A 115,343-nucleotide genomic window follows, 5' to 3' on the forward strand; every position below is an offset into this window, starting at 1 on the left:
CGAAACGCGCTACGGCATGGCGCGCGATCTGGGGCACTACCTCGTACAGCGGGCGGCGTCCCTGCGCGCGAAAGAGGAGCAGGGGGACGGCGGCGGGTCCGAGCGATCCTTCGAGGAAAACGCCTTTTGGGGGCGCGTGTTTCAGGAAGGCAACGACATGTTGAGCGCCATGTGCCTGGTGTTTCGAATCAAGGGCGATTACCTGTTGGGTCACTATCGCCAGGCCCTGGAAAGCGCCGAGCGGGCCCGAGCCACCCAGGATTACCTACATCAAACCGTGGGGCTCTACAATCTCGAGCTGTACGCCGGATTGTCCATGGCGGCCCTGTACCCCGAGGCCGCGCCGCTGCTGCAGGAACGTTTTCGCAACCACATCCAGACCGGTCTGCGCAAGTTGGCGGCCTGGGCGCGCGCGGAACCGCACAATTTCGGTCCGGGCCACGCCCTGCTGGAAGCCGAGACCAAACGAATCAGTGCCGACCTGGCCGGGGCCATGCGGGCCTACCAGCGGGCCATCGACGGTGCACGTGGCTCGGGTTTTCGCCACATGCTTGCCATCGCCCACGAATGTGCCTTTCGGTTCTATCGCGAGCAGGGCCTGACCACGATTGCCGGCGCCATCGCCCACAAACCGGGCCGCTATTTCGAGCAGTGGGGCGCCCATCACAAGGTGACCCTGCTGCGACGCGAGTTCGAGCAGATCGATTTGGACGTCTCCCATCCCGATTCCGAGTCTCACCGATTGGGCCAAACGACGACGCGCCAGGAACTCGATTCCAGTGCCATCACCAAGGCGTCCCAAGCCCTGGCCGGCGAGATCGAGTTCGACCGGCTCCTGAAGAAGATGATGGACATCGTCATCGAGATCGCCGGTGCCAGCCGCGGCGTGCTGATCCTCGAACGCGAGGGTCGCTTCCTGGTCGAGGCCGTGGACGCGGCGGACGGAAGCCGAACCGAAGTCCTGAGCGCGATCCCGCTCGACGACTTCGGCGAGATTCCCTCGACGGTGGTCTACTACGTGTTGCGCACCCTGGATACCGTGGTGCTGGGCCGCACCACCGATCAATCGCGCTTCGCCCTGGATACCTATCTCGCCCGCGGAACGGTGCAGTCCGTGCTGTGCATGCCGATTCTCCATCAACACCACCTGATCGGGGTGCTGTACCTCGAGAACCAGTGGCTGAATGATGCCTTCACCCACCTCCACCTGGAGGTGTTGCGCGTGCTGACCAACCAGATCTCGATCAGTATCCAGAACGCGCGGTTGTTCGCCGAACTCAGCCGGGCCAAGCGCGAACTGGAGGGCCTGAATGCCGCGCTGTCGCGGCGGCTGGACGATCACTCGCGCAAGATCGAGGAGAAGAACAGCGAGCTGGATGCGCTGGAGACGATGATCAAATCCGTGCGTCGCGAAGCCGACTATTCCGAGGTGCTGCGCGTGCTGTTGGAGCAGGGGCTGCGGTTCTTCGAAAAGGCCGAGCGCGCCCTGTTCCTGGTGTTGGACAAGGACGAGGCCCACTACGCGATGGCGGCCTCGGTCGGATACGAGCCCGGTGCCTGGTCGGCGTTCGCGCTGCAGGAAGCGGCCCTGCACGACCTGTTCGGCGGCGGTGAGGAGTGCGAGGTGGGGACCTGGCTGCTGCGTCCCTTCGCCGAGGAACCGGCCTATGGCCCCTTCCTCGAACGGGGTTGGGCGGACCACCTTCCCAAGGCGGTGCTCTCGCTGGCGCTGTGCCCCGACGAGCGGGTCGAGGGCGTCCTGGTGTTCGAGAGCCGCGATGAAGCGGCCGCTTTCGATTCCACCGATGCCCGGCGATTGGCGCGGTTTCGCGACCACGCGATGGCGGCCTTCGTCAAGGCGGGACTGTGGGTCGAGGTGCGTCGGACGAGCAACGAATTGGTCAAGACCCAGAAGCAGCTCGCGGTCCAGGAGCGTCTGGCCTCACTGGGCACCCTGGCCGCCGGTATCGGCCACGAGATTCGCAACCCCTTGAATTTCATCAACAATTTCGCCTCCGTGTCCCAGGATCTGGCCGGCGAACTGGCCGCGATCCTCGAGCAGCAGCACGAATTCATCGCCGACCAGGCCTATCACGATGCCGATCTGTTGCTCGGCGACCTGGCCAACAACGCCCAGCTCATCCACCAACACGGCAAGCGCGCCAACGGCATCATCAATTCGATGATGTTGCTGTCGCGGGGCCAGTCCATGTGCCGCGAATCGATCGACGTCAACAGCCTGGTCGACGAGTACACCGAACTTTCCTACCACGGCATGCGCGTCCAGAATCACTCGGCCAACGTGGCCATCTCGCGGGCGTTCGACGAGGACGTGGGCCACATCTACGCGGTCGCCCAGGACTTGAGCCGGGTGTTGGTCAATCTGTTGAACAACGCCTTTTACGCGGTCATCCAGAAGCGCAGGGAAGGGCATGAAGCCTACCGGCCCGAAATCCAGGTGTCGACGCGGGCCATGTCGGAGTGGGTGGAGATTCGACTGCGCGACAACGGGACCGGCATCCCCCCGGAAATACTGGACAAGATCTTCAATCCCTTTTTCACCACCAAGCCGCCCGATCAGGGCACCGGATTGGGCTTGCCGATCTGCCGGGAGATCATCGAGAAGCTGCATCACGGCAAGATGCTGGTTACCAGCGAAGTGGGGCAATTCACCGAATTCGTGTTGCGCCTGCCCAAGGACAGCCGGGTGACCGGTCGCATGGCGGGAAGAGAAGGCCCGTAGCGGCGACGTGAGGCCTGTTGGAGAACGCATCCCCGCGCGGCGCCACCCGGGACCGAGAAAGGATCCGAGGTGTCCGCTCCGCCTTCGGGCCGGCGCTTCTTTCCAGTGATCTGGCTCGGTATTTTGAACTTTGATTTGGGGCCGATCACCGGATAAGTGTATTCTTGCGCCATCGCAGGGAAGCGCCGCCCCTTCGCACGGATCTTCAACACGTCATTCCCAACCCGCGGATTCACGCTCGATTCACTTTTTTTGCGCTTCGAACGCGCCTCGTCGATAGGAATCGAATTCATGGGCGGCTCCGACGCTTCCTTCGTCTGGTTGGGGCTACGTGAATGAAAGGAGCCCAATGGGCCGATGCTGTTGTTTTTATGTGTTTTGTTCTTTCCCTTCTCCGGGGAGCGTCCGGTTCGACAATTTTCCGTCAACGACGGCTTGCCAAGCGGGATCGTCTACGCCTTGACCCAAGACCAGGTGGGCCACATCTGGGTAGGGACCAAAAACGGCTTGGTGAGGTACGACGGGTACAGGTTTACCACCGTCAAGTCGACCAATCACATGGAAGTCGGGGGTAAGGCGGATAACGTGAGCGATTTGGAAACCGCTCGCAATGGAGATCTGTGGGTGGCCACCTGGGGAGGCGGTGTGCTTCACCGCCAGGCCAAGCGTGGGACCCTCCGCCAATACCGTCGCGATCCCTCGAACGCCGCAAGCATCGGCGACAACGAAGTGCAGGTCGTTTTACAGGATCGGAAGGGTCGCTTCTTTTTTGGCACCCATCGCCACGGGCTCTATTGTTTCGATCCCGCCACCGAGGCCTTTTCCCGCATCCCTCTCGGTGACGGCAACGAACGAATCTGGTCGATTTGTGAAGGGCGAGACGGATTGATTTGGGTCGGTACATCCGTCGGTCTGTTCGGTTTGGGTGGGCCCGACCCGAAACCGCCCACCGTCGTGAAGGCCTTCTCGAGTCAAGGTCCCGAGTCGTCGCGGTTGAATCACGATGAAGTGCGCGAGGTCTACGCGGACCGTGAAGGGACGCTTTGGATCGGCTCTCGGCATGGTCTCAACCTGCTCGAACCCGAGCGGGGACGGATTCGTCGGTTCGACCCGAACGAGCACCCCGTCGAGATGGTGCAACATCCGGTAAATGCCGTTTTTCGAGATAGTTCGGGTAACGTTTGGGTGGGTGCCACCAGCGGCCTGTTCCGCTATGACGCGAGCAGGGACCTGTTCGAAGTCCCACGCCAGATTCGCGATACGGGGCTCAAGACCGCCGATATCCGCGCGATTTACGAAGATCGAGGCCAGGTTCTCTGGGTGGGGACCAACGGCGGCGGTTTGTTCAAGGTCGACCTGAAGCCCCAAAAATTTGCGATCGTCGAAGGGGAGCAGGGCCTGCGGCCGGAGATCGTCGTCGCCGTGATCGAGGATCCGCAGGGGACGTTGTGGTTCTCCTCGGGTCGCGACGGCCTCTACGCGGTCGATGCCGACACCGGCGCCATGACCCTGCGTTTGCCCATCCTGTCCGAATCGGGACCCGCCAGTGGCGCGCCCGTGGTTTCCATCGCCGTGGATGGGCCCGGCCATTTGTTGCTGGGAACCTACGGCGGCGGTCTGCTCCGCTACGATTGCGAGAAGGGCACCGTCCAGCGTTTTCCCGATCGGAGCACCCACCCCAACGGGTTGGCGAGCGATTTCATCCCCGACATTCTGGTGACGTCCGAAGGCGAAGTCTGGGTGTCCCTACTGAATTCGGGCGTGGCCCGTTTGCTGCCCGATGATCGCGGATTCGAACACCTCGGCTACGATCCCGACGATGCCACGACCCTCGACGGCGACCAGATCGAGTATCTGTACGAAGACACCAAGGGCCGCATTTGGGCCAGTTCGAGTTACGGGGGATTGAAACTGTTGGAACGCGGTAGCGGGACCTTCGTCCGGTTTCGCCACGATCCGAACAACCCGAGGAGCATCGGCTCCAATCAGATCACCGCCATCTTGGAGGATGACCGGGGCCGGTTGTGGGTCGGTACCCAGGTGGGCCTCGCCCGATTCGATGGCGATGGTTTCGCGGCCATTGCCGAAGCGACCAAAAACTTCTCGATCATGGCCATTCTGGCCGATGCGCGTGGCCATCTCTGGTTGAGCGGCAAAAAAGGGTTGATGCGGTATGAACCCGAAACCGGCAACGGTCGCTTGTTCACGGTCGACGATGGCCTGCAGAGCCTCAATTTCCACCACAATGCGGCGTTCAAGAGCCCTTCGGGTCAAATGTTCTTTGCGGGGGGCAACGGGGTGAACGCCTTCTTCCCGGATCGGGTCCGCGACAACCCCCATCTTCCGACGGTTCACATCACCTCCGTCGATTTCCCCAGCCGCAATGCCGCCCACATCGGCAGCGACGCGGAAATCCTGTTGAAGGCGTCCGACCGCATCCTGACGGTGGAGTTCGCGGCCCTGGACTTCACCGCGCCCCACCTGAACCGGTATGCCTATCGGTTGGAGGGGCTCGCCGATGAATGGACCGATCTGGGGAACAAGCACAACTTGAACCTGTTCACGTTGCCCCACGGCACCCACACCCTCGAGATCAAGGGTTCCAACAACGACGGCCATTGGAATCCGGAACCCGCCGTCCTGAAGATCCGAAAGCTGCCGCCGATCTGGCGAACCTGGTGGGCCTATGGCCTTTATATCGGTCTGGTCCTGTTTGGCCTGCTGGTCACCATCCGGATTCGGACCCTCGTGATCCAGCGCCGGGCCGATCGGCTGGAAGCCATGGTATTGGCGCGTACCCGAGAACTGGAGCAGCGCAATCGACAAATTCTCGAGCAAAAGGAAACCATCGAGCTCCTTCTGAAGCGCAAAAAAGAGCTTTTCGCCAACGTCTCTCACGAATTTCGCACGCCGATCACCCTGATCCTGGAACCGATTCGAAAGATGCGGGCCATGCCCGAAACCTGGACCCTCCATCCCGTTCTCGAAATGGTCGAACGCAACGGGACCCGATTGCTGAGAATGGTGGATCAACTCCTGGATCTGGCTCGGTTGAGCATGTGGTCACCCGCCGGTGGCGGCCCCACGGCACTGGCACCGATCGCCACCATGATGCTGGGCTCCTTCGAGCCGCTTTCCTCCCAAAAGGGAATCGTTTTGGAAGCCGAGGTGGTGGAGGACCTATGGGTTCCCGTCGCTCGAGAAGTTTTGGAAAAGATCGGCACCAACTTGCTCTCCAACGCCATCAAGTACACCCCGGAAGGGGGGCACATCGCGATCGGGGTGGTCGCCGACGGCGATTCGGTTCTGTGGACGGTGCGGGACACCGGGATCGGCATTCCCCAGGAATCGCACCAAGCCGTCTTCAACCGCTTCACGCGACTGCACGGCGAGGGTTCCGATCGCGTGCCCGGTGCCGGCATCGGGTTGACCCTGGTCAAGGAATTGGTCGAGGCGAACGACGGTCGCATCGTCTTGGAAAGCGAACCTGGCAAGGGATCCGCCTTTACCGTGATTTTTTCGCGATGCGCCCCGGACGCGGAAGACGCGTCGCGAGCCGAATCGGATGAAGCGATCGCCGGCGTCGCGCACCCGGAATCGGAGGTGGTGGCGCTGGAATGTGCGGTGCTGCACCATTACCAATCACCGGATGACGCCGAGCCGCCAGCCGAGCGATCCGTGCAGACGAGGGGCAAGAGCGTGCTGGTCATCGAAGACAACCCCGACATGCGGACCTATCTGGTGCAACACATCGAAAGTCACGGTGACTATCGCTGCCATGCCGCCACCGACGGCGACCAGGGGGTCGCGATGGCCTTCGAGATGTGCCCCGATGTGGTGATTTGCGATGTCATGATGCCTGGCCAGGATGGGTTTGCGGTGGTGCGTACCCTGAAGAGTGACGCGCGGACCAGTCATATTCCGGTTCTGCTGCTGACCGCGCGCGGAGATCGCGACAGCCGCCTCCAAGGTTGGCGGGAATGGGCCGACGAGTACATGGTCAAACCCTTCGACAGCGCGGAACTGTTGCTCCGGATCGAAAGTCTCCTGGAAGTCCGCAACATTCTCAGGAACCGGCACGGCCGCGAGCTGAACTTGACCGGTTCGGTCGCCGAAGCCGTGGAAACCTCTCTCAATGAAGTGGACCGGATGTTCCTCGAAAAACTCGAGCAAACCTTGGCGACTCATTATGCCAACCCCGATTACCGGCTGAAGGAGCTGAGCCACGACATGGGCATGAGCCCCCGGCCGCTTCAACGCAAGGTGAAGGCGGTGGTCAACCACACCCCGTTGGAGTGCTTGCAGCGATATCGCCTGACCAAAGCCGCCGAAGCGCTGAAGGGGGGACACAAGCCCTCGCAGGTGGCCTTTGACGTGGGATTCTCTTCCCATTCCTACTTCAGCAAGTGCTTCAAGGCCCATTTCGGGGTTTCGCCTTCCGAATACGCCGCCAACCCTGGCGGAACGGCACAGGATACGGCGGCGCCTCTCGCGTGAGCGGCGCTGGTGGGATTGGCCAGCGTCGCGAAGTGGATCTTCCTTCCGAAAACCGAATGATCGGGAGAATCAGGTCCCGATTGAACCGAAGCGGAACCGAAGCGGAACCGAAGTGGAACCGAAGCCGGACAGAAGCGGGGCCGATTCTCGAAGCTGGATTCCGCGATTGCGGTCGGGCTCTCGGTGAAGATGGTGTTTACATATCTTTTACATATCCTGTGGCGATCAGAAGAGTCGTAGGGCTGTGCCCGTTTTCACGGAATTTTCTTTCCCATTTGGATTCAAATACAAACTATTTATTGGTAGTGGTTTGAGTGTGACGAAAATCACCATGCACGAGTTTTTAGAAGTGTTGGAGAAAACACGGTGGCGTTTGAAAAGATGAACGTCAAGAATTTGTAAATGATCAATTGTTCGATTGTTTACATAAGGTCGGCGTTTCCGCCCGACCGGTTCCATCTTGTTTTCAACCATCATAGAGGAGAGACTCACCATGAAATCAATTGCGCTGTCCATGCTTTTGTTCTGTTTCGCGCCGCTGATGTTCGGCCAGGGTTTGACCGAGCAGCAGGACGACCACGCCGATCACGCCGATCACGAGGAGGGCTTCCGCACGGTCGACCCCCACGGTAACGACGTCACCGTCTTCGTGGATCCGCCGTCGCTCACGGCGGTATACGAGCCGCATTACGATCCCAACAGCCCTCACTTCCAGGGGTACGACGAAGTGGATGAATACGAGCGTTTTCCCGAAGGGGACGAGCGGATGATGCGTGCCGTGACGGTGGATGTCTACATCGTGGCCGACGAAGAGTATCGCGCCCGTCATTCCGATTGGCAGAGTCGCTGTTACCAGATCGTGGAAGCGGCCGACAACGCCTACTGGCGGGATTTTTCGATCAACTGGGTCGTGAGAGGCTACTATAGCTGGAACTCCAACGGCAACAACGCTTCCCAGATTCTGGCCGATCTCGCCCGCGACGCCGGCGGGTTGCCGAACGGTCTGGTCATGGGCTTTTCCGCGGATTCCCGATTCAACGCGGGCGGCATCGCCTATGTCTACAACGGCAATCCTGGCACCGGTTTTTCGGTTTGCCTGGATCAGGGTGTTTCGTCGACCACCTACGCACTGCGTCATGAAATCGGACACAACTACGGGTGTTTCCATGATTTCGACCCCGTGGTATGTTTGATGAATTACACCTATGCGTACTCGATCGACTATTTCGACTCTGCCCATGACAATTTGATTCAAGGACGCGACAACTGGTTCCAGTAACGCCGGCCGTTCAACCCGACCCACGCCCTTGCCCGAGGTGAGGGCGTACACCGGTCGTCCACGGATCTTCGCCGAGGAAAGGGGATTCGTGACAGACTGGTCAGCCCCGCGAAGTCGCCGAGAGAAGGAGGCTTCGCGGGTCACTTCGTTTGAGCACTCGCGTGGAAAAATGGCCGATCTCGGAAGAGCGGATCAGAACGGGATTTCTTCTTCATCCCACCTGCGGAGGCCCTCCACCAAAGCCTCGAACCGCGGCACCATCTCCTCTGGAATTTCCTCCCATGGAAGCACTTCTTCGTAGAGGCCCCGCGCGATTTCGTTTTCAATACAGCTCGTGCTGGCATGAGCGAAGCGTTTGTAGAGTTCGCGGCTGGGACCCGTGTAGAAATGGTGGATGTCTTCCGATAATTCGAAGCCGTCGATGTCGCCGTCGTGCCAGGCTTCGAAGCTCTCGCGTAACCGACCCAAGGCGGCATCCAGATTGCGGGTATACAGCAGCCCACCCAAGTGGTGCAATTTGCGCTTTTCAGCTTTGGTGTACAAGATCGGATGGTATCTAGGGTCGGGGGAAGCTTTGGGCTTCGAGGGCTTCGATGCGACCTCGGTTTTCTCGATCGGTATTTTCTCGGGTTCCTGGTCTTCGAGCTGGGGTTGGGCCTCGCTGGTCTCGGCAAGTTCGGCTTTTTTGGCCTGTTTCTGTGCTTTGCGTTCCAGCTCGCGTTTTTTCTTCTTGGCGGCGATTTGTTCGATGGTGAGAACCTCGTCGGGTCGAGTTTTGCCGAATCGTTTCTCGTAGCATTCCGCCAGGTACTGCGGCAGGGGCAGTTTCCAAGTGTGATGCCGGCCGCTGTTCAATTTTCGGAGGCTCTTCGGCGTCATGCCCAACTCGCGGGCCATGGCGATCTGGGCGTGGGAAAGTTTGTGCGCTTTGCGCGCATCGATCCATTCCTGGTACTTGGGAGGTAACTTCTTTTTGGTCATTGCGATTCATCCTCGGTGCTGTTGGTGCCATCGCCGGGCGCACCCAAGTTCTGACTCCGTGCATTTTACCGCGTGATGAATTCAGTGGGCAAAATTGAGCGGTTCACTGCTTGTCCACTAAAAACACGAAAAAACACGAAAAACCTCCCCGGCGAGTTCGGGAATATAATCCTGGTTCTCAGATCTAACCTGCTGATAAACAAAAAAATGTGTACCTGACACCCTTCGAAGAAGCGATCGCATCACTGGGAAGTCAATGCGGTTCACTCCTTGTTCACTAAAAACACGAAAAAACACGAAAAACCTCCCCCGCGAGTTCGGGAATAGATTCCTGGTTTTCAGATCTAACCTGCTGATAAACAAAAAAATGTGTACCTGACACCCTTCGAAGAAGCGATCGCATCACTGGGCAGCCAATGTTGGCAGTTGGGTTTTCGTGGCTTTTCGTGTTTTTAGTGGACAAAAAGGTTCTTGCCCCCTATGCCCAAATTTTTCCGTGGAACCCCTTAACTCACCGTTCGTGGACACAACCGGAGGTGGAGGCTGGAGGGCATCAGCGTGAACGCGAAATGCTCCCGCACCGGCTCGCCCTCCGCGACCCGTTCGATGTCGAACGATCGCAACAGCATCGTCATCAAGGCCCGAATCTCCAGCAGGGCCAGGTTGCGGCCAGGACAGAATCGCGGTCCGTAGCCGAACGGGAACAACAGCTCCCCGTACGATGCCGCGTCGGCCGTCAGCCATCGCTCCGGTTTGAACGCCTCGGGTTCCGGAAAATACCGCTCGGAAAGGCCGATGATGCGGGTCAGCACCCACACCGACGTCCCGGCCGGAATGTCCAGGTCGCCCACCGTCGTGTCCTGCAGGGCCTCGAGGAACAGCATGGGCGCCACGCTTTTCAGGCGCATGGTCTCCTGGGTGACCGCATCCAGGAAGGGGCGCCCTCCCAAATCTTCGAAGCGCGGTCGGGTCCGGCCCTCGGCATAGAGATCGTCCACCTCGTCGCGCAAGGTCGCCAAGTGTGCCGGGTTCTCCAGCAGAAGATACAGCATCCAGGCCAGGGTGTTGGCCGTCGTGTCCTCGCCCGCCAGCAACAGGGTCAGCACATTGCCGACCAGATGGTCGTCGCTCAGCCGTTCCTGCGCCGCGGCCTCCGTCTGGGACAGCAGCATGGCTTCCAACACGTTTTCCGGCGCGGCATCCGGACCGGCGGCTGCAAGCCTCTGGCGACTCTTTTCGACCATGTCCCCGATGATGCCCTTGACCTCCGTCATGGCCTTGGCCACCGCTCGATCGCGAGGCAGAGAAACGTAGCGCCAATAGGGAACCGGCGCGTTGATGCGGTCGTTCAGCGCCGGAAAGATTCGGTTCAAGTGATCCTGGAGCAGGTCGCCCTCTTTTTCGATGGTATTCGAGTCGTACCCGAACGAAAGACCGGTGGTCACGTCCACCGTGAACCGCATCAAATCGGCCCGCATGTCCACGGGCCGTCCGGCGGTCGCGGCGTGGTGCCAACGCTTCTCGAGACGCGCCACGATCGTCGTCAAGCGGTCGTGGAAGCCGCGCAACCGCCGCGTGGAAAAGCCGGGTACGATCATGCGGCGCTGACGAAACCAGTCGGTACCTTCGGCGTTGAAGAGGCCTTCCACGCCGATTTCGCTGATGGCATTGGCCATGCGCGAGAAGCGCCGGAACCGGTGCGGACGCTCTCGCAAAACGGTGCGCACGTCTTCGGGATCGGCGAGCGCCACGATTTGGGTTCCCGGTAGGCGGATCCGGTAACGATCGCCCAATTGACGACACCAATCTTCGAGTATTTGGTGGATGCGGTTGGGTTTGAGCTGCAGGGCGTTCCCCAGGACGGGCACCCCGGGCGGCGTCGGCAAGGCATCGATCGACAGGGTGCGGTCCGCCGACCCTGGCGCCTGGCCCGCCGCGTTCCGCTTCCAAGCCAAGACCTGGTCGCGGTCGATCCACACCGAGTCGCCTTCGATCCAGGCCTCGAACTTGGCCAGGCCCACCGAGGCCGAGCCCGATTTCCGACCGCTGAAACAATCGTAGCGCCAGCCGTGGGCCGCACAGACCAACGCATCGCCTTCCACGTGGCCGTTGCTCATCAGCGCCCACTGGTGGCGACACACGCCGTGCAGCACGGAGAGCCGGCCATCCACCAGCAGCACGACCAGCTCGACCCCTTCGAGTTGGACGCCCAGCGGCTTTCGGTCCTTCAACGCGTGGCGGCAACAGAGCACCACCTTGTCTTTGGTGTCGACGGCGGTGTTCGGCGAATTCATGGGTGCTCCTCGGGATAGGGTGGTGGCGGTCGATCGTCGCAGGAAGTCCGTTCAAGGGGTACGGTTTTCCCATTCACTCCATTTGCGATGTCGATGCGCGACCGCAAGGATGTAAATGTGACTTTCCAGGGGTTGCATAAACCTCATGAATGGAATGCCGTCGATACGGGGTTTTCGAAATCCGGATTCACTTTTCGGCCCAATTCGGTGGCGTGGATTTTTAATCATAACCCATTGGAGAAGCGAGACCCAATCCATCCCGGGGTCCGGGTTGGGGCGAAGTAGGGCGTGCCATGGCGGGAGAGCAGGCGGACTTCCCGGACCCAGGTTTCGTGTGAATTCACGGGATTCGCGGACCGTTGCTTCGCGCCGATTTCGATGCTTCCGATGGTCCGAGTTCTCGGGGCCAGGTTCGATGGGGCCGCTCACGGGGTGCGGTCGTCCAGCGAAGCACGAAGCGCCTTCACCTCGGCTTCGGCCCGTTCCAGTTGCCAGGCCGTGATGGTCGGATGCTCGGCGATGTGGCGCGCCGCCGCTTCGGTCTTCTCGCGGGCTGCCTCCACGTTTCCCGAGCGAAGGAGGGCGTGGGCCTGCTCGACCAGCAGGTTGATGCTCAGGCGGTGACCGGGCTCCAGGTAGTCGCCGTACACGGGCGCCGCGAATGCGATCAGATCCGCGATGGGCGGGAAATCGCCCATCAGGCGCTTGGACGTGGCCCAGCGCAACTTCACGGCGGCGTTGAGCAGGCTGGGCTCGTCGGAGGAGAATTTTGCGAACAACGCATCGGCTTGGCCGGCCCTTTGGGTTCGGTTGTACACCTCGCCGAGGTTGATGACCGCGGTTAAAATTTCGTTGTGGGTCGGTTCGAAAATGGCTTCCAAACGAGACAGACCTCGTTTGATGTGTGTTTCCGCTTTTGGATATTGCTGGGAGTCCAAATAGAGAACACCCAGCATGTTCTCTTGAATGGGGAGAAAGTAATGATCTTCGCCCAGCATTTTTCGGTACATGGCGGCAACCCCGGGATCTGGCATAATGGCGAGAAGGTTTGACAGCTCCAGAGATGTGCACTAAACTACAGTTGACGTGAGGTTTTGATTTTGGGTATGAAAATCGGGGAATTGGCCCGTCGGGCCGAGCTCAGCCATCGCACGATCCATTTCTACGAGCAGAAGGGGTTGATCGCACCCAGCCACCGGGAGGGGCGCGGCTATCGCTACTACGACGAGCTGACCCTGAAACGGCTCAAGAAGATCGCCGCGCTCAAATCGCTGGGTTTGTCGCTCGACGAGATCGGCGAGGTGATCAACCTCTATTTCGAGGACGAGACCGGCATTCGCGGCAAACGGGAAGTGCTCAAGATCCTGCAGAAACATCTGTTGGAAGCCGATCGCCAATTGGCGGAGGTCACCCAGTTCCGCGACGACCTGATCCGCAATATCGCGCGATTGGAGGGCCTGATCGAATCGGCCGAGGCTCGCTGAGCCTCTTTTTTTTGAACTGAAATCTACACTTGACGTTAAATTTTGATTTGGAGGCCATCATGGCTCGTTTCCAAGCAGAAGGCACGCGGGATTCCGCGCACGCTTCGACCGTCCTTCGACCCTTTCTCGACGAGGCCTTTACCTCGAGCCACCGCCATCATGTGACACTGGACGGGAAATCCGTCGCTTGGCTGCGCCACTCGCGCGTCGACGGCGCCGATCGTGGCTTGGGTGGTGAGCACCTGAGTTTTGTGCTCGATCCCCTCGAAAACCGCTTGCTGGGTTTGACCCGGCTCGTTCGCGAACACGTCGACCTGGCGTTGCCCTCCAAGGACGAGGCCGCTGCCGTCGCCCGGGACTTCCTGCAAAGGTACGCCCCCGATCTGGTGCCCCAGGGTGAGGTGCTGTGGATCGATCGTCACGACGAAACGATTCGCGTCGACGGCGCAGCCCGAACGGTTCCCGGGATGAAGGTCAAGCACCGCAACCATGCCGACGGGCTCTATTTCTGGGTCATCGTGGGCGGGAACGGCGAGGTGATCACCTTCGAGCGAGACATTTTCTGGATCGATTTTCCCGGCCGGCGGCGCACCGAAAAGTGGCTTCACGACGGCTGGCTCGAGGAATCGGGTCACGTGGTGGGTCAGCGCTCGACCGGGTCGCTGGTGCTGGCCGACGAGCTCGCGGTACGGGCGGCGATCCACGATTATTTCCTTGGAACCTATGTCAGCGATCGCGACCTCATGAGCCGCGCCTTCATGCCGGAAAGCCACGTGACGGGATTTCTGGGAGACGAGGGCCACGACGAAACCGCGACGGCCTTCATCGAGCGCGTCATGACGGGCCCGTCCTTGCAGGAGCGGGGCGAGTCGTTTCAAAAAGAAATGCTCCGCCTCGATCTGGTGGGCCGGGTCGCTTTGGTGGAAGCGCGGGTGTTGGCGCGAGGAATGGTGTTCCGAGACTTGCTCACCCTACACAAGTCGGGCGACCGGTGGGCCATCCGCCACAAGAGCTATTACACCGACGGCGTGACCGGCTAGATCTTCACCGGCCGCAAGAAGGGGAGGCCGGGTCGCGTTCCACGCGTGATCCGGCTCTCGACCAGCCGTCAACGTGCACGGAATCGCAAGGCTCGCCTCTCGAAAAGGTGGGGGCCCTTTGGCGGTTCACAAGATGCCGGGGCGGGTCCCGCGGCCTGGCTCGAGGGCCTCACCGGTCCAGCAGTGATTGGCCCTCGACCAGGGTTTCCCCGTCTTCGAGCCTCAGGCGAACCGGTTCCACATCGGCGAACCGCGCGATACCCGCCGCCAGCGGCTCGGCGTGGGTCGTCACCCAGATTTGGGTCTCGCGGTTGGCGTGGGCGATCAACTTCGCCAGCGGTTCCAACAGGTCCGGATGCAGGCTGGTCTCCGGTTCGTTGAGCGCGATCAGGCGCGGCGGGCGCGGACTGAGCAGGGCCGCGATCAGGCATAGGTAGCAGAGGGTGCCGTCCGAGAGTTCGTTGGCCTGCAGGGGACGCATCAAACCCGGCATGCTCAGGCCGATGGTGAGGTGGGCCGCATCGCCGATGATTTCCAGGCGCGCACCCGGGAAGGCGGTGTCGATCGCCTCGGCCAACAGGTCGCCGCGTCCCAATTCGCGCAGGGTCACCAGGGCCGCGGCCAGATCGTGACCGTCCGCGGAGAGGACCGGCGTCTGGGTGGCGACCTTGGCCTGGCGGATCGGCGATTGCTCGTCCGTGCGGAACCGGTGGTAGAAGCGCCAACTCAGCATGGCCTCCCGCAGCGCGTGGAGTTCGGGAAACAAGTGGGGATCGCGGACTTCGGCCAGGGCCGCTTCGTTGTGGTGGATGTCGCCGGGATAGGTCACCATGGTTCCTTCGCCGTTGCGCAGCACCAGGTGCGAACCCTTGCGGTCCAGAAACACCGCGGGGCGGCCGCGCAACTTCAATCGAACCTGTTCCTCCTTTGCGCCGGGGTCCAGTTGGAAGAAGGAGATGGCGTTGGAGGGCGCCACCGGGCCGCAGGCGAAGTCGTAGTGCCAGTCGTCCAGGGTCACGCCGAGACGCATCCGGATCACGCCCTTTTTGTGTGGCCCGGCCCACAGCACCGAGGGCATGCCGCCCTCTTCGGTGATGGCGCGCGAAAAGCCGCCGTCGGCGATGCGGGCCAGCAGCACCAGGCCGCGGTACAGGTTGCTCTTTCCCGATCCGTTGGGGCCGGTGATCACGTTGATCCGCTTCATCGGCAGCCGTACCTGGCGCAACGAGCGGTATCCGGAGATTCTCAATTCATTCAATCGCATGGATTCGTTCTCCCGAGAAGGGGATGGGCTCTGGATCGCGGGAGCTGGGCCGCGTGGGTGCCCTGTGTGGCAGGTCGTGGTCGGTGGGAAAGGTCGAAAATCCAAAGCTCGGATCATTGTACAAAACCCGTGAAGCCGGCAGTGACCTCTCGGCGGAATTTTCCGTTCCTTTACCTGCGAAACGATACCACCCTGTTGCCACGGTGACCTTCGTGCACTCTCTTTGAAACGACTCCCTTTGGAGTCTCCGAATGCCGAGAGAGCCGTCGTGCCCGGTAGGTTCATCCGCCGGATGAACATTTCGAAGTGATCCATGTGAGGAGTTCCCGCATGCTTTGAGGGCCGGCACGGCAGTAAGTTGGCCGGCCCGGCCGACACTTCGAAGTGATCAAGGCTGCGAAAAAACGAAAGGCCAAAGAGCGAAGCACCGATGAAAGCAGGGCATCGGGAAGCACCAATCAAAGCAGGGCATCGGAATGTGCGACCAGCGGTCGCACCTACCTGGCACGACGACCCTCTCAGGCTGCCGGGACGACCACGATGACTCGCTTCGCGTAGTTTCTTTCTCGAAATCGAGCTGGGAACGCCCGCTGGACCGGGGCTCTCTGGAAACGAATCCGTTTGGAGTTTCCGAATGCCGAGAGAGTCGTCGTGCCCGGTAGGTTCATCCGCTGGATGAACATTTCGAAGTGATCCATGCTTGGAGTTCCCGCATGCTTTGAGGGTCGGCACGGCAGTAAGTTGGCCGGCCCGGCCGACACTTCGAAGTGATCAAGACTGCGAAAATACGAAAGGCCAAAGAGCGAAGCACCAATCAAAGCAGGGCATCGGGAAGCACCAATGAAAGCAGGGCTTCGGAATGTGCGACCAGCGGTCGCACCTACCTGGCACGACGACCCTCTCAGGCATCCGGGATCACCACGATGGCTCGCATCGCGTAGTTTCTTTCTCGAAATCGAGCCGAGGGCTCGCCCGCTGGACCGGGGCTCTCTGGAAACGAATCCGTTTGGAGTTTCCGAATGCCGAGAGAGTCGTGGTGCCCGGTAGGTTCATCCGCTGGATGAACATTTCGAAGTGATCCATGCGAGGAGTTCCCGCATGCTTTGAGGGTCGGTATTGCAGTAAGTTGGCCGGCCCGGCCGACACTTCGAAGCGATCAAGACTGCGATAATACGAAACGCCAAAGAGCGAAGCACCAATGAAAGCAGGGCATCGGGAAGCACCAATGAAAGCAGGGCATCGGGAAGCACCAATGAAAGCAGGGCTTCGGAATGTGCGACCAGCGGTCGCACCTACCTGGCCATACCGGCCGTGCCATACCGGCCGTGCCCGACGACCCTCTCAGGCATCCGGGACCACCACGATGGCTCGCTTCGCGTAGTTTCTTTCTCGAAATCGAGCTGAGGGCCCACCCCGCTGGTCCGCGGCGCTTAGGTAACCTCGTGATCTGCCCGTCGCTTGGGAGACGCCACCCTCGATTTCCCGGGGTTTCGGCATGTTTGCGGCTTGTGAATGCGCCGCGACTTCCGATAAAAACAACACGACCACCACCAGTACCACGAAAGGAGACGTCATGACCGCTTCCGGCCGGCACCAGGGCGGCGGGCATTTTCCAACCACTCGTTGGTCCGCGTTCGAGCACCTGAACAGTGGAAGCCAGGAAGTGCGCCAACGCTCCTTCGAGGCCATCATCGGCGCCTATTGGAAACCGGTCTACAAGTACGTGCGCTTCAAGTGGCACAAATCGTTCGACGACGCAGGGGACGTGACGCAGGCGTTTTTCACGGCCGCGATCGAAAAAGATTATTTCCAGGGTTTCGATCCCGCCAAGGGCCGTTTCCGCACCTTTTTGAGAGTCTGTGTCGACCGCTTCGTCCAGAAACAGAACAAGAAGATGGGCAGCCTCAAGCGCGGCGCGGGCTATGGGTTCATCTCCTTTGATTTCGAGGCGGCCGAGCGGGAGCTGGGTCAAGTGGACGACTCCGGCGCGCTGGATCAGGAAGCGTTTTTTCACCGCGAGTGGGTGCGCGAGCTGTACCGCGTATCGGTCGAGCACTTGCGGGCGACCCTGTCCGAAGCGGGCAAGGAGACAGATTTCTTGGTATTCGAGGCCTACGACCTGCACGAGGGCGACGAGGCGCGGCCTTCCTATCAACTGCTGGCCGAGCGTTTCGACATGAGCACCACCCAGGTGACCAACAAGCTGTACGCCGTACGTTCCCGCTTTCGCAACGCGGTCCTGGAAAAATTGCGGGAGCTGACCGCCACGGAGGCGGAGTTTCGCGCGGAGGCCCGCTTCGTGCTGGGTGTCGAAGCACCATGAGTCCCTTGAACGACGGCGTCCTGAACCACCTGCTCCGGGTCATCGACGAACCGGACCTGAGCTCTACCAAATACCGCATGCACGAGCGACTCGCGAGCGGGGGCATGGGCACGATCTACCTGGCCTACGACGCAGAGCTGGAGCGACCGGCCGCCGTCAAGGTACTGCACGTCCCCGATCCCTCCGGCGAACTGGAGGCCCGTCTCATTCGGGAAGCCCGCATCATGGCGCGGCTGGAGCATCCGGGCATCGTGCCCATCCATGAGGTGGGCCGGCTGGCGTGCGGTCGGGTGTTCTGTGCCATGAAGTACGTGCGCGGCCAGCCGCTCGACCGCTACGTGCGCGACGTACCCGATCTTCAGACACGGCTGCGCCTGTTTCTGAAAATTTGCGAAACCATGGCCTTCGCCCACGACCAGGGCATCATCCACCGCGATTTGAAACCGGCCAATATCATGGTCGGCCCGTTCGGCGAAGTGTTGGTGATGGACTGGGGTCTGGCCAAATCCCTGGGCACCACGGCGGGCAGCGAATCCGCCGCGGGGTCGCCGATGGCCGGAGACGATCAACTGACACAGGGGGGTGTGGTTGCCGGTACGCCGGCCTTCATGGCCCCGGAACAGGCCGATGGCCGGGCCCAGGCGGTGGATGTGCGCGCCGATGTCTACGGCCTCGGAGGCGTGCTCTACTTCCTGTTGACGGGAAAGGCACCGGGAACCAAGGACCGCGAGCATCCCGACGGGCAATACGCGCCGGTGATTCGCCCGCGTTTCCGTGATTCGGAGATACCCAAGGCGCTCGACGCCGTCTGCATGAAGGCGCTCGCCACCTTGCCCGAGCATCGCTACGCCAATGGCAACGCGTTGGCCGAGGAGATCTCCGACTACCTCGATGGCCGCCCGTTGCAAGCCTACCGTCCTCCGCTTTGGAGTCGGGCCGCGGCCTGGTGCTCGCGCAACAAAGTCCTGCTGGCGCTGCTCGGTGCCTACCTCCTGATGCGATTTCTTTTGATTTTTTTGAGGAAAAGTTAAAGGACCTTCCAACCGTTGGGTAATACCTGAATTGAGCGATTCTTGGCGGCGCCCATCGCGGGTGGGTCGTCTCGCTGTCGGTGCCCGTTCCAGCCTGGCTCCTCGAAAGAATGCGGATGATCACAAGCGCGAACGGGCCCGAGTCAATCGATTCAACAAGGAGAGAGACATGTCCAAATTGACACTTGGTATCGTGCTCGGAGGGATTCTGGGATTGCTGGATGGCCTATCTACGTTTTTTGTGCCGGAGGCGGCCGACATGATGGTGCAAATCATCGTGGGTTCCACCTTGAAGGGGTTGGTGACCGGCGTGATCATCGGCTACTTCGCGGTGAAACGCAAAGCGCTTTGGACGGGCATTTTTCTGGGACTCGGCGTGGGTTTGTTCCTCAGTTACCTGGCCGCGCTCATGCCCGACCCCTCCGGTCAGCACCACTACTTCGAGATCATGCTTCCCGGCGGCATCCTCGGTGCGGTCGTCGGTTTCGCCACCCAGAAATTCGGCCGGCAGTCCGCCGGTACCGCCAACGCTTGAGTCGAAGGGAGCCGTCATGAAAAGAACGCGTTCGATCTCTTCATCGTTGATGTGGGTTCTGCTGTTCGGGGTAACCGCCATGGCGGGCGAAGGCGCACCGGGTTCCGCCGAATCGGGAACCGCGACCGCGAAAGCCGGCCCGTTCGGGCTTCTGGATCGATTGGTCGGTGAATGGCGTGGCCTGGGCGTTTTTCCCGATCGCAAAGGCTACATCCACAAAACCTATGCCTTCGAGTTGGGCCGTAAGTACCTGGTGGAACGGACCATCGACATGTGGCCACCCAAGGAGCCAAGCCCCGATTTCCACATTCACCGAGACATTTCCTTTTTCTATCTCGACGGTGGCCAAATCAAGGTCAAGAGTTTTCATGGCGAGGGTTTCGTCTGGAATGCCGAGGTGACGCTGGGCGAGGCTGGTGAATCGTTCGTGATCGAAACGCGATCGGTGGAAGGTGGCCCGCCCGGGTTTCGTGCACGCGTCAGCTACACCTTCAAAGGGCCGGATTCCCTCGAGGCAGTGTTCGCCTTGGGCATGCCCGGACAGCCGCTGAAAGTATTGGAAAACCTCACCTTGAAGCGCATGAGCCGATAGGTGGTGCCCGTCCGGACTCGGAAAGATCGCCACGGTCAGGTCGGTTCGACTGGATGGGCACGTTTCGGGTTTCGAGCCTCAGGTCATCGCAGGCCGTTCGGGTGCCGGCCGGTGTCCGGTCACGTGCCGGCATCGGTCGCGGCGATTCCGGCATCGAGAACGAAGGAAAAGGCAGGTTGGTGGCGCTTCTTGAGGAAGAGGCGCTCGAAACCGAATGTTACATGTAAGCCCCACTTCTTCTCGACCTAGAGGCACGATGCACGACGCAGACGACAAACCTTCGAACGATCCAGGGGATTCCGGCGATCCATCAACCCGAAAAGCTCGCGAACTCTTCCACCTCTTGCAAGAGCGGAATCCCGAATCGTTGGAACAATGGTTGATCGCCTACACGGACGATGTCGATCCCGGCATGAGTCGGCATCTCAAAGAGCTGCTGGACCGCGAAGCGACCGCGTCCACCACCCCGGTCGACAGTGAGAGCGAGCCCGATTCCCAGCCTGGAAAGGAGCCCGACGATGCGGCGACCATCGCCGATGCGGAGGAGGTCTCGACCACGCGCGGTGTGCTCGAACCCGGCGCCCGCTGCGGCCCCTTCCGCATCGAAGAGAAAATCGCCGAGGGCGGCATGGGCAACGTGTACTTCGCCACCCGCGATGACGACCTGGATTTGAAGGTCGCACTCAAGACCCTCTTTTGCTGGCACCAAGGAGCACTGAACCAATTCAAGAAAGAAAGCAAAATTCTCTCGGGCCTGAAACACCCCAACATCGCGCACCTCATCGATGCGGGGATCCTTGCTTCCGGCCAACCCTGGCTGGCCGTGGAATACGTGGAGGGTCAGACCCTCGATGTCTACCTGGCGAAACGCCAACCGGACTTCAAGGCGCGACTCCAGCTCTTCCTGAAGATCTGCGACGCCCTGAGCCACGCCCATCAGCAGATGGTGATCCACAAGGACTTGAAGCCATGGAACATCATGGTGATGGCCGATGGCGAGCCCAAACTGCTCGATTTCGGCGTGGCGGCCACCCTCAATCCGGAAACCGGTGAGCAGTTCACGATGGCCGTCGGCCAGGACCGCATGATGACCCCCGAGTACGCCTCGCCCGAGCAGATCAAGGGGATGCGGCTGAATGCCGCTTCCGACGTCTTCAGCCTGGGTGTCCTGCTCTACGAAATGTTGACGGGCCGACGCCCCTACATCTTCAGGTCGCGGCAGATCCTGGACCTGGTGCACCTCATCGATCAGGTCTCGATTGCCAAACCCAGCACGGTCCGACCCAAGAAGGGGAGCCTCGGCCCCTTTTCGAAACAGTTGCGCGGAGACCTGGACACGATTTTGTTGAAAGCGTTGGAGCGGGACCCGAAACGACGCTATTCCAGCGTGGAAGCACTTGCCGCGGACATCCGTGGCTTCCTGTTGGGGCTGCCGATCGCGGCGCGCCCCGCCACCCGAACCTATCGCCTGCGCAAGTTCATCGCACGAAATCCATGGCCGGTGAGCCTCGGCTTGGGATTGTCGGTGTTTTTGCTGCTCTTTACGGCCTATGCCCAACACCAGCGTTCCCTGCTCACCATGGAACGGGATCTCGCCACCAGGGAAAAGCGAACGGCGGAACACATCACCGACTTCCTGGTGTCGCTTTTCGAGCAGGCCGATCCCGATCTGGCGCCCAGCGGCGAGGTCAGTGCGTTCGAGGTCGTGGAGAACGGCCGACGCCAGGTGGATGTCGTGCTGGCGGACCAGGCGGAGGTTCAGGCGCGGCTCATGACCACCATGGGACGGGTCTACCGGGCGCTGGGGCACCACGAAGCGTCGCAAGAGCTGCTGGCGCAGGCGGTTTCCCGATTGGAGGGTATCGGCGGCGATCTGGACCCGGCCCGCCTGGAGCTGGTGCGCACGCTTCAGGAACGGGGCGATTACGAATCGGCCGAGGCGCAATTGGATCGGATGGCCGGAGCGTTGGGCGCTCAGAACGATCCGCTGAAGCGGGCTCGCCTGGACCATGCGAAGGGCCGCTTGTGGTTCTTGCGCGGTTCCTACCTGCAAGCGTCCGATGCCTACGACGCCGTCGCCGATCGCCTGGACCTGTACCCACTCGCCGAGCGGCTGGTTTTTCGGCGGGATCGGGCCGAGCTGCTGTCCGCCCTGGCGTTATCCGATCGCGCCATCGAAGAATTGCAGGCCCTGTTGGGCGACCAACGCGAGCATTACGGACCGACCCATTCGGAGGTGGCCCGAACCCTTGCGGCCATGGGAGAAGAAGCGCTCTATAAAGGAGATCTGGACGAAGCGGAACGGTTCTTCGAGCAGTCCGAAGCGATGTACCGGAAACTGTTTGGCGATCGCCATCCGCACATCGTCGGATGTCTCATTCGGCGTGGGCGCGTCATCAAGGGCCGAGGTGACTACGAAAAGGCCGAGCCTCTGTACCGCGAAGCTCGAGCCCTGGCCGAAACTTCGTTGGGGGAGAACCATCCCGAGGTGGCCTCGACCATCAGCGAATTGGGCGTTTTACTCCATGACAAGGGCGATTTCCCAGAGGCTGAAGACCTGCTGCGAAAAGCGTTGGCGATGCGTCTCGATTTGTTGGGCGATCGCCATCCGGCGGTTGCCGGAAGTCTCATCGAATTGGCGATTCTCTTAAACCACAAAACGGATTTTGCCGCGGCCGAACCCATGTATCGCCGCGCTCTGGCCATGAATCTGGATATTTTCGGGGAAAAGCACCCCGACGTGGCCACTGCCCTCAATGATTTGGCCCTGTTCCTGGGAAAGAAAGGCGATTACGAGGAAGCAGAGGCGCTTTTTCGACGCGCCCTGGACATGCGCACCGAGCTCCTGGGCCCACGGCACATCGCGGTAGCCGAATGCCTCAACAACATTGCGGCCCTGAAACGCATGCAGGGCGAATATCAAGAGGCCATCGCGATGTTTCGCAAGGCCTTGGACCTGTATGTCGAACTCTTGGGCGAGAGGCACCCTTCCGCCCTCCATGCGCTCAACAATCTCGCGGTGATGCTGCACCTGGAGGGCGATTACGAGGCAGCGGAGACTTTGTATCGACGCAATTTGGCGATCTCGACCGAACTCCTCGGTGAAGACCATCCCGATGTGGCCCTGCACCGCTACAACCTGTCGTTCCTGCTTCGGGTTCGCGGCGATTACACGGCCGCCGGACCCATCCTGGAACAGGCGTTGGCCGGCTACCAAAAGTCTTTCGGTCCCGATCACATCCAGATCATGAAGTGTATCCACGGTCTCGGTGACCTGGCCCGACTGGGCGGCGATCTGGCGCTGGCCGAATCGCACTACCGAGAGAGTCTCGCCATGGGCGAGCGTTTGCTCAAGGACAAGCACGTCTACCTGACCCACATTCGCACGATGCTGGCGAAATTGCTGGTGTTGCGGGGCAAGCTCGACGAAGCGGGGTCCCTCCTGCGCCGGGCCGAAGCGGATGCGGGCACTTTGCAGGACAACCGCCACCTCGTCCGCGTGCGCTACGAGAAGGCCCATTGGGCCCGACTTCGCGGTGACCTGGAAGAAGCCGAATCGCTCGCGCGCGAGGTACTGCTCGAGCGGCGCAAGTTCCTGAAGGAAAATCACGCGGGCATCGCCGGAGCCCTCGTGACGTTGGCCCACGTGTTGGTCGATTCGGGACGGCCGGAAGAAGCCCTGCCGCTGGTGGAGGAGGCCGAATCGATTTTTGCCGAGGCCTTCATGCCCGATCACGAAAAGCAGTACACCACCGCCTCGCTACGCGGCCAAATCCTTTTCCGGCTCGGGCGTGTCGGCGAGGCGGGACCGGTACTGGAGCAGGCCTACGATGCGCTGGTAACGCGTTTGGGGAAAACCCATTACGACACGCGCGATGCCGAGCTGCGATTGGCGGAGGCGCGCGCTCCCTCCGAAGAACGGGTCCCGTCCCGAGCCAAGAGATAGCGGGTCGCGCTCATGCACCGTTCGGCACAGGGCTTCACCGTCGTTTCGGGCGGTCAGACGGGCGTCGACCAAGCCGGCTTGCGGGCCGCGCGCGACCGGGGATTGGCTACCGGTGGATGGTGCCCCCCGGGAAGTACCTGTGAGTCCGGGAAGATTCCGGGCCAGTTCGGTTTGATGCCGACGCCGCGCGAGTGCGCCGACTCGGCGCCCGATATCCCGCGTTCATTGCGTACCGAATGGAATGTGCGGGATTCGGATGGCACCCTGATCCTGCTGCAAGCGGACCTCGATATGGATCCGGGCACGGGCTGGACCCGGCAATGCGCGGATCGTTACGACAAACCCTTGCTCGTTTGCGATCCCCGATCGCCGAGCACCGCCGATCGGGTCCGTGCCTGGCTGCGTCGGCATCGGATTCGGGTGCTGAACGTGGCCGGTCCCAGTGAAAGCCGTGCGCCGGGCGTCGGTGTCGCGACCTATGCGACCCTGTATGCCGCTTTTTCAACCGCGAGCGATTCGGGCCACGACGACCCATCCGGCAACGGGTAAACGGTGTTTCACTCTTGAAACAAAGTATGTAAAGTTCGAAGGTAACGCTAAAAATCTCTGGTGGAACAAGCTGCGTTTGGAGCGTCCGAATGCGGAGAGATTCGTCGTGCCAGGTAGGGGCATCAGGAGCGGTAAGCCCGCCGGATGAACTAGTCGAAGTAATCCAGGCGAGGAGTTCCCGCGTGCGGTGAGGATTGCCATTGCCGCAGGTTGGGTACGGCCGGTATGGCCGCTGGCCCGACTTTTCGAAGCGATCAAACCTACGTAAATACGAAACGCCAAAGAGCGAAGCATCAATAGAAGCAGGAGCTTCGGAATGTGCGACCAGCGGTCGCACCTACCTGGCCTTATCGGCCCTGCACGACGACCCTCTCAGGCAGCCGAGAACAGCATGATGGCTCGCTTCGCATTGTTTCTTTCTCGAAATCAAGCTAGGCGCACACCCCGTTTGTTCGTTGCTCTTATTTAACAAACTGTGTAAAGTTCGATGATAAAGCTAAAAACCTAAAATGACGGATGTTCGGGGAGTTCGTCAATAAATGTCGGCCCAGCGGGCCAACCTACTGCGACGACGCCCTTCTCGTGAATGCGGGATCTCCCTAGCGATTCGCTTCGGTTAGCTTCCCACTTGGAACCCAGTGGCCGGTGTGCCGGTGGTTCGGCAATCCGGCCATCGGCCATGGCGGCGATTCCGTGGTGTCAGCCGAGCTTTGTTCGGTTCCGAGATCAAGCGCCGCGGGCGTCGGGGTGATGGGTGTGTTCGAGGCGGAAATGGTTGGGTCGCCCGTCCACTTCGACCAACACGGCGCCCATCGCTTCGGCCTGGGACCGTTTCATCAGGCGGAAGGCGTCGCCGATTTTGACCGCCGTGGCGTGCCAGGGGGTCAACCAGCAGTCTTCCGCGTGGCCCAGCAGAATGCCGACCCGATCCGCGTGGGGGTGCTGGGGATAGATCGACAAGTGAATCGCGTGCGGGAAACACTCGCCCACCAGTCGGGTCCAGGCGTTCGATCGCACCATCAACTGGCAGGCGCGCTCGGCGCATTCCCGCCGGACGCCCGTGCGGTTTCGTTCGGGAAACATCGCCACCGTATCCTCGAAGAGCAGGCGATGGATCCCCTGGAACAGGGACCGATCCTGGTCCACCGAATGGGTGCGTGCCTTCAGGGTTTCCAGGGATTCGGCGTAGTGCACGGCCAAGTGGTCCCGCATTTCTTCGAAGCTCGATTCCTTGAACAGGTCCTCGTGGTGCAGCGTATTGAGCCGGTTCGTGCCCAGACGCGCGATGAGATGGTCGATGCCGCGACGATAGGCCGAAACCTCTTCGTCATCGGCCATGACCAGGTCGGAGAATACCCGGCCGTCGGAGCAGATGGTGATCTGGGCGCCGGGCTCGTAAATTTTCCCGATGTGCTCGCAGACCCATTGCAGGCGACGCAGGGCCTGCTCCTCCGCCATATCCGGCAGCTTGCCCAGCACTTTGCTGGCGGTGTTGGGTGATTTGGCGGGAAAGGCGGGCAGGACGAAGTGAATCGGGTGGTTGTTCGCCACGAATTGCATGACCCTGTCCAGGTGGGGCGCCATGCAATCGGGACACATGTCGCGTCGGCAATGGTGGTGGCCGGGCAGCAAGCGGCGATGCGGGGTCAGAACCCGCAAGATCTGCTCGGCTTTGGTGCGAATGCCCGGATCCGGTGCCTGTCGGGGCGGGGTGAGGGTGGGGGCGATCACGCGCATGGCGTCCGGGGTGGCGAATTGACGGCGGATTCGGTCGAGTCGTCGGGCTTCCAGGCGAGCCACGTTCCGGTTGGATTGCTCGATGACCTGGTTGAGCGCGGTCAACAGGGTCTTGCGCCACAGACGACCGATGTCGCCGGTCAACGAGCGATAGGCCGCCAGATCCATCTCCAGCAGCCAACAGGGGCCCTCGGCCACGACCGACGCGTTGCGCGGCGTGCCCAACAACAGGCCCAACATGCCGAACAGGGCGCCGGTGCCCAGGGTGGTAACCGGGAAGGCCTTGTGGGATCCCACATTGCGCAGCAGCCGCAAACGCCCGTTGGCCAGGAGGAATACCGAGCGATGGGTGTCGCCCTCCAGGAACAACGTCTCGCCCTCCTGCAGGGTATGCGAACGCATGACTCTGGAAATGGCCTCTACCTGGCGGTCACCGGCTTCGGCCAGTGGGGGGAGCTGCCGCAACGCCAGCGGGGCCGCGTATGACGTGAAGAGGGCTTCGGCCTGGGGCGCCATGTCGCCGGGGCCCGCCGCCTGGGCGGATCGTTCCGGTTTGCCCTGGGCGCCTTCGGCCAGTCGCGCCACGCGTTTTCCCGACGCCACCGCACGGTGTGCCAGGACCGAAAGAATATCTTCCAAAAGGGCGTCATGTGCCGTTTCGTGATGGGTCAGCAGGTGATCGAGCTGGGTCCTGTCGAACATCCGTACCGTCGCAGGCCCTTTGGCACGCAGCGTATTGGCGTAGGTCCCTCGGGTCAGGAAGGCCGAGCCCTCGGCCAGCAATTCCCCTTGACTGACGCGTTCGATCACCCGTCCGCAGACCGACCGCTCCAGCGTGCCTTCCGCCAGAAAACCCAACATGTCGGCGGGTCGGTTTTGATGCCAGAGCACCTCGTCGGAAGTGAGGGTGATTTCCCGCCAATCCCGGATCCGTTCCGACCAGGGCGCGGGCTCGGCTCGAGCGAAGGCCAGGGTGCTTGAAATCGCTTCTCTCAGACATTGTTGCGTTTCAGGTGTCATGTCTCCCCCTGCGATCGCGATTGGGTTCCTGGTTGGGGACCGTCCCCGGTGACACCTCGTGGGTGCGGGTGCATGCCGCGCGTTGCATCGCAATGGGCTTGGTGTGATGCGGGTGTGGGTTGGCGCGGCTAGGACGACGATCGGAATCCAGTGTGCCAAACCAATGTGGAGACATTTTGGAGATCCTCGAACTTTTTTGACGTTTGCATGTTTCTGGGGCCCAGGAGGGAGGTGATCCGAACCCTGCGATCCGGACCACCCGCATATCTTCAGTAGTGTTGCAGTCGATCCATCGCGATGCGTTCTTGGAACTTCACCGCGTCCGAATATATTTTCTGGGCGTTCTTCAGCTCTTTCTTCACGTCCGGGATAAAGCTGTTCAGCAAGGCGGTCGCTTCCTCTTCACTGGTGACATCTTGGTTCCCGTTATGGGCCTTGAGGTAGGGATCGTTGTTGATGTCGGTGAGGATATCCGTGTAATCGGCACCCATGCCCTTCTGTTTTTCCGCCTTGACTCTCGCCTCGAAATAATTGGCCGTATCGAGTTGATCGTGCAAGAGTTCCATGGTGTTGCTGGCCGAGCTGATGGTTTTCTCCAACAGCGGGTTCATGGTTGCGTTGGTGGTGTCGTCGTAGGAACCGATGGAAGAAGCATCGTGACCCTTCAGGTGGAATGGCGGGCTGACGTCCATGGAGAAACTGCGGGAAAACCCGATCGGCGCGGTGTCGAGTGTCGCTTTTTTCGTGTTGGGTTGAATGTCGTACTCGCCCGTGCTGGCATCGTAGTTCACGACATGGGTGACACCGCCTTTTTGTTTGAACGGATCCTGCTTTTGAAAGCCGACGCTGCGCGGCATTTGACTCAACCCATCGTTCAGGGCGATCGAAGTCTTGGCACGACCTTTCGAGGCCACCAACTCGTCGACTCCTGCCGATACCACCTGAAGGTGGTCGATCCGTCCCTTGAGACTGGAGTTCGCAATTTGCTGATAGGCCTTGCTCGAATAATCCCGGCAAATGGCCACACCCAGTTTCAGCCCGGTCTTGGGCGCCTCGAACAGGAAGGAGTCACCGTCGACGTGCGCTTCCTGGGCTTTGAGTTTGACGTCTCTGAGATTGTTCTGCGGATGGGCCTTGATAATGGAAGATTGAAATGATTCGTGACGGAACGCCGCATTCGCGACGGTGTTGAACTGGCTCCTGCTCGAGTAGGCGACCCGTTCATAGGCGGGACTGTCGATGTCGGAGGGATGGACCTTGCTGACGAAGTCCATCTTGCCGTCTTTGCCGCCTTCGACGATGATGGCCTTGTTGTCGAACGATTTGAACATCGAGCTGGAATCGCGGATCCTGAAAAAGTCCCGGTAGGCTCTTTTGCCGGTCGACATACTCTTGAGGTCCATGGTTCGGATACGGCTGTCGATACCGGTGCGCTCCTGGGAGTTCAACAGGTTGGGGTAGAAGTTCTTGCGGAAATCCTGCATCAACACGTTGGCTTCCACCGAAGATCCGGCGGCCTTGAAAAAGGCGGCCATTTTCTGGAGGGTCGCATCCTTGAGGGCGCGGTCGGCACTTTTGGACGAGTGGTAGGGCATCGTCAACGGTTTCATCAACGCCCTGGCTTCGGCGAACTGACCCTTGGCGACCAAATGGTTGAAGGTTGCGATTTGCTTGTCGTCGGGCCATTTCGAGTCGTGAATGGCGTGCAGTTCCTTCATGGCCGAGGCGTGCGCGTTCATGGTCTTGAGGCGTTGAGTGACGCTTTGCATCGCGCCTTTGCGATCGAAGCCGGCCTTCGAGATCTCATCCGGCGTCGAGTCCGGCGACAGTCCCGCGTGGCGCAACTCGTCGTTGAACATGTCGCCCGCCGTCGCGAGCAGGATGCGCGCTTTGGAGGGTTTCTTATACACTTCGTCGGCGGTGCTCGTGGCTTCCTGATAGGCGTTGCTCAAATCTTTGCCCAACTGTTCACCCAAAAATTGGACGTCGGTTTCGTCGAGCTGTTTGAGGCTTTCGGGACGTTGGGCCGTGACCATGGTGCCCAACACGAAAACGGCGTCTTCGAAGATCGGATTCGACGCGTATTCCTGAATTTTGGCCAGGGTATAGTCGTGGAGTTCCTGGTTGAAGGCCGTGCCGTATTCGCTCCAGAAAAACTCGGGCAGGGTATAGACCTTGGCGGTGCCGGGGCGGTTGTCCGAGACGTTGTCCAGGTGAATTTTGGTGTAGGCGTCGAATACGGCCCTGGCCTTGGTATCGATGGCGCCCTTGGAGTTGTGCAACTGCGGCTGTTTCGCGATATTGACCTGTAACTGAAGGATTTGTACTCGTTTGGCGTTGGCTTCCTTGGCCTTCGTCATGCTGACTTTTTTAGCGGGGGTGGTGGAGGCCACATGCCCGTCCTTGGTGACGTCGGGCAGGGATGAAGCGCGTGCGCGACTTTTTTTCAGGCCCAAGGGATTGGTGTGCCCGGTCTGGATCTGTTGTGTAGAATTCTGGCGATGAAGTCCATGCAATTTGACCGACATAATATATCTCCTGCTTTTTTCCCAAGTAAATCCGATGGAAAGGAGGACATAGTTTCGCTAGCCCAGGCTGACATAGTGATGAACCATTTCACCATGGGATGCTGAAACCATAAAACGTCGTATGTGATAATTGGTCGAACGGTAGTATTCAAACATAGCGACAGGGGTGGGCACATGGGCATCCACCGGGTTGGCGAGGTGAAATCCTGGCGAACGTTTCCGATGGGTGGGCAGGGTCGCTTGTGGGGGATCGAGGCCCGTTCGGCCTGTGGTGATGTAGAGAATAAGTCTCAATCGTGGAGAGAAAATGGAGACGTTCTGAAAAAAGGAAAAAAAGTGGAGTGGCGAGGGAATAAACGATAACTCGTGGCGCACTGCCGCTTTTTCCGAATGACTGTGATTGCATTCGTGTGGATCTGCGTGATTCGTGGGCAAGTCATCTTCCCGTTGTTGTCCACTAAAACCACGAAAAGACACGAAAAACGGATCGCTGCAGGGTTGGTTCCTCCGCGCGGTGGATCGCGATTGGCCGATTTTTTTTGTCCACGAATCACACGGACTGACACGAATAGACAGGACCCATGGGCGCCACACGGCAGGTACTCTGGGAAAGCCTGAACTTAAAATCAAAAGGTTCAAGCGCTTATGCCGATTTGGTTGTCATTTTGAATCATCTGGGCTTGTGTTCCGATCTGTGAAACATAACGCAGCCGGCCTCGAACGGAATGACGGTGATCGTATCCGTGTGGATCTGCGTGATTCGCGGGCAAGTCATCTTCCCGTTGTTGTCCACTAAAACCACGAAAAGACACGAAAAACGGATCGCTGCAGGGTCGGTTCCTCCGCGCGGTGGATCGCGATTGACCTATATTTTTTGTCCTCGAATCACACGGACTGACACGAATAGACAGGACCCCCCCACGGGCGCCGCACGGCAGGTACTCTGGGAAAGTCTGAACTTAACATCAAAAGGTTCAAGCGCTTATGCCGATTTGGTTGTCATTTTGAATCATCTGGGCTTGTGTTCCGATCCGTGAAACATAACGCAGCCGGCCTCGAACGGAATGACGGTGATTGCATTCGTGTGGATCTGCGTGATTCGTGGGCAAGATATCAAATACCGCGTGTGACGCGTCGCCAGGCAGGAACCGAACCTGTCGGTCTTGTGAGCAAATTTCTCATTCTCAGATCTAACATACTGAAAAACAACGGAGTGTGCTCCTGAAACCCATCGCAGAAGCGACCGGATCACTGGGCAGGCCATGCTGGAAGTTTCCTTTTCGTGTTTTTTCGTGCTTTTAGTGGACAAAAAAGGGGATGCGCCGCGGTTTTGCCGCGACACATCCCTACTCGCCAGGATTGAGCTCGGAGGTCAGGGTCAGGAGTCGGATGACTCGTTCGAGGATCGGATCAGAAGCAGTCGGAATCGCCGATGCGCTCCCAGACGGACGCCACACCGGGCTCCTCGCCTTGGACCCACCACTGGTTGCGCCAGATGGCGCCGTCGTGATGGACCTCGCTACCGGCGGGATAGGCGATCGCGGCGTTCCAGAACGTCGGCACATCGCTCAGCAGCGACCACACCTGGCTCTGCTGGCTGGGCTCTTCCGAATTGGTCCACCAGTTGGCGCGCCACACCAACTGGTTGTGGCTGACCACATCACCGGATTGGTAGACGCTGCCCGACTGCCATGCCGGGTGGTTGCCCGCATCGGGGTCGGTGGTATCGCAGCCACCGCCGGCGGCGGTGACCGTCACCTCGCTCGAGGCGAACACCGAGACCTCGCCGTCGCTCACTTCCACGGTCAGGGTGAAGGTTTGGGTGGAAGGCACGGTGGGTGCCGTGGCCTCGAGGGTCGCGCTGCCGAGATCCACCGCCGTGAAATCGGACGGCAGCCGCCAGGCGTAGCTCAAGGGGTCGCCGTCCGCGTCGCTCGCCGCGGCGGTCAGGCTGAACGCGTCGCCGGAGGCCACCGCCACCGCGGCGGGCAGTTGCACGACCGGCGGCGTGTTGGTGTTGGGCTTTTTCACATCGAGCTGGTAACTGTACTCGGCGTCGCGCACATATACCTTGTTGGCAAAGAGATCGCCGGCGTCGTAGACCACCGCGTCGTCACGCAGCACGCCCACCCGCGCGGCGGTCTCGTTGTCGTTGACGGCGGTCGCCAGTTGGCGGGTCCACACGGCGAGGTCCGCGTTGTCCGCGGTGATGTCGAATACCGTGAAGACCTGCTCGGCGCCGCTGCCGTCGAAGATCCGGAACCACACCTCGTCGCCTGGCTCCGGAGCCACGTCCGGCGTCACGTAGGAACCGGCGCTGACCCAGGCCGGCGGGGTCACGTCGTCCACCAACCAAATGTCGCTGCAGTTGTAGAAGCCCTCGCCGGCGGGGTCGATCCGCTGCCAGCGGGTGTACAGGATGGCGCGGCCGCTGCGGTTGGTGGGAAGGCTGACCTGCATGATGTAGTACTTCTTGCCTTCGATGGTGACCAACTGCGCGTCCTCTACTTCATCCACCAAGTCCAGGTGGTCCCAGGTCAGGGTCTCGGTGGCGGGGTCGAAACCCGGCTTGGTGAGGAAGAACTGAAAATAGCTGGGATCGTGGGGGGTCGCCGCGTAATAACGGAACTCGAAACGCCCCTGGTCGTCCAGTTCGAGATACTGCACCTGCCAATCGGGATGGGGCACGTCCATGCCGGCCTTGGCACTGTCGCCGCCGGCGCACAGGGTGCCGTCGGGGACGGCGGCCTTGACCGCTTCCATGTTGCGGTAATCGGCCACCAATTTTGCAAACTCGATGGCTTGATAAAATTGGTAGGTGCCCGAAGTCAGGAAGGCGGCGCGGCAGGCCGCGTTGGGAATCGCCGAACCGTCGGGTGGCCACCAATAGCCGCCGTCGAGTTCGCAATAGGCCTGCCTAGCTCTGGGGAAGTCGGCATAGCCATGAGCCCAAAGGGGTTGTGAGAAACCAAGAACCGTGATGGCGATGCCTGAAAGAACGCAGAGATGACGTAGGGAAAAGCGTGGACACAGGGCGTGACCTTGCATGAGGAACCTCCAGAAGTGATGGGGTCTTGGAAAACGGCGCAAGGCGATTCGAGGGAGAGGGAGTGATATTTGTCAAGTTATCGCTCAAAATAATCGTGAACCGTTTTCGCAGCGCTCTGAGGGGAGCGGGATTGAGAATGAGCACGGGAAGAGGACGCACCCGTGAAAAGGGCGCGGTGGTTCGGCGCCCCGCTGCCGAGCGGGCGGCCGAATCGAGGGAATGATGCAATACTTTGTGTTTGGTGTAGTTGAGAAACCCAGGAGGAAGCCCGAAGATCGCGAGCGATCCCTTCGTTCGGAGGGCGGGGGGTGCCGCTGGTGAGGCGACCGGATCGAGCGCGGGGCGAGCGCGTCCTGGAGAGGGTAGCCAAGAGGGTGGGGGAACGGGATGATAATTGTCACAAGTTTGTAAAGTTAAGTAACTAAACAAATCTAACTCAAAATATCGCCCATGCAACCCTTTTTTTCGCCCAGTGCTCGCCGGCCCCGGTTTTCGGGCCTTTCGGCAGGGGGCGCGCCGTGCATCGGGTTCGATGTCGCTTCCCGGTTTTCCTCATTCGTGCAACGGGTTTGTAAAAGCGGAGGTGCGGCGGCCCAGTCGGTGGCCCGCCGACTCGCACTTTTGCAAACGAACCTGCCTGCAGCGCCCGACCGCCGTGAAATTCGCCGAGCCCGGTAGGTTCAGCATGGGCGGTTGCCGGCCCGGCCGACACTTCGGAGCGGTCAAGGCTGCGAGGATACAGAACGCCAAAAAGCGAAGCTCCAACCAAAGCAGGGCTCGGGAATGTGCGACCAGCGGTCGCACCTACCTGGCACGACGCCTCATTTCGCCTTGTTTCTTTCTCGAAATCGAGCTGGGCGCCCGCCCCGTTCGTTCGGGGCTCCCTCGAAACAAGCCTGCCCGAAGTGCCAGAATGCCGAGAGATTCGTCGTGCCCGGTAGGTACATCCGCTGGATGTACTTTCTGAAGTGACTCATGATCAGAGTACCCGAATGCTTTGAGAGCCGGCACCGCAGTACGGTAGCCGGCCCGGCCGACACTTCGGAGCGGTCAAGGCTGCGAAAAAACGGAACGCCAAAAAGCGAAGCTCCAACCAAAGCAGGGCTCGGGAATGTGCGACCAGCGGTCGCACCTACCTGGCACGACGCCTCATTTCGCCTTGTTCCTTTCTCGAAATCAAGCTGGGCGCCCGCCCCGTTTGTTCGGGGCTCTCTCGAAACAAGCCTGCCCGAAGTGCCCGAATGCCGAGAGATTCGTCGTGCCCGGTAGGTACATCCGCTGGATGTACTTTCTGAAGTGACTCATGATCAGAGTACCCGAATGCTTTGAGAGCCGGCACCGCAGTACGGTAGCCGGCCCGGCCGACACTTCGGAGCGGTCAAGGCTGCGAAAAAACGGAACGCCAAAAAGCGAAGCTCCAACCAAAGCAGGGCTCGGGAATGTGCGACCAGCGGTCGCACCTACCTGGCACGACGCCCCATTTCGTCTTGTTTCTTTCTCGAAATCAAGCTGGGTATGCCCGCTGGTCCGGGGCTCTCTCGAAACAAGCCTGCCCGAAGTGCCCGAATGCCGAGAGATTCGTCGTGCCCGGTAGGTACATCCGCTGGATGTACTTTTCGAAGTGACTCATGATCAGAGTACCCGAATGCTTTGAGAGCCGGCACCGCAGTACGGTAGCCGGCCCGGCCGATACTTCGGAGCGGTCAAGGCTGCGAAAAAAGGGAACGCCAAAAAGCGAAGCTCCAACCAAAGCAGGGCTCGGGAATGTGCGACCAGCGGTCGCACCTACCTGGCACGACGCCTCATTTCGCCTTGTTCCTTTCTCGAAATCAAGCTGGGCGCCCGCCCCGTTTGTTCGGGGCTCTCTTGAAAACAAAGTGGTACTTTCGACCGGGGATCGGTCTTGCCGTCATCGAAACAAAATCGAGAAACCAGGAAATTCAAAAACCAGGAAGTGCAGGACCATGATGTGACCCCAAATGCGGATCCTTTCCTGGTTTCCGATGTTCATGGGTTCCTGCTAAATTTTTCGGATGAACGACCCATGGCCCTTCGCGAGAAACCAGGTGGTCTGTTTCTTTCTCGAAATCGAGCTGGGTAGGCCCGCTGGTGCGTGGCTCTGATGAAGCAAACCGTGTAACGTTCGAAGATAGAGATAAAAGGCCAAGATGGTGAATTTCCTCAATAAAAGTCGGGGCGGCGATCCGAAGGGTGCCTCGCCGGCGCGCTCCGATGTTCCCCCAGTCGCCGCCGGTCTTCGGTCACTCCGGCGTCGGGGGATCCGATTCGGCGGACAGACGAAGATCGCGGTAGTGGGCTTCGCGCCCTTTCTGGTCTCGCCGGCGGTACAGGTCCTCCAGGGCGAGAAGCATCGACTTGCGAAAGATACCGCCGAGCTCCGCGGAACCTTCGGTATGGGTCAGGGCCTTCAACAACATGGGCTCGGCTTCCTTCAATCGACCGTCCAGCAATTGGGCGCGGCCGATGGCGCCCAGGATCAGCGGCTCCAGGTTCAGGGCGTTGTCCGGCAGGTTGCGGACCAGCGCCAGGGTGCGCGAGCCTTCGTCGATGGCGGCTTGGTACCGCTGGAGCCCGATCAGGCAGCGCAGACGCACCTGAACGGCCTGGAGGGTGCGGTGATGGTCGGCGCCATGGTGTCGGGTCAAGGCGGCGATCGCGTCGTCCAACAGCGGTCTCGCTTCCTCGAAGCGGTCCTGGGCCAACATGACGTTGGCCAGGTTCAGGGAGTACCAAGCCAGGTTGGGATCATTGGCCGGCATGAGCTGGCCCAGGATCAGGAGCCCGCGCCGGCAGGCGTCTTCGGCTTCCTTCAACCGGCCCTGTGCCCTGAGGCTGGCCCCCAGAAACATCCAGGTCTCGCCGTGAACCAAGGTCGCACCGGCCTGCATGTCGGCCAAGAGGGAAAGGACCTCGCGATAGTGGTGTTCGGCCGATTCGAAGTTGGCCTGATCCATGTAGAGTTGGCCCAGGTTGACCCCGATCTGCAGGTAACTGGAACTCTTGGTTCCCTGGAAATCGCGGATGAGATCGCGAGCACGGTGATGCAGGTCGGCGGCCTCGTCCAACTCGCCCTTCAATTGTTTGATGACCGCCAGGCTCGAATAAACGACGGCGATGGCGGTGGGGTTCGGCGAGGATTGTTGGTGGTATAGGGCCAGGCTTTCGCGCACCTTCTCTTCTGCCCGGTCGAAATCCAGTTCGGCGAAGTGAATCCCGCAGAAAATGTGGGCCAGGTCGGCGCGCAGGGTCAGGTGCTCGGGGTTTTCTTCCGAGAGCAGGCTCTCGGCACGCTCCAGAATGGGCTTGGCTTGGTCGGGGAGACCGTTGAATACCAGATAGTTGCCGTAGCTGATCAGCGTCTCGGCCAGTTCGTCGGAGGGACCATCGGCAAACTGGGTGATCAGCTTTTGGTATTCCGCGATCACCTCCTTGGCGTCCAGATGATACTGCCTGGCCGCGATTTGCCCGCGTAGCGCGATCAGGGTCTGGGGATGATCGGCGCCCTGGTGCTGCCGGCGCAGATCGTAGCTCCTGCGATACAGGTCGCCGCTCTGGTCGTACATGGCGAGATTGGCGTAGATCGAGCCGACCGTTTCCAGCAGTTCGGCGCGAATCAAGGGCTCCCGTTCGAAGCGACCGGCGTCGAGCCCCTTGGTGGCGCGCAGCAACATCTCCTCCAGGTTCATGGCGGTCTCGCGGCCCATCTGTTCCGGATCACCGGACTGGAACATGTCGATGACGAAGTCGAGCACCAGCCGGGTGTTGTTTCGCTGGCGTTCGGCCACGTCCCGCTGGTGGCGGGTTTCCCGTTGCTGCTGGAAGAGGGTGATCCAAAAGCCGCAAACGGTCAGCACGAAGGTGAGGCCCGCCGCATACCACCAACGATGGCGCAGGATCGATTTGCGCCAGTGATAGAGGCGGGAGGGGGGACCGGCCTCCACGGGAAAACCCTCCAAATAGCGCTCCAGTTCGCGGGCCAGCTCATGCGCGGTCTGGTAGCGGTCGTCGGGTTGCAGGGCCAGGGCTTTGAGCAGAATCCAGCAGAGATCCTGTTTGAGCTGGCGGTAGATGGCCAGGGAACTCATGTGGCGCGAATCGGCCAGCTCTTGGCGGGTCTGGGCGGGAAGCCGTTGCCAGCGCAGATCGGCGCGCTCGAGACGACCTTCGATCACCGCGGCCCGCAACCCCAGCGCGTCCATGCGCTCGGTCTCGGGGATGGGATAGACGCCGAGCAGAAGCTCGTAGAGCAGCAGGCCGAGGTTGTAGATATCGGTGCGCACATCCGGCTCCATGGCGCGGCCTTGGGCGTCCCGCAAGCCGGCCTGTTCGGGACTCATGTAGCGAGGCGTGCCGGGCGCGGATCCGGTATCGGTGAGCCGGGTATCGCGGTCCATGGGAAGGGCGATGCCGAAGTCGATCACCTTGGGCAGGAATTGTTCGTGTTCCTCGTGAACCAAAATGTTGCTGGGTTTGATGTCGCGGTGAATGACTCCTCGCTGGTGCGCGCCCGCGATCGCCTTGGCCACCTTGATCAGGAGTCTCACCCGTTCGTTCAGGTCGAGGCGCCTGCGGTCGCAGAAGGTGGTGATCGCTTCGCCCTCCACGTACTCCATCACCAAATAGGGGGCGCCGCGCGAGGTGGTTCCGGAATCGAAGAGCCGGGCGATCCAGGGGTGGGTCAGCCGCGCCAGGATATTGCGCTCCACCATGAACCGCTGCCTGGCTTCGGTACCGGTCGCGAATTGGGACATGACCTTGAGCGCCACCTTGCGGGCCACCGGCCGTTGCTGTTCGGCCAGCAGCACCACGCCCATGCCACCCTTGCCGAGCTCGCGGATGATGCGATAGGGCCCCAGCACCGAGCCCACGCCGACCTCGGGCGTGAAGAGCCCGGGCCCCAGGTATTCGCTCTCACGGGCACCTGCCGACAACAGCGAGTCGACTTCGCGGCGCAGATCCGAATCGTCCTTGCAGGCCTGTTCCAAAAAGGCCTCTCGCTGCGCCGCGTCCTCGCATTCGCGCGCCTTGATCCAAATCGCCTCGATCTTTTGCCAACGTTCCTGGTTCATGGGCTACCCCTTTCGGTCACCTCGATTCGATTGTGGCTATAGGGCGCCGTCGTCGGGCTCGGATTCGCTCGATCCCGGGATCGCCCTGCGCAGTTCGCGGGCCAGCCAACCTCGAGCGGACTGCCATTCGCGTTGGACCGTACGCGGCGAGATCGACAGCAAGGTGCCGATTTCCTCGGTCTCCAGGCCCAGAAAGAAACGCCATTCGAGGATTTGCAGTTTGCGCGGATCCAAGGCGCCCAGTTGTTGGATGAGTTGATCCAAGGTGAGGAGCTGATCCACTTCCAAGCCGGGAAAGGCGACTTCGAGCTGCTCGTCGAAGGGCACGCGCTTGACGGTGCCGCCGCGCTTCAGCGCGCCCCGCAACCGGGCGTAACGCACCAGGATTTGGCGCATGATGAGCGCTGCGCATTTGAAGAAGTGGGACCGATTCTCGAACACCAGCGATTTGCTGCCCAAGAGCTGCAGGTAGACGTCGTGCACCAACTCGGTCGGCTGGAGGCTCCGATATTGGTTGCTGTCGCGCAGGTAGAAGCCGGCCATGCCGCGTAGGTCGCGGTAAACCAGGGGGATGAGCTGTTCTAGCGCACTCGAGTTGCAGTGGTGCCAGTTCTGCAGAATATCGGTGATCGGCTGTTTTTGCAGGTCGGTGGGGTCCTGAACCGGATGACCGGCGGACCTGTCGGACGGATGGTAGATCGCGTTGGCGGATGACGGTTTGCGTTCCAAGGTGTGTACTCCTCGTCAATGTTCCTTTGGGTTCGTCGATTTTTTCAAGAACCGGGTCTTCCGGACTCGAGGCCCGATGTTTCGAGGCATGGTGGCGGGTGAGAAGCCCGTCGGCACGGCCTCGGCATCTCGATGATTCGGGACCTGCATCTCACGACCTCCGATGCTGCGCGCACCACGCGGTCGCACGCCCGTAATATTCCTCGTACGCCGCACGAAAACGGGTCAGTGTTTCGGAGGGAACGATGTCCTTCTGCCGCTGTCGCAGCCGCTGGATCGATCGTTCGAGGTCGAGCACCCCATCGATCGTGGCCCCGTCCGCGCGGTTGCGCAGCAAGTCCTCCCGCCGTTTCCGTCGTTCGCGCAGACGGTCGATCTCCTCCAGCTCGGGTGGCAGCGACTCCGGCTCGCCGGTCAGCAGCGCGTGAAACAGCGACACCGACTCCTCGGCCAATTCGAGATCCGCCTGTTGAAACATCGAAACGTGGCGGTTTGCCGTCCACCGGCAGAAGCGGTCACCCAACCGGTTGGCGAATCGCGAGAGCATGGCCACGTTTTCGAACAGGGGATTGAAGACGTGGGTCGTGTCGACCCATTCGCCGCAGACGGTCATGTTCCGCTTACTCGTGGAGCCGCCACCCGGCGCGCCGATGCGGAGGTCGAGTCCCTCCTCGTCGAACACCGGTCGGCCGCGGCGGTCCCGCACCTTGAGGCGGCGGCCCATGCAATGCCCGCCCACGCCGTGCAGGGCGCCGAGCGTCCGGCCGGCCTCTCGGCCCACGTGCACCATCAACTCGTGTGCTCGTTCTTCGTTCGCCCGGTAGAGGGCACGCAGGTAGGCGAAACGCGCCGAGCGACGAGACAGGTCGCCGACCAAGTCACCGGCCGTGGCGAAGTCCCGCCCATTGGCCACGTAGAACTCGGCCATCGTGATATCGATAAGGGTGCGAATCCCCGAAGTGCCCGCTTCGCGCCGTATCAGGTCGTCGTCCGAAACCAATTTCCAGACGTGTCCGACGCGCAGCTTGCCCCGTGTCGCGTGCTCGTAGACTACCGGCCCCTTGGCGTGGAGGTACATGGTCCCGATCCGGCGCCGAAGACCGTCGTGCCGCGTTTCTCCCAGCGTCTGGGCGTCGAGCGATCGCCGGAACCGGCGAACCACGAACGGACCGCTGGGATGGCACAGGTAAGACCAACGGCCGATGTTGCGGAGCACCTGTTCGAGCTGGCCCCGCGCCATGTAGGCCGGGTTGGTTAGAAAATCCCACGTGGGCAGCGTGCGGCGCTCGACCGACCCCGCGCGCCGGCTTCGAACGGTGACCTGCGCGACCTGCGTGACCCGAACCGGAATGCAGGTCGCCGCGGCGCGATCGTCCAGTTGGAAAAGCAGGCGGTGCCAGCCGAGTGCGTTGCGAACCTGGATCAGGGTCGGCAGGAGCAGCGCCCCACCGATCAGTTGGTGCGAGACACTTTCGGTTTCGGAGTGGCCGATCAACACGTCGAAGGGTTTGTGGCGCCCCGATTCGAGCGTTTCGCGGTACTCCGGACATCGCTCGGCGCGGGTCACGAACGTATCGTCGAGACTGCGCACGCCTGCACCCTTGAGATTGAGAACCACGAACTTTCGCGTCGAGGGATGGTGGCAGACCAGCGCCGGGGATCGATCCTGCATCAAGGGATGACAGAGTGCCGCGCGCCATTGGTCGGGCTTCTCGGGCCCGAAGAAGGCCCTGGCAAGGGTCGGCGGCGCACCGCCCGCCAGACCCGCGCTCAGGTAGAGTCCCGGGAAGGTGCCCAGATGCTCGCCGAGTCCGGCTCGCTCGAGCTCGCGGTGCAGGCGGGCCATCACCTGCCGCAGCGGTTTCTCGAGAAAACGATTCAGTGCCACCGGCCGGCTCGCGACCGGATCGAAACCGGTTCGGTAGGCCTGTCGAATGGTTGCCGCGGGACAGGGCCCGCCGGCCGCAGGAGGAACCTCCGGTTTGGACCGGATCCGCGCCAGGCTTCGGGCCGGTGGCGGTTCGGGGGCGGGTAACCGGGAGTAGGGATGCTCGGCGTAGTGTTCGAAGATCCGGCTTTCCGCGGCCCAGTGGCTGAATATCCTCTGCCGCCATGGGGACCAGGCTCGATAGGTATCCAAGGGGGGTTGGGCGTCGTCCTGTCGGTGCCGGTGGATCGGGCCCCGATCGAACACCTTCCGGAGGTACGAACCTCCCGGATCGATGCGAAGACCCGTCAGCAGGGTCACCACCTCGCCGAAGGCCTCGGGATCGGTCGTCAGCGACTCCATGCGCCGATGAATCGCCCCCTTGAAGCGACTCTCGCGAGCCAGGTGTAGCAGCCGGTGGCACAGGTAGCAGAAGGCCAGCTCCTCGGGGTTGGGAAAGGGCGTGGTGCCCAGGCTGAGGTAGCGGGTTCGGTAATCGCCGAAATGCCGGCGCAGGCGGCCGCGGATGACGGGCGATACCCGGTACAGCAGAGACAACTGCGCCGTGCCGGAGGCGACCCAGGAAACGGGGTGACGAACCAGGTTCAGGCAGGTGAAGGGCCGTGGTCGCGCCCAGTGTGCCAGGTTTCTTTGCAGCGCCGTCAGGTTATATCGGTGCACGTTGCCGCGCGCCCGGGCCTCACCGGCGCGGCGCGCCAGCTCGTCGAAAAAGTCCTCGAGCGGCCGCTTGTCCCGGTCCTGGAACTTTTCGCGGGCCAGGGCCTCCAGTTCCGCCGGGCTGTAGTCCCGCTCGAGCGCGTCGGAACCGGCCGAGTGATTGCAATAGATCTCCGGGTGCGCGTTGAGCGACCACGCCAACCACTTGGTGGCCATGTAGCCGGGTGAGGTTACGATGAAGAAGGTTTCGCGCACCGTGACCGTCCTTGGGAAGAGGGGAGCCGTGGAGGTTGAGGGGGGATTGGCTGGCCGGGGTTGATGTCCAGGGCGCGGATGGCGTTTCGCATATCGGCCGGCACGCTTGGCACCGGTTCGGCGATCCGACTCGGATGGTATGTATGGGGAAATGCAGGGGTCGGCTCGCTTGGGATGGTTTCCGGGGAAACCGGAGCGGCCAAGAGGGGCCTCTAGGCGTTGGCGTTGACGCGCTGCACCGATCGCAAACGGTGCAGGAAGCGGAAAAAGGTCCGATTGAGCATGGGGTGGTCTTCGTCAGTGGGCCCGAAATCGCTGTCGGGATGGAAGGCGATGACGGTCAGTGCCGACGGGACGCCGGGCGCCGCGGAATCGGTCCAGAACGCGTGCCAGGTCTCCGGAGGCAGAAAGAAGATCTTGCCCGGTCGCAGCACGTGGTCGCCGGTTGGGGTTTTGCAGATGCCTCCGCCGCCCATCACGATGCCCGCCCGCATGGAGGGGTGGACGTGCTGGGTCTGCTGGGTTCTCTCCGGAAAATAGAGTGCGTTGAAGCAGGGATCGCCCAGCCTGGTCGGCGGTACCAGGATCGTGTCGGTACAGCCGTCGATGTACGCCAGCCGGCCCCACGGCTCGACCGGGCCGCCAATCGTCAGCGCACCTCGATAGTCGAAGCTCGTCAGAACCTCGACGCGACCCGTTCCCGTGATGCGCGCCGCGCCGGGCACGCAGAAGTAGGTGTTGTCGTAGAGCGGATAGCGCCGGCCGTCCGCGCATTCGAGGCACAGGTCCTGCCCGTTGAGGACGAAACCGAAGTGCGTTCCGTTCCCTTCGAGTTCCGTCGCGGCCGCGGGATCGTGGCAATACACGCGAACCGGGTAATGCGCCGGTCGCGACAGCACGCCCGTGTGGACCAGCAATTGGTGGATTTGGTCGGTCGGTGGCGCGTCGTGCGGTGTGCCGGCGATGGCACCGGCCGCCATCGCGAGGCTCGTTCGCAGATCCGTCGATTCGCCGAACAACTTCAGGCTTTCGTCGAAATCGCCCGGTTTCTCGGTCACGCCGAGGTCGCGACAGAGGCGATCGGCGTTGGCGATCTGTCGCTCCAGGCTTTGGTCGCGCCAGGGTTCGAGGTTCACCGCGGCGCGGATCTCCTCGAGGTCCGTCGTGACCGGTGGATTGCGGAAGTCGATGGTCAGTCCCGGCTCGTAGGTCTCGATGACGAATGATGTCGGGCTTTCGATTACTCGGCCATGTTGCATGTGTCGATTGTCTCCAGTGGCAGCTTGCGTTTTCGCCCGACCTCGAAGTGGACTTCGAAGTCCTCGTAGATGTGGACGAGATAGCGATCGTTCCCCTGGCGGGCGCGATCGACGAGGACGCGCTTCAACGAGGGGGCCTTCTCCTTGGTCGCGAAATAGTCGAAATCCCCGGTGGCGTCGAGAATGACCTTTTTGGCTTCGAGCTTGTAAGCTCGCCAATCGGTGACCTTTCGCAGGTCCGGTCGAGAAAGCGACCAGGCCTGAAAGCGCTCGTCGGCGAAGAAGTGACGCGTCCTTCGGTACAGCATCCCGATGCGGCCCTGGCGAAAGGCCGGAATGCGCAGGTTCACCTGTTGCCACTTCAACGAGAAGTTGCACCACCAGAGGTAGTCGAAGGCCGTTTCGATGGGTACCGGCGCCCGTTCGACCTGAGGGGCTAGGTAGGCCATCAGGCGCTCCGCCTGCTCCGAGGTCGTGAGCCGGCTGGACATGTAGAAGGGCACCACGTGGCGGTACGGCAACTGGGCCGCGCCGCCCTTGACCAATTTCTCCAGATGATCGCTACCGAAGAGCTGGTCGCCGTGCTCGCCGGTAACCGTGATCATCTCTTCGGCGAGCATGGACGGCAGCGGCGTGGGCATCGGGCGGGTTCGCAAAGTGTCCATGATGAACTGCTCGTAGAAGCGCGGATACTCGTAAATCGAATCGATCGATAGGCATACGATCAATCGATCGAGCTCTTTGCGGGCCCGCAACCGGCGCGTCAGCGAGATCAGGGCGACCGTGGAGTCGATTCCCCCGGACCATGCCACCTGAATCGGCAGGTCGAGCCTTTGCGCCTCGTCGATGATCGAGTCCGCCACCGCGTCACAGATTTCCGCGAAGCTCGCTTCGGTTCGGGAGGTTGGGATCTCCTGAAGCACCTCGTAGTCGACGCCGATATCGAGGGTTCGGGTCCGATCGACCGCGCCGCATCCAAAGAAGTGAGCCAGCAGCATGTACTCGGGGCGCAGGGGCCGCCCGTCTACGATTCCTGATTTTGCGCGGTGGGAATTGAGGAAAATCAGCCTCTGGGTCATGTGGCTCCTGTCGCCCTTGGGTCTCGATGTTGTGGTGATGCTGAATTGGGCCCAATTATAGCAACCGGATAGCCCGTCCCCAATTCTATTTCTCGAAGTGTGGTCCATCCATCTCGATGGGTCCCAAGGAGTCACCGCCTGCCGGGTGCCTAAGGAAGCGCGAAGCTCCCATGCCCGTTCACTTCGACCTTTCGGCATGGGGAACCTCCCGTTCGCGGAGACCCGAGATCGGGTCGGCGTCCACGCCGGCTGGAACTTGACGTGGCCGTGGTGTGCGAAAACGCGAGGAAGCCGATTCCGCATCGCGTGCGAAATCGGCCGGGATGGGCCCGAGAGGACTCGGGCCGGCGGGTTGTGCGGTTAGCGTTGGATGATCAGGTGTGGCTCCGCCGCATGCGTATCCAGCTCGATCCGGTAGTCGCGGGAGCCCCAGGTGACGCGTCCCACGACTCGTTGCCCTTCGGTCGTGACCTGAACCCGAGCGGGCTGAATCGTCGCGCGGCTCACGTCGCTCTGAAGCACGAACAGGCGGGTGTCTTCGCTCACGGCGGCGTCCGGGATCCAGCGGAAACGCAGTCGCGACGCGGTGCCCCCGCGCGAGTCGACGATTTGGATCGGGGCATCGTCCACCTGGAAACGGCCAGGATGCAAGGCCGCGCCGCTGATCGCGCCGACGCTCTCCACCGGGTTGGCGGGCGCCAGCGTGTTGCACGAGGGTTCCAGCCAGATCCGTTGGTCCTCACCGCTAGCGACCACGTGTTGTCCGTAGATGTTGGTGCATCCGGCGAAGTCGGGTTCTAAGCGCGTGTACCAGTGCTCGGCCACGCGCGATGCGGGTCGATCGGATTTGAGCCGAAAATGGTCCACTACCAAAAAGGCGCCGTCGTCCAGCGCGATCAGCCACCGGCGGAACCGCTGTAGCCAACCGAGCTCGTGGTCGGCGCCGTACACCCGATCGCCGTCGGCCTCGATCAGCCTGAACCCGCCCTGCTCGGAGATGGCTAGCGAACCGGTTTCGCCGAAGATCTGGCTGGTGTCGGTATCCTCGATGCCGGGCACCTTGGCGTCGGGCACCACCAGCGTATTGGCCGCCGATGGCGTGTTGTCGTAGTTGTGGGTCAGGCTGTACATCTCGCCTGGCACGTGTTTGGTGATGCGCCGGCAATATCCGAAGTCGTAGAGCAACCGCGAACCGTGGGCGACCCAGGACAGGGCGCCGAAGTCCAGCTCGCGATGGGAGATGTGGTTGGGCACGGCACTGATCGCCAGGTAACTCTGGTCGGCCTGCTCACCGTGGAGGAAGTCGGGCAAGGCACCGGAGGCCGTCTTACCGGGTTGGAACTGGCGCAAGGCGGCCACGCCGCTGTCGGGAAAGTGATCCACTTCCACACGCGTCGTGGGATCGGTCGGGCAGTCGTTCACGATCGCGGCCCAATCGCGCGCCATGGACGGCGAGATCAGAAAGGGGTTTTGCAGGCCCGATTCGAAGTGCTGGTTCTGGAACGCCGCCTTGACCAGGCAAGGGTCGGGCGAGATCGAGCCGACCGGCGCATCGCCCCACACTTCTTCCGCGATCAAACCCAGGTAGGCGCCGGTGACCCGCACGCCGGGATCGTTCCAGGTGTCGCCGAAATCCAACCAGTTGCCTTCCGGCGCGATCAATCGAGCCAAGGCGCGGGCGATCGCGGGCATGCGGTCCCAGTGAACGCTTTCGAGCCGGCGACCGAACGCCGCCTTCATCAACAGGTTCGTGTGGAACAGCGTCTGCCAGACGGCGTGCCCGTAGTTGTAGCTCTCCAGGTGTGAGCCGTCCTCGGCAAAGTATTCCCGGTGTAGCCAGATGATGCGCAGGGCCTTTTTCAGGACCTCGGCCGCGCGGGGTTCCTCGTAGTAGAAGGTCAATGCGTAGGTGATCGCGGGCAGGGCCAGTCGCGGTGACCAGTTGTTGCCGTTCCACTGGGACCAGTGCCCTTCGTCGTGCTTTTCCAGGAAGCTGTCGATCTCGCTGTCCAGTTTGTTTTTGATCTGGTCGAACCGCTGTGGCGTCAGGTGATCCCGTCGATGCCAATAAATGTCCAGAATGGCGCACCAGTAGGCGAAGGAGGCTTCCGCGCCCAAGTCGAAAAAGGAACCGTCGGCGCCGGCGTGGAACTTCTCGGTCGGGAAGCGCACCATCTCGGTATCGAGAAACGCCGCCAGAAGTCGCTCCATTTCGGCTTCGGTGTAGGGTGCCGGTGCGCCGGTGGCGTGCCAGTGCAGCAGGCGTCGCAGCAGGTGCAGCACGCGAAAGCCGCGCGAGCGATCCCATTTCGCGTTCACTCCCCCCGTTCCGAAGTAGAACCGCGCGTCGGGATGGTCGTCGATCGACCGGGGCATGGTGCCGTTGCAGGGCGAGCCGCCCAGCGTGGCGCGATCCCAGATGGTCTTGATGGGGTAGACTCGGCCCAGTCCCGACCGGCCCGGCACACAGGGCATCTGGTTCAGGGGTTCCATGCGTGCCATCCAGGCGTCGTTGGTGCCGAAAAGACGCGGATGGTCCTGTGGCGGAGGATCGCCGTACCAGACGAACTGCTGCCACTCCATGTCGATGTGCTGTTCCGGCGTCAGGTCCTCGCGGCGAATGTCGCTCCGGATGCCCTCGCGCACCTGTACCGTGCGCCTGGCCACCGTGCAGTTGTCGGAGCTGTCGCAGACGCGGTAGTCGATGGCGTAATCGCCGACACGATCCACATCCACCTCGCGCACGCCCTCCGCCACGACCCGATCGCCGACGTCACCGTCCAGGTCGTCTTCGGCGGTCACGCCCAGGTCGTAGTAGAAATCGCCGCGGGCGACCTTGACCGTCTCGGGTCCTTGGATTCGGACGGTGGGGGCCTGCCGGTCGCGCACGGGTTCCCCGTAGAGCGCGATCTCGGCGAACTTGGCGGCGGTGGTGCGGGTGACGCGGAGATAGCGGGTGACCCGGTCCACGTCGTGGCGGGTCCATTGGCGATAGGCGGTGAGCGGATCGCGGACGAGTTCCTGCCAGCCCTGGGGCGAGCCGGTAGCGAAGATCAGGTCACCGGTGGCACCCATGTCGAACAGGAACAGGTGGCGCAGGCGCCAAGGCCTGCCCAGGTCGATGATGGCGTGATGGGGTAGCGGCTTTTGCCCGTCCCAGGTGTGCCAGATGCTGGTGGGTCGCGGCGAGAGGTCTTCGAGCAGATTGCCCACCAGGTCCTGCTCGTCCACCATATGGCCGGCGTCGCCGTGGCCGTTGACGAGGGTCACGTCGCCGGGTGAGACCGGAATTCGCTGAAGCGGTTGCGGCGCATCGACCGCCGTACCGTAGAGCGCCAGCTCTTCGAAGATGCCCGCTCCGCGCGACAGGCGCAGGTAGCGGGTGGTGATTTGGAGTGGGCGGCCGATCCAGATGCCGTCGCGGTCCAGCTTGTCGCCGTAGAAGGTGCGCCAAGTACCCGCTTCCCCGAACTCGAACACCACCTTGCCCGAGCTGGCGCCGTCGTAGAGGTACAGCGCCTCCAGCTCGTACTCGCGGCCGAGGTCGATCACGGCGCGGTAGGGGTAGGCCATGCTCGCGGGGTCGCCGAGCCAGCGCGTTTGGGGGCTTGGCCCCGGTGTGGCGCGCGGGTCGCCGATCAGGTCCTGTTCGTCGACCATGAGGCCCGGATCGCCGAGACCGCGTTCCAGGCTGACCATGTGGGGCGCGAGGACGATGCGCTCGCCGGCGACGAGCGGCAGTCCGGTCAACATCCCCCACAACAGAAAAAGAGCCAATGAGTCATGTCTTGATACGTGCATGTTTCTCTCCGTCACATGAAGTGGGCCGGGCGGAAACCGAATCCAGGCGCCCGGAAAAGGGGGAGGCTCGCCGGAGCGAGTCTCCGCAGGGTGGCCGGCCTTGCGGAAGGCCGTATGCCAGGGACATCAATCCAGCGCGATGGCGGTCAGCTGGATCCCGCCCAGGTAACAGAAGCGGCCGGTTCCCAGGGGGCTGACGGACACGTGCACGTCGAGAGAACCCTGGGCGTCGGCGAAGACGGACGCGAAATCGACCGTGGTGTCGGTGTTGTCGGTGACGTCGAAGTCCCGAACCTGGCCGTCGACCTCGTAGCGGGTCAGGCGGTCCAGGGCGCCGTCGGCTCCTTTGCGCGAGGCGAAAATACGCAGCAGGTACTCGCCGCCGGGTTCCAAACCGCCGATGCGGATCGCGGCGGGACTCGCCAGGCCCGCGTCGTGACCGGCGTGTTTCCCGGCCCAGAGCGTGTCGCGCTGGGCGGAAATGGGATAGGGACCCGAGGTGTTGACGCCCGCGCCGTTGCGGCCCTCGAAGGGGTCGGTGATGTCGATCCGGACACCGGTGGCCGCGCCCGTGTCGTCGACGGCGTTTTCCAGGGCCGGCCGTTGCGGGGCGCCATGGGTGTCGGTGACGTTGTTCCAATGTCGGTTCCGGTCGTCGACGGCCGGGGTCACGACCGAGGGCGCGCCGAAATCGACGAGCATCGAGCGACCTTCGCGCAGCATGGGCCGGTTCGGCTGCCCGTCGAGGCGTTCGATGCGCAACGCGTTGACTTGCGCGTAACGGGCGCTTCCCTCGGGGCTGACCCCCACGTAGACGGTGATCTTGCCGGCCGCATCGGCGGTGACCTCTTCGAAGATCGCCTCCCGGTCGGTATTGTCGGCCGTATCCAAATCGCGCCATTCGTTGCCGATGGTGTAGCGGTTGAGCCGGCCCCGGTTACCGTCGGTGCCGTTGGCCGAACCATAGATCGCGATCTCGTAGGTGGCGCCGGGGGTCAAACCGCCGATCACCATCGGCGCCGAAAGGCCGAGCGCTTCATCGTGGCCGTTGCGCGAACCCATGAACATACCGTCGAATCCCGCCGAATCGGGGACCAACACGCCGCCGGTGGTGCCCGAACCGAAGTGGCCGAGGAACCCTTCGGGGAAATACAGGCTGAGCGCGGTCGGTGTGCCGTTGGCGCTACCGGCCAAGCGCGAATCGAAGGCATGGGCATGGAAGCGCACGACGTTGGCCCAGGTGCGGCCCCGATCGTCGGGGGCGAGCGTTTCGTTGTCGGGATTCTGGTTGTTGTTGAAGTAGCCCAGGTCGATCGACACGCTTTCGCCGGGGGCCAGCGGCGCCGGCCGTTGCGAGGCGTCCAGCGATTGGGAATACAGCCAGTCGTAGAGTCCTGTCGTGGGCGGATCGTTGGGATCGCCGCCCACGAAATGACCCACGTAGTGTGGGTTCTCGCGATACACGTTGGCCCAACCGCCATGACCCTGGCCGGCGACCTCGGTGTAGCGGGGCGTGCCGCCGTGTTGCTCGATCAGGGCCTTTATACCGAGGCTGTGGCCGTGGCCGACTTTTCCGTCGTTGTCCCCGTGGATCAGCCACATGGGTCTCTGGGCGCAGCCCGGGGCCGCCGGCTTGTTTTGCGGTGCGGAAAGGGGCACGCCGGCCGCGAAGGTTTCCGGGCTCTCGGCGATCGAGGCGTAGGTGCCGTGGCCGCCGGCGGACAGTCCGGTGACGTAGACCCGCTCCGGATCGATGTGCAGTCGTTCGTCCTGGATCAGGAACTGGGCCAGGTCACCGACCGATTCACCCTGCCACCAACCGTTTTGGCTTTGGGGCACGACCAGGTAGCCGTGTTCGTCGGGATCCAGTCCCAGGTGGTCGATCAGCGGTTGGATATGGGCCTCGACCTGTCTTTGGTTGTCGGTGCCTTTTTCGCCCAGTCCGTGAAGGAAGACGATCAAGGGGCGAGGCGCCGCCGCGGTTGCGGCCCCGTCGTCGAAAAGCCGGTAGACGAGATTCTGTTTGCGGGTGATGAGAGTTCCTGGCGTCGAATCCGCGATGGGATCGATCTGTGCCGCGGCTCGTGGGGTGGTGAACACCATGAAGATACATAAAACGAACGACCACGGAACGCACACCGAACGAGGGTGGGTGGGAATCATACTTTGCTCCTGATAGGGACCAGCGAGGCGCTGGGACCTGAAGTACGACGGGCGGGACGGGAGGCCGCCGTCATCAGGAGTTAGGTAGAACCAGGGTCAAAGCGTCACGATGGCACCGGTTCTGGAACCGATGGTGATGCGGCTCACGCCGGTCCGCGATACGTGCGCCCCGCCGGAGATGGCGCGATCGTCAGGGGCCGGCTCGTGCTCTCGGGTTGGCGGTAGCCGGTTCCGGTCGACCGGGGACCCTGCCGGGGCGCTGCCCGGACTAACGCCGTGGTGGAAACTTCTTCAATTTCCGTTGCAGGCTCTGGCGATGGATGCCCAGCCAATCGGCGGCCTTGGAAATGTTGCCGTTGCACCGGTTCAGGACGTATTCGATGTATTCGTGTTCGTTCCTCGCCAGGCTGGTGCGCACGGCCAGGTCGTCGATGTCGCGATCCTCCAGTGGTTCCAGCGTTTTGGCGGGCGGTCCTTCTTCGGGCGAACCCAGCAGGACCTCGGTCAGGCGTTCCATCGAGACCGGCTTGGTGAGGAAGTCACGGGCACCGACCTTCATGGCTTCCACCGCGGCGGAAACGGTACCGTATCCCGTGAGCACCACCGCATGGCATCCGGGATGTACCGCCATCAGGGCCTGTAGGGCCGTGATCCCGTGGAACCCGTTGAGGCGCAGGTCGATGACCGCGTAATCGGGCCGTTGGCACGCCAGGTAGGCCTGAAGATCGACCATGTGGGCCACGATATCGGCCGTGAAACCCCGCTCTCGAAACTCCAGGGCGAGGGTTTCGGCCAGATCCACGTCGTCTTCCACGAAGAGAATGCGCTTGGGTTCGGACATGCTCGAAATCCTCCGTCAATGGGCGCGAGCCGGAAAGAACAGCGACACCTGGGCGCCGCCGCTGGGAGGCCGATCCAGTTGAAGCTGCCCGCCCAAGGCGTTCATCAGCAGGGTGGCGTTGTAGAGGCCGAGCCCGGCGCCGTCGGGTTTGGTGGAGCAAAACGGCTGGCCCAGGGTCTCGATCGCGACGTCCGGCCAGCCGGGACCCTGGTCCCGAATGGCGAGGGCCACCCCTTTTTCGACGTTCCGGGTTTGCAGGGTGACGGTGCCCTCGTTGTCCATCGCTTCGCAGGCGTTGTCCAGAAGGTCCCACACCATTTGCGCCACCGGTAGCGGTGGGAAGGTGGGCCGCAGGTGGTGTTCGAATTGGAAATCGACGGCGATGCGGGTTTGCGGCCGTGCCTCGCGCCAGGACTGGAACACCTCTTCCAGGTAGGCCGCGAAGTCGATGGCGTGATCGTGCAGGCCTTCGGGCGTCAGGCGCATGTCCTGGAGATCGTCCAAGGCGTTTTTGCATTGGGCGAGGGCCCGTTCGATCACGGCCACGTCGTCGGCGAGTTCGGGGGCGCGGTTTTGGAGGCGGCGGGCGCGCAGGCCGATGGTGTTCAGCGGACTGAACAGGCGGTGGCACAGCCCGGCGGTCAGGGCGCCGATGCTCTGCAGCCGTTCGGCGTAGCCGTGTTGTCGGTGGAGCCGTTCGAGGTGGGCGCGGTACTGTCGCACCATTTCCGCCACCATGAAGACGGAACCGAAGATCACGCTGCCGATGACCAGGTTGGGCAACAGCCAATCGAGGGCGAAGGCCCGCGAAAAGGGGAAGAGGTAATAGTGGCCGAGCGCCAAGACCGCACCGAACCAAAAGCCCCAGAACACGAAGGCACGGGAACGGGTGAGAAAGAAACCACCCAGCGCCGCGTGCAGAAACACGAGCCGGTAGAAGGGGTTGGCGTGGGCCCCGGTGAGCAACAGCAGCAAGGTGAGTTCGGTCAGGTCGAGGCTCAATTGGGTGAGAAGGTGCCAGTTGGTCATCCGGTCGGTGACGCGCTTGGCCCAATGACCGTAGATCAGCGAGAGCGCCAGGAAGCACACGACCAGCAGGGAGAGGATCAGGCTGGATCGGCTGATGAATCCCCAGTGAAACGAGAGCACCAGCACCATGCTCTGGCAACAGATCGCGATGAAACGGAGGCGAAGGATCCAGGACAGGGCCAGGGGCACTTCCCAGTCGTTCGGGGCGACAAGCTTCCATTGCCGAGGATCGCTCAGCACGCCGGCCTCCTGATTGCCTGCATCCGCCGGGCTCCGGTTCGCGGGACCGCTTCGCGGGGTGAACGAAGGTCCCAGGCGCCGGGTGGCGACGGTAGCATATTTAACCACACTCACCACCTTGCGCATTCGATGAACGGGTCGCCGGCAATCCGGCCATGGCGGAATCGAGGTCGACTGATCGCGGCGACGTTCCATTCGATGAGGCAGTATCGAATGTGGCAAGAGAACTCGGATGCGATAGGCCGACCCCGACTCGCGACACGGTTGGATGAGACGGGACAGGCACGGGCGGCGGTGACATTTGGAATGGCGCCGCCCTGGGTTGCCGCAAATCTAACCGATCACCGAATCCTTGGGTATGCAGCAAATTGTTGCACCGGCGCGGCGGTCCGGTCGGGACCGCGACCAGGCTGGCGCGGGGCCGCTCGCGGGGGCCGGCGCGGTATGGATCCCGAGCGCCTTACTTGCGCCCCTTGCGCGAGAAGGGATCCTGCACCCGCAGCACCAGGAAGAAGCTGCGGCCGGAGCGTTCCGATTCGAATCCCGACTCGGTGATGTCGCTCTCGGTCAGCAGCCCGTCGAACTCAGCAAAGGCGACCGTGTTGGCGCCGTCGTTGAGATTGCGTCCCGTGAGGCGCAGCGACCAGCGTTCGGCCCAGCGGTATTCCACCAGGACTTCCAGCGCGTCGCCGGTTGAAATCACCGTTTTCTCCGTGGCCAGGTTCTCTTCCACGTCGCCCTGTGAAATCCAGTTGGCGCCCCAGGTCAGGCCGAGCTGCGGGAAGCTGTGCAGGAATCCGGTATTGATCACGTGATCGGCCTGGAGGTTGAAGCCGCGCTCGCGCCCGGTAATCGGATCGACGACCTCCGAATGTTGCAGCGCCAGGTTGGCAAAAAAGCTCACATTGGGCAAGCCGAGGAAAATCAGCGGCAAGCCCAGATCCAATTCCAGCCCGTAGGCCTCGCCGTCGCCGATGTTGCGCATTTCGAGCGTCCTGCCCTCCCGTTGCACGGCCTCCACGTGATCGCGGATATCGCGGAAGTAGAGGTTCCCGCCAACCACGCCCTCGAATTTCGCGAACCGAAAGGTGATCCCGGCATCCAGGCCGAGGGCCGTCTCGGCTTCCAGGTTGGGATTGCCGAAGGTGGTGAACCCTTCGATGGGTTCGTCGCGCTGCGGGAAGGGCTGCAGGTTCTGGAAGTCGGGACGGGTGGTGGTGCGGGCCGCGCTGAAGTGGATGCGGGTGTAGGGAGAGACCCGGTGGCGGTAATGAATCGAGGGGAAGAGTTCGGTCCGGTCGCGTGTCGTTTGGGCGTCGGGCAGGTCCAGCCGGGTATGCTCCAGACGCAGGCCGAACTGCACGTGGTGCGCCTTCCTGGGTTCCCAGGTGTCGGTGGCGAACAGGTCGACACGCCGCTCTTCGATGGCGAAGACGCCGCCCCGTTCCAGCTCGGCCGATGCGCCTTCGTCGAATTCGAAAAAACGGCGGCGCGATTTGCGGCGCTTTTCACTCAGGTCGAGACCCACGTGGAGCAGGTGGTCGTTGGCGAGCGCCCAGCGCGAAGCGGCCCGGAACCGGGTTTCGTGGTCTCTGGTTCGGTCGGTTTCCACCTCTTCCACTTGGCGGCCTTCCTCGGCGATGGAACCGATATCCGCGTGCTCATCAACCTCGAGGTCGTCGTGACTGAGGCCGAGGCGCAGGTTGCCGCTGCCGGCGATGGGCAGTTCCAGTCCCAGGCGGAGACGCCAGTTGCGGCGCCGGTCGTCCGTGTCGTCGAAAATGGTTTCGTCTTCCGGCGGCTCGGTGCCGCCATCGTCATCTTCTCCTTCTTCGTCTTCGCCGTCTTCACCATCACCCTCGCCGTCCTCGCCGTCTTGGCCATCACCCTCGTCGTCACTACCGTCGTCTTCGCCGTCTTCACCGTCCGGTGGGTCCGGGAAGTCCAAAACCGTCAGGGTCGCCATTTCCCGCTCGGTTCGATCGCTGTCGAACAGGAAACCGCCGAGTTCGAAGGCGCCGCCTCCCGCCAGTTCCCAACGCAAACTGGTCTGGATGTTCAAATCTTTTGCATCCAAAACGTTGCGTTCGTCTTTGAATATGGATGCACCGGACTCGTCGCGCAGATCGGTGGTCTGGACCTTGGGGTTGTGGCGGTTCAGCCACGAGGCCGAAACCGAGGCGCGCGCCGTACCCAGGGCGCCCCGCCAGGTGATCGCCGATTGGCCCCGCGTCTTGTCGTCGGCCTGGTAGAACCGTGCGCCGGTAAGCAGTTCCAGGCCCGATTCGGCGGCCGTTTCCTTCAGCACGATGTTGATGGTCCCGCCAATGCCTTGGGCGTCGGTCGAGGCGTCCGGTGCGCGCTGGATCTCGATGCGCTCGACCAACTCGGCGGGAATGCGGTCGATCGTGACGGTGCGGTCGTTGTCCGCGCCGGGCAACCGTTCGCCGTTGATCAGGATTTGGGTGTGGCGCGGTTCCAGGCCGCGCAATTGAGGCACCTCGAACTCGCCGGCATCGGCCGAGCCGGTGATGCCGGGGATGCGTTTGAGGATGTCGCCGACACTGGAGGGTTCGAATCGCTCGAAAAACGTCTTGTCGTAGACCAGGGTGGGTGCCATGGCGTCGCTGCGGTCCTGAAAGTCCTCGCGCTGGTAGGTGACGCGCATGCGTTCTTCGATGACCGGGTCCGTATCCGACTCCGGCTGCCAGGCGAGCCATGTCAGCGCGAGGGTGATGGCGGTGGTGGCCAGGGTGGAGATCATCGCAAACCTCTCTTGGGGTGGACGACCCCGGGTGATGGCTCCGGTGATGGCCGGGTTCCGTCGAGATCGGGCGACGGTTCCGGCGTCGTCGGGAGACGGTCCGTGGACGAGGGCTTCGGGACGTTTCGTTCGTGCGTGCTTACCCTGAAAGGTAGGTCATGGGCGGGGAAAGAACAGGGAAAGCGAGAAATTCTGGTTCACGAGCCGGGTACTCACCTGGATTTCGAGAATCTTGGTGAACGAACTCACGATGGCCAGGCCCAGGCCCGTATTTTTTCCACCGGTTCTGGCGCTGTCCTTCTGCCAGAACCGATCGAACATTTGGCGTAGGTCCACCGAATCCAGTTGCGGTGCCGGATTGGTCACCACCACCTCGGTGCCGCTGTCGCCGGCGGTGAGTTCCACGCGCACCGTGCTGCCGGGCGGACTGTGGGTGACCGCGTTGTTGAGCAGGTTTTGGAAGATCTGTTCCACCATGATCCGGTCGGATTGGATGCGGACGGGATCTTCCACCATGAAGGAGAGCTGGATGTTTCGCGGCGCGGCAGCGATGGCGGCTCGGGACCAGGCCTTTCGGATCGCTTCGGTGACGTCGATTTCTTCGGGAATGGTGACCCGTGAACCGCTGTCGCAGCGTGTCAGATCGAGCAGGTTCTCGACCAGGTGTTGCATTTCCAGGGAGATGTCGTGGACGTCCCCGAGGAACGAGGAGACCATGGCCACGTCGTTCGGGTCGCGCAGGCCGACCTCCGACAGGGTGCGCAGCTCGGAAAGCGGAGTGCGCAGCTCGTGGGCCACGTCGCTGGTGAAGCGGCGTTCGCGGATGACGGCTTCCTCCAGCCGTTCCAGCAGGGCGTTCAGTTGGGTGACGACGGGGTTCAGCTCCATGACGGGTCGGTTCAGGTCGATTCGGCAGGTGAGATCCTCGGAATCGATGGCCATGACTTGGCGGCGTATGTCGTCCAACGGCGCCAGGCCGCGGCGTAGAACGAAGCGGACCAGGAGGATGATGAGACCCAGCAGAAAGGCCAGCGAACCCCAGATCCAGGTGCGGATCACCAGCAGGAACCGGTCGAAGTCGCCGCGTTTGCGCGCCAGCAGGAGGGTCACCACCTCACTGTGATCGTCTCCCAGCTCCAGTTGGCCTTCCACGTCCGCGTCCTCCTTTTGGGGGATGAAGGAGACGATGACCGTGCGGCAGGTGCCGGTGCCGTCCAGCTCCATGTCACCGAACCTCGGCGCGGGCACGGGGTCGTGCGGCAGGTTCAATTTGCGTCCCACCAGGGACTCGCTACCCTCCAGGAGCTTGTCGTCGGGCAGCCAGACCTCGAAGAATTCACCACCCTCGGGCGTTTCGAATTCGGGCATGAACTCGCCGGCGTAGTCCAATTCGATGCCTTCGTCGAATTCCTTCGTCAATGTGATCAGGGTCTGGGCCCGGCCCATCAGGTCTTCGTCGTAGCGATCCTCGAGAAAGGTCCGGATGCGGCTGTCCAGCAACAGCGAAGTGACCACGACCAAAAAACCGGCGCCGAACAACAACGCCGCGGTCAGGTACCCGTGGATGGATTGCGTCCAGGGTGGGGGAATGAAGCGTTTCATGGAATCACGTACCCGAAACCCCGTCGGGTTTGAATCAGGTTGGGTTCTCCGCGAATCCTGATCTTCTTGCGGATTTTACACACCACCACGTCGATGACGTTGCTGGACACGTCGCCGTAACCCTCGTAGAGGTGATCCACCAGGGTGTCGCGACTGACCACGCGGCCGCGGCGCGACAGCAGGTATTCCAGAAGGGTGAATTCCTTGGGGGAGAGGTTGACCTCGTCGTCGCCGCGCCACACCTTGCCCAGGGCCGTGTTGACCTTCAGCGCACCGATCTGGACGATCGGGTTCTTGGTGGCGTAGCGGCGGCGAATCAGCGCCTTGACGCGAGCCAGGAGTTCGGTGAAGTCGAAGGGTTTGATCAGGTAGTCGTCGGCGCCGGTTTCCAAGCCGCGAATGCGGTCCGCCACCTGATCCTTGGCGGACAGGATCAGCACGTGGGTCTGTCTGCCGCCGGCCCGCAATTTCTCGAGGATCGTGAGTCCATTCATGCCTGGCAGCATGAGGTCCAAGACGATGACGTCGTAATCGTAGGCGACGGCCATGTCGTAGGCTTCGCGTCCTTCGCCGCAGACATCCACGGCGAATCCTTCCTTTTCCAGGCCTTTTTTGAGCGAGTTCTGAAGGCGTACCGAATCCTCGACCAGCAGCAGCTTCATGTCGACCTCACGGGTACGGGTGTGCCGCGCCGTGAACCGCGCCGTCCCCGGCTGGGACGACGACCTGGCACCGTGGCGCATGCTCTGGAATACCAAGCTGATTCCAAAGCATTTGAGTCGAGAAGCGGGTGGGTGATCCCGCCCTGCTCACTATGTACCTTATTCGGTCAAGATTAACGTTGGATTAAGACTCGACAGCCAATCTGAGTTCCGGTAAAAGATCGTGGGTTCGGGATCCGGACCCGAGGTGCTTCGTGAATTTCGCCGATTCGCGCTGTCTCGAACCTTGCTCCATCCGGCAGTGCGGTTAGAAATCCACGCTGAAACTGAGGTTGAACCCGAAGGATTCGTCGGCGTCCTCCGTGGAAAAGTGATGGCCGTCCGCGTCGTAGAAGCGCCATTCGTTCTCGAACCCGTAATTCACGTCCGCCACGAAGGCCCATCGCCGGGTCAAGTGATGTCGATAGCTGAGACCCGCTCCGAATCGCGTCCACTCCACGAAGCCCCCTTCGATCGCGGGGGCCCGGTCGGCGCGGCGAAACAGACCGCCGTCGCCGTTCAGGGCCAGAGCCAGGGACGAGGTTTCGTTGAAGGCATAGCGCAGTTCCGTGTTGGGAAAGCCGAAGGCCGCCGACCATCCCTTTGTGGCGTGTTCATTCCAGCTCAGACCCAACATGGGGAACAGGTCGAAACGTAAATCGACCTTGGGATGCCAGTTGTAGGCGACTCCCGCAAACAACTGAAACGTCGCCGATTTTTGCCACATCAGGCCGACGGCCGCATCGTATGAAATGGCGTCCGACGTGTCGTCTTCCCATCCCATCGTGGCCCCAATCCCGAACATCATCCCCAAATTCTCACGAAGCGGGACGAACTGGTTGGTACTGAGCGACAGGGATTGCAATTCGGACCAGGGTTCCCCCGAACCGTCCGAAAAATCCAGAGATTGCGCGTCGGACCACGAGAAATCGTAGCGCTGGTAGGCGACATCCAGAAAAGGCAGTTCCAGTTCGAGGCCGGTTCGCGAATAACCGAATTCACCGGGCTGGTCGGTGAAGCCGGTGTCGGCCACGTTCGCGAAGCTCAACTGGGCGGAAAAAGAAGACGGGTCCCTGGCCGAGGGGCGCTCCTCAGCGGCCGGCTGGCGCGTCGTTTGGACCTCGTTCGATGGGGTCCGGGTCGAGATCTCCGGTTTGGCGGATGTTCGGGTGGCCTGGGTATCGGCGATCTCGGGTGCCGCGTTGGCCTTCTTGTTCGTGCAGCTCGTCGTGAGAAGCGCGATGAGGGTGCCCGCTGCGATGGCCCACATCCATGGCTTCCTGTGGTGGTACGTCATGCGCGCATCATGAATGTTCAAGGTGGCTGCAAAGTTGCCGAAAGATGACCATTTGGTCATCTTCGCGCTTCCGGGGCCCCGATTCTTCGATGAACGGGGCGGTTCGCTCTGCCGATTTTCCCATGGGAGATCATCGCTCGGGTGAATCGGGAAGCCACAAAACGAAACGGGCGCCGCCGTTGGGTTCGTCGTCGATCTCGATGCGCCCGCCATGGGCTCGGATGGCCGCTTGGACGTAGCTCAGACCGAGGCCATAGCCGGGTGTGCCTCGCGAAGTATCTCCGCGGTAAAAGCGGTCGAACACGCGCGAGCGATCCGCGAGCGGGACGCCGGGCCCGGTATCCGAGACGACGAGCACCACCTGATATCGGAGACCTTCGACCGATAGCCGGACGGTACCTTGGCGCGGCGTGAATTTGATGGCATTGTCGACGAGATTCGCGAGGACTCGGCGCATCGTTGCCGGATCGACCCGGGCCATTGTCTCACCTTGCTTGGTAAATTCCAGGTGAATGCCTTTCTCCTCGGCCAGGTCTCCGTAGATGTCCAGGGTGTCGTGCATCAACTCGGAAAGATCGGTGGGGACCAACCGAGTCGGATGCGTGCGGGCGTCGAGGGCGATGATTTCGAGGGTCGTATCGATCAGTCCTTCCAGGGCCAGGGTCTCTTCCACCACCAGCGAGGCCGTCTCTTTGTAATCCTCGCCACTCTTCTCTCCGCGAAGCGCCAGTTCGGAATAACCGCGAATGCGGGTCAGGGGTCCGCGCAGGTCGTGGGCCATCGAGGCCGACACGCCCTTGACGTCCTTTACCAGGGTTTCGATGCGGTCGAGCATGGTGTTGAAGGCGTTCGCCAATTCCGAGACTTCGACCACGCTCTGTCTGGCAGGTACGCGTGCCGCCAAGTCGCCCTTCAAGATGTCTCGGGCGGTCAAGGTCACGTCGCGAACGCCTTTCATCGCCCGCCGTGCCATCCACCATCCGATGCTGGCGGCAACCAGGGACAACAAGACGACGCTCAGTAGACCGAAGCGCATGACGCGACCTTCCAATGCCGGGTCAGGCAGCAACAATGCGCCGGCCTGAAAGGCGAATCCTTTTTCGAATTTTCGGGTGACGACACGTAATTCGGTGCCGTTCGCGAGACCCACCGTGTCGATGCGCTGGTGTCCCAGCCGCGTGTTCGCCGCAAGGGCCCGTACCGGTGCCAGACCCGGATGGTCCGGCATGCCTGCGGCCACCAGGACTTCGTTGTCCGGGCCGAGCACCCGCAGGTAGAAATCTTTTCCGATGGGATCCCGCTCCATGTCGGCTTTCAGGTCTTCGATGGTGCTCGGCGTATCGGGATCGGGAAGGTCGCCCTCCGCGAATTCCAACAGGAAGGTGTCGATTCCTTTTTGGTAGCTGCTGCTGATGGCGTAGCGCAGAACGCCCAACAAGGCGATGTTCAAGGCCAAGGTGAGGAAAACGAAGGACAGGGCGATGCGGGCGGTGAGCGAGCGGAACATGACTACGTTCCCGGTTCGCAAAATTTATAGCCCAGGCCGCGCACGGTTTTGATCCGGTTGGTTCCCGAGATCTCGGTGATCTTCCGTCTGAGCTTGGAGATCCTGGACTCCACCACGTTGGTCTGCGGATCGAAGTTGATGCCCCAGACGTGGTCGAGAATCATGGTTTTCGATAAGACACGACCCTCGTTCTTCATGAGATAGACCAGGAGAAGGAACTCGCGGGGCTGAAGGTGAAGCTCCTGCTCGTGGACGTACACGGTGTGGCGGCTTTGATCGACGGTGATCTCTCCGATCGTGAGAATCGGCGAGTGCTCGGCCTTGGTGGCGCGCCGCACCAGGGATTCCATGCGCGCCACCAATTCCGCGAACGAGAACGGTTTGACGAGGTAGTCGTCGCCGCCCGCGCGCAGCCCTTCGATGCGATCGTCGACCGCGCCTCTCGCGCTGAGCAGGAGTACCGGGGTTTCGATCAGTCGTTGCCGCAGGCGCTTGATGACGGTGATTCCGTCCATCTTGGGCAGCATGACATCCATGAGGATGACGTCGAACCCATGGTTGCATGCCAGAAAAAGACCCTCCGCACCGTCGAAGGCCTTTTCGATGGAAAATCCCTCCTGGTGAAATCCCTTTTCGAGGAATTCACAGGTACGCCGATCATCCTCGACGATCAGAACTCTCATATCGATGGGTCCTGGCTTGGGAGAACGTTGGCGGGATTTGTCCGGGTCCCTGGTCCGTTCGGAGCCTCGGTCGGTTTGTGAAACGAAGATGTAACCACGTGCTCAGGTGCTCCTTGCGCGTGTCGCAATTCTTCCTTTATAGCACCGAGATATGCGGCCAGCCACGCAAATCTGGATGGTCGTTCAAGTGGCCTGGTTTCCTTTCGGACGTGGGCCTGGACGGCGATTCGCCGCGATGAACGCGTCCGAGAGGGGAACGGGGATTTGTCCGCGGATGGATCGACGAAGGCATGCGGCGTCGCGGTGTCCAGGGCCGCATGGCGGGCCCGGACCTTTGGGCTTGGCGTCTTCGGTAATATTTTGCCTGGCGTTTGCGACATATCCCGGCTCTTCTCTTCAGCGAAAGGGTTCGTGAAGCGAAGCAGGGTTCGGCATCCATGGACGCTGATCCGGCGTAGTTCGAGGCTCGGGTTCAGACCCCGTTCGATGCGCGACGGTGGCGCGTGCATGATGTGATCGGCGCCGATGCCTACCCCGTGAATACCGTCCTTGATCGAATGGGCTTGGATGGTCAGGTCGTCCATGTCGGGTTCGAAGTGTTCGATGTGGATCGAGGAGGCTTCAGGCTCGAGAGAGGAAGCGTATCGACACGGCCACAAAATGGACGATGTCGCGCGGCGGCCGAACACGTAGGCCACGTCCGGCTTCACGGTCATGGCCTCGTGGGTGGCGGGTTGCTTCGGTTCTTGGGTTCTGTCAGACACATCGTGTCCGCGTCTGTGACAGTGACACGCCTTTTGTGTCCAAAAACTCGGCACCTGTCGTGTTCAAGATGTCCATTTTTTGGATGGGCCTTGAATAAGTGTATTTAAACAAGATGGTTGTGCGTGTGAATCAAAATGTGGCTCGATTCTGGATATATGGGGCTTCGCGAAACGGAGCATGGATAACGATTTGCCGCTTGATGATTGCGGGCGGCGTGCGACCGGCACACCGGGCCTTGAATGGTGATAGAATGAGCACTTTCCTACAAGAGATGTTTTCTTCGTGGCGGAATGGCGGCCGTTCGATGTCCGAACCGGGTGCCCGGTCGTATGCCCATGCGTCAAACCCTTGACGAATCGATAGATGGGATGTGTTTTGCCTGGCACACTTCAACAGAAGACGGGCGTGCGACCGGCCACTTCCCTATCCGTGGTGCCTGGCCTCGGGATCCGAGGCGGATGCCGGCGCACGGCCAGGAAGGAGGGTGCCGCTCATGTGGATGAGTCTTTTCGAATCTGGAACCGGAGAGTACGGCGTAACCATGAAGCCATCGACACGTGAATTCGATACGACCCTGCCGCCCAAAATGAGCAGAAGCTCCCATGGGCCCCAGCGCATCCTGACCTTGACCGTCATCTCTCATCCGCGAGCCGTTCGGGTGGGCGATTGTGCCCCGCTCTTCAGTTTGGATCAGGCCATGCCGCAGGCGCTGTCGCGGGTGGAGCCGAGTTTCGTGCAACCGGGGCAACTGGTCGGGGAACCGCTGGCCGATCCCTTCCTCAGTCGGGAGCCCATTCGCGTCGAGGGAAACGGCGGGCAGGGGGTCATCGTCGAGCGCGGTCACAACAAGTCCAGCGTGGTGGTCGGGGGACGTCCCCTGAGCCAGCGGTTGGAGCTCTCCATGCGGGAACTCGAGCAGGGTGTGGAGATCGCGCTCGCCGATCGCGTCGTGTTGATGCTCCACTGGTCCACGGGCAGAAAGCCCTTGCGCAAATCCCATTTCGACCTGGTGGGGTTCAGCGATGCGATGCTCGAACTCCGCGAGGAAATCGCCAAGGTCGCCGATTTGGATACGCCGGTATTGCTGCGCGGGCAAACGGGTACCGGCAAAGAACTGGTCGCACGCGCCATTCACCAGATGGGTTGCGGCAACAAGCCGTTCATCAGCATCAACATGGGCGCGATACCTCCGTCGTTGGCGGCCTCCGAGTTGTTCGGCGCGGTCAAGGGTTCCTTCACCGGTTCGGAGCGCCACCAGAGCGGGTACTTTCGCGCGGCCGAGGGCGGCACCATCTTCCTAGACGAAATCGGGGAGGCCACGCCGGAAATCCAGGTCATGCTCCTGAGGGCCCTGGAGACGGGTGAAATCTATCCCGTGGGTGCGCCCGCTCCCTACCGCATCGACACCCGCGTGATCGCCGCGACCGATGCCGATCTGCAGCACCGGATCCAGGAAGGATCCTTCAAGGCGCCGCTCTTTCACCGGCTCGCCGGCTACGAGATCGAACTGCCGCCGCTGCAGGCCCGTCGCGAGGATTTCGGCAGGCTGTTTTACCACTTCGCCGCCAAAGAGCTCGCCGCCAGCGGTGAATCCTACAAGTTGGAGCCGGTCGATCCACGCGAGGCGCCCTGGTTCCCGCCCGAGCTGGTCGTGCGGCTGCTGCGGTATTCGTGGCCGGGCAACATCCGCCAACTGCGCAATACCGTGCGCCAATTGGTGATCGGTTGTCGGGGGGAGCCGGCATTGCGCATGGTCGCCAACATCAAGGCGATGCTCGCGGAAGAGGTCGCGGTGACGGTGGCTCCCGAGGGCGGGGCCCCGTCACGGGTCAAACCCGCGAAACGAAAGCCGGCGGATATCCAGGTGGAGGAATTGGTTTCCACCATGCGTGCCCATCAATGGAACGTCAAGAGTACCGCCGCGAGTTTGGGCATCTCGCGGGCGGCACTCTACCTCTTGATCGAAAAAATTCCCCAGATTCGCAAAGCGGCGGATTTGAGCCAAAAAGAAATCGAGGCTGCGCTTGCCGCCCACGGAAACGATCCGGAGGCTGCGGCCCAGGCACTGGAAGTCTCGATTTACGCGCTACGTCGCCGCATGAACGATCTCGGTGTGTCTTTCACCGAACCATCGCCCTGAAACCCAATCGAACCAATAAGGAGAGTATGCAAATGTCAACTGTCGTGGACCTGCCGTCATCCGGAACCCCGGACCTCACCTATTTCATTGTCGATTATGAGAATAACCTCGTGATGGGTGTCGACGCCGTGAAGCCTGGCGGCACCATCAAGTTCGTCGATGCGGGTGTGGCCTCTTCGGAACTGGATCTGGCTTTCAAAAACAACACCAGTCCCTTCAACGCCAACGAAACGATTGAAACCAACCAGACGGAGACGCTCAGTAGCAGCTCATCGGGCGACTACTATTTCGGTTTCGAGGCGGAATCACCCAATCCGCAGACCTATCCCTACCGGATCGAGGTCGAGTCGGGCGGTGCCGATTCGGCGACCTTCCACCTGAACCACGGCGGTGCCACCACGGCGCTCAACGTGGCCCAGAGCTACACCCTGTCCAGCGGTCAAACAAAAATCAAGGTGAAGTTCCAGAAAGAAGGATTCACGGGCGACGCCTACATCCAGGTCTCGGGTGACGGCAGCGGCATCCTGCGCGTTCCCGACGGCCAAACCGTCGGCATTTGGACCATCACCCTCAACCCGGCCCCGACGACCACCCAGAAATTGACCCTGGCGGTCTCGGAAACCGAACCGGTGCTCCTGGAACACAATATTCAAGTGGAAGTGTTCGGCGGTTCCGAAGCCGATTTCGAGATCGAACCGGCCGTTTGATCGGTCGCCCATCCAGGCAGGGATGGATCGCGCCTGGCCGCGGTCCGCTACCTGCCTGGATGGGCGTGTGACCCGGTTTCGGAGGCCGAGCATCGAGGTGGGTTGGCCGGGTCTTTCATCGGGTCGGTGGAAGGGAGTGCACATGGAAAACGATCTCCGAAAACCATTTTCGCTTTGGAGAAAACGCGGTTTTCGCGGAAGACCGGCGGAGCCTTTCTCATCGAGCATCGCGAAGTCGCCACCAGGGAGGCTATACTTTGCATCCCAAAAACGATCTGGAGAGACAGCATGAGTACAAAGCATTATGGTTCTTGCCTTTGTGGCGAGGTGCATTACGAAGTGGCGGGGAATTTCGACAGCTTTTTCCTGTGTCATTGCGGAAGATGCCGCAAGGATACGGGCTCGGCTCATGCGGCCAACCTGTTTTCGACCACCGCCACGTTGACATGGGTATCGGGAGAGAAGGCGGTTCGCACGTTCCAACTACCCGAAACCCGGCACGCCAGGTCCTTTTGTGGCACATGTGGTTCGGCACTGCCCCTCGAACAGATGGGCGGCGCGCTGCTGGCGGTTCCTGCGGGCAGTCTGGACAGTCATTTGGCCAACAAACCCAACGCCCACATCTGTGTCGGCAGCAAGGCCACCTGGGACGAAGCCCTGGAAACCTACCCAAAGATCGAAGCCCTTCCGGAGCCATGACCTGGGAAAGGGGGCTTTTGAACAGAGGATTGAGTAGCTCGATGTAGCTGGAGGCGAGACCCCTATGTGTCACGATAGTTGTCGCCCCGGCTGAGTTAGAATTCTCAGCCCTGGAGCACCCTATGTGTCAGGATAGTTGACGCACCACCTGATTGGCACCCTGGTAGGCTTCGAACCAATTACGCCACTCGCGGCTGCTTAGCCCGTGCCTGGCCGTCGCTTCGATGACCTGGCGCGCATGCTCTCGGTTGGCGCGAGCCAAGGGCGCCATTACCCGAACGGCCGCCCAGAAAGAAAGTCGTCCCTGCATCACCGCCATGCGGCCTTCCTCGGGCACTTACGAGACCAACGTCAGGAGGATTTATGTTGACGCTGACATTCTGGTTTACTGCAGAAGCGTTGATTGGTGTTTTGGGGACGTCGACGAAAGTAGCCTCGACATCCACCACACCTTTGCTTGGCCATGTCTGAGCTCCCGGGTTTCGATGAACTTGCATTTTCATATGTTCGACCTAACTGTGCCGATGCCGAATCAGGTTTTGAGCAGCCTGCTCAACAGACGGACCCTGGGTTCCGAACCGAGCAATACCCGGGTCATTTCAGGGTAGCGTCAACACCTCGGGAAGAAGCTTCCGGAACGGCGATGTCCCAACAATACCGGCGAGGCCCAATCGAGAGAATGAGGGTCCCGTTTGGCAATTGTTTGGGAGGCCTCGTTTAGGGCCTCTTCTGGATGGAACCCGAGGTTGAGCTTCTCGTAAAAGGCGGCAGAAAAAGCAAAGGCATTGGCGGGGCTGATAGCGGCCTGCATGCCCACGATTGCAGGGTACCCACGCTTTTCCAGTTCTAGTGCCACGCTGCGGGTAAAAAACACTCCTTGTTTACTCAATCGGCCTGAATCACATGCTACCAAAGTTACCAAATCGGGACGCTTGCACGTGGGAAGAGTCAGGGCTTTGGAAAAGCGAAGACTATCCACTGCATCCACGCCACCCTTGCCATCTTCAAAAAAAAGGTAACCCATACCGGTGGGTGGCCAATATCTTCCATGGGCTGTTACATGGAGGATGTCGATTTTTTCACCCTCTCGCAAACGAGCCGCAAGGCGGTTCAGGCAAGCGGGCTCCATTAACTCGATAGCGATAGGTGTGCAGGACCACGCCTTGGCGATGTCCTGTTTCACCTGTTGCGGATCAATAAAGCTGTGAGCCTTGCTATTTGGTACGGCAATCAACATGTTTAGGGGACGATCCAACTCGTTGGCACGGAAGGAAAACCCTTTGGCTGCCCTTTCTGATAGATCGGTTGTTCGATCGGGTTGACAAGGATCAGGCGGGCCGGGGATATTCTGAATCTCGAAAACGACTTCTGTTCTTGGAAGGAACTCTTTTTTTCCGAGCAAGGTGCCTGGTTTTAGGACGCTCGTAGGACTATTTGAAACGTCGGCCTCTTCAGCTCCCATAATAGGTTGGCCCGTCTTTTTTTCAGGATTGATCGATTTTCTTTCAGGAGTGGCGGACGACTCTCCGGTAATGACCCGAATGCATACCTCGAGATCGCGAACGGCCTTTTCCAAATTCTTTTCCTTGAAAAGCACCAGGGCACGATTGAAAAGAGCGCCTATGTCGCCAGGATTTTTTCTCAGTGCCTGATCCAATTTTTCCAATACGGCCTGATGATCTTCCGGGGGAACCACGTTCCTCAGCTCAATGAACTGAACATAATCGGCAAAAGCCATATCCAGATGTCCCATCTGTTTCCAAATCAGAGCTCGACTGTAATAGGCGTCCTGATAGTCCGGTCGCAGTCCGATGGAGTGCCTGAGATCTGAAATGGCCGAGTAGAGCTTTCCCTTTTCTTTATAGGCCAAGGCCCGATTGAAAAATACCTGGTCATCGCTGGGATCTCTCTCTAAAGCTTCAGTGTAATCGGCAATAGCTTGGTCCAAATCGCCTTGATCTTTAAAGACAACTCCGCGATTCACCCAGGCAGCGGCGAAAGATGGGTTTTGTTTAATACATTGATCAAAATCCAAGATAGCTTCGGGGAATTTTTGTTGGAATTTATAAATAATGCCACGATTGTAATAGGAAAGATAGTCACTTTGATCCATTTCAATGGCCTTGGAAAAATCGATAAGAGCCGCTTCATCATTACCTTTGGCATGATGAATATTTCCCATTTTTCGATAGGCCTGAGCTAGCTTGGGATCGAGGGCCAAGGCCTTTTCATATTCATTGAGCGCTTTGTCTTCGTTGCCCTGAGATCGATAGAAATCACCACGTCTTATATAGACTAAAGGCAGTTTTGGGGCCAGCTCGAGAGCTTGGTTGATTTCTTTTTCGGCCTCCTTCAAATTGAGACGGACGGCGGGAACATTATCGATCAGAATTTCAGGCGTATTCTGCGGGCTGCCCAAGTGATCCCAGGCTTTTTCCAAGTGTTGATTGGCCTGACTGAGCCGATTTCTTTTTCTTTCCCTTTTTGAAATCCAAAAGGAGCATAGGGAGAGTATCGTGGCGAGAGAACCCAAAAAAAAGGCCGACCACTCTCGTATCTTCTTGGCGGTTGAATCTCTGCTAGTTTCTTCCAGCTTTGCCAGGCGCTCTTCTAAATTTGGAAGCTCGGTTTTGGATGGGTTTGGTATTTCCTTATGGATTTCTACCTGATCTTTCTGTTCCAATTTCTGCTCTGATTTTATGGGTTCTTGATTCATCTCTTGCTCTTGAGAAATTGATGTCAGTAATAAGATAATGCTAAAAAATGGAAACACAGCTACCCTCCTGGATTCGAAGTGAATCCTTATTTGAGTTCTCTGGTTGAGCTATGGTGTTGACTTTGGGAAAGGCTGTACTTAAGACGACATTGTTACTCTACCACCTGTTTGGGTTAGAAACTTTGAATTCACCTCTTTTGAGAGGCTTGGGGTTTGTAGTTTCGGGGATCGAGTGCTAGAGGGTGAAAGGTTATCGATATGTGTTTTTTGTTTTTGTGAAGGATATTGCGAATTCGTTTTGGTGTAGTAGTTTTTTGGATCCTACGAATACGCTTGTACAGAATTGGTAAAACTCTTGTTAGACCGTGTTGCGGACCCCTGAACCGATGAGCGTCGATTCAAAGCGTACCGTCCAGTAACCGACTGCATCGGTTTCACAATTTCTATGGCGGATCCATCCCCTCATGAAGTAGGGATGGATCTGTCTGGGGAGCATTGAACTGGAGGGACTGGTTGTAAATGGGTTGCATGGCTTCTGGCGAAGTGGCTTGGATTATTGGTAATGAGAATGAACCAGGAAACCTGGAAGGTCGGAAGCCGGGAAAGAGAACCTTCTTGACTGCACGCCATGGCAAGGTTTTTCCTGGCTTTCGAGTTTCCAGGATTCTTGATTGTTGTTCGACGACGGCAAAACCGTCTCCCCGTCTAAAGCACCACTTAGTTTCAAGAGGGTTCAGGGGAACGGTTCCAAATTGCTGCTCGAACAACTGATTTTCGTGTCCCTCCGGTGAAGGGAACCGATCCTACAAAACCTGAACATTTGCACCGATCCTGGCTAACCTCATGCTGGGAGGTCAGCCATGGAAACTGCAACACCATTTCGATTTTGTGGCAATCCCGTCTCGCCAGAGGAACTCGATCTGATCAAGGAGATGGCCGAGGAATTCTGGAGGCCCGGTAAGGGGGGATTAGCCGAACGGAATTGGCCGAAACGCTCTGTGAGTTGCTTGATTGGAAACGACCCAGCGGTCGACTGAAAGGCGTGGAATGTCGTCAATTCCTCGAACAGCTCGGGGCCGCCGGGATCATTCGCCTACCCAAACCTCGCCAGGGGAAGCCGAAAGGCGCGCGGGCTAAAGCCGGGCGCAGCGACCGTGGCGATGCCCAAACACCCATCCAATGCAAGCTCAATGAGTTGGGAGGCGTGGTCCTGCGCCATGTCACAACCCCCAAGGATCGAGCGCTTTGGAAGGAGCTCATGGATCGCTATCACTACCTTGGGTTCAAGACGCCCTTTGGGGCCTGCCTCCGTTATGTCATTCAAACCGCCGAAGCGGAGCCCCGCGTGTTGGGATGCCTCCAATTTTCTTCACCGGCCTGGGCCCTCGAAGAACGAGATCGCTGGATTGGATGGACCCCGGAGTCCCGCAAAGCGAGGCTTCAGCGGATCGTCCAGAACTCGCGCTTCTTGCTTCTGCCTTGGGTCGAGGTCAAAAGCCTCGCCAGTCACGTCCTGAGCCTGGTAACCAAACAGCTCCCCGATGATTGGGAACGGGCCTACCACCAACGCCCCCTGCTGCTGGAAACTTTCGTCGACACGCAACGATTCACCGGAACCTGCTATCGCGCAGCCAACTGGAGATACCTGGGGATGACCAAAGGCCGCGGCCGGATGGATCGCGAGGGACGCAGACCAGAACCAGTCCGTGCGATTTGGGTGTACCCGCTGCATCGAAAGTGCCGCGCGTTGTTGCGCGGAGACGTTTGATGACCGGCCCGCTGGTGGGACCCGAGCGGACGGCACGGATCACCGCGCTTCGCGACAAAGTCGAAGCGGGCTTGGAACTCGATGAAGCCGAATGTCTCCTGATGTACGCGTGCACGCTCGACTGGCTGGCGCTCAAAGACCTGCTGGTGCAGCAAGGGCTCACGCTGAAAGCGCTCAGGGCCCTCTTGCTCGGGGAGGAAGCGGAGACAGGCGCCGATCTCTCGCCGGATCAGGGAAAGGGTCAGGCGCAAAGCCGTCCGAAACGCCCCAAAAAACCGGCCCCCAAGGGGCACGGCAAACATGCCGCGAAGGACTTTAGGGGCTGTCGCCAGGCTGACATCACCCCCGACGGTCTGACCCCCGGCGATCCCTGCCCGGAGTGCGTGGGTGAGAGGAAGGGCCGGCTTCACCAACACAAGCCCAGCCGCCCGCTGATGCGGTTGCGCCTCAACGGCAGCGCGCCCATCACCGGCACCGTCTATCGCGGCTTTCCGCTGGCTTGCAGCAAGTGCGGCGCGGTCATCGCCCCAACCTGGCCCGATGACGCGCAGCGCGAAACCTACGCGGCCTCCGTCAAAGCGACCGTCGCCATGCTCCGTCATTGGTACGGCTTTCCCGCCTACCGCCTCGAAAAACTACAGCGCGAGCACGGCATTCCGCTTCCCGATGCCACCCAGTCCGATCTGATCGCCGATTGTGCCGCGGCTGCCGAACCCGTCTTCCACGCACTCTACGCCGAGGCCGCCAAAGCCGATCTCTTTATCATCGACGACACCTCGGCCCGAATCCAGACCGTGATTCGCGACCACAAGAAACATCCCGACCAGGAACGCTACGGCGCCCATGTCACCGGCATCATCGCCCGTACTCGAGAACGGGACCTCCATATCTACCGCGTCGGCACGCTTCACGCCGGTGAAAACCTGGAAGATCTCCTGGCACTGCGCCCCGCCGATTTGCCGAGACCGATCCAAATGAGCGACGCGGCGGCCGTCAACACCGCCCACCCGTGCGACACGCTCGTCACCTATTGCCTCCAACACGCGCGAGGCCAGATCGAAGACGTCGTCGACCACTTCCCGGGCCCCTGCCGCAAGATCCTCGCATGGATCGCCGAGGTGTACCGCGTCGAGGAAGAGGCTCGCGTTCAAGGCATGGACGATCAGGCACGCCTGCACCACCATCAGGCCTACAGCACGGCCCCGATGAACACCCTGTTCGCCTACCTGACAACGCTCCTGTCGGAGCGGAGGGTGGAGCCTGCCAGTGGCTTGGGTAAGGCTGCGATCTACATCCTCAAGCGCAAGGAGTCGCTTACGCGTTTCCTGAATGTCCCCGATGTGCCGCTGGATTCCAACGCCGTCGAGCGGGCACTCAAGTGTGCCGTCCTCATTCGCAAAAACTCCCTGTTCTACCACAACGAAGTCAGTGCCTATCGGGCCGGGACGCTCATGACCCTCGCCGGTTCCTGTGTCGCCGTCGGCCGCGATCCCATCTCGTACATGACCGCTTTGGTCGAGAACCGCGATGCCGTCGCCACGGCACCCGAGGACTGGCTCCCCTGGCGCCTGCCCGCCGCTCAGTTCGAAACGCTCGGTTGCTGAACCCGGCGCCATTCCGGCGCATAGCCGGCCGACCGGGGATCGCCGTGGTAGAGCAACACCTGGAGATCGCGCGCCGAAACCTGCCCGCCACCTTCAACCGGCCACCATTTCAGTTTCCCACGAGAAAGACGCTTGTAGCACAGCCAGAATCCGGTGCCGTCATACACCAAAATTTTCAAGGCCGAAAGGGTTCGGTTACGAAAGAGAAACACGGCACCACTGAACGGATCGAGATTCAGCAGGCGTCGGCACTCAGCGGTCAACCCATCGATGCCACGCCGGAAATCAACAGGCTCGCAGGCCGCGAAGATGCGCATCTACGGGACGATTTGCAGCATGTCACCCTCCCACGAACGTCGTGGCGATGGCCTGAAGATGGTCCATACTCAAGCCGGGTGCGTGGATTTCCAGCCGCATTCCGTCGGGCTGGCTCCAAACCAATCGCCAGCCCCTCGCTGCGACCCTGTCGGGGCTCCTCAAGTCGTGTTCCTGGCCTGCCGGCATTTTGAACTCCACAAACTGGGGCCCGGGTTGGGGCGATTCGGCAAAGCCCTCCATCTCGGCTTCCGATTTGGGGAGGTCACCCAATTCAGTCGATTCAAGCACCATCCCAGCTTCCACGGCACGCTGTTTTAGATCGGTTACGTTGAGTTTAAGGGCGCTGGCAACGCGCCATGGGCGAAAGTGACCTAAGAGTTCACAAGCGAGTTGCCAAAGCGTTTCGGGGATGGCTTCCCTCGCATGCTTTTTATGTAACCGCCATTGCGTGAAGGCGTGTTGTGTTCTGGCGAGTCGAGCCCAGTGAGGTTCTTCCTGATCCACGGTGCTCCTCCTGAGTTCGATCAGTGACGTTCAGGAATCTCACTTTACCCAATCGATCCCTCGAATTCACGGCCTGCCATCGGAGGGACACGCTCAACCTATTCCAACAATTTCCTATTTGAGCGCTGACTACACGAGTTACCTACAAGACCTTGCGCTTGCATCGGATCCATCATAGCCGACTCTTCTTTCGCTCCGTAGACGGTCTGAATTCCCGCTTACATCGCTTCGCCAATTCGGACAATACGATCCGTTTGAGTTCCTATACCCTGGCCAATATGTTCATCGCCCACCAGACCAAGAAGTACCGGACGTCCCTGAACGTGCACAACCTCTTCGACACCGATTACATTCCCTGGGGCGATATCTTCTACCCGAACCAACTGGCGATCGGCTCGCCGAGAACGCTCGAGTTCAGCTTCCACATGAAGTTCTGACCCGAACCGCCGTAGATAGTTCGCCCACGCCCCCTATAATAGACAGGGACATCCGAAATATCAGTCGATCTCAATTGGGGACGAACGGAAATGACTGAAATTCAAGAGTTCTTCACGGCAATCCGAAGTTCGGATGTCGTCGTTCTCATTCGACTACTCGATTGAAATCCGGAATTGTGCCGAGCAAGAAAAATCCGAGAGGAAGACTCCCGCACGGCACTGCATGTAGCGGCAATGTACAGCGAACCGGAAATCGTCGAGTACCTGATTATTGCCGGCGCAGATGTAAACGCCCGTGATGCGAGAGGAGAGACCCCGCTGATTCGGGCATGCTCACGCGGTGACCTGGAAATCGTCCAATCCCTGATGGGAGCAGGCGGCAGTCTTAAGATTTCCGACAATTCCGGGTATACACCGTTTTTTGCTGCTCGCAATAGTGGGAACCGCGAACTCGTCGACTTCCTTCGCAACACTCTACACCCCGGCTCATCATGATTTTTTAAAAAACATCCCAGCGCAGACCGAGGCCATGTTCCGATCGACAACAATGGTGTCGAAAATATCATTCGTCCCTTTGTCATCGGCCGGAAAAATTGGTTGTTCGCGGCTTCTCTGGCAGGTGGCAAGGCTTTGGCCACGCTTTACAGCTTGGTGGAAACGGCACTATGCCGCATGCGGTATAGTGCCGTCTCGACGATGCTGTAAATCCGGGCGCTGGCCTGGGCGTCCTCCGGACTGCCGCTGAAGAGCCAGGCTTTGCGGCCGATCACGTAGGGTCGGATCGCGTTCTCCACCAAGGCCGTGCTCATCGGAACCTCCGCACGATCCAGGAACAAATCCAGCTTGTGCCACTGGCCCAGCGCGTACTGGATGGCTCGGCCCAGGAGGCTCTTGGGCGGCACGCGGCCTGCCAGGTGGTCCAGCCAGGTTTTGAACGCGGCGATTTTCGGGCGTAACTGCTTGTCGCGCATTTCCAGCAACGCCGAATCCGAATCGGCCTGCCCCCTGGCTTTCCGTTCGAGTTGGTACATCTCGCCGATCAGCTTCAAGGCCTCGTCGGCTTTTCCTGACTTCCCGCTTCTACCCTTTCTTCCCAATGGTTTGCGGACATCCGCGAACTTGCGGCGAACGTGGTCCCAATCGCCGGCATGCACGACCCCGGGCACGCGACCTAGAAAGTCGTAGCCGGCATAGCCATCGGTCTGCACGGTGCCTTGGAAGTCTTCCAGCAATCGTGCCGCCACCGTGCCCGATCGGCTAGGGTCATAGTGAAACAAAACGATGGGCCTTTCCGGTGGCCCCCCACGAATGACCCACATGAATGACTTCGTGGTGTTCTCTTTGTCCGGCTCGTTGAGCACCTGGACCGTGGTTTCGTCCATCTGCAGCCAGGTGTATTGCTTGGCTTGGGCAAGCAGCAGATCCCACATCCGCTCCAGTTGATCGCCGATCTGGCGCGCCCAGTTGCACATGGTTGCCCGGCCCAGTTTGACGCCCAGTCGACCCATCAGACGTTCCACTCGGTAGAACGGCAGGCCATCCACGAATTTGGAGGTCATCACAAAAGCCAACAGGCCGGGGCCCGCCATCCCCCGGTAAGCCGGGCCTCCGGGGATCAAACGAGGAGGGCGAGGCGCGGATACGATCGGCGTCTCGAGCCCGTCTTCGTCTTGCTTACAAAGCTGGCAGCTATAGCTGTAGTGGTGGTGCTCGATGACCCTGGCAACCGCGGGCTCGTACTCCAGTTCTCGGGTCACGTCCTTGCCGAGGACCGTCATTTCCTCGCCACAGCAGGTGCACTGGCGCTCTTCCGGCGGGAGTTCATGCTTGCGGATCTCACGCGGTAAGTGCTCCGGGAAGGGTTGCGGGCCGCGCGTCTTGCGGCGTTCGTATGTGATCGTCTCGCGCGCGTCCTCATCCGAGGCGGGCTCGTCGTCGGCCGGCTTCTCTTCGGCTTCGAGTGCATCCATATCGAACAAAGCCTGTTGACCGACCAACTGACTCATGCGTTCGCTTTTGGGCCCGAAGGCCTTGGCTTTCAACAGCCGGAGCTGCTCTTCCAGGAGCCCGATGTGCTGATCCAATGTTGCGATTTGCGCGTCCTTTCGGGCCAGCGCCTGTTTGAGGGCTTCGTTTTGTTCGGCGAGCGCAATCGCGACGGTTTCCATAGCGAAAATCCTAGCACAACCCACCAGAAACCAGGGTGCTACGCTGGTGATCCAGGTCCTTGACATGCGAATGAGTTGCATGCCGAATACCGCAAGGTTTCGTGTGCTTGGCGAATGTCCAGCCCGTCGAGCAGCCAGGCGAGCTCGCGTTGCCCGATTTGGAGGACCTCGGTCTCGCGGGTGGGCCAGCGAAACCGTTCAGCCTCAAGCCGTTTCATCCACAGGCTGCGCGCCCCGTACAAAATCCGGTTGGCGACCAGTAGAGGATTTTCCCGAGTGTGCGGCTGCGGTTGCTGAACGCAAACAGATCGCCGGAAAATAGTCGACCCTCCAGTTCCTGCTCGACGAGCAAGGCGAGGCCATTGATCGCCTTGCGCATGTCCGTCGCTCCCAACGCCAGAAACACCCGCGCATCGGCCCTCACATGCCACATCACCGACCTCCCAAAACGTCCAAAACCACAGCCAAGAGCGTGACATCGCTTCCCGGCTCGATCTCCAACATATAGCCATGTGCATGGAGCCGGATGATTCCCCGGCCCCCAGGATTGAGGCTGGAGGACCCTGGCTCGGCTTTGATCGGGACAAGCCGAAGCCCCCGGCTGGGCGAGGGCTCGGAGAAACGTCGTTTCCCGTATTGGAACCGCGGCAGCGCCAAACCATGTTGGCGACAGTAGGCAGACTGATTCAATTCGGACGCCTGCCAGTCTTCGATGCGACTTTGCCATAGCTCCCGTTTCTCGGCACGCGCAGCAGATGAATTGCTCATGGGGACACCTCCGTATTTGAGATGTCCCACTATCTCAATCCGGTTTCAAGGTGCTTACCCGCTGCACATTAAGCGCTTACTATCGTTGTTGTAGGACTCAGTGAATGAGACGAGGTTCTAGTTTTCTGAACAGACACCGCCTGTGTTGATTATTTGCACCAGAGCATTGATAAGAATAGGGGATTGACCACACAACGAGAATTGTGAATTGTTCCAGCCGGAGGAAAAACGTTGAAGGCGCTGTGCAGGCGTGCGCATGGGTTGACTATAGATATAATAGTTGTTTGATCCATCTTGCTCAATCAGAAGGCCCTGCAAATCCCAATTGGTAGCTTCAGATTCTGCCGTAATCCTTATCTTCCAATCGGGATCCCCTTGCGGCAGATCAAAGAAGCTATTAGTCAAAACAACCAGCCGAGTGTCTACGGTAATGACTTGCGATGAAGTGTGAATCGTTTTTCCGGAAGAATCTAAGAAAGTGGCCGTAATATCAAACGTATCATTGTCCAAGTTGTAATTGGATAGTACAAAGCTCGATAGAAAACGATCATTCTCTTCGACTGTGAATGTACGAATCGTGATATCGGGATTGAATTGTGGAACCCTTGTCATGCCGCCCTGTACACCGGCAGTGGCATTCGAATACCTTAAGAACAGGCTGACTTCTACTGGCGATGAAATGATCATGTGAGTGCGTGCTATATCTGTTAGAGCCACTTCATTGAACGAATCAGAATTAAAAACCAGAGCGGTAGTTTGTGTATCGTAATTTAAATCGATCGAAATGGTTTCAGTCTCTAAAGTGGGGACTGAAACCAAGAGGCTTGTTTCCCAGTTAGTGGACACGGGGAGCTGAGGAATGCTGTACAAAAACTCTCCTAAATCCACCTGGCAGAAAGCAGGTAAAATCACTAAAGGAAAGACGAAAGAAATTAGTTTTCTGTCTCTGAACACAAGAGTCTCCTTGATGTGATGATGGCTTGGGAATTAGGCTGCGCGAGTTCTTCAAGCGCGAGGTTGACTATTGACTTTTGTGTGATTGTTATAGATTTCCTATTTGAGTTGCGATGCATCTTATCATGGACTTTGAGTTGCTTCACAAGGAAAACAATAATTTGTTTATTGGGCTAATTACCGGACTGCTCAAAGAATATTTAAAAACAATCATGGAAAAATTCAAAAATCGCAATTCCTGAGCATGGTCGTTTTCGCTGGATGGACTGCCGAAAGGGTGTGGACTAGTGGATAACTCTGGAGTGGAATTTCCTCTATTATCAGCATCATTTTTTCTGATCCCTCATTCGAGTGCGGAAATCAGAGAGAGGACTCTCCTGGTGCAGGGCCCTTATGTGTCACGATATCTGAACGTCCCCGGTGTGCCGCCGGATTCCAACGCCGTCGAGCGGGCCCTCAATTGTTCCGTCGTCATTCGCAAAAACTCCCTGTTCTACCACAACGAAGTCAGTGCCTATCGGGCCGGGATGCTCATGACCCTCGCTGGTTCCTGCGTAGCCGCCGGCTGCGATCCCATCTCGTACATGACCGCTCCAATCGCCAGTCCCTTGCCACGACGGCCTCGGAGCTCATCAAGTCGTTTACCTGCGCTGCGGACATTTTGAGTTCGACAAACTGGGGCCCGACTTGGGGGGATTCGGTGAGGACCTCTGCCTCGGCTCCCGATTTGGGGCAGTCACCTTCTCCAGCCGATTCGAGCACGATCCCTGCTTCGGCAACACGCCGCTTCAGCTCGGTCACGTTGAGTTTGAGGGTGCTGGCAACGCGCTAGGGGCGAAAGTGATCTTAGAGTTCACAAGCGAGTTGCCAATGGGTTTCGGGGATGGATTCCCTTGCCTATTTTTTGTTCAACCGCCATTGCGTGAGGGCGTTTTGTGCCTTGGCGAGTCGAGCCAAGTGAGGTTCTTCCTGATCCACGGTGCTCCTCCTGGGTTCGATCAGTGACGTTCAGGAATCTCACTTTACCCAATCGGTCCCCGGAATTCACGGTCTGCCACCGGAGGGACACACTAAATGGCGATTTTTGAATGAGACCAGAATTAGGAAAATTTAATTGGTCTATTTGCCAAATAGAAAACGCCCTTTACTTCAGCCATTATGCGTGATGCCGAGGACGGCATTGAGGTGGAGCCTGCGAAAACGCGAAGATCGTCGGTTCATCTTGTATTGAGATTTGATGGGCCCCGTCTATCGCAGGCTGGAGATATTAACTTACGTTTTTGGAGCAGTTTATGAAAATTGAAATCTTGTGGCGAATACTATTCATCACTTTTGCAGCCAGCACTTCTTGGCACGGACTGGCCGACGTCGAATTGGAACCCTTGGGTCTTTTCGGGGAATCCGAACCGGGACATGTCACGGTTCACGACGATATCGCCTATGTCGGCCAAGAGTGTAAGGGGCTTGCGATATTAGATTTCAATGAAATTACCAATCCCGTCCTGATGGGCCGATATGCGAAAAGCGACAACCTGGTTCAAGGGGTGTATCTGGAGGGAGCATACTATTATTTTGCAACGGATCACTGGGAAGTGTTGGATGTCCGCGACCCAAGCAATCCCACGATGCTGGCCTCGCATGCATACCCCGAAGAATACGGACACTTCGCCCAGGCATTGGTCGCGGATTCGCGTCTCTACTTGTTGTACCGAAACAAAGTGGGCGTCTGGGATATTCAGAACCCGTTCGAGGCCGATTGGTTGGCGACCCCCGATATGGAGACCAACACCTCGACGGGTTTCCCGCTCGGCTCTAACTTGGGTTTTCACAATGGACACCTTCTCGTCGGACAGCAGGGATACTTGGACATTTACGACATGCAGAACCCGGTACAACCGGTTCGTTTGGCCCACCTCCTTTTGAATCAGCATGATGATTCCCAAGCCATGGTCACCCACGGCTCGATTGTCTATGTGGGGGGGCTCTTCATGACCTATGTGGTCGACCTCTCATCGCACAGCGATCCGCGCCTGCTTCGAACTCTTTTCGAGTCCAACACGAGCTTGATGAGTATGGCGATCGGGGACGATGTTCTGTTCACGATGAACGAAATCAATCCGATGCGCGCCTATGACATTAGCGATCCCACCAACCCGACGTTGATGAACCCGGTCCCATTGACTACCTCCGGGCCGAGCTTTTTCGAAGCCGAATCCAATCGACTCTTCTACGATGGCGGTGCGCAGGGCCTCAGAGTTGCCAGCCTCGCCGATCCTCAAAACCCGGTCGAATTGACCTCATGGGACCTGGCTTATGGGCGTTATCGAGGCCTTGCGACCCAAGGAAATTTCCTTTACGCCTTTACCAACGACCATTTCTTGGTCCATGAGTGGTCAGAAAATGACGGCCTCACGGAAATCGGAAGTCTGGACATTGACGACGATACCTTTGTGGGCCGTCACATCCATGTCAAAGACCAGATCGTGTTTTTTCTGGGAAGAGATTTTGGCGATGGCCACCCGCTGGTGATGGTGGATGTCTCCGATCCTTCCGAACCGCGCCGCATTCAAGGGCCGGCCCAACCCTACCTCGGTATGCACCTGATCGATCATCAACTATTGCTGGTCGATGTGGGTGGGATATCCGTTTACGATGTCACGAATCCCTCCAACCCCGTGCTTCAAAAACAGAATCCCCGCACGACCGGATTGACTGGCGAGATTGGGGCTTCGGATTCCATGCTTTACTTCGGCGTGGAAGGTGGTATCCAGATTGCGGAACTGGCGGCTGATGGCACCATCACCGATCTCGACATATATCCGTTTGATTTCCTCCACCTCTGGATCTTCGATGATCTCTTGGTCACTGCAGATTCACAAGCCTACATTCTGTTCGATCTCAGCCAGCCGCAAAACCCCGTTTTGCAAGGGCTCCTCGGGATCCGGCCGTCGTCTTGGCCGCAGGTGACCAGACGGGGGAATTTCCTGTGGACGGAACGATTTGTCGGTCAACTGCATGTCTTCAATATCGAGGATTTCAACAACCCGGTCGAAGCGCCGGGCGCGCTCGGGATCCATATCGACGACCTTGTCTTGAAGGACGACCTGCTGTTTCTTGGCTTGTATTGCCCACAGAATTTGGCGGCCTATCGGGTTCGCGCTTGTGGCACGGCGCTTCAGGTGAGCCCCTTGGAGGACCGTTTTGCCTGTATCGGCGAGCCATTGACTGTCAGTCTCGACTTCCTCGGCGATGCCACTGGCTTTCAATGGTATCGGGACGGAGAGCCGATCGAGGGTGCCGTCACTGAGGAATTGGTCATCGACGTCCCTGATTCGAGTACCTCTGGGATGTACCATTGTGTGATCACCAACGATTGCGAGGAAATCGTCATGGAGCCCTTTCAGCTCATCGCCACCCAATGCGAGTTGACGTCCGGATTCGCCATTTGGGGCCAGGAAGGCATGTGGTTCTGCAGTTCGGAGGCCCCGTCCGTGCTGGACTATGTCGCCTTTGTTCAGAATGGCAATCAGTGTCCTTGATTTATTCAAAGAACCCCGCGGAGGTTTAACCCAAGCCTCCGTGGGCAAGTTTGAACCCGCAAAAGGCCTCGACCTTCAAGCGTTATGTTGTGCCCATCCAGAAACGGAATCATCTCTACAATCCAAGCGGTTCGGCCGGATGGGTACGTGATCAGGTATCAGGCGCCAGGTCTCAGCAAGATCATGGTTCAAAGGTAATGAGCTGACACCGAATACCTGACCGCTGATCGCAGCTTGCATTGGAAACCCTGCCGATTCAGAGGAGCATGCTCAGAAAAACCCTGTTTCTGGATGGGCACGAGTTAGAATATCGTATGTCGACTGTATCCGACATCGAGGGGCACGAAATGGACTTGGACCGTCTGAAATGGATCTACAACGCCTGTGATCCGTTCGAACCGGCGACCTCCAAACAGTACAAAGACTGTTCGGCGGCTCGCGGTGGCGGGATCTTCGTAGACGAGTTCACCAACCATTTGAGACTCGCGACCGATTGCCTTTGCATTCTCTTCACCGGCCATATCGGTTCGGGCAAGTCCACCGAACTCCTGAGACTTCGCGAGCGGTTGCTCAAGGAAAAGGTCGACCAAGTCTATTACCTGCCGGTCCTGGTCGACATGCACCAGTTCATCGACGACTACGATACCGATACCACTTCGCCTGATACTGGCTTTTGAAACGTTCCGAAATGCCGAAGACAAGTGCCGCATGGCCCTGGCTTCGCTCTGCGAACACGGCCTTTTATCGGAATCGGAAGCCGGTTATTCGATTCATCCCCTAATCGCCGAAATCGTAAAAGGCATGGTCGACCCGCAAGAACTCGCCATGGTTCAAATTGTCGTAGGGGAAGCCTTGAGCTGCTTGGTAATGCTAGCCCTTGACCAGGAGGATCCACGACACTTCCGGGATTGTGCCCCCCACCTCCTCGCCAGAGCGACAGCGGAATTGGAGGGCCAAACGGAACTCGCAACGAGGCTGGGAGCTCAGGCAGGTGCTTTTCTTGTTCTGGATGGCGATTTCACGGCTGCTGTTGACTATTTGCGTCGAACACTTGCCCTGGCGAAAAGGCAGTTCCCCGAAGACCTGAATGTCGTCGAATACTTGAGAGCAACACTTGCGGGAGTCCTCCTCAAATTGGGAAAGGTAGAAGAGGCGGAAACACACTTGAGAGCGGTACTCCCCATCCTGGAGGAATCGGAGGATTGCGAACCCCTGACCCTTGCACTAGTGATGGTCGATTTCGGCACCGTACTCGAGGATTTAGGCAAACTGGACGAGGCCACCAAATACCTGAAAAAGGCAAGGGACATATTCGAAAGTGAATCGGAATCCGACCACACCGTGGTTGCCAAGATTCTCGACGCACTGGGACGCATTTCCTTAGCAGAAGACAATCCTGATATGGCGGAGCTGTATTTCCGCGAAGCGCTCGATATTAGAGAAAGGATTCTCGATGGGGATCATCCCGCCATGGCGAATTCGTTCCGACATTTCGGTCTGCTCAATTTGGAAACGTCAAGATTGTCCGAGGGTGAAGCCATGGTAAAACAGGCCCTGGTCATCCATGAAAAGGCTCTCGGAGCCGATCATCCCGAAGTCGCCAGTGACTGCGCTGTTTTCGGCATGATTCTGCTTGAAAAAGGCGATTCCCAGGCCGCCGCAGGCTATTTGCGCCGGGCCCAAGGTATTTTGCAAAGAATGCTCGGTCCTGAGCATCCGGGCACTTTGCAGGTCTCCAACCTTCTGCGGTTGACCGTTTCCAATGACCCGGAATAAATAATCGCCGGGAAAGACCCTTGCCTCCACCACCTTCAGGCTGATGGACCCCTTCGGATTTTGTCCCTTTCACTCCAATTCCATGAAGGGAACTCCGTTTTCTGCCGACGCTTTCTCCAAAAAAAGTATGGCAAACCTCAACGGCTCGGCACCGCCATTCCGGTGTTGTTCCCGCGAAACAGGTCCATCGACATGGCGCGGGCCTTGTCGAGCAGATCCGGGTCGCCGGTCTCGCGGGCCTTCAGCAAATAGGTGAGGCCGGTTTCGAGCGCCAGCGCTTCGGGTAGGCAGGGCTTGGCGCGAAGGACCTGGTCGATCCGGGACAGCCCCCGCTCGGGTAGGTGCGGGGCATCGTACTCGGCCAATTCGGCTTGCAGGTACCACTGGGCCTCGGCAAGCAGGAAGTAGGGGCCGTCGGGGTGCAGTGTCAGGGCTCGATCCAGGTAAACTCGGGCCTCGCCCAGGAACTGCCTGCGCTGGGCTGGCGTCAACCCGTTCGATGCCGAATGCAGGGTCGTCAATCGGGCCAGCGAGCGGAAGGCTTCGGGATGGTTCGGGTTGGCGCCCAGCACCTGGTGGAAGGCTGCCGCCGCCTGGCGAATATAGGGTTCGGGATTGCCGGCTTGCCGCAACTCGCGCTCCGCCTGCAGGCGATGCACACTGCCGCGACAGAGGTGGGCCTCGCCGAACGATACCCGCGCCAGCACCGAATCGATCAGAGAAAGCGCCGCTTCGAAATCACCCGCGGAAGGGCGATCGTGGCGCACGTGGTATTTGCCGCGGAAGAAATGGGCGTAGGCCAGGCCGAGCTGGAGGCGCCAGTTTTGGGGTTTCAGGATCAGGCCTGCGCGGTAGGCTTCCATGGCCGCTTCGAAATCGGTTCCCGGCGGGTTGGCCTGCTCCCAGTCGGAGCGGGCCAGTGCCAGGTGGGTCTGGCCCAGCACGTTGTAGAGATTGAAGAACTTCGGGTTGCGCGCCAGGCCGTCGCGGTACTGGGCCAGTGCCTTGTAGGCGAACCGGGGGTGAAGTTTGCCGGATTGCGGGTCGCCGTCCTGGGCCAACTGCATGTAGCAACGTCCCAAATAGTAACGAAGCACCACGTGATCTTTCTGGAGTGCCACGGCGCGTTCCAGGTGGCTGGCGGCCTCGCTCAGGGCCTCGATGGGGTTGGCGCTGCAATCGGGCGCGCCCGAAAGGGCCATGAGACACAGGGCCAGATTGCTCAGAACCGGCACCCGATTGGGGCGCAGGTCCATGGCGCGCCGGTAGGATTCGACCGCGTACCGATAATCGTCACACGCCGGTATGCCTCGACGAACCAGGCTCTTGGCCAAGATGCGGTAGGTCGAGCCGCGGCTGTGGTAGTACTCGAAATCGCGTGAATCGGGGGGGACGCCGTCCAGGGCCGCCAGGGCCAGGCGAATCATGTCCTCCGGCGATTGGGTGCGGTCGTTCAGCCACTGCGCCCAACGGCGGTAGATGCCCGCCGATTCCAGGCCCAGGGGCCCGGGGGGACCGCCGCATTCCTGTGCCAGCGTCACCGCCTGGGCGGCGTCCTTGAGAAAGGGCAGCGGGTCCTCTCCCTGAACGCGGCGGCGCTGGGCCATTTGGCGATAGGCCTTGGCCTTGAGGAGCCAGGTTTGTCCGCTCCGGGGCTGCACTTCCAAGGCCTCGATGGCCAATTGCAGGCAACGTTGCCCGTAATCTTCGATGCTGGTCCCGGCAAACATCTCCATGTTCATCAGACTCAGGAGGGTCTGCATTTGGGCCCGGTAGATTTCCGGATCGCTTTGACCGATTTGGATGGCGCGATCGTACGCCGTCAGCGCTTTGTCGAAAAAGGTGCGTGCCCCTTCCGTATCGCCTTCGTCGTGGACGGCGCGCGCCCAGTCGCGATAGGTGTCGGCCTCCAGCTTGTGGGCTTCGTAGAACCAGGCGGCCTGGGCCTTGGACACGCGGAGCAATGCGAGGGCTTGCTCGTAACGACCGTCGCAGTAAGCGATCAACGCCTCGAGATAGTCTGGATGGGTCAGGGGCGCGTCCTTGGCCAGCGACATGTACTTGCGCGCGGGGGTGCGAAACTGGGTGTTCACCTCGGTCATGCGCGCCGCGCGTTCTTCGCGGTCCTCGATGAGTTGGATCCGACCCGACTCCTGGCGGTACAGCTCGCAATAGGCGAGACCCAGGGCGTAGGCGACGCGGGGCTCCCGGTAACCCGACACCCAGGCCGTTTCCAGGTGGTCCAGAGCCAGGCGCGGTTCACCCAGCGACAGCGCGCTCCGGCCCAAGGCGTAATAACCGGGCCCATGGCCCTTGGCGCCGTATTGCCGAATGTCCGCCTCCAGGTTGGCCATCTGCTGCCGCAGCCGGTCCAGGTCACTGCGGATGTCGTGGCGTCGCGAGAGGTAGGTTTGCCTGGCCATGGCCTCGATTTCCATGACCTTGGTGGTCAGGGTCCGCGCCCGCTCCTCGCGGACGGCGCCCTGCCAGGCACCCCACGCCATGGTGAAGCTCACCAAGACCAGTGCCGTGAGGCTGAGGCCGACCGGGAGCCGGTGCTTTCCGACCCATTTCCCCAGGAGATAGAGCCGGCCCATGGGCTGGGCTACGATCGGATCGCCGTTCAGGAAGCGATCCAGGTCCTCGGCCAGGTCTCTGGACGAGGCGTAGCGGTCGACCGGGTCCTTGTGCAGACATTTGAGGATGATCGTTTCCAGGTCGACCGGGAGATTCTTGTTCAAGAGGCGCGGTTTCGGCGGCTCCTTGGTGATGATCTCCGCGAGCACCGAATCCAGCGAATCGTTGCCGAACGGCGGCTTGCCCGTGAGTAGCCGAAACAGCGTGGCGCCCAGCGCATAGACGTCCGTGCGCCGGTCGAGCGCCTGCCGATCGCCGCGCGCCTGCTCGGGTGCCATGTAATTCGGGGTGCCCAGGACCTGACCGATCAGGGTGAGGTCCTGTTCCAGCTCCGCTCGGGCCACGCCGAAATCGACGACGTACGCGTGGGAGCTGCCGTCTTCGCCCTGCTCGATCATGATGTTGCCGGGTTTGAGGTCACGGTGCACCAATCCCACGCGATGGGCCTCGTGCATGCCCTCGGCCGCCTGCATCACGGCGATCAGGATCTGCTCCAACGTCATGTCCGAAGACTTCTCGCGCAGTGATTTGCCGCGAATGAGCTGCATCACGATGTACGGCCTGCCGCGCCAATCGCCGATCTCGTAAACCTTGCACACGTTCGGGTGATCGACCCTGGCTTGGGCCCGAGCCTCGCGGATGAAGCGCACCTCCCGCTCCGGCTCGTCGCAGTGCAGGAACTTGATGGCGACCGCCCGCTTCAACCGCTGATCGTAAGCCTGGTACACGTGGCCCATGGCGCCGGATCCCAGGAATTTGACCAACTGGTAGTGGTTTACCAAGGGCAGGTTTTCCAGGGCCTGGGGCTTGAATCGGGCGCTCGTTCCCGCCTCCGGGTCCGAATCGATCGTCTCACCGTCCGCGTCGAGCCAGCCGTCGTCCCAGGAATCGGCGTCTTCGTCGACGGCATCATCGCTCGAGTCCGAGGGCACGTAGTACGAAAGGGTCGGTCTGGGGTCGATTTCCCGGCCGATCGGACCGGCACCCGAAGCGGGTGGCCGTTCTTCGGGTGACGCATCCGATTGTGGGGAACCCTTTTCGTCGCGAGACTTTTTCAAGGCCGCCAACCTCTCTGGTCGGACCGGGTCCGACGAACTGGAACATGGAAACCGCACCGGCAATTCCCGAGGGGATGCGTCGCGGTACGCCGCAACGCCCGAACCTGTGTCCATCGCCCGGGGCCGTGGCAGGGGTGGCCGTCACATCCCAATGGGTGGTTATTCGAGGGGACTCCACCGCAAAAAAGCGAATACGGCCGATTTCGCTTTATTCTAATTTCTCCAGGGGAAAGGGAAAACCCTGACATCGCGATCGGGAGAAAAAACGTTTCGGGCTGGACACCAGCCATCGCGGTGGTTTTTCTTCTCGGACAGCGGTGACGGCGGATTTTCATCACCGAGTCGCCGCCCAGGCCGGGGGCCGGATTGCCGGACCACCGGGTTTCAAGTGGGTAACCAATCGAAGCGAATCGTTTGGGAGTTCCCGCATTTGTGAGAGGGGCGTCGTGGCAGTAGGTGCCGGGCCCGCCCAGGGCGCCGGGCCGACATTTTTCGACGAACTCCCCGCACATCCGCCTTTTTAGGTTTTTATCTTTATCTTCGAGCTTTACAGAGTTATGTTACATAAGAGCCGCGAACCAGCGGGCATACCCAGCTCGATTTCGAGAAAGAAACAGACCACCTGGTTTCTCGCGAAGGGCCATGGGTCGTTCATCCGAAAAATTTAGCAGGAACCCAGAAACATCGGAAACCAGGAAAGGACCGGAATTGGTACACATCATAGTCCTTCTTTTCCTGGTTTCCATCATTCCTGCCTTCCTGATCAAAATTTGACGATGGCAAGACCCAGCTCGGGTTGAATACGCCACTTTGTTTCAAGAGAGTTCACAGAGAACGCGGAGGGTGAACGCCAGGCGTACCTGAACGCTTTGATGAGGAGTAGGGACCCGAGGTTGGTTCCTCCAATCGTGTCAATCCATGTGATTCGGGGACCAACTTCTTATAGTCAAAGGTGGGCCAGAGAGATGGTTTCTTGGAATGGGCCCAAACTGGGGACGACTCATGCGGGTGATATATAAGTTTGATGTGTAAACAAAATGTAAGTAGTGCTCAGTGCCGGTTCTGCTGGCACATCGACCCTGCCGAAGTTTTGCTTCGGCCCGTCGCACAGTCCAGGCAAGAAATGGGTGTCACTTATAAGTGGTTTGTTTGCTGTTGTTAATTTGTGACATGGTTTTTTGAGGGTGTGAGCCGCTGTGAGTTGGGTGGAGATCTGTGGACCCGGGAGTGTCCACGATTCCATCGCTTCGAACAAACTTGGAATTTATTAGTTTTTTCAATGAATTTACATTTTGGCTTGTCCCTCTCCGCAACCGCTGTTATGCTCTCTCCCATACGCAGCACCATCGGGTTTTTTACCGTTTATCGTTTCATGTTGCCCAGCCTGCCCATGTCCCACCGTAGCTCGTTCTCGGTCCGGTTCGATCCGACGAAGGCCTTGGCCTCACTCGTGATTGCACCGCCATGACGCGTGGATTGGATGATTCCAATCAGGAGGAGGTTGTGTTGGGCGCGCGTCCCTTTTTCGCTGGCAACATGGGTGAATTCAGCGAAATAGGCTGTCTTTGCGCGCGACTTTTTTGCTCGGTGTCCCGGTTCACGACGACGAACGATGCCACGCTGCATCTCGACGCGGCGTTCGTTCCCTGAACGTCCGTAACAAACAGACCAGCATGTGAACCGGCTGCTACCCGCCCCTCGGGGCCCCGGTTTTCGACCTGTCGACGCGGCCGTCCCGATGACGAACGCTTCCGTTTCCCCGTGCCTGGAGCCCGTCTCCAGCGCAGGGTGAATCTCGCTCGTCCACGAGCGGGAAGAAGCTCAGGAGACCGGCGAAGGGTGGGGCGGCGCGGGCCCGCGAGCGACCACCCGAATGCCCTCGTTGCGGATCCTGGCCCTCGTTCCGCGGTTCATGTGTACTTCGTGGCTTCATGCGCCCTGTCCTGGAGATTGCCCTTACGGCGATGCCCTCCACCCCCCACCCAAGAATATTCTGATTTCTCAACACATCATCTCCCGCGCGGTGATCGTGGGAAGCGCGCGGATGCTCCGAGTTCGCGATGGGTCCTCGTGCGCCCTAGCTGAGCTCTACAAGTTAGAACGGAGGAACTTACTGTGTCTTATAAACTTAACCTGATCGTATGGATTGCGATCCTGTGTCAACTCAGTCTTTTTTCGGCGGATTTGGTGAATTTGCGAAACGCCGAGATGCCCCTCGACCTACAGCGCTTCCACGCGGGGGACCTCGCCGAGAGTCTCGGGCTCCCCGAAGGGAACGAGCTGCGTTTCGTTCGCGAACACATCGCCGAAAGCGGCATCACCCATACCCGCTATCGCCAGTACTATCGAGGTGTGCCCGTCTGGGGTGAGGAAGTCCTGGTCGCGACCCATGCGGACGGCAGCATCTATGCGCTCAATGGTCGCATGGCCACGGAGGTCGATGTCGAGCTGCGGCGGATCGCCGCGGGTTATGGCCAAGCCGAGGCGCTGGCCTACGCCAAGGAGCTGCATCACGGCCAGGGGCTCGTCGGCCGTTTTTTCCGGGACGAATCGAGTGAGCTGGTCATTTATATGGTCGATGAAACGACTCCGGTCCTCGCCTACGCCGTGCGGTTCTTCTCCGACGACACCTCCGGCGACCCGACCCTGCCGACCTACATCCTGGATGCCGCCACGAGAGACGTACTCTTCTTCTTCGAAGGGTTGATGACCGCCGATGGGGTCGGTCCCGGCGGCAACCAGAAAATGGGTCGCATCTACTACGGGCGGGATTACGATCCGTTCGAGGTGGCGCGTTCCGGAAGTACCTGCACCATGCGCACTTCACGCCACATCACCAAGGACCTCAACCACGCCACCAGCGGTGGCAGCGTTCACAGCTTCACCTGTGACGAGAACACCCACAAGGAAATCAACGGTGCCTACAGCCCGCTCAACGACGCCCACTACGGCGGTGGCGTCGTCTTCGACCTGTACAACACCTGGTACGGCAGTCCGCCGTTGACCCAGACCCTGGAGCTCCGCGTCCACTACGGCAACGGCTTCGAAAACGCCTTCTGGGACGGGCGGGCCATGACGTTCGGGGACGGCGCCAACACCTTCCACCCGCTCGTCAGTTTGGACGTCGTCGGTCACGAGGTGAGTCACGGCTTCACCCAACAGAACTCGAACCTCACCTACAGCGGCCAGTCCGGCGGCATCAACGAGGCGTTTTCGGATATGGCGGGCAAGGCCTGTGAGCATTTCGACGGAAGTCGAACCGACTGGTACATCGGCTCGCGCATCATGAAGCAGCAGGGGCGCGCCATGCGGTACATGGACGACCCGCCGCGTGACGGCCGCTCCATCGGGTGTGCCGACGACTACCGCAGCGGCATGGACGTCCATCACAGCAGCGGTGTCTTCAACAAGGCCTACTACACCTTGGCCACGACGTCGGGATGGGATGCCCGCAAAGCCTTCGACGTGTTCGTCAAGGCCAATCAGGCCTATTGGACCGCCAGCAGCAATTTCCAACGTGGTGCCGAAGGGGCGCTGGATGCCGCCGCCGAGCTGGGCTACAACTGTGACGACGTGGTGGCCGCCTTCCGCGCCGTCTGCATCACCGTCACGGCGCCTTCCGGCTGCACCACCACCGGCACGCCGCCCAGTGCGGACTTCTCGGTGACCACGAACGAGTTGACCGCAAGCTTCCGCGACGCCAGCACGGATGACGGCCGCATCGTGTCCTGGGCCTGGGAATTCGGTGACCGGATGTCTTCGTCGCTCCAGCACCCTTCCCACACCTACGCCGCGGCCGGCACCTATACCGTGTCGCTGACCGTGACCGATGACGAGGGCATGACGGACACGGTTCGCAAATCGGTAACGGTCACCAGCGATCCTGGCGGCGACGTCGAACTCGCCAATGGCGAGTCGGTGACGGTGTCTTCCGCGACGGATACGTGGCGGTGGTACAAGGTCGTCATTCAGAACACGGTGGCGACTTTGGCCGACGACAACCTGATCGTCGCGACCACCGGCAGCAACGGGGATGCGGATATCTACGTGAAGTACGGCAGCCGGCCCAGTACCAGTGACAACGACGGCCGGTCCACCAGCCCGGACAGCAACGAAGAGGTCACGATTCCTTCACCGCGAAACGGGGAGTACTTCATCGGTTTGCACGCCTGGTCCGCCTTCGACAGCGTCACGCTCACCGTGTCGTGGGACACGGGAGGCGGCGGCACCGCGCCCAACGCCGATTTCGATGTACGGGTCACCGACAACACCGCCCGATTCCGGGACAACAGCACCGATGACGGTCAGATCGTCGCCTGGTTTTGGCGTTTCGGGGACGGCGCCAGCTCGACGGAGCAGAATCCGCAACATGCCTACGGTGCCAATGGATCCTACACCGTGACGCTGGAGGTGACCGACAACGACGGCATGACGGACTCCGTCAGCAAGACGGTCGTCATCGATACCGGCACCGGTGAGACCGATTGGGAACCCTACACGCTCTACCAGGTCGGTGACATGGTCTTGTACGACGGCGTCAGCTACCGCTGCCTGCAGACGCATACCGCCTATCCCGGGTGGGAGCCTCCCACGACGCCCGCGCTCTGGGCGCGCCAATGAGCCTCCGGCGATGAGATCCCCTACTCCTCTCGGGGATACGTCCTAGACCTTTTTGCGGGCCGGTTCGTGGGTTCGCCACGGATCGGCCTTTTTTTGTCGAAGGCCGGGATTAAAAACGGGCGTCCGTTTCGGGGATGTGCCACACCGAATGGGTGAGCCCCAGGTTCTCGAAAATGGCCTTGGCTTCCTCCAGGGTCCACTTCTTCCAGTCGGGATCCAGGTGGCGACCATACCAGGTCTTGGCCAGTTCGTGGACCTTGGCGATGGGTTGGATGTCGCCCTGAGGCATGCGGTGGCGTTTGCACCAGGGCTTCACCGCATCGGGTCTGTCGAAGAGCAGCATGGTCGAGCAGGTGAAGATCACGTTGTCCCAGGCGTTCTCCATCGGGATCGGGAAGTGAACGCAATACGCCGAATCCAGCAGTTCGCCCTCCACCACCCGCACCTGCACCTGGCGGCCGTTGGCGCCGAGCGTGGTGGTGATGGTGACATCGCCGCCCAGCAATTCGGCCGCACCCAGGGAACACCAGGCGCAATTGCTCCACCATTCGCGCTTCCCCTGTCGCACCAGGAAATTGGTGGGCATCGCGGAAAAGGGGTGGATGGCCCAGACCTCATGGCTGCGGGGATGCAGCACGATCCCGTGGTAGCCCTGCAGGCCGCGAAGCTCTTGGATGACGTCTTCGCGCATGCGTCGGAATTTGTGGGTGATGGCGGTGATGCTCGGCGGATAGCCTTTGTCGACCATTTGGCGAAGGATGAAATGATGTAGCTTGAACATATCGAAACTGGGTTTCATGGATCGCTCCTTCGATCGGAAGGCTTACATGGCCCGACTGGGTTGGTGGAGTTAAGAATCTTTTACCACAGAGTCGCCGCCCAGGCCGCCTGGCCGACATTTTTGCGGAATTTTCGACCATTTCATCAAATCAGGATTTCTACTTTATATTCGAGTTTTACAAAGCTTGTTGCATAAGAGCCGCGCACCAGCGGGCATACCCACTCGAATTCGAGAAAGAAACACCCTACCTGGTTTCTGGCGAAGGGCCATGGGTCATTCATTCAAAAACTTAAGCAGGAATTCAAGAGGATTGGAAACCAGGAAAGGATCGGCATTGGTGACATATTATGGTCCTGCTTTTCCTGGATTCGATCATTCCTGCCTTCCTGATCGAGATTTGACGACGGCAAGATCCAGCTCAGGTTAAAAGTACCATTTTGTAACAAGAGAGTACCCAGAATTAACGGAGGGTCATACCGAAAAGTGTGCGATTCGGGTGAATGCAATCGTGCAAAAACGCGGGTCAGCGCTCCTGGGAAGGCCTTGCATGGCTCATGGAGCATTATTTGGAGGTGTTCCCGTTCAGTATGCCATGGAAGAGCGTCGCCAATCATCACGCAACCTGGGTAGTATGCCAAAATAGATATCGAATCCCGCCAGGATGCATAAGTGAACACTATTTTACTGAATCAAACGAAAAATAAAGGTAGAGAAAAGATAGCTGATAATGGTTTGATGAAAAAATACTAACAGAAAGCTAGTGAATCTTGTTAATGCTGAAAGTAATGGGTTTGTTGTGGATGAGAACGTGTTGCAAGTTTGTCTTCTCTCATACGGGGCTCGGTAGGTAGTTCCTGTCTGGGTGATGTAGCGATGCGCGTGATGAGACTCCGCGTTCTCCGTGAACTTTGTGGTAAAAAATCCAAGCAACAATTACCGGAAAAAAAACCTACGATCTCCCCCCTCCGCATATCAATCCGCGCAGTTTCTCCCCCAGGAGCTGGCTCCAGATCGAATCGTGGAGCTCGCGCAGGCCTTCGGGATCTTCGCCCAGCGGCTCCCAGCCCGAGTGGACCAGGTTCAGCTCCGTGCCGCCGCGGACCTCGGAAAGCCGGATGCTGACTTGGGTCTGTAGCCGCGGCTCCGCGATCAGCCAACTGTACACCAGCCATTGGGGTGGATCCAGCTCCAGGACCTGGGCTTCGATGTGTCCCTGCGAGCCGTCCTTAACCTGGCATTGCATCGTGAATGCGTGCCCTTTTTTCGCCTGGAAATCGTTGGGCATCAGCCACATGGCGATCTTGTCCGATTGGGTGACGAACGACCACACCAACTCGATATCCGCTTCGATGACCACCCTCTTGCGAATGTCCTTCAAAACCAACTCCTTACACATATGCCGTCACGGCCGATCGTCGACGCCGGGTTTCTCCGCTTTCGCTTTTTTGGCCGCTTCCTCGGCCAGTAACTTCAGGCGGTACAAGCCTTCGTCCCAGAAGCGTTCGTATTTATGGAGCCAATCGAAGACCTCGGACAGGGGATCGGGGTTCAATTGATAGACCCGCAGGCGTCCGCGTTTGCTGACCGTGACCAGACCGCTGTCCTGAAGAATGCTGAGGTGGCGGCTGACCGCCGGTCGCGAGATATCGAATTGGTCGGACAGTTCGCCGGCCGTCAACTCGCCTTCATACAGCAAATCCATCATTTCGCGTCGGTAGGGATCGGCGATCGCCGTGTAAATCCCCTGCAGCCGATAGGTCAATTGACATCCTTGTGGTGTTCCCAGCGTTCGTAGGCGGCGCTCGGGCGGTCGGGTAGGACGCGCCACAGTGTGGCCGCCACCGCATTGGCATTGAAAAACAGGCGATCGTCCGTAATGCTCCAGTGCAGTGGGTCGCCTGGCATCAGTTTACCCAAGCCGGCGGCAAAGCTGCAATGACCGCCGAATTGGGGTGCGTATTTGGCAGGCTCGGCCGCGAAGGCCTCGCGGTTTCGTTCGCTGGCGAACAGCCAGGTGGCGCCTTGCCAATGGTGCGGAAATCGAGGATCGCCTTTCCGGGGCTTGCCCTCGGTGAAAAACCCGACGGCGTCGTAGCCGTCGATGGCGAGGCCCGTTTCGGTTTGGGTGATCGGTGTCAGGAACGCCTGGGCATGCTCGCCGACCATTGCGGCGGGTTCGGGCAACTCGGCCTTGGCGAAACTCACCGCGAGTATCGCCAGCACCACCAGCAAGGCGACCGAGAGCAGGACGAGCCGCTTCAACCGGCCTCGGGGCGCGAAGCACAGTTTCCACAAGACATGGGCCAGGCCGTTGGCGTTCAAAAAGAGCCTGTCGTCCACGACGGCCCAGTGTCTGGGGTTGCCGGCGGGTGGCGTCTTCACGCCCAACCCGCTGGCAAAAGAACAGTTCCCCTCGTTGCTCGGTGCGTAGTTTGAACTGTTTTGGGCGAACAGTCGCTTGTGCTCGTCGCTGGAGAAGCGCCAGCGTTTGCCCGACCAACTGAGTTCGTGGTCCGCGGCACCCTTGATCGGTTTGCCGGCTTTGAAAAAGGCGACGGGATCGTAACCGCCGATGGCCAGTGGTTCGGAATGGCTCATAGCTCACCTCGAGAATGAAATTTAACCGCTAGGTTACTTGTTGAAACAAAACGTAGCCTACAAGTTAAATATTGCATTGTCCACCAAAAATTACGGATGGCACCCAATTGCCGAGAGAAGTGTCGTGCTAGATCGGATTTAGCAGGGGCGGTAGGTTATGTTCGCTGGTTTGGAGTTCTCTTGAAAACAAGTGGTGCATTCAACCTGAGATGGGTCTCGCCGTCGTCGAATTTTTATCAGGAATCTGGGAATTTCCGGAGTCAGGAAAAGCAAGGCTGGGGTGGCTCCTTCGCTCCTGGGTTTGGATTTTCATGGGTGCCTGGGTTTACTTTGAAAATGGCCCACGGCCCTTCGCCGGAAACCAGGTATGGCGGTTCTTTCTCGACATCGGGTTGGGTATGCCCGCTGGTTCGGGGCCCTTATGCAAATGGCACGGATGCTCGCCGTTTCGGGTCGTATGTCGTTTCTGCCTGAAAGCGGTTGCCGGTTGCTCGTTCGAAAGCGATCCCAACGTCGGTTTTATCCAACATCGTAGCCGTTGGGCGTCATCCGGTCGAAGCGATCTGGATGGGTTTCGATCGCGCGCCTGGCCGAAGAACCCAGGTGACGTCATTTGCCTTTGGATTTCATCAGCAAAAACTTCTGCCCCATTTCGATGATCTTGTCCACGAGCTCCTTGTTCTGTTTGGCTTTCTCCAGATCGACGGTCGTTTGACCCTTGGACAAGACGTAGTTCCGCTCGGTGGTTGCCATATCTTTCAACGCAACATTGAGAACGGCATGGTTCTGGTCTTTTTGTGCGACTTCCAAAGCGTGTAGTCGCGCCTGCATATTGGTCAGTTCGTGTTGAAAGTTCTTGATGTCCGATGAGTGTTGCAAATACAGGCGGAGAAAGAAAAACGCAAGTATCTCTACGAGAACGGAAAAAGCGACTTTAGGGAGATAGACATACAAGAACAAAATAAGCAAGTTTGTATCACCCAAGTTAATATTTTCTATGATACCTCTGAGAGAAAGTGTGTCATCGGTAAGAGAACCATAGTACCAGAAGAACCACAAGCCAAAAGCGGCGACAAGTAGGCCTATGCCCAGGTTGATTAAGGCATGGAAGTTCAGTCTCTGTATTTCTCGCTCAAGCCTCTGACAGATGGTTTGACCAATATCCGTTGTTCTTCGAGATTCACTGGAAGTAGTACCTGTCTGTTTTGGAGTATCACCTGCGTTGGAGGCGCTGATTGACGAATCTGGATTTATTGGTTCGATGTCCGCAGTACGAGATTGAACGAAGTAGATGAAGACAGAGACAGTGATGATGAGTAGAAAAGATGCAATTATCAGGTAAGCTAAGTGATATGGCTGTTTGCCTCGTAGGCGGAGCTCTTCGGCTATCAACTCTTTCGAGCTTTTTGAATAGCGCTCATTGGCTTGCTCTACTGCCATTCTTTGGGCCAAGAGCGCCGACTGATACTCACCAAATTTTACGGGCGTATTTTTTCTGGCCCACTCGGCGCCTTTGGACAGCAATCCCGGGTAATCCTCCAATGTCTTGCTCGGGAGCCTGGCGGCCTCTCTCTTTTGCTCGGTGAGCGCTTTCAGTGCCAATTCCTGTTGCAACTTGTTTTGTGTTAAACCGTTGGTGGTATTTACGAAAAGAATGGCGCTAATGGCGGTCAACCCGAAGATAACCACAAGGATAAGGATCATCCACCGATGTTTGAGATATTTGTTCATTAATGAATATCCTGTAATGAGGTGCTTTTCTGGGAGAGCTTGGTTCTTATGAGATTGAATTTAACACTTACCTCCGGGTAATCGAGCGCTCCTTTGATGATTCGAATGGAAGATCGTCCCAGGAGCACTGGAAACATTCCTTTCGGGCTGGCGTCCAGTTCCGGTTCCTCTGTCCAGGAGTGCCGTTGAAAACGAAAAAGCCCGGTTTCTTCTCGGTTAGGAGAATAAACCGGGCTGGCTATCTACTTGCTCCGTAATCAGGGGAAAGCTTGGACTTCGAGGGACCAGCTCGTTTTGCCTCTGGCATTTGTCTCGCCAGCAACGATATATGCTTCACCATTCTTGACACCCGCTAAATAGCCGTTGAAATAACTCTCGGGGGGGCCGACCTTTTCACCGAAGGGATCCACGATTTGCAGCAGTAATTCGCGGTCGGAATCAAAGTGGGAAACATAGGAAATTAAAAAATTCCCGCTCTCCAGAGGATACATTCCCACGATGGTCGATAATTTGGATCTCGCTTCTTTGGAGTATTCGTCGAATTGATCTTTGTTCATGTTGTATGCCCAGTAGGGATAGTAATTATCGAGTACGAGATTAATGTCCCCGATCTCGTTCTTCAAATTTTTCTCTCTAAAGGAGTATCGCTCGATAACGGGTTCGAATTCTTTAATCGTGAACACTTGATCGGCCTGTTTCGAAAAACTCAACCACTCCAGATTGAGGTAGCTGTCGATTTTCGTGTCGGGATAGACACGAAGCAGGATTGGCTCGTCGACCATTCGATACCGAAAGCCATCGTCTGCGCGTGTGATTTCCACTTTGTCCCAACGGCTGTGCCAGTTTTTGGTCTTGGGATCATGCCACAGGTTCTGGACAAAGAGCATGTCGTCGTGCTGGTAATAGTTGTGAATGTAAAGTTCGTTCTTGGCGCCGGTGACTTCCGGTCGTTTTTCCCGTTGGTCGATCGTTTTCTTCATGTCGCCTAACTGGCAAACTCCGGCGAATTGGAAATGCTTGTCGAAGGCGAAGATCCTTCGATTCAACCCGCCGTTTCCGTCGCCCAACCTAAGGCAACTGACAAAGTAGTGATCGGAGTCGTCCTCACCGCGCAGCTTTTGCTTCAGCACTTTGGCGACCATCCACGAATGATCGTATTGCGAGGGGAGATCTCTCTTTAAATCGATACGCTTCCTCAAGAACCCATCGCGTGCGAACACCCAGACGTAGGGCGACTGCGGACCCACGCCTCGTACCAAGATTTCTCCATCCGGGGACATGCCGAAACTCGTGTCGTGAACCGTTCCCAAATTGGGCCCCGTCTTGCCAAAGTTGAGGTCGTGAGGCTGCAGTAAAAGCAAGCACATCAAAAGACAAGTCATGATCTTTCTCCCTCGAGAATCGACATGTCAGCATCCACCTTGCCCGACGGTACATCCATCTCTCAAGGTGGGTGTATCATCATTCTTGGGTTCGTGACGTTCGGCCATTTGGGTCGGTTCTTCGTAATTTCTTTCTTCAAGCGCGGGATCCAGGTGCGGGTTCCATAAAATGAGAAACAAGAGCAAGGTCATATTCTCTCCTCTCTTTCTTCCAATAACTGCCGTATGATCTTTTAATACTATATGAGGAAAAACCGCGCAGAGGGTTGAGAAGTTGGCTTGTGCCGTGGAGTTGAAATAAATGAAAATATAATACATTGAGTCGGGGCCGCTGGATAACTCTCGCGCCTCGGCATGGGCATGGTGCCGTAGTCCGGTCAAACTGCTCGCCGCCTTGGAAAACAACCCCACCTCAAGAGAATCGCCAAGCGATGGTCTTGAATATAAAGCATTGAAAGTTGGTGGGTTAAAGACTGTGTGTGTCATTTTCTTGCGGCTTTGAATTTATTTTGGGGAGGAGGGTTTCTACTCTAACATGCGAGAGATGTGGTCGGATTGGATCAGGGAATTTGAAAAAATATAATTTTTATTCGTGGTCAAATTAACCTGGTCAGTGCCCTGTGTCATTAATATACTGTTTTCGAGTAAAACAGCAAGTCTCACTTTTGTTGATGGCCGAGAATCGAGAGGTAAAACACACCTAATTCTATTGACGTGTCGCCCCTACCAACATGAAGAAATCTTCAGGTGGCCTTCAGGGAGAGGTCACCTTGGCCTGCCTAAACTCGTCTCGACACGAGCCGGAAGGGATTCACCCTTCCACCAACGAAGACGAAGAAGGTGGATGCGATGCTGAAAAGGGTCTTGATTCAAGGTTGGCTGGTTCTGTTGTTGGGCTTGGGTGGTTCGACTGCGGCCTTGGCCCAGCTCGATGCCGGGGCCGATGGCGGATCGCAAAAAGAAAGCGGATTGGCGGGTTCTCGAGCACGGCATGTCTTTCAATTCGGGCTATACCGCGATGCGGCGGTCAATTTCGACTTGGGCTTCCCGCGCGGGGAACAAGGCATGCGTCCTTCGCTTTCCCTGGTCCATGCGAACGGCTTCGATTCGCGCAGCACCTACGTTCTGGCGAAGATCGACGTGCGTCGCCCCGGCAGGCGATTGGTGTTCGGCTTTGGCGTGGGTGGCTATAACCAGAAGGTCGACGCGCGCAAAAGTCTGTTCGGTCGACCGAAACCGGAAGAGTCGCACAGTGGCATCGCTTTGGAAGCGACACTTTCCTGGCTGTCCGGATCGGAGCGGTTCGTGGGGCGGATCGGCGTCTCGGGGAAAGACAAGGAGGATGATTTCTCTCTCGCGCCGATCGTGCAGTGGGGCATCCGGTTTTGAATGGGGAGTGGACGTGCGCGCGAAAGGTGGTTTTCCTTCCCGATTGGTGATGACTTCGGATTTCCACCACCGAGGGCGCGGATGGCGCGGAGTTCTATCCAGTTTGTTGTGAACTGTTTAAGTCGATTTGCTTGTGTTGGTTGTTTTTGAGAACTTTGGCTTTGGAGCCAACCCCTGTCCTTCTCCGTGAGATCGGTGCCCCCATCTGGAAACGGAATGGTTGCCGCCTCACAGATGGTTTTGGTTGGATGGGTACGGCACCAGCTCTCAGGTACCAGCGAGGCGATTGTTTAAAGGTGATTCGCGGGCACCTGGTGCTTGACTGCCGATACCCGCTTGAAACCAGGACCTTCCGATTCCGAGAAGCCACTTCAAAATGCTTCGAGGAGTATCTTGACGCACCCGATGCAGCACCGCTTAAATGAGAACCCAACGTTCGAGGAGTTTGGCCATGCGGGTCCTCATCGTGGAAGACGATGCACAACTGAGCGCGACGCTGGCCCGCGGCCTTCGCGAGGAAGGCTTTGGCGTCGAATGCGCCCGCGATGCCGAAGAAGGCCGCGCCTGGCTGGATATGGGTCCTTTCGACGCCCTGATCCTGGACTGGCGACTGCCAGGACGTTCCGGTTTGGATTTTCTCGCCGATCTGCGGGCGCAGCGCATCTCGATGCCGGTCCTGATGCTGACCGCCATGAGCGACGTGCACCATCGCGTGGCCGGGCTCGACCAGGGTGCCGACGACTACCTCACCAAACCCTTTTCCCTGCTCGAACTGATCGCGCGGTTGAGGGCCATCACGCGGCGCGCCCAGCCCGAGACCGACTACCGCCTTCGTTTCGCCGACCTGGTGCTCGATCCGCTCAGCCGTGAGGTGACCCGCGGCGAGCGTCACCTGGACCTGACGCCCCGCGAATTCCAGTTGCTGGAGCTGTTCCTGCGCCATCCCGAACGGGTGCTGACCCGCTCGATCATCGCCGATCAGGTGTGGGGCTTCTGCTTCGATGTGTCCTCGAACCTCATCGACGTGCACATTCGAAAGCTGCGCACCAAGCTGGAGGAAGAGGGAGAGCCGCGCATCCTGCACACCCAGCGGGGAGTCGGTTACCAACTCAAATCGGAGCGGAGCTCCTGACCATGTCCAATCGCGGCCGTCTGCTCATTCGGCGCTTGACCCTGAAGGTCGGCATGGGGCTATCGCTGGGTCTCGTGCTCTTTGCGGTTTTACTCTACCAACTATGGGCGCAAACCCTGATCTGGTCGCTGGACGACGATCTGCAGCGGGCCGCCGAGCACGTACGCCACGCGCTGCACACCCAGCGCGATGGAGGTGATTGGATCTCACCGCTGCGACGTCTGGCCCATCGCGAACGCATCGGTCTGGCGATCGTGGTCGACGGACAGCGGCACGCGATCGCCCAGATTCCGGAGACGGACATGGATTTGCCGGAGCTCGCCCGCCTGGCGCCCTCCGATCATCCCCAAAGCGTGACAGTCGACGATCGGAAACTGCGGGTCTACCTGCTGCGCCACTCCGAAAGCGGCGACCAAATTCTGCTGGGCCGCTCCTGGCGATGGGTCACCGATCCGCTTCACCGAATGCGCGAGTTGCTGTTGATCGGCACCCCGCTGGTGCTGCTGGCCGGTGTGTCCCTGTTGTGGGTGCTCCTGCGCCGCGCGACCGCGCCGCTGATCGACCTGATCGGCGAAGTGGAGGGACTGGCGCCCACCGGCTTGAGAAATCGGGTGTCTTCTCCCCGCACCGGTGACGAGTTGGAGCATCTGGCCGACAGTTTCAACGACCTGCTGGCGCGGTTGGAAGTGGCCTTCGACGCGCTGCAACGCTTCTCCTACGACGCGTCCCACGAGCTGCAGACGCCCTTGGCGCGCTTGCGTTCCGACCTGGAAGTCACGTTACTGCGCGATCGTCCACCCGAGGAGTATCGCGAAACCCTGGCGCGCGCCATCGAGGAAACCGATCGCATTGCCGCGATCGTCAAAAAGCTCTTGGAACTGGCGCGATTCGATGCGGGCCAGGTGGCTGTCGGTTCGGAGCTGATCGCCCTCGAAGATCTTTTCGCCAAGCTGGAAGAATGGATCGCACCGCTGGTCGGAGGACGGCGCCTTCGGTGGCGGATCGACGAGCCCTTGCGGGGCCTGTCGCTCATGGGGGATGCGGGCCTGTTGCAAACGGCGCTGTGGAACCTGCTGGACAACGCCCTCAAATTCGGTCCGTCGGATGGCGTCATCGAGGTGGCCGCGCGGTTCTCCGGCCAGAATCGCTGCGAACTGGTGGTTCGCAATAGCGGGTCCTACCTCGATGCCGAGCAACTGGACCACATCGCCCAGCCGTTCTACCGCGTACCGACCAAACACGAGGTTCCGGGTTTCGGGCTGGGGCTCAGCCTCTGTGAGCGGATCGCCAAGGCGCACGGTGGGGGACTGCGGTTGCGAAGCTGGAACCATCGAGCCGACATGCCGAGCGAGGTCGCGACCGAGATGACGCCGCCGGTCACGGAGGCGACCCTGTGGTTGCCCCATCCCGAAAAAGTCGCATCGTTCGAATCACGGGTTTCATCCCTTAAATAAATGAGTGAATCCCATCGCGGAAAGTGCGCCGGTATCTGAAGGTCGAGATCGAAAAATCGCGGCGGTGTCCGTGTAAATGTTTCTTTTCGAGTTATCTGTGTGGCAGGCAAGAAAATTGTCTTCACGAACGCGATCGTGATACGTCTTTGTGATCGATTAGAAGCGCGGGAAAATTGTGATTTTCAGGGAGTGGCCAAGAGCTTCGGCCTTCCCGTCAATATCCCAATTCCCCGTAAAGAAGCGTTTGACAGGCCCTCGGGCGGGTTCTAAACTGAGGAGCAAATTTTCCTTATCCAGTCCTACCCTCCCCATGTCATTTTGATATTTCGCAAACGCGGCTGACGAACCGAGACGAGCCACTCGAGTTAATTTACAGGTATTCATTCATGTGAACCTGAAGATTTCCCAAGCTTGGTGCGCTTGCTCCGTCGTTGTGAGGGCCGATCGGCGAGCAGGAGTGTTTCGGTGTTATTTTCAGAACGGCTGTCACGTCTCCCCGTGACCACGATGTTTTGGTTGTTTTTCGGTTCGAGTGCCTTTGTCCAGGCCCAAGTGAGCCACAGTTTCGAAGTGGGCATCGACAACGACAACAACCCCGAAACCGGTTGTCAGTACACCATGGCCGACGGTGTCGTGGTGGAGGGTATCGAGCTGATCGCGACCGTCACCGTACGCTCCGACGTGACGCCCGCCTCCGTCACCGAGGTGACCGTGCAGACCTGCGAAGTCAGCGGCACCTTTGGCGCCCCGCGCGTCGTCAGCAGCGGATCCTGGCCGGTGGCCGGCGATCAGGGAGCCAGCGGCACCGACGTGATCGAGGCGATGGTTCCCGCCGTGTACATGGGCATCACCACCGAAGCGCGTTTGGTTTACCAGAGCCGATCCTTCGGCGGCGATTTCGACGTGCTGCGCACCACGGACGGCAGTGGCGCCGGCAATGCCATCATCTACCAATTCGCGGCGCCGATTCCCACCCTCGGCGAGTGGATGCTGATCCTGTACATCGGCCTCTTCACCCTGCTCGCGCTGTACCTGTTGCGCCGCCGCAAACGACTCGGACCCGGGGGGGGCGCCTTGATGATTTTTCTGGCCATGCTCCTGATGGGTCCGGGCATCGCCATCATTTTGGACGGGAACCTGGACGATTGGGCCGGGGTGCCCGCGATCGGTATCGATCCGCTGGGCGACACCGATCAGGACGATCCATCCGCCGATCTGGGGGCGGTCTATGCCTGCGACATCAATGGCAACCTGTTCCTGCGCCTGGATGTGGGCGAGCTGGAAAACCTGGCGCCCAACGGCGTGGACGATACGGCCACGGTGGACGAAGACGACACGGTCAACATCGCCGTGCTGGCCAATGACGACGACGGCGACGGCGGTGCGCCCGGCGCCAACGTGACGCTGGACGGCATCGAGACCCAAGCCTCCAACGGGAACGCGGTCGCCGAGGCCGACGGCACCGTCACCTACACGCCCGACGCCGATTTCGCGGGCGTCGATACCTTCGTCTACCGCCTCGCCGACGATTTGGGACTGACCGCCACCGCGACGGTCACGGTGACCGTCGATCCGGTGCCGGATCCGCCGACCGCGGTGGCCGACAACGCCACCACCCCGGAGGAAGTGCAGGTCGACATCGACGTGACCGCCAACGACGTCGACCCCGACGCGGGTGACACCCTCACCGTGATTTCCGTCGACAACGGTGCCAACGGCACCGCCTCCATCGTCGCCAACATGGTGCGCTACGTACCGGACCTGAATTTCAACGGCGACGATACCTTCAATTACACGATTCAGGACAGTACCGGCAACATGTCGTCGGCCGCCATCACGGTCACCGTGTCCCCGGTCAACGATCAGCCCCAGGCGGTGGATGACGCGGCCAACACCAACGAGGACAACGGCCTCGACATCGACGTCCTGTCCAACGACATCAAGCTGGACGCTGGCAACGGAGACAGCCTGCTGGTTCTGGACGTGACCCTGCCGGCCAACGGCAGCAGCGCGGTCAATCCCGACCAAACGGTCAACTACACGCCGAATGCGGATTTCAACGGCGTCGACAGTTTCACTTACACGATTCGCGACGAAGAGGGCCTGACCGACACGGCGACGGTCACCGTCACGGTCGATCCCGTCAACGATCCGCCCACCGCCGGCGACGACAACGCGGCGACGGTGGAAGACACCGACGTCACCGTCTCGGTGCTGAACAACGACAGCGATCCCGACACGGGCGATACGCTGACGGTGACGGGGGCGGGCAACGGCACCAACGGGACCACGGTGTTCGACGGCACCTCGGTGACCTACACGCCAAATCCGGCCTTCGTCGGCAACGACAGCTTCACCTACACCATCGAGGACGGCTCCGGTGCGCCGGCCACCGCCACGGTCTCGATCGCGGTCAATGCCGATCAGGCCGAACCGATCGCGGTGGATATCGACGTGGAAACGGAAGAAGGCGAACCGGTGGTGATTCGTCCGCTGGACGGCCTTTTCCCCGGCGACAACGGGCCGCTGTTCCTGGTCTCGACCTCGCAACCGGCGGAGGGTAGCGCCAGCCTGATCATCGATCCGGCGGGGACCGCGACCCAACCCGACGCGATTCTCTACCAGCCGTTCGAAACCTTCACCGGCGTGGAAACCTTCACCTACACGGTGTCCGATCAGGTGGGCAACACGGCCTCGGCCAACATCAACATGACGGTCGTGGCCAAGAACAGCGCGCCGGTGGCCTCGCCCGACATCGCGCAAACCGAAGCCGATACCGCGGTCAGCATCGACGTGTTGGCCAATGACCGCGACCCCGACGGCGATGCGCTGGAAGTGGTGTTCGCCACCGACGGCGTGAACGGGAGCGTCGTGGTCAATCCCGACGATACGGTGACCTACACGCCGGATTCGGGCTTCGAGGGCCTGGACCAGTTCGCCTATACCGTGCGCGATCCGGGGAACCTGGGCGATACGGTGCTGGTGTCGGTCGACGTGGTGGGCCCGGGCGAAGCCGATGTGGCCATCGACGACAGCGCCACCACCCCCGAGGACACGCCCATCGAGGTGTTCGTCCTGGCCAACGACGGTGACGGAGGCGGCCCGCTTTCCATTCAATCGGTGACGCAACCGACCAACGGTTCGGTGATCATCAACGCGGGCAACACCACCGTAACCTACACGCCCGACCCCAATTTCGACGGTGACGGCGACGGCAGCACGGTGGACGACCTGTTCTCCTACACCCTGGCCGGCAGCCGCGGCGGCTCTCCGCTCACCGCGACCGTCAGCGTGTTCATCATTCCGCGCATCGATCCTCCCAACGCGGTGGACGACAACCCCAACGTGGACGAGGACAGCAGCACGCCGATCGACATTCTGGCAAACGACAGCGATCCCGAGGGCGGTGCCACGCTGACCGTGACCGAGGTGACCCAGGCCATCACGGGCGCCACGACGCTCAATCCCGACCAGACCGTGACCTATACGCCGCCGGCCGATTTCAACGGCAGCGATCTCTTCAGTTACACCATCGAGAACGAGGCCGGCCTGCGCCGCTCGGCGGTGGTGCTGGTCACCGTCGATCCGGTCAACGATCCACCTACAGCCAACGACGATGCCGAAACGGTGCTGGAAGCGGGCACGGATTACCCGATCGATGTGTTGGCCAACGACGACATCGCGCCCGACACGGGTGAAACGCTGACCATCACGGCCGTCGGCACGCCCGACAACGGCGGTTCGGCCGTGATCGCGGCCGGCGGAACGCGCATCGATTACACGCCCGAAACGAGCTTCGTGGGCACGGAAACCTTTACTTACACGATCGACGACGGCAGTGGTGCGGCCAACGCGACCGATACCGCCACCGTCACGATCACGGTCACGCCGCTGAACATCCCACCCGATGCGGTGGACGACGCCGAAACGGTGGCCGAGGACAGCACCACGACCACCTTCACGGTGCTGGCCAACGACACGACCGCGCCCGATGTGGGCGAGACCCTGACGATCACGGCCGTCGGCGCGACCGATAACGGCGGCACGGCGGTGATCAGTGGCGGCGGCACGACGATCGACTACACGCCGGCGGCGGACTTCTTCGGAACGGAAACCTTCACCTATACCGTGGACGACGGCAGCGGTGCGGCGAACGCCACCGACACGGCGACGGTGACCGTGACGGTCACTGGCGAAAACGACCCGCCGGTCGCGGTCGACGATACACCGGGGGCGGTGGACGAAGACAGTGCCGACAACAACATCGACGTGCTGGCCAACGACGACATCGCGCCCGACACGGGCGAAACGCTGACCATCACCGCGGTAGGTGCGACCAACAACGGCGGCACGGCCACGATCGCCGGTGGCGGCACCTCCATCAACTACACGCCGGCGGCCGATTTCTTCGGGACCGAGACGTTCACGTACACGATCGACGACGGCAGCGGAGCGCCCAACGCGACCGCGACCGCCACGGTGACCATGACGGTAACCAATACCAACGATCCGCCCGTCGCGGTGGACGATACGCCCGCCGTGGCCGAGGATTCTTCCGCCAATGCGCTCGATGTGTTGGCCAACGACTCCTTTGCGCCGGACACGGGTGAGACGCTGACGATCACGGCGGTGGGCGCGACGGACAATGGCGGTACGGCGGTGATCAGCGGTGGCGGCACCATGATCGACTACACGCCGGCGGCCAATTTCGCCGGTACGGAAACCTTCACATACACGATCGACGACGGCAGCGGTGCGCCCAACGCCACGGACACGGCGACCGTCACCGTGATGGTTTCCGGCGACAACGATCCACCCGACGCGGTGGACGATGCCGAAACGGTGGCGGAAGACGCCACGACCCAGACCTTCACCGTGTTGGCCAACGACACCACCGCGCCGGACATGGGCGAAACGCTGACGATCACGGCGGTGGGTGCGACGAACAACGGCGGCACGGCGGTGATCAGCGGCGGCGGGACGACGATCGACTACACGCCGGCGGCGGACTTCAACGGAACCGAGACGTTCACCTACACGGTGGACGACGGCAGCGGAGCGCCCAACGCGACGGATACGGCGACGGTGACGGTCACCGTGACGGCCGAAAACGATCCGCCGGATGCGGTGGACGATGCCGAGACGGTGGCGGAAGACGCGACGACGCAGACGTTCAGTGTGTTGACGAACGACAGCTTCGCCCCCGATACCGGTGAGACCTTGACGATCACGGCGGTGGGTGCCACGGACAACGGCGGCACGGCGGTGATCAGCGGCGGTGGCACGACGATCGATTACACGCCGGCGGCGGACTTCAACGGAACCGAGACGTTCACGTACACGATCGACGACGGCAGCGGCGCAGGGAACGCGACGGACACGGCGACGGTGACGGTCACCGTGACGGCCGAAAACGATCCGCCCGACGCGGTGGACGACGCGGAAACGGTGGCGGAAGACGCGACGACGCAGACGTTCAGCGTGCTGACGAACGACAGCTTCGCGCCGGACACGGGCGAAACGCTGACGATCACGGCGGTGGGCGCGACGGACAACGGCGGCACGGCGGTGATCAGCGGCGGTGGCACGACGATCGACTACACGCCGGCGGCGGACTTCAACGGAACCGAGACGTTCACGTACACGATCGACGACGGCAGTGGCGCGGGGAACGCGACGGATACGGCGACGGTGACGGTTACCGTGACGGCCGAAAACGATCCGCCCGACGCGGTGGACGACGCGGAAACGGTGGCGGAAGACGCGACGACGCAGACGTTCAGCGTGTTGACGAACGACAGCTTCGCGCCGGACACGGGCGAAACGCTGACGATCACGGCGGTGGGTGCGACGAACAACGGCGGCACGGCGGTGATCAGCGGCGGTGGCACGACGATCGACTACACACCGGCGGCGAACTTCAATGGAACCGAGACGTTCACGTACACGATCGACGACGGCAGCGGCGCGGGGAACGCGACGGATACGGCGACGGTGACGGTTACCGTGACGGCCGAAAACGATCCACCGGATGCGGTGGACGACGGCGAAACGGTGGCGGAAGACGCGACGACACAGACGTTCAGCGTGCTGACGAACGACAGCTTCGCGCCGGACACGGGCGAAACGCTGACGATCACGGCGGTGGGTGCGACGAACAACGGCGGCACGGCGGTGATCAGCGGCGGCGGGACGACGATCGACTACACACCGGCGGCGAACTTCTTCGGAACCGAAATCTTCACGTACACGATCGACGACGGCAGCGGCGCGGGGAACGCGACGGACACGGCGACGGTGACGGTGACGGTGACGGGCACCAACGATCCGCCCAACGCGATGGACGACGGCTTCATGGTGGCCGAGGACAGCCTGACCGGGCCCCTGAGCGTGTTGACCAACGACAGCATTCTTCCGGACACGGGCGAAACGCTGACGATCACGGGAGTGGGCGCAACGAGCAACGGCGGTACGGCGGTGATCAGCGGTGGCGGAACGACGATCGACTACACACCGGCCCCGAACTTCTTCGGAACCGAAACCTTCACGTACACGATCGACGACGGCAGTGGCGCGGGGAACGCGACGGATACGGCGACGGTCACCGTGACCGTGACCAATACCAACGATCCGCCCGATGCGATGAACGACAGCGAAACCGTGGACGAAAACAGCGCCGCCACCACCTTCATGGTGCTGGCCAACGACTCCATCCTGCCGGACGTGGGCGAAACCTTGACGATCACGGCGGTGGGCGTCCCGAACAATGGCGGCTCGGCGGTGATCACTGGCGGCGGTACGACGATCGACTACGCGCCTGCCATGAGCTTCACCGGAACCGAGACGTTCACGTACACGATCGACGACGGCAGTGGCGCGGGGAACGCGACCGATACGGCGACGGTGACGGTCACGGTATCGCCCCTCAACGACCCGCCCGTCGCTGACGACGAGGCCTACACCGTCATCGGCAACACCCTGTTCCACGTCAACTCGGCCGGTGACATCGGTGCGCCGCCCACCGGCGAAGCGGTCTTCGAATCGACGCTGGCCGACGTGCTCGACGGCGACACCGATCCCAACGGCCACAACCTGTCGGCCACGGTGGAAACCATCACCACCACGAACGGCGGCTCGGTCGACATGCGCGCCGACGGCAGCTTCGCCTATCGCCCACCGGCCGGCTTCACCACCGATTCCTTCACCTACACCGTCAACGACGACGGGGTGCCCAGCATGAGCGATACCGGCACGGTGACCATCACCATGCAGGACATGATCTGGTTCTTCGACGACAGCAACACCGACCCCACGCCGACCGGTACGTCGTCGAACCCGTTCAACAGTGCCCAGGACCTGACCGCGGCACCCTTCGCCGCGGGCCACATCCTGTTCATCCATACCGGCACCAGCACCACGCCAGGCAACGAAATCGACGGTTTGTTCGAGCCGCAGGCCAACACCGCGATCGTCGGGGAGGGTGTGGTGCTCGAAGTGAGCCACCCCGAAATCGGCGGTAACGCCACGTTGCGGACCGCGGGTACGCACCCGGTGATCACCAACTCCACCGACGACACCATCCGCATCAACGACGTGGACGGCGTCTCGGTGCGCGGCCTGACCGTCAACAACACCAGCGACAACGCGGTCGAGGTGGTCGCCGCAACCGGCGCGTTGGGCTTCACGTTCAGCGACAACGCCGTCGGCAGCGCGACCAACCAAGGCATTCGCATCGTCAACAACGCCACCGGCGACCTGACCCTGACGGCGAGCAACAACACCATCAGTTCCACCGGTGACGGGCTCAACGCCTCGCTGACGAGTTCCGGAAACTTGCGCGTCAGCCTCGACAACAATACCGATATCACGTCCGGTGGCTCCGGCATCGTGCTCGACGGCACCGGCGGCGCGGGCACCGTTTTCGTGCACTCCTTCGATTCCAACACCGTGCACCAGGACACCGTCGACGAAGGCATCATCATCAACGAAGCCACCTTCGATACCGATGACGCCACGCCGTTCGTCGCGGTCACCGGCGGATCGACCCGCATCGGCACCACCGGCGACGGCGTCGGCGGCGGCGGGCTGATCCTGCTCAACGTGACCGGCAGCCTGTCGTTCACGGATTTGGACATCGAAACGAACAATACCGGGTTGACCGTCCTGGGTAGTGGCGTGTACGTCCCCGATACCAGCGGATTCCTGTTGACCACGGCGGGCGGGACCATCGTGGCGACCAGCGTGGCGGTGGATCTGGACCCGATGACCGCGGCCATGACCCTCGACAGCGTCACGACGACCGGCGGCAACAACGGCATCAGCCTGGAAGACGTGGCCGGTACCGTCCAGATCAACGGTGGCAGCATCAGCGGCACCACCGGTACCGCCTTCGCGGTGAATCGCGGCGACGCCGACGTGACCTACCAGGGCGGCATCACCAACACCACGAACCGGCTCCTGACGGTGACCGACACCACCGGTGGCACCGTGACCCTGAGTACGGGCACCCTGTCCGATACCGGCGGCAGCGGTATCCAGCTCTCCGGTGTGGCCGGCGACGTCACGGTCAGCGCCACCACGACCATCGGCAACTCGACCAGCTCGGGCATCGATATCCAGGGCGGTACGGGTACCTTCAGTTTCAGCAACACCACCATCACCAACCCCACCGGCGTGGCGCTCAACGTCGACGGCGGGGGCGGCGGCTCCACGGCCTCCGTCACCTTCGGCGGTTCCATCACCAAGAACAATGCGGGCCTGGCGATCGACATCAACAACGTCGATACCGGCGGTTCGGTAGACATCAACACCACCACCCTGGACATCGACAACGGCAGCGGCATCCAGATCACCGATACCGACGTCACCGTGGGCATCGACAACGCCGACATCGACAACACCAGCACGGGCATCGACCTGTCCAACAACACCGGGACCTTCACCTTCTCGGGTCTGAACATCGCGGGCACCACGACCGCCGGGGTCCTGGTCAACACTGGCTCGGGTTCGGTCAACTACACCGGCCCCATCGCCAACGCCAGCGGCCGATTGGTGGACATCCAGAACACCACCGGCGGCACCCACACCTTCTCGGGCGGGACCCTGACCGGCGCGGGCACCGGCATCCTGCTGGGCAGCAACGCCGGAACGACGACCAACTTCAACGGCAACGTCGACCTGCTCGGCTTCACGGTCCTGCCGCTCAGCATTGCCACTTCGGCCACGTCCACCGTGCATTTCGCCAACCTCGACGTCACCACCACCGGCGCCAACGGCATCGACATTTCCAACCTGGGTACCTTCACGGTCACGACCGGCACGGTGGGCGCCACCACCGGTTCGGCCATCCAGTTGAACACCGTGGGTATCGGCGCGGGCGGCGTGACCTTCACCACCATCGCCTCGTCCAGCAGCGGCGCCACGCCAGGGGTGTCGCTGAACACGGTCACCGGTGCGGGAACCTTCGGCGCCAGTACCTCGGTGACCGTCAACGGCACCACCGGCGGCGCGGGCGGCATCGATATCCGCAGCAGCTCGGCGGCCGTCAGCCTGACCGGGCTCGATGTGGACAACACGTCCGGCGCGGGCGTGTTCGCCGATTCCAATACGGGCAACATCTCGCTGCTCGGTGCGGGTAGCGACATCTCCGGCGCGACGGGACCGGCGTTCGATATCAACAACGGCCAGGCCGATTTCTCCTACGCCGGAACCGTCACGACCAACACGGCAAGCTTGTTGGTCGACATCACCAACAACCAATCCGGTACCCTGAGTTTCAGCAATACCCTGAACAGCAGCGGCGGCGGTCAGGGCATCAACCTCGGCAGCAACAGCGGCGGCACGCTCACCTTCAGCGGGGCCGTGACCCTCAACACCGGCACCAATACCGGCATCAACGCCACCTCCAACACCGGGTTCAGCATGAACTTCACCGGCAACCTGGACGTGGACACGACCACCGGAATCGGTGTCACAGCCACCGGTGGCGGCACCCTCAGCATCAACGGCGGAACCAACTCGGTCACCGTCGGTGCGGCCACCGCCGTCAATATCAGCAACACGACCATCGGCGGCAACGGATCGACCGGCGGCATCGTGGTCCGCGACATCTCCTCCAATGGCGGCGCCACCGGAATCGCGCTCAACAACACGGGCGTGGGTCGCTTCGTCGTGACCGGCACGGCCACGACCGACGGCACTGGCGGCACCATTCAGAACAAGGCCGGTCGGGGCGCCGAATTCCTTACGGCCCAGAACATTACGCTGAGCAACATGACGTTCACCAACAACGCCACCACGGACGCCGTCGGCGGCTGTGGCAACGATGGCACCGGCAATGCCAACTGCAACGCCGCACTCCACTTCGGCACAGTCACCGGCGTCACGCTCACCAACGTGGACGTGGACAACAACGGCGGTCAGTACGGCATCAACGGCAACGACGTCACCGACTTCGTCATGACCAATTCGATCGTGGAAGACGTGGGTAACGGCGTCAACGAGCACGCGGTGCGCTTCGCCGACCTCAAGGGTACCTGCAACCTGGACGGCAATACCATTCGCAACAGCGACCGCTTCCTGGTGTACATCCACAACGATGGGACTTCGGCCCTGACGAGCTTGACGCTCAACAACAATACGCTCACCAATTCCGCCAACGAATCGGCCTTCAGGTTCCGCAGCATCGGAACCTCGAGCGCCACGCTGAACTTGACCGGCAACACCATCACCAACAACTTCTCCGGCGCCATCGTGGCCGATGCCTTTGGATCGTCCACCATGGACATTACCGTCAGCGGCCACACCGCCACCGGCAACACCGATTTCGTGCAGATTACCAGCAATGAGAGTGCGGACGTGACCTACGACGTCCTCAACAACACCAACGTCAACAACACCGGGGGGGGCATCACCTGCAACCTGGGCGATTCCTCCACTGTCACAGGCTCGCTGTCCGGTTTCGTGCGAAACAACGTCGTCGTCGTTACGGGTGGTGCTACGAGTTCTCCAGCCATTCGCGTCGTCGCCAACGGCGCGGGCACGCACAACGCCACGATCGATAACAACAACGTCAGCTTTAACAGCGCCGATGTGGTGAGTACCATGTTCATCGCCTCGCGTGACGGCAGTTGTACCCTCAATGCGACCGTGACCAACAACACGGTTGCGATGACGGCCGCCTTCGGGCTGCACGCCATCCAAGCTGATTGCGGGGTCACCAACGCCGATACCACGACGCTCTGCCTGGACATGAGGGGCAACACCGCGACCAATACCAACGGGTTGCAGGCGATTCGGACCCGGCAGCGGGGCACCAACTCCATTTATCAACTGGAAAGCCTCTCGCCGGTGAATGGCTCGAACGCGGCCGCGGTCGAGGGTTATCACGCCACCCGAAACCCGGCCACCAACGCCGCCGATATCGACGTGCGTACCTCGGGAACGGACACCGTCGTAAACTACACCCACAGCGCCGGGTGTACCGAACCGACCCCCTGATACTTCCGGCAAAAACCCCGGTACCCGAAGTGCCGGGGTTTTTTGCGTCCGGATTTCATGATGGGGACATGTTTCGGCGGCATGTTCATCTGACCGCAATGTTGGGGCTTCAAAGTGAATAGGTGAAAGGCCGAGGGCGACTTCCCGCGATGGGTTCCACCCTGGATCGGAACTCTTCCATGCGCGGGCATCGCCTTGACCGAACGTCTATGGAGGTACCCATGTTCGAACTGAAAGCTCTGAAACCCCTCGCTTTGGTCCTCGCTACGGTGATGTTCCTCTTCGTTCCATTATGTGCTCAGGAAGATGAGGAAGAATGCGATCAGGAACCGGATACCCGCGTCTTTTCCGCGAGTTTCAACAGCGGCGATTGCGTCTGGATCAATCGTTACCCGCCCAACAAGATCAAACACCCCTATTGGATCATGGAGCCTGGCTGGCAAGTGGTGCTCGAAGGTGACGACGACGGTGAGGAAGTGCGCCTCGAAATGACGGTGCTCGATGAAATCGTGGTCGTCGACGGCGTACATACCCGGGTCATCGAGGAGCGCGAGTTCATCGACGGCGAGTTGTACGAGGTCTCGCGCAACTTTTTCGCGATTTGCAGCCGAACCAACGATATCTACTACTTCGGTGAGGACGTGGACTTCTACGAAGACGGCGAGATCGTCGGTCACGAAGGTGCCTGGCGGGCCGGCGTCGACGGTGCGGTGGCGGGTATCATCATGCCGGGTACACCGATGATGGGTGCGCGGTTCTTCCAGGAGATCGCGCCCGATGCCGCCGAGGACCGTGCGGAAATCGTGCATATCGGCAGCGTCGAGGTGGGCGACATGACCTTCGACGACGCGGTGGAGTTCCTGGAAACGAGCCCGTTGGACGGTCCCTGTGAAACGTCGATCAAGTACTTCGCCCACGACATCGGGATGGTGCGCGACGACGACCTGGAATTGGTGGAATCGGGCTACGTGTTCCGGGTCGATCCCGATTTGCCCTTGAAGCGGTGATCCGACGCAGGCTTTTCTGGAAGGTCCCGATGTGTTTGGCATGCCCCCGTCTCGGCGGGGGCTTTTGCCGTTTGGGGGAGGGGGAGGCGGGTGTTCCTGGAAGCGGTTCGGCTTGGGGGAGAGGGAATTTCACCACTGAGTTCGCGGAGGTCACGGAGTTTATGGGCACGACGCCGACCCCACCTCTCCGTGCCCTCCGCGAACTCGGTGGTAAAAATTTCCTGAATCTCCAAGCCACGCTCGCCCGTGCGCAATCCTCCACCGTTCAGAGCTCCGCCTGCTCCCGACGATCCCACTTGGCCTTGATCTCCATGATCTCCGATTCGATCTCCATGAAACAGGCCACCAAACGCGGCTCGAAATGGTTCCCGGAACCGCGTTCCAGTTCGGCGAGGGCCGCATCGATCGGCCAGGCCTTTTTGTAGGGACGAACCATGGTCAGGGCGTCGAAGACGTCGGCGATGGCCACGATGCGTGCACTCTCGGGGATGTCCACGCCGCTCAGGCCCGCGGGATAACCCTCGCCGTTCCACTTCTCGTGATGGCTCAGTGCCACGTCCGCCGCCATGCGGAACAGCGGCGTGTCGCTTTTGGACAGGATGCTGTGGCCGATGGTGGTGTGGGTCTTCATGACCACCCATTCTTCCGCGTCCAAGCGGGCCGGCTTCTTGAGAATGGCGTCGGGGATCCCGATCTTGCCGGTATCGTGCATCGGCGCCGCCAACGCCAACATCGCCGCCCGGTCAACGTGCCAGCCGGCGCGCCGGGCGATCGCGCCCGAGTAGGCGGCCATGCGCCAGATGTGGACGCCGGTGTCGGTGTCGTTGTAGTGGCCGGCCTCGCCCAGCATGTGGATGGCGGCGCTCTGGCTGCACGCCAGCTCGGCGGTTTTGCGCACCACGCGTTCCTCGCAAGCGCGCTGCTGATCGTAGAGGGCCAGGTGGGTGGCCGTGCGCGCCAACACGATCGGTCGCGAAACCGGCTTGGTGATGTAGTCCACCGCGCCTACCTGAAAGCCGCGGTCCTCGTCCTCGATCTCGGCTCGTGCCGAAACGAAAATGACGGGAATACGCGCCGTCTCCGGGTTGGCCTTCAGGCGGGTGCAGACCTCGTAGCCATCCATTCCTGGCATCATCACGTCCAACAGGATGATGTCTGGCACGACCTTGCTCGCCACTTCCAGGGCCATGGGCCCGTCGGTCGCCGTGGAAATATGGTAGTCGTCGCGCAGAATCTGGCGCATCAGTTGTAGGTTGTTCGGTTCGTCGTCGGTGATCAGGACGCGTTGCTTCTTGAGCGTCATGGCGCTTCCTCCAAATCGATGTTCAAGGACAGAGCGAGATGTGAAAGCTCGGCGCGAGCTTTGTGGAAGTCGAAGGCCTCCAGGGCCTTGCGAATGTCGGTCAGGTGTACGTCCGCCATGTGGGCGGTCAACTCCTGGAGTATCTGTTCCGATTGGTCCGGGTCGTATTGTGCCATGGCCTGGAGCATGGCGCGCATGAGCGGCTCGATCCGTTCCAGATTCGTGGGAGAGGGAAGCGGTACCGAACGCTCTCCGAGTTCGGGGTGAATCGAGGTGTCGATGGCGTCACAGGTTGCGGCCAATCGTGCCGCGAGACTGTCCAGAAGCGGCTCGATGCCATCCAGTTCGCCCTTGCGCAGGCAGGTCTCGGTTTCGACCGCGGTGCGATGCAGCGGATCGAGATGCAGGTTCCCGGCGATGCCGCGGAGCTTGTGGATTTCGGCGCGGGCCTGGTCGAGGTCGTCGGCATCCAGGGCGGTTCGGATCGCCTCGACGCGGGTGCGGTGCTCTTGGGCGAATCCCGTCAGGGCCTTTTCGAAGAGAATGCGATCCTGCCAGACGTGAAGCGCGCCTTTCCAATCGATGAGCGATGGATCTTGCGCCCCCGTGTCCTGTCGCGTCGCGGTCTCCTCTTCCTCGACCGAGGGAAGGTCCTGAGGGGAGGCGGTCACCAGGCGCGCCATCGCCTCGAACAGCTTGTCGAAATCGATGGGCTTGCCGATGGTCAGGTTCATGCCGGCCGCGTCGCATTGGTGGATGTCTTCCTTCATGACGCTGGCGGTCATGGCGATGATCGGAAGGGTGGCGCCGCCTTCCATTTCGCGGATGCGGCGGGTTGCCGTCAAGCCGTCCATCTGCGGCATCTGAACATCCATCAGGATGATGTCGAAGGTGCCGTTCTCGAAGGCCTCTATGGCCTGCAAGCCGTTGCGTGCCGTGGTGATTCGATGCCCCTTTTTCACCAGGCGGGCCTTGGCCAGCAGGATGTTTTCGGCGATGTCGTCCACCAGCAGAATGCGGTAGCGACCCTGGGCCTGGTCTGCGGTGGCTTCCCCATCCGCGGTCGTTTCGAGGGAGTCGGTGGGTTTCAACTCGATCGTGAAGAAGAACCGACTACCTTTGCCGAGCTTGGACTCGATCCACATCTCGCCGTCCATCAACTCCACCAACTGGCGGGAGATCGTGGTGCCCAATCCAGTGCCGCCGAAGCGTCGCGTCATCGAGGTATCGGCCTGACTGAACGGTTCCAAGATTTTGTGGATGTGTTCCTCGGCGATGCCGATCCCGGTGTCTTCGACCACGAACGTCAGGTGGTTCCCGTCTCCAGCGGAACCGACCGCGACCTTGACGTA

General features: G+C 60.3%; 69 protein-coding genes and 1 pseudogene (2 of these 70 cut by a window edge). 29 read left to right on the top strand and 41 right to left on the bottom strand.

The genetic code is table 11. The annotated features are described in order from the left end of the window. The 3 genes from J3U87_RS04375 to J3U87_RS04385 all read left to right on the top strand — a co-directional run. Window positions 1-2,743, top strand: the 3' end of a protein-coding gene (locus J3U87_RS04375; protein WP_237381814.1) for a trifunctional serine/threonine-protein kinase/ATP-binding protein/sensor histidine kinase. The gene continues 3,110 nt to the left of window position 1, outside the view; only the last 2,743 of its 5,853 coding nucleotides appear in the window; its start codon lies off the left edge, out of view; it ends in the stop codon at window positions 2,741-2,743. A 357-nt stretch (window positions 2,744-3,100) separates the two neighbouring features. Next, complete coding sequence (locus J3U87_RS04380; protein WP_237381815.1) at window positions 3,101-7,240, top strand: hybrid sensor histidine kinase/response regulator transcription factor; 4,140 nt, start codon at window positions 3,101-3,103, stop codon at window positions 7,238-7,240. 493 nt (window positions 7,241-7,733) lie between these two features. Continuing rightward, window positions 7,734-8,519, top strand: coding sequence for a M12 family metallo-peptidase (locus tag J3U87_RS04385; protein WP_237381816.1), 786 nt, complete (start codon window positions 7,734-7,736; stop codon window positions 8,517-8,519). Window positions 8,520-8,711: 192 nt separating this feature from the next. Here the strand turns inward: J3U87_RS04385 and J3U87_RS04390 are convergent, their stop codons facing one another. The 3 genes from J3U87_RS04390 to J3U87_RS04400 form a co-directional block, all read right to left on the bottom strand. Then, window positions 8,712-9,500 carry a hypothetical protein gene (locus tag J3U87_RS04390; protein ID WP_237381817.1) on the bottom strand — a complete coding sequence of 263 codons (789 nt, stop codon included), beginning with the start codon at window positions 9,498-9,500 and terminating at the stop codon, window positions 8,712-8,714. A gap of 506 nt (window positions 9,501-10,006) precedes the next feature. Next, on the bottom strand, window positions 10,007-11,794 hold the full coding sequence (locus J3U87_RS04395; protein WP_237381818.1) for a cytochrome P450: 1,788 nt from the start codon (window positions 11,792-11,794) through the stop codon (window positions 10,007-10,009). A gap of 425 nt (window positions 11,795-12,219) precedes the next feature. After that, window positions 12,220-12,804 (bottom strand): tetratricopeptide repeat protein, encoded by a 585-nt coding sequence (locus J3U87_RS04400; protein ID WP_237381819.1) that lies wholly within the window; start codon window positions 12,802-12,804, stop codon window positions 12,220-12,222. A gap of 96 nt (window positions 12,805-12,900) precedes the next feature. Here J3U87_RS04400 and J3U87_RS04405 point away from each other — a divergent pair, with 96 nt between their 5' ends. Together J3U87_RS04405 and J3U87_RS04410 are read left to right on the top strand one after the other, a co-directional pair. Next, window positions 12,901-13,278, top strand: a complete 378-nt coding sequence (locus tag J3U87_RS04405) for a MerR family transcriptional regulator (RefSeq protein ID WP_237381820.1) — start codon at window positions 12,901-12,903, stop codon at window positions 13,276-13,278. A 59-nt stretch (window positions 13,279-13,337) separates the two neighbouring features. After that, window positions 13,338-14,318 (top strand): nuclear transport factor 2 family protein, encoded by a 981-nt coding sequence (locus J3U87_RS04410; protein ID WP_237381821.1) that lies wholly within the window; start codon window positions 13,338-13,340, stop codon window positions 14,316-14,318. 169 nt (window positions 14,319-14,487) lie between these two features. Here the strand turns inward: J3U87_RS04410 and J3U87_RS04415 are convergent, their stop codons facing one another. Beyond that, entirely contained in the window at window positions 14,488-15,582 is a 1,095-nt protein-coding gene (locus J3U87_RS04415; protein WP_237381822.1) for an AAA family ATPase, read from the bottom strand. 1,573 nt (window positions 15,583-17,155) lie between these two features. On the opposite strand from J3U87_RS04415, the gene J3U87_RS04420 reads away from it, so the two are divergent. From J3U87_RS04420 to J3U87_RS04445, 6 genes are all read left to right on the top strand, one after another. Continuing rightward, window positions 17,156-17,905, top strand: a complete 750-nt coding sequence (locus J3U87_RS04420; protein WP_237381823.1) for an RNA polymerase sigma factor — start codon at window positions 17,156-17,158, stop codon at window positions 17,903-17,905. After that, the gene (locus J3U87_RS04425) at window positions 17,902-18,936 is read left to right on the top strand and encodes a serine/threonine-protein kinase (protein WP_237381824.1); all 1,035 of its coding nucleotides are present in this window, start codon (window positions 17,902-17,904) and stop codon (window positions 18,934-18,936) included. Before J3U87_RS04420 ends, J3U87_RS04425 begins: the two co-directional genes overlap by 4 nt. Window positions 18,937-19,105: 169 nt before the next feature. After that, window positions 19,106-19,471 carry a hypothetical protein gene (locus J3U87_RS04430; protein WP_237381825.1) on the top strand — a complete coding sequence of 122 codons (366 nt, stop codon included), beginning with the start codon at window positions 19,106-19,108 and terminating at the stop codon, window positions 19,469-19,471. A gap of 16 nt (window positions 19,472-19,487) precedes the next feature. After that, window positions 19,488-20,063 (top strand): lipocalin/fatty acid-binding family protein, encoded by a 576-nt coding sequence (locus tag J3U87_RS04435; RefSeq protein WP_237381826.1) that lies wholly within the window; start codon window positions 19,488-19,490, stop codon window positions 20,061-20,063. A 367-nt stretch (window positions 20,064-20,430) separates the two neighbouring features. After that, window positions 20,431-24,009, top strand: coding sequence for a tetratricopeptide repeat protein (locus tag J3U87_RS04440; RefSeq protein WP_237381827.1), 3,579 nt, complete (start codon window positions 20,431-20,433; stop codon window positions 24,007-24,009). Between the two features lie 12 nt (window positions 24,010-24,021). Beyond that, a complete protein-coding gene (locus tag J3U87_RS04445; protein ID WP_237381828.1) occupies window positions 24,022-24,558 on the top strand; it encodes a putative molybdenum carrier protein in 537 nt (178 codons plus the stop codon). A 726-nt stretch (window positions 24,559-25,284) separates the two neighbouring features. On the opposite strand, the gene J3U87_RS04450 is transcribed toward J3U87_RS04445, so the two are convergent. The 18 genes from J3U87_RS04450 to J3U87_RS04540 form a co-directional block, all read right to left on the bottom strand. Continuing rightward, on the bottom strand, window positions 25,285-27,315 hold the full coding sequence (locus tag J3U87_RS04450; RefSeq protein ID WP_237381829.1) for an L-tyrosine/L-tryptophan isonitrile synthase family protein: 2,031 nt from the start codon (window positions 27,313-27,315) through the stop codon (window positions 25,285-25,287). A gap of 269 nt (window positions 27,316-27,584) precedes the next feature. Beyond that, window positions 27,585-29,843: a hypothetical protein gene (locus J3U87_RS04455; protein ID WP_237381830.1), complete on the bottom strand. Its 2,259-nt coding sequence runs from the start codon at window positions 29,841-29,843 to the stop codon at window positions 27,585-27,587. A gap of 1,410 nt (window positions 29,844-31,253) precedes the next feature. Continuing rightward, window positions 31,254-32,891: a lytic polysaccharide monooxygenase gene (locus tag J3U87_RS04460; protein ID WP_237381831.1), complete on the bottom strand. Its 1,638-nt coding sequence runs from the start codon at window positions 32,889-32,891 to the stop codon at window positions 31,254-31,256. Window positions 32,892-35,153: 2,262 nt separating this feature from the next. Then, complete coding sequence (locus tag J3U87_RS04465) at window positions 35,154-37,982, bottom strand: serine/threonine-protein kinase (protein WP_237381832.1); 2,829 nt, start codon at window positions 37,980-37,982, stop codon at window positions 35,154-35,156. Between the two features lie 36 nt (window positions 37,983-38,018). Beyond that, the gene (locus J3U87_RS04470) at window positions 38,019-38,711 is read right to left on the bottom strand and encodes an ECF-type sigma factor (RefSeq protein ID WP_237381833.1); all 693 of its coding nucleotides are present in this window, start codon (window positions 38,709-38,711) and stop codon (window positions 38,019-38,021) included. Between the two features lie 151 nt (window positions 38,712-38,862). Then, window positions 38,863-41,571, bottom strand: coding sequence for a hypothetical protein (locus tag J3U87_RS04475; protein ID WP_237381834.1), 2,709 nt, complete (start codon window positions 41,569-41,571; stop codon window positions 38,863-38,865). A gap of 212 nt (window positions 41,572-41,783) precedes the next feature. Further along, the gene (locus tag J3U87_RS04480; protein ID WP_237381835.1) at window positions 41,784-42,830 is read right to left on the bottom strand and encodes a cupin domain-containing protein; all 1,047 of its coding nucleotides are present in this window, start codon (window positions 42,828-42,830) and stop codon (window positions 41,784-41,786) included. After that, window positions 42,812-43,909, bottom strand: coding sequence for a hypothetical protein (locus tag J3U87_RS04485; protein ID WP_237381836.1), 1,098 nt, complete (start codon window positions 43,907-43,909; stop codon window positions 42,812-42,814). Before J3U87_RS04485 ends, J3U87_RS04480 begins: the two co-directional genes overlap by 19 nt. Before the next feature lie 360 nt (window positions 43,910-44,269). After that, a complete protein-coding gene (locus J3U87_RS04490; protein ID WP_237381837.1) occupies window positions 44,270-47,710 on the bottom strand; it encodes a DUF5011 domain-containing protein in 3,441 nt (1,146 codons plus the stop codon). Window positions 47,711-47,836: 126 nt separating this feature from the next. Then, window positions 47,837-49,873: a carboxylesterase family protein gene (locus J3U87_RS04495; RefSeq protein WP_237381838.1), complete on the bottom strand. Its 2,037-nt coding sequence runs from the start codon at window positions 49,871-49,873 to the stop codon at window positions 47,837-47,839. A 268-nt stretch (window positions 49,874-50,141) separates the two neighbouring features. Further along, a complete protein-coding gene (locus J3U87_RS34950; RefSeq protein WP_272932457.1) occupies window positions 50,142-50,714 on the bottom strand; it encodes a response regulator transcription factor in 573 nt (190 codons plus the stop codon). 15 nt (window positions 50,715-50,729) lie between these two features. Further along, window positions 50,730-52,091, bottom strand: a complete 1,362-nt coding sequence (locus tag J3U87_RS04510; protein WP_237381839.1) for a sensor histidine kinase — start codon at window positions 52,089-52,091, stop codon at window positions 50,730-50,732. A gap of 352 nt (window positions 52,092-52,443) precedes the next feature. Further along, on the bottom strand, window positions 52,444-54,747 hold the full coding sequence (locus J3U87_RS04515; protein ID WP_237381840.1) for a TonB-dependent receptor plug domain-containing protein: 2,304 nt from the start codon (window positions 54,745-54,747) through the stop codon (window positions 52,444-52,446). A 156-nt stretch (window positions 54,748-54,903) separates the two neighbouring features. Further along, on the bottom strand, window positions 54,904-56,349 hold the full coding sequence (locus J3U87_RS04520; protein WP_237381841.1) for an ATP-binding protein: 1,446 nt from the start codon (window positions 56,347-56,349) through the stop codon (window positions 54,904-54,906). After that, window positions 56,346-57,107 (bottom strand): response regulator transcription factor, encoded by a 762-nt coding sequence (locus tag J3U87_RS04525; RefSeq protein WP_237381842.1) that lies wholly within the window; start codon window positions 57,105-57,107, stop codon window positions 56,346-56,348. The genes J3U87_RS04520 and J3U87_RS04525 overlap by 4 nt, the downstream gene beginning before the upstream one ends. A gap of 211 nt (window positions 57,108-57,318) precedes the next feature. After that, window positions 57,319-58,320 carry a DUF6268 family outer membrane beta-barrel protein gene (locus tag J3U87_RS04530; RefSeq protein ID WP_237381843.1) on the bottom strand — a complete coding sequence of 334 codons (1,002 nt, stop codon included), beginning with the start codon at window positions 58,318-58,320 and terminating at the stop codon, window positions 57,319-57,321. 157 nt (window positions 58,321-58,477) lie between these two features. Then, complete coding sequence (locus J3U87_RS04535; protein WP_237381844.1) at window positions 58,478-59,854, bottom strand: sensor histidine kinase; 1,377 nt, start codon at window positions 59,852-59,854, stop codon at window positions 58,478-58,480. A 2-nt stretch (window positions 59,855-59,856) separates the two neighbouring features. Next, window positions 59,857-60,537, bottom strand: coding sequence for a response regulator transcription factor (locus J3U87_RS04540; RefSeq protein WP_237381845.1), 681 nt, complete (start codon window positions 60,535-60,537; stop codon window positions 59,857-59,859). Between the two features lie 1,258 nt (window positions 60,538-61,795). On the opposite strand from J3U87_RS04540, the gene J3U87_RS04545 reads away from it, so the two are divergent. The 3 genes from J3U87_RS04545 to J3U87_RS04555 all read left to right on the top strand — a co-directional run bounded on the left by J3U87_RS04545 (window position 61,796) and on the right by J3U87_RS04555 (window position 64,848). Next, complete coding sequence (locus tag J3U87_RS04545; RefSeq protein ID WP_237381846.1) at window positions 61,796-63,442, top strand: sigma 54-interacting transcriptional regulator; 1,647 nt, start codon at window positions 61,796-61,798, stop codon at window positions 63,440-63,442. Between the two features lie 32 nt (window positions 63,443-63,474). Beyond that, window positions 63,475-64,149 carry a hypothetical protein gene (locus J3U87_RS04550; protein WP_237381847.1) on the top strand — a complete coding sequence of 225 codons (675 nt, stop codon included), beginning with the start codon at window positions 63,475-63,477 and terminating at the stop codon, window positions 64,147-64,149. Between the two features lie 288 nt (window positions 64,150-64,437). Next, entirely contained in the window at window positions 64,438-64,848 is a 411-nt protein-coding gene (locus J3U87_RS04555) for a GFA family protein (RefSeq protein ID WP_237381848.1), read from the top strand. A gap of 127 nt (window positions 64,849-64,975) precedes the next feature. Here J3U87_RS04555 and J3U87_RS04560 read toward each other — a convergent pair whose 3' ends face one another. Together J3U87_RS04560 and J3U87_RS04565 are read right to left on the bottom strand one after the other, a co-directional pair. Next, entirely contained in the window at window positions 64,976-65,167 is a 192-nt protein-coding gene (locus J3U87_RS04560) for a hypothetical protein (protein WP_237381849.1), read from the bottom strand. A gap of 291 nt (window positions 65,168-65,458) precedes the next feature. Then, window positions 65,459-67,621, bottom strand: a complete 2,163-nt coding sequence (locus J3U87_RS04565; RefSeq protein WP_237381850.1) for a CHAT domain-containing protein — start codon at window positions 67,619-67,621, stop codon at window positions 65,459-65,461. 1,147 nt (window positions 67,622-68,768) lie between these two features. On the opposite strand from J3U87_RS04565, the gene J3U87_RS04570 reads away from it, so the two are divergent. Then, window positions 68,769-69,332 carry a Druantia anti-phage system protein DruA gene (locus J3U87_RS04570; protein WP_420038281.1) on the top strand — a complete coding sequence of 188 codons (564 nt, stop codon included), beginning with the start codon at window positions 68,769-68,771 and terminating at the stop codon, window positions 69,330-69,332. Further along, window positions 69,332-70,936 (top strand): IS66 family transposase, encoded by a 1,605-nt coding sequence (locus J3U87_RS04575; RefSeq protein WP_237381852.1) that lies wholly within the window; start codon window positions 69,332-69,334, stop codon window positions 70,934-70,936. Before J3U87_RS04570 ends, J3U87_RS04575 begins: the two co-directional genes overlap by 1 nt. Here the strand turns inward: J3U87_RS04575 and tnpB (J3U87_RS04580) are convergent. Both tnpB (J3U87_RS04580) and J3U87_RS04585 read right to left on the bottom strand, forming a co-directional pair. Continuing rightward, entirely contained in the window at window positions 70,912-71,253 is a 342-nt protein-coding gene (tnpB, locus tag J3U87_RS04580) for an IS66 family insertion sequence element accessory protein TnpB (protein WP_272932458.1), read from the bottom strand. The two genes, J3U87_RS04575 and tnpB (J3U87_RS04580), sit on opposite strands and share 25 nt — an antisense overlap. A 22-nt stretch (window positions 71,254-71,275) precedes the next feature. Beyond that, the gene (locus J3U87_RS04585) at window positions 71,276-71,758 is read right to left on the bottom strand and encodes a hypothetical protein (protein ID WP_237381854.1); all 483 of its coding nucleotides are present in this window, start codon (window positions 71,756-71,758) and stop codon (window positions 71,276-71,278) included. A gap of 254 nt (window positions 71,759-72,012) precedes the next feature. Between J3U87_RS04585 and J3U87_RS04590 the strand changes: the two genes are divergently transcribed. The 3 genes and pseudogenes from J3U87_RS04590 to J3U87_RS04595 all read left to right on the top strand — a co-directional run. Beyond that, window positions 72,013-72,195 carry a hypothetical protein gene (locus J3U87_RS04590; protein WP_237381855.1) on the top strand — a complete coding sequence of 61 codons (183 nt, stop codon included), beginning with the start codon at window positions 72,013-72,015 and terminating at the stop codon, window positions 72,193-72,195. Between the two features lie 174 nt (window positions 72,196-72,369). Next, on the top strand, window positions 72,370-72,690 hold the full coding sequence (locus tag J3U87_RS35180) for an ankyrin repeat domain-containing protein (protein WP_420038250.1): 321 nt from the start codon (window positions 72,370-72,372) through the stop codon (window positions 72,688-72,690). 24 nt (window positions 72,691-72,714) lie between these two features. After that, a pseudogene (locus J3U87_RS04595) lies at window positions 72,715-72,858 on the top strand (IS66 family transposase); the annotation flags it as partial. Here the strand turns inward: J3U87_RS04595 and tnpC are convergent. The 5 genes from tnpC to J3U87_RS04615 form a co-directional block, all read right to left on the bottom strand. Continuing rightward, a complete protein-coding gene (tnpC, locus tag J3U87_RS04600; RefSeq protein ID WP_337249551.1) occupies window positions 72,837-74,444 on the bottom strand; it encodes an IS66 family transposase in 1,608 nt (535 codons plus the stop codon). The pseudogene J3U87_RS04595 and the gene tnpC sit on opposite strands and share 22 nt — an antisense overlap. Beyond that, complete coding sequence (gene tnpB / locus J3U87_RS35185; protein WP_420038251.1) at window positions 74,402-74,581, bottom strand: IS66 family insertion sequence element accessory protein TnpB; 180 nt, start codon at window positions 74,579-74,581, stop codon at window positions 74,402-74,404. Before tnpB (J3U87_RS35185) ends, tnpC begins: the two co-directional genes overlap by 43 nt. Further along, window positions 74,578-74,796 (bottom strand): IS66 family insertion sequence element accessory protein TnpB, encoded by a 219-nt coding sequence (gene tnpB / locus J3U87_RS04605; protein ID WP_237381856.1) that lies wholly within the window; start codon window positions 74,794-74,796, stop codon window positions 74,578-74,580. The genes tnpB (J3U87_RS35185) and tnpB (J3U87_RS04605) overlap by 4 nt, the downstream gene beginning before the upstream one ends. Then, window positions 74,796-75,131, bottom strand: a complete 336-nt coding sequence (gene tnpA / locus J3U87_RS04610; RefSeq protein WP_237381857.1) for an IS66 family insertion sequence element accessory protein TnpA — start codon at window positions 75,129-75,131, stop codon at window positions 74,796-74,798. The genes tnpB (J3U87_RS04605) and tnpA overlap by 1 nt, the downstream gene beginning before the upstream one ends. Window positions 75,132-75,248: 117 nt before the next feature. Next, window positions 75,249-76,085: a hypothetical protein gene (locus tag J3U87_RS04615; RefSeq protein ID WP_237381858.1), complete on the bottom strand. Its 837-nt coding sequence runs from the start codon at window positions 76,083-76,085 to the stop codon at window positions 75,249-75,251. Between the two features lie 302 nt (window positions 76,086-76,387). Here J3U87_RS04615 and J3U87_RS35190 point away from each other — a divergent pair, with 302 nt between their 5' ends. The 4 genes from J3U87_RS35190 (at window position 76,388) to J3U87_RS04630 (ending at window position 81,400) form a co-directional block, all read left to right on the top strand. Continuing rightward, on the top strand, window positions 76,388-76,750 hold the full coding sequence (locus J3U87_RS35190) for an IS66 family transposase (protein WP_420038252.1): 363 nt from the start codon (window positions 76,388-76,390) through the stop codon (window positions 76,748-76,750). Window positions 76,751-77,377: 627 nt separating this feature from the next. After that, the gene (locus J3U87_RS04620; RefSeq protein WP_237381859.1) at window positions 77,378-79,624 is read left to right on the top strand and encodes a hypothetical protein; all 2,247 of its coding nucleotides are present in this window, start codon (window positions 77,378-77,380) and stop codon (window positions 79,622-79,624) included. A gap of 314 nt (window positions 79,625-79,938) precedes the next feature. After that, window positions 79,939-80,301 carry a hypothetical protein gene (locus J3U87_RS04625; protein ID WP_237381860.1) on the top strand — a complete coding sequence of 121 codons (363 nt, stop codon included), beginning with the start codon at window positions 79,939-79,941 and terminating at the stop codon, window positions 80,299-80,301. Between the two features lie 31 nt (window positions 80,302-80,332). After that, entirely contained in the window at window positions 80,333-81,400 is a 1,068-nt protein-coding gene (locus tag J3U87_RS04630) for a tetratricopeptide repeat protein (protein WP_237381861.1), read from the top strand. A 137-nt stretch (window positions 81,401-81,537) separates the two neighbouring features. On the opposite strand, the gene J3U87_RS04635 is transcribed toward J3U87_RS04630, so the two are convergent. Next, window positions 81,538-85,095 carry a protein kinase domain-containing protein gene (locus J3U87_RS04635; protein WP_237381862.1) on the bottom strand — a complete coding sequence of 1,186 codons (3,558 nt, stop codon included), beginning with the start codon at window positions 85,093-85,095 and terminating at the stop codon, window positions 81,538-81,540. Window positions 85,096-87,210: 2,115 nt separating this feature from the next. Between J3U87_RS04635 and J3U87_RS04640 the strand changes: the two genes are divergently transcribed. Beyond that, on the top strand, window positions 87,211-89,715 hold the full coding sequence (locus tag J3U87_RS04640; protein ID WP_237381863.1) for a M4 family metallopeptidase: 2,505 nt from the start codon (window positions 87,211-87,213) through the stop codon (window positions 89,713-89,715). Window positions 89,716-89,824: 109 nt separating this feature from the next. Here the strand turns inward: J3U87_RS04640 and J3U87_RS04645 are convergent, their stop codons facing one another. The 7 genes from J3U87_RS04645 to J3U87_RS04675 all read right to left on the bottom strand — a co-directional run bounded on the left by J3U87_RS04645 (window position 89,825) and on the right by J3U87_RS04675 (window position 96,612). Continuing rightward, window positions 89,825-90,514, bottom strand: coding sequence for an alkylmercury lyase family protein (locus J3U87_RS04645; protein ID WP_237381864.1), 690 nt, complete (start codon window positions 90,512-90,514; stop codon window positions 89,825-89,827). Between the two features lie 931 nt (window positions 90,515-91,445). Beyond that, entirely contained in the window at window positions 91,446-91,874 is a 429-nt protein-coding gene (locus tag J3U87_RS04650) for an SRPBCC family protein (RefSeq protein ID WP_237381865.1), read from the bottom strand. 24 nt (window positions 91,875-91,898) lie between these two features. Further along, window positions 91,899-92,258 (bottom strand): ArsR/SmtB family transcription factor, encoded by a 360-nt coding sequence (locus J3U87_RS04655; RefSeq protein WP_237381866.1) that lies wholly within the window; start codon window positions 92,256-92,258, stop codon window positions 91,899-91,901. Next, entirely contained in the window at window positions 92,255-93,094 is an 840-nt protein-coding gene (locus tag J3U87_RS04660; protein ID WP_237381867.1) for a YHS domain-containing (seleno)protein, read from the bottom strand. The genes J3U87_RS04655 and J3U87_RS04660 overlap by 4 nt, the downstream gene beginning before the upstream one ends. A gap of 609 nt (window positions 93,095-93,703) precedes the next feature. Beyond that, entirely contained in the window at window positions 93,704-94,825 is a 1,122-nt protein-coding gene (locus J3U87_RS04665) for a hypothetical protein (protein WP_237381868.1), read from the bottom strand. Between the two features lie 257 nt (window positions 94,826-95,082). Continuing rightward, on the bottom strand, window positions 95,083-96,207 hold the full coding sequence (locus tag J3U87_RS04670) for a hypothetical protein (protein ID WP_237381869.1): 1,125 nt from the start codon (window positions 96,205-96,207) through the stop codon (window positions 95,083-95,085). Between the two features lie 27 nt (window positions 96,208-96,234). Continuing rightward, window positions 96,235-96,612: a hypothetical protein gene (locus J3U87_RS04675; protein WP_237381870.1), complete on the bottom strand. Its 378-nt coding sequence runs from the start codon at window positions 96,610-96,612 to the stop codon at window positions 96,235-96,237. A 444-nt stretch (window positions 96,613-97,056) separates the two neighbouring features. Here J3U87_RS04675 and J3U87_RS04680 point away from each other — a divergent pair, with 444 nt between their 5' ends. From J3U87_RS04680 to J3U87_RS04700, 5 genes are all read left to right on the top strand, one after another. After that, window positions 97,057-97,596, top strand: coding sequence for a hypothetical protein (locus J3U87_RS04680; RefSeq protein ID WP_237381871.1), 540 nt, complete (start codon window positions 97,057-97,059; stop codon window positions 97,594-97,596). A gap of 451 nt (window positions 97,597-98,047) precedes the next feature. Further along, a complete protein-coding gene (locus J3U87_RS04685) occupies window positions 98,048-98,728 on the top strand; it encodes a response regulator transcription factor (protein ID WP_237381872.1) in 681 nt (226 codons plus the stop codon). A gap of 2 nt (window positions 98,729-98,730) precedes the next feature. Next, on the top strand, window positions 98,731-100,182 hold the full coding sequence (locus tag J3U87_RS04690; RefSeq protein ID WP_237381873.1) for a sensor histidine kinase: 1,452 nt from the start codon (window positions 98,731-98,733) through the stop codon (window positions 100,180-100,182). Between the two features lie 465 nt (window positions 100,183-100,647). After that, window positions 100,648-111,681: an Ig-like domain-containing protein gene (locus J3U87_RS04695; RefSeq protein ID WP_237381874.1), complete on the top strand. Its 11,034-nt coding sequence runs from the start codon at window positions 100,648-100,650 to the stop codon at window positions 111,679-111,681. 221 nt (window positions 111,682-111,902) lie between these two features. Continuing rightward, complete coding sequence (locus J3U87_RS04700) at window positions 111,903-112,688, top strand: hypothetical protein (protein WP_237381875.1); 786 nt, start codon at window positions 111,903-111,905, stop codon at window positions 112,686-112,688. Between the two features lie 265 nt (window positions 112,689-112,953). Here J3U87_RS04700 and J3U87_RS04705 read toward each other — a convergent pair whose 3' ends face one another. Together J3U87_RS04705 and J3U87_RS04710 are read right to left on the bottom strand one after the other, a co-directional pair. Next, window positions 112,954-113,991, bottom strand: a complete 1,038-nt coding sequence (locus J3U87_RS04705) for a response regulator (RefSeq protein WP_237381876.1) — start codon at window positions 113,989-113,991, stop codon at window positions 112,954-112,956. Next, window positions 113,988-115,343, bottom strand: the 3' portion of a protein-coding gene (locus J3U87_RS04710; RefSeq protein ID WP_237384479.1) for a hybrid sensor histidine kinase/response regulator. 3,318 nt of this gene lie beyond the right edge of the window; only the last 1,356 of its 4,674 coding nucleotides appear in the window; its start codon lies beyond the right edge, outside the window; it ends in the stop codon at window positions 113,988-113,990. Before J3U87_RS04710 ends, J3U87_RS04705 begins: the two co-directional genes overlap by 4 nt.

Origin of the sequence: Sulfidibacter corallicola, assembly GCF_017498545.1 — a bacterium.
Classification (GTDB): Bacteria; Acidobacteriota; Holophagae; order Acanthopleuribacterales; family Acanthopleuribacteraceae; genus Sulfidibacter; species Sulfidibacter corallicola.

What these genes read in the sequence shown, in the direction of transcription:
- J3U87_RS04530 (WP_237381843.1), bottom strand. Translation starts at nt 58,320, where the DNA reads ATGTGGGCCATCGCAGCGGGCACCCTCATCGCGCTTCTCACGACGAGC.
- J3U87_RS04535 (WP_237381844.1), bottom strand. Translation starts at nt 59,854, where the DNA reads ATGTTCCGCTCGCTCACCGCCCGCATCGCCCTGTCCTTCGTTTTCCTC.
- J3U87_RS04545 (WP_237381846.1), top strand. Translation starts at nt 61,796, where the DNA reads ATGTGGATGAGTCTTTTCGAATCTGGAACCGGAGAGTACGGCGTAACC.
- J3U87_RS04645 (WP_237381864.1), bottom strand. Translation starts at nt 90,514, where the DNA reads ATGAAACCCAGTTTCGATATGTTCAAGCTACATCATTTCATCCTTCGC.
- J3U87_RS04550 (WP_237381847.1), top strand. Translation starts at nt 63,475, where the DNA reads ATGTCAACTGTCGTGGACCTGCCGTCATCCGGAACCCCGGACCTCACC.
- tnpB (WP_272932458.1), bottom strand. Translation starts at nt 71,253, where the DNA reads ATGCGCATCTTCGCGGCCTGCGAGCCTGTTGATTTCCGGCGTGGCATC.
- J3U87_RS04575 (WP_237381852.1), top strand. Translation starts at nt 69,332, where the DNA reads ATGACCGGCCCGCTGGTGGGACCCGAGCGGACGGCACGGATCACCGCG.
- J3U87_RS04480 (WP_237381835.1), bottom strand. Translation starts at nt 42,830, where the DNA reads ATGCAACATGGCCGAGTAATCGAAAGCCCGACATCATTCGTCATCGAG.
- tnpC (WP_337249551.1), bottom strand. Translation starts at nt 74,444, where the DNA reads ATGCAACTCATTCGCATGTCAAGGACCTGGATCACCAGCGTAGCACCC.
- J3U87_RS04430 (WP_237381825.1), top strand. Translation starts at nt 19,106, where the DNA reads ATGTCCAAATTGACACTTGGTATCGTGCTCGGAGGGATTCTGGGATTG.
- J3U87_RS04620 (WP_237381859.1), top strand. Translation starts at nt 77,378, where the DNA reads ATGAAAATTGAAATCTTGTGGCGAATACTATTCATCACTTTTGCAGCC.
- J3U87_RS04450 (WP_237381829.1), bottom strand. Translation starts at nt 27,315, where the DNA reads ATGACACCTGAAACGCAACAATGTCTGAGAGAAGCGATTTCAAGCACC.
- J3U87_RS04665 (WP_237381868.1), bottom strand. Translation starts at nt 94,825, where the DNA reads ATGAACAAATATCTCAAACATCGGTGGATGATCCTTATCCTTGTGGTT.
- J3U87_RS04705 (WP_237381876.1), bottom strand. Translation starts at nt 113,991, where the DNA reads ATGACGCTCAAGAAGCAACGCGTCCTGATCACCGACGACGAACCGAAC.
- tnpB (WP_420038251.1), bottom strand. Translation starts at nt 74,581, where the DNA reads ATGAAACGGCTTGAGGCTGAACGGTTTCGCTGGCCCACCCGCGAGACC.
- J3U87_RS04390 (WP_237381817.1), bottom strand. Translation starts at nt 9,500, where the DNA reads ATGACCAAAAAGAAGTTACCTCCCAAGTACCAGGAATGGATCGATGCG.
- J3U87_RS04425 (WP_237381824.1), top strand. Translation starts at nt 17,902, where the DNA reads ATGAGTCCCTTGAACGACGGCGTCCTGAACCACCTGCTCCGGGTCATC.
- J3U87_RS04515 (WP_237381840.1), bottom strand. Translation starts at nt 54,747, where the DNA reads ATGATCTCCACCCTGGCCACCACCGCCATCACCCTCGCGCTGACATGG.
- J3U87_RS04700 (WP_237381875.1), top strand. Translation starts at nt 111,903, where the DNA reads ATGTTCGAACTGAAAGCTCTGAAACCCCTCGCTTTGGTCCTCGCTACG.
- J3U87_RS04380 (WP_237381815.1), top strand. Translation starts at nt 3,101, where the DNA reads ATGCTGTTGTTTTTATGTGTTTTGTTCTTTCCCTTCTCCGGGGAGCGT.
- J3U87_RS04540 (WP_237381845.1), bottom strand. Translation starts at nt 60,537, where the DNA reads ATGAGAGTTCTGATCGTCGAGGATGATCGGCGTACCTGTGAATTCCTC.
- J3U87_RS04685 (WP_237381872.1), top strand. Translation starts at nt 98,048, where the DNA reads ATGCGGGTCCTCATCGTGGAAGACGATGCACAACTGAGCGCGACGCTG.
- J3U87_RS04680 (WP_237381871.1), top strand. Translation starts at nt 97,057, where the DNA reads ATGCTGAAAAGGGTCTTGATTCAAGGTTGGCTGGTTCTGTTGTTGGGC.
- J3U87_RS04490 (WP_237381837.1), bottom strand. Translation starts at nt 47,710, where the DNA reads ATGCACGTATCAAGACATGACTCATTGGCTCTTTTTCTGTTGTGGGGG.
- J3U87_RS04465 (WP_237381832.1), bottom strand. Translation starts at nt 37,982, where the DNA reads ATGAACCAGGAACGTTGGCAAAAGATCGAGGCGATTTGGATCAAGGCG.
- J3U87_RS04405 (WP_237381820.1), top strand. Translation starts at nt 12,901, where the DNA reads ATGAAAATCGGGGAATTGGCCCGTCGGGCCGAGCTCAGCCATCGCACG.
- J3U87_RS04410 (WP_237381821.1), top strand. Translation starts at nt 13,338, where the DNA reads ATGGCTCGTTTCCAAGCAGAAGGCACGCGGGATTCCGCGCACGCTTCG.
- J3U87_RS04630 (WP_237381861.1), top strand. Translation starts at nt 80,333, where the DNA reads ATGGCCCTGGCTTCGCTCTGCGAACACGGCCTTTTATCGGAATCGGAA.
- J3U87_RS04670 (WP_237381869.1), bottom strand. Translation starts at nt 96,207, where the DNA reads ATGACTTGTCTTTTGATGTGCTTGCTTTTACTGCAGCCTCACGACCTC.
- J3U87_RS04495 (WP_237381838.1), bottom strand. Translation starts at nt 49,873, where the DNA reads ATGATTCCCACCCACCCTCGTTCGGTGTGCGTTCCGTGGTCGTTCGTT.
- J3U87_RS04385 (WP_237381816.1), top strand. Translation starts at nt 7,734, where the DNA reads ATGAAATCAATTGCGCTGTCCATGCTTTTGTTCTGTTTCGCGCCGCTG.
- J3U87_RS04520 (WP_237381841.1), bottom strand. Translation starts at nt 56,349, where the DNA reads ATGAAACGCTTCATTCCCCCACCCTGGACGCAATCCATCCACGGGTAC.
- J3U87_RS04400 (WP_237381819.1), bottom strand. Translation starts at nt 12,804, where the DNA reads ATGTACCGAAAAATGCTGGGCGAAGATCATTACTTTCTCCCCATTCAA.
- J3U87_RS04395 (WP_237381818.1), bottom strand. Translation starts at nt 11,794, where the DNA reads ATGAATTCGCCGAACACCGCCGTCGACACCAAAGACAAGGTGGTGCTC.
- J3U87_RS04625 (WP_237381860.1), top strand. Translation starts at nt 79,939, where the DNA reads ATGTCGACTGTATCCGACATCGAGGGGCACGAAATGGACTTGGACCGT.
- J3U87_RS04660 (WP_237381867.1), bottom strand. Translation starts at nt 93,094, where the DNA reads ATGAGCCATTCCGAACCACTGGCCATCGGCGGTTACGATCCCGTCGCC.
- J3U87_RS04420 (WP_237381823.1), top strand. Translation starts at nt 17,156, where the DNA reads ATGACCGCTTCCGGCCGGCACCAGGGCGGCGGGCATTTTCCAACCACT.
- J3U87_RS04690 (WP_237381873.1), top strand. Translation starts at nt 98,731, where the DNA reads ATGTCCAATCGCGGCCGTCTGCTCATTCGGCGCTTGACCCTGAAGGTC.
- J3U87_RS04560 (WP_237381849.1), bottom strand. Translation starts at nt 65,167, where the DNA reads ATGGCGGTGATGCAGGGACGACTTTCTTTCTGGGCGGCCGTTCGGGTA.
- J3U87_RS04485 (WP_237381836.1), bottom strand. Translation starts at nt 43,909, where the DNA reads ATGACCCAGAGGCTGATTTTCCTCAATTCCCACCGCGCAAAATCAGGA.
- J3U87_RS04445 (WP_237381828.1), top strand. Translation starts at nt 24,022, where the DNA reads ATGCACCGTTCGGCACAGGGCTTCACCGTCGTTTCGGGCGGTCAGACG.
- J3U87_RS04460 (WP_237381831.1), bottom strand. Translation starts at nt 32,891, where the DNA reads ATGCAAGGTCACGCCCTGTGTCCACGCTTTTCCCTACGTCATCTCTGC.
- J3U87_RS04435 (WP_237381826.1), top strand. Translation starts at nt 19,488, where the DNA reads ATGAAAAGAACGCGTTCGATCTCTTCATCGTTGATGTGGGTTCTGCTG.
- J3U87_RS04415 (WP_237381822.1), bottom strand. Translation starts at nt 15,582, where the DNA reads ATGCGATTGAATGAATTGAGAATCTCCGGATACCGCTCGTTGCGCCAG.
- J3U87_RS04455 (WP_237381830.1), bottom strand. Translation starts at nt 29,843, where the DNA reads ATGTCGGTCAAATTGCATGGACTTCATCGCCAGAATTCTACACAACAG.
- tnpA (WP_237381857.1), bottom strand. Translation starts at nt 75,131, where the DNA reads ATGAGCAATTCATCTGCTGCGCGTGCCGAGAAACGGGAGCTATGGCAA.
- J3U87_RS34950 (WP_272932457.1), bottom strand. Translation starts at nt 50,714, where the DNA reads ATGTCCGAACCCAAGCGCATTCTCTTCGTGGAAGACGACGTGGATCTG.
- J3U87_RS04555 (WP_237381848.1), top strand. Translation starts at nt 64,438, where the DNA reads ATGAGTACAAAGCATTATGGTTCTTGCCTTTGTGGCGAGGTGCATTAC.
- tnpB (WP_237381856.1), bottom strand. Translation starts at nt 74,796, where the DNA reads ATGTGGCATGTGAGGGCCGATGCGCGGGTGTTTCTGGCGTTGGGAGCG.